The 112,995-nt window shown below is 64.5% G+C and carries 111 protein-coding genes and 3 pseudogenes (2 of these 114 running past the window's edge); 63 read left to right on the forward strand and 51 right to left on the reverse strand.

The genetic code is table 11. The features are described 5' to 3' along the window. On the forward strand, window positions 1–76 hold the final stretch of the coding sequence (locus ING15_RS08900) for a hypothetical protein (RefSeq protein WP_206454446.1). It extends 614 nt beyond the left edge of the window; the window shows 76 of its 690 coding nt (coding positions 615–690); the start codon falls outside the window, past its left edge; its stop codon occupies window positions 74–76. A gap of 19 nt (window positions 77–95) precedes the next feature. Here ING15_RS08900 and murI read toward each other — a convergent pair whose 3' ends face one another. The 3 genes from murI to ING15_RS08915 all read right to left on the reverse strand — a co-directional run bounded on the left by murI (window position 96) and on the right by ING15_RS08915 (window position 3,208). Then, entirely contained in the window at window positions 96–875 is a 780-nt protein-coding gene (gene murI / locus ING15_RS08905) for a glutamate racemase (protein ID WP_206454447.1), read from the reverse strand. After that, a complete protein-coding gene (locus tag ING15_RS08910) occupies window positions 872–1,651 on the reverse strand; it encodes an RNA methyltransferase (protein ID WP_206454448.1) in 780 nt (259 codons plus the stop codon). The genes murI and ING15_RS08910 overlap by 4 nt, the downstream gene beginning before the upstream one ends. Before the next feature lie 81 nt (window positions 1,652–1,732). Beyond that, window positions 1,733–3,208, reverse strand: a complete 1,476-nt coding sequence (locus tag ING15_RS08915; RefSeq protein WP_206454449.1) for a carboxylesterase/lipase family protein — start codon at window positions 3,206–3,208, stop codon at window positions 1,733–1,735. Window positions 3,209–3,383: 175 nt separating this feature from the next. Here ING15_RS08915 and ING15_RS08920 point away from each other — a divergent pair, with 175 nt between their 5' ends. Further along, on the forward strand, window positions 3,384–4,595 hold the full coding sequence (locus ING15_RS08920) for an NADP-dependent isocitrate dehydrogenase (RefSeq protein ID WP_206454450.1): 1,212 nt from the start codon (window positions 3,384–3,386) through the stop codon (window positions 4,593–4,595). A 184-nt stretch (window positions 4,596–4,779) separates the two neighbouring features. Here the strand turns inward: ING15_RS08920 and alaS are convergent, their stop codons facing one another. After that, complete coding sequence (alaS, locus tag ING15_RS08925; protein ID WP_206454451.1) at window positions 4,780–7,443, reverse strand: alanine--tRNA ligase; 2,664 nt, start codon at window positions 7,441–7,443, stop codon at window positions 4,780–4,782. Between the two features lie 165 nt (window positions 7,444–7,608). Beyond that, window positions 7,609–8,682 (reverse strand): recombinase RecA, encoded by a 1,074-nt coding sequence (gene recA / locus ING15_RS08930; protein WP_206454452.1) that lies wholly within the window; start codon window positions 8,680–8,682, stop codon window positions 7,609–7,611. 164 nt (window positions 8,683–8,846) lie between these two features. On the opposite strand from recA, the gene ING15_RS08935 reads away from it, so the two are divergent. Next, window positions 8,847–9,815, forward strand: coding sequence for a PfkB family carbohydrate kinase (locus ING15_RS08935; RefSeq protein WP_206454453.1), 969 nt, complete (start codon window positions 8,847–8,849; stop codon window positions 9,813–9,815). Then, on the forward strand, window positions 9,815–10,735 hold the full coding sequence (locus ING15_RS08940; RefSeq protein ID WP_206454454.1) for a pseudouridine-5'-phosphate glycosidase: 921 nt from the start codon (window positions 9,815–9,817) through the stop codon (window positions 10,733–10,735). The genes ING15_RS08935 and ING15_RS08940 overlap by 1 nt, the downstream gene beginning before the upstream one ends. Window positions 10,736–10,760: 25 nt before the next feature. Here the strand turns inward: ING15_RS08940 and cckA are convergent, their stop codons facing one another. Continuing rightward, complete coding sequence (gene cckA, locus ING15_RS08945; RefSeq protein WP_232845658.1) at window positions 10,761–13,340, reverse strand: cell cycle histidine kinase CckA; 2,580 nt, start codon at window positions 13,338–13,340, stop codon at window positions 10,761–10,763. A gap of 229 nt (window positions 13,341–13,569) precedes the next feature. After that, a complete protein-coding gene (locus ING15_RS19470; protein WP_232845678.1) occupies window positions 13,570–13,788 on the reverse strand; it encodes a hypothetical protein in 219 nt (72 codons plus the stop codon). Between the two features lie 27 nt (window positions 13,789–13,815). Between ING15_RS19470 and ING15_RS08950 the strand changes: the two genes are divergently transcribed. Next, window positions 13,816–15,102 (forward strand): hypothetical protein, encoded by a 1,287-nt coding sequence (locus tag ING15_RS08950; RefSeq protein ID WP_332873801.1) that lies wholly within the window; start codon window positions 13,816–13,818, stop codon window positions 15,100–15,102. A 311-nt stretch (window positions 15,103–15,413) separates the two neighbouring features. On the opposite strand, the gene dksA is transcribed toward ING15_RS08950, so the two are convergent. After that, entirely contained in the window at window positions 15,414–15,830 is a 417-nt protein-coding gene (gene dksA / locus ING15_RS08955; RefSeq protein ID WP_206454456.1) for an RNA polymerase-binding protein DksA, read from the reverse strand. Window positions 15,831–16,124: 294 nt separating this feature from the next. Between dksA and ING15_RS08960 the strand changes: the two genes are divergently transcribed. The 5 genes from ING15_RS08960 (at window position 16,125) to ING15_RS08980 (ending at window position 20,301) form a co-directional block, all read left to right on the forward strand. Beyond that, the gene (locus tag ING15_RS08960) at window positions 16,125–16,652 is read left to right on the forward strand and encodes a SixA phosphatase family protein (RefSeq protein WP_206454457.1); all 528 of its coding nucleotides are present in this window, start codon (window positions 16,125–16,127) and stop codon (window positions 16,650–16,652) included. Between the two features lie 81 nt (window positions 16,653–16,733). After that, window positions 16,734–18,185 (forward strand): YcjX family GTP-binding protein, encoded by a 1,452-nt coding sequence (locus tag ING15_RS08965; RefSeq protein ID WP_206454458.1) that lies wholly within the window; start codon window positions 16,734–16,736, stop codon window positions 18,183–18,185. Beyond that, window positions 18,182–19,294, forward strand: coding sequence for a YcjF family protein (locus ING15_RS08970; protein WP_206454459.1), 1,113 nt, complete (start codon window positions 18,182–18,184; stop codon window positions 19,292–19,294). The genes ING15_RS08965 and ING15_RS08970 overlap by 4 nt, the downstream gene beginning before the upstream one ends. Before the next feature lie 83 nt (window positions 19,295–19,377). Continuing rightward, window positions 19,378–19,911, forward strand: coding sequence for a hypothetical protein (locus ING15_RS08975; RefSeq protein WP_206454460.1), 534 nt, complete (start codon window positions 19,378–19,380; stop codon window positions 19,909–19,911). Between the two features lie 150 nt (window positions 19,912–20,061). Further along, complete coding sequence (locus ING15_RS08980) at window positions 20,062–20,301, forward strand: HTH-like domain-containing protein (protein ID WP_206454461.1); 240 nt, start codon at window positions 20,062–20,064, stop codon at window positions 20,299–20,301. A 19-nt stretch (window positions 20,302–20,320) separates the two neighbouring features. Here the strand turns inward: ING15_RS08980 and ING15_RS08985 are convergent, their stop codons facing one another. The 3 genes from ING15_RS08985 to folP form a co-directional block, all read right to left on the reverse strand. Then, a complete protein-coding gene (locus ING15_RS08985) occupies window positions 20,321–20,728 on the reverse strand; it encodes a hypothetical protein (protein ID WP_206454462.1) in 408 nt (135 codons plus the stop codon). Window positions 20,729–20,913: 185 nt separating this feature from the next. Continuing rightward, a complete protein-coding gene (gene folK / locus ING15_RS08990) occupies window positions 20,914–21,432 on the reverse strand; it encodes a 2-amino-4-hydroxy-6-hydroxymethyldihydropteridine diphosphokinase (RefSeq protein WP_206454463.1) in 519 nt (172 codons plus the stop codon). Then, window positions 21,429–22,289 (reverse strand): dihydropteroate synthase, encoded by an 861-nt coding sequence (gene folP / locus ING15_RS08995; RefSeq protein WP_206454464.1) that lies wholly within the window; start codon window positions 22,287–22,289, stop codon window positions 21,429–21,431. The genes folK and folP overlap by 4 nt, the downstream gene beginning before the upstream one ends. A 221-nt stretch (window positions 22,290–22,510) precedes the next feature. Between folP and ING15_RS09000 the strand changes: the two genes are divergently transcribed. From ING15_RS09000 to ING15_RS09030, 7 genes are all read left to right on the forward strand, one after another. Next, window positions 22,511–23,281 (forward strand): phosphatase PAP2 family protein, encoded by a 771-nt coding sequence (locus ING15_RS09000; protein WP_206454465.1) that lies wholly within the window; start codon window positions 22,511–22,513, stop codon window positions 23,279–23,281. A 206-nt stretch (window positions 23,282–23,487) separates the two neighbouring features. Next, on the forward strand, window positions 23,488–24,405 hold the full coding sequence (locus tag ING15_RS09005; RefSeq protein WP_206454466.1) for an ABC transporter permease subunit: 918 nt from the start codon (window positions 23,488–23,490) through the stop codon (window positions 24,403–24,405). 4 nt (window positions 24,406–24,409) lie between these two features. After that, a complete protein-coding gene (gene livM, locus ING15_RS09010; protein ID WP_206454467.1) occupies window positions 24,410–25,876 on the forward strand; it encodes a high-affinity branched-chain amino acid ABC transporter permease LivM in 1,467 nt (488 codons plus the stop codon). Then, on the forward strand, window positions 25,876–26,850 hold the full coding sequence (locus ING15_RS09015) for an ABC transporter ATP-binding protein (protein WP_206454468.1): 975 nt from the start codon (window positions 25,876–25,878) through the stop codon (window positions 26,848–26,850). The genes livM and ING15_RS09015 overlap by 1 nt, the downstream gene beginning before the upstream one ends. Beyond that, a complete protein-coding gene (locus tag ING15_RS09020) occupies window positions 26,847–27,599 on the forward strand; it encodes an ABC transporter ATP-binding protein (protein WP_206454469.1) in 753 nt (250 codons plus the stop codon). The genes ING15_RS09015 and ING15_RS09020 overlap by 4 nt, the downstream gene beginning before the upstream one ends. Then, window positions 27,599–27,949 (forward strand): DUF6867 family protein, encoded by a 351-nt coding sequence (locus ING15_RS09025; RefSeq protein ID WP_206454470.1) that lies wholly within the window; start codon window positions 27,599–27,601, stop codon window positions 27,947–27,949. The genes ING15_RS09020 and ING15_RS09025 overlap by 1 nt, the downstream gene beginning before the upstream one ends. A gap of 154 nt (window positions 27,950–28,103) precedes the next feature. Next, window positions 28,104–29,327, forward strand: coding sequence for a branched-chain amino acid ABC transporter substrate-binding protein (locus ING15_RS09030; protein ID WP_232845659.1), 1,224 nt, complete (start codon window positions 28,104–28,106; stop codon window positions 29,325–29,327). A gap of 140 nt (window positions 29,328–29,467) precedes the next feature. Here ING15_RS09030 and ING15_RS09035 read toward each other — a convergent pair whose 3' ends face one another. Together ING15_RS09035 and ING15_RS09040 are read right to left on the reverse strand one after the other, a co-directional pair. Continuing rightward, entirely contained in the window at window positions 29,468–30,244 is a 777-nt protein-coding gene (locus ING15_RS09035; RefSeq protein ID WP_206454471.1) for an enoyl-CoA hydratase, read from the reverse strand. A gap of 99 nt (window positions 30,245–30,343) precedes the next feature. Continuing rightward, on the reverse strand, window positions 30,344–31,111 hold the full coding sequence (locus ING15_RS09040) for an SDR family NAD(P)-dependent oxidoreductase (RefSeq protein WP_206454472.1): 768 nt from the start codon (window positions 31,109–31,111) through the stop codon (window positions 30,344–30,346). Window positions 31,112–31,313: 202 nt separating this feature from the next. On the opposite strand from ING15_RS09040, the gene ING15_RS09045 reads away from it, so the two are divergent. From ING15_RS09045 to ING15_RS09130, 18 genes are all read left to right on the forward strand, one after another. After that, entirely contained in the window at window positions 31,314–32,171 is an 858-nt protein-coding gene (locus ING15_RS09045; RefSeq protein ID WP_206454473.1) for a D-amino-acid transaminase, read from the forward strand. A 107-nt stretch (window positions 32,172–32,278) separates the two neighbouring features. Continuing rightward, complete coding sequence (locus tag ING15_RS09050) at window positions 32,279–33,067, forward strand: DeoR/GlpR family DNA-binding transcription regulator (RefSeq protein WP_206454474.1); 789 nt, start codon at window positions 32,279–32,281, stop codon at window positions 33,065–33,067. Between the two features lie 94 nt (window positions 33,068–33,161). Further along, window positions 33,162–34,661: a glycerol-3-phosphate dehydrogenase gene (gene glpD / locus ING15_RS09055; RefSeq protein ID WP_206454585.1), complete on the forward strand. Its 1,500-nt coding sequence runs from the start codon at window positions 33,162–33,164 to the stop codon at window positions 34,659–34,661. Between the two features lie 20 nt (window positions 34,662–34,681). Continuing rightward, on the forward strand, window positions 34,682–35,755 hold the full coding sequence (locus tag ING15_RS09060) for an ABC transporter ATP-binding protein (RefSeq protein ID WP_206454475.1): 1,074 nt from the start codon (window positions 34,682–34,684) through the stop codon (window positions 35,753–35,755). A 10-nt stretch (window positions 35,756–35,765) separates the two neighbouring features. Next, entirely contained in the window at window positions 35,766–36,842 is a 1,077-nt protein-coding gene (locus ING15_RS09065) for an ABC transporter ATP-binding protein (RefSeq protein ID WP_206454476.1), read from the forward strand. A gap of 11 nt (window positions 36,843–36,853) precedes the next feature. Further along, window positions 36,854–37,741, forward strand: coding sequence for a carbohydrate ABC transporter permease (locus tag ING15_RS09070; RefSeq protein ID WP_206454477.1), 888 nt, complete (start codon window positions 36,854–36,856; stop codon window positions 37,739–37,741). Then, window positions 37,738–38,643, forward strand: coding sequence for a carbohydrate ABC transporter permease (locus tag ING15_RS09075; RefSeq protein WP_232845660.1), 906 nt, complete (start codon window positions 37,738–37,740; stop codon window positions 38,641–38,643). The genes ING15_RS09070 and ING15_RS09075 overlap by 4 nt, the downstream gene beginning before the upstream one ends. Beyond that, complete coding sequence (locus tag ING15_RS09080) at window positions 38,643–38,924, forward strand: DUF2160 domain-containing protein (protein ID WP_206454478.1); 282 nt, start codon at window positions 38,643–38,645, stop codon at window positions 38,922–38,924. Before ING15_RS09075 ends, ING15_RS09080 begins: the two co-directional genes overlap by 1 nt. A 90-nt stretch (window positions 38,925–39,014) precedes the next feature. Further along, window positions 39,015–40,847 (forward strand): ABC transporter substrate-binding protein, encoded by a 1,833-nt coding sequence (locus ING15_RS09085; protein WP_232845661.1) that lies wholly within the window; start codon window positions 39,015–39,017, stop codon window positions 40,845–40,847. Between the two features lie 87 nt (window positions 40,848–40,934). Then, a complete protein-coding gene (glpK, locus tag ING15_RS09090; RefSeq protein WP_206454479.1) occupies window positions 40,935–42,419 on the forward strand; it encodes a glycerol kinase GlpK in 1,485 nt (494 codons plus the stop codon). Between the two features lie 203 nt (window positions 42,420–42,622). Continuing rightward, window positions 42,623–43,180, forward strand: a complete 558-nt coding sequence (locus ING15_RS09095; RefSeq protein ID WP_206454480.1) for a biotin transporter BioY — start codon at window positions 42,623–42,625, stop codon at window positions 43,178–43,180. Window positions 43,181–43,197: 17 nt separating this feature from the next. After that, a complete protein-coding gene (locus ING15_RS09100) occupies window positions 43,198–43,872 on the forward strand; it encodes an energy-coupling factor ABC transporter ATP-binding protein (RefSeq protein WP_206454481.1) in 675 nt (224 codons plus the stop codon). Further along, a complete protein-coding gene (locus tag ING15_RS09105) occupies window positions 43,869–44,459 on the forward strand; it encodes an energy-coupling factor transporter transmembrane component T family protein (RefSeq protein ID WP_206454482.1) in 591 nt (196 codons plus the stop codon). The genes ING15_RS09100 and ING15_RS09105 overlap by 4 nt, the downstream gene beginning before the upstream one ends. A gap of 121 nt (window positions 44,460–44,580) precedes the next feature. Further along, window positions 44,581–45,564, forward strand: a complete 984-nt coding sequence (locus ING15_RS09110) for an ABC transporter substrate-binding protein (RefSeq protein ID WP_206454483.1) — start codon at window positions 44,581–44,583, stop codon at window positions 45,562–45,564. 52 nt (window positions 45,565–45,616) lie between these two features. Next, window positions 45,617–46,354, forward strand: a complete 738-nt coding sequence (locus tag ING15_RS09115; protein WP_206454587.1) for an ABC transporter permease — start codon at window positions 45,617–45,619, stop codon at window positions 46,352–46,354. After that, on the forward strand, window positions 46,302–47,060 hold the full coding sequence (locus tag ING15_RS09120) for an ABC transporter ATP-binding protein (protein ID WP_210348837.1): 759 nt from the start codon (window positions 46,302–46,304) through the stop codon (window positions 47,058–47,060). The genes ING15_RS09115 and ING15_RS09120 overlap by 53 nt, the downstream gene beginning before the upstream one ends. A gap of 106 nt (window positions 47,061–47,166) precedes the next feature. After that, a complete protein-coding gene (locus ING15_RS09125) occupies window positions 47,167–47,772 on the forward strand; it encodes a TIGR00730 family Rossman fold protein (RefSeq protein WP_206454484.1) in 606 nt (201 codons plus the stop codon). A gap of 103 nt (window positions 47,773–47,875) precedes the next feature. Continuing rightward, window positions 47,876–49,426 carry a GNAT family N-acetyltransferase gene (locus ING15_RS09130; protein WP_206454485.1) on the forward strand — a complete coding sequence of 517 codons (1,551 nt, stop codon included), beginning with the start codon at window positions 47,876–47,878 and terminating at the stop codon, window positions 49,424–49,426. Window positions 49,427–49,462: 36 nt separating this feature from the next. Here ING15_RS09130 and rarD read toward each other — a convergent pair whose 3' ends face one another. The 3 genes from rarD to ING15_RS09145 all read right to left on the reverse strand — a co-directional run bounded on the left by rarD (window position 49,463) and on the right by ING15_RS09145 (window position 52,797). Next, entirely contained in the window at window positions 49,463–50,374 is a 912-nt protein-coding gene (gene rarD, locus ING15_RS09135; RefSeq protein ID WP_206454486.1) for an EamA family transporter RarD, read from the reverse strand. A gap of 120 nt (window positions 50,375–50,494) precedes the next feature. Continuing rightward, complete coding sequence (pip, locus tag ING15_RS09140; RefSeq protein ID WP_206454487.1) at window positions 50,495–51,460, reverse strand: prolyl aminopeptidase; 966 nt, start codon at window positions 51,458–51,460, stop codon at window positions 50,495–50,497. A gap of 110 nt (window positions 51,461–51,570) precedes the next feature. Continuing rightward, window positions 51,571–52,797, reverse strand: coding sequence for a BaiN/RdsA family NAD(P)/FAD-dependent oxidoreductase (locus ING15_RS09145; protein WP_206454488.1), 1,227 nt, complete (start codon window positions 52,795–52,797; stop codon window positions 51,571–51,573). 1,401 nt (window positions 52,798–54,198) lie between these two features. On the opposite strand from ING15_RS09145, the gene ING15_RS09150 reads away from it, so the two are divergent. From ING15_RS09150 to ING15_RS09170, 5 genes are read left to right on the forward strand one after another with little or no spacing between them, the layout of a single operon-like run. Then, window positions 54,199–54,948, forward strand: coding sequence for a hypothetical protein (locus tag ING15_RS09150; RefSeq protein ID WP_206454489.1), 750 nt, complete (start codon window positions 54,199–54,201; stop codon window positions 54,946–54,948). Continuing rightward, entirely contained in the window at window positions 54,945–55,328 is a 384-nt protein-coding gene (locus ING15_RS09155; RefSeq protein ID WP_206454490.1) for a DUF2019 domain-containing protein, read from the forward strand. Before ING15_RS09150 ends, ING15_RS09155 begins: the two co-directional genes overlap by 4 nt. A gap of 4 nt (window positions 55,329–55,332) precedes the next feature. Then, on the forward strand, window positions 55,333–55,704 hold the full coding sequence (locus tag ING15_RS09160; RefSeq protein ID WP_206454491.1) for a DUF2019 domain-containing protein: 372 nt from the start codon (window positions 55,333–55,335) through the stop codon (window positions 55,702–55,704). A gap of 5 nt (window positions 55,705–55,709) precedes the next feature. After that, window positions 55,710–56,078, forward strand: coding sequence for a DUF2019 domain-containing protein (locus ING15_RS09165; protein WP_206454492.1), 369 nt, complete (start codon window positions 55,710–55,712; stop codon window positions 56,076–56,078). A gap of 36 nt (window positions 56,079–56,114) precedes the next feature. Further along, a complete protein-coding gene (locus ING15_RS09170) occupies window positions 56,115–56,489 on the forward strand; it encodes a DUF2019 domain-containing protein (protein WP_206454493.1) in 375 nt (124 codons plus the stop codon). 27 nt (window positions 56,490–56,516) lie between these two features. Here the strand turns inward: ING15_RS09170 and ING15_RS09175 are convergent. Both ING15_RS09175 and ING15_RS09180 read right to left on the reverse strand, forming a co-directional pair. Beyond that, window positions 56,517–56,918 (reverse strand): annotated as a pseudogene (locus tag ING15_RS09175) (DNA-3-methyladenine glycosylase I); the annotation flags it as partial. Window positions 56,919–56,949: 31 nt separating this feature from the next. Beyond that, the gene (locus ING15_RS09180) at window positions 56,950–59,589 is read right to left on the reverse strand and encodes an ATP-dependent helicase (RefSeq protein WP_206454495.1); all 2,640 of its coding nucleotides are present in this window, start codon (window positions 59,587–59,589) and stop codon (window positions 56,950–56,952) included. Between the two features lie 109 nt (window positions 59,590–59,698). Here ING15_RS09180 and ING15_RS09185 point away from each other — a divergent pair, with 109 nt between their 5' ends. From ING15_RS09185 to ING15_RS09200, 4 genes and pseudogenes are all read left to right on the forward strand, one after another. Then, window positions 59,699–60,595, forward strand: a complete 897-nt coding sequence (locus ING15_RS09185; RefSeq protein ID WP_206454496.1) for a dienelactone hydrolase family protein — start codon at window positions 59,699–59,701, stop codon at window positions 60,593–60,595. 195 nt (window positions 60,596–60,790) lie between these two features. Beyond that, window positions 60,791–61,261: a chemotaxis protein CheW gene (locus tag ING15_RS09190; RefSeq protein ID WP_206454497.1), complete on the forward strand. Its 471-nt coding sequence runs from the start codon at window positions 60,791–60,793 to the stop codon at window positions 61,259–61,261. A gap of 448 nt (window positions 61,262–61,709) precedes the next feature. Beyond that, window positions 61,710–63,140: a methyl-accepting chemotaxis protein gene (locus ING15_RS09195; protein ID WP_232845662.1), complete on the forward strand. Its 1,431-nt coding sequence runs from the start codon at window positions 61,710–61,712 to the stop codon at window positions 63,138–63,140. Further along, window positions 63,140–63,609, forward strand: a pseudogene (locus ING15_RS09200) (chemotaxis protein CheW). The gene ING15_RS09195 and the pseudogene ING15_RS09200 overlap by 1 nt, the downstream one beginning before the upstream one ends. Before the next feature lie 82 nt (window positions 63,610–63,691). Here ING15_RS09200 and ING15_RS09205 read toward each other — a convergent pair. Continuing rightward, entirely contained in the window at window positions 63,692–64,117 is a 426-nt protein-coding gene (locus tag ING15_RS09205) for a MerR family transcriptional regulator (protein WP_206454499.1), read from the reverse strand. 77 nt (window positions 64,118–64,194) lie between these two features. On the opposite strand from ING15_RS09205, the gene ING15_RS09210 reads away from it, so the two are divergent. The 5 genes from ING15_RS09210 to ING15_RS09230 are packed head-to-tail and all read left to right on the forward strand — an operon-like array spanning window position 64,195 to window position 66,753. Next, on the forward strand, window positions 64,195–64,593 hold the full coding sequence (locus tag ING15_RS09210; RefSeq protein WP_206454500.1) for a mercuric transporter MerT family protein: 399 nt from the start codon (window positions 64,195–64,197) through the stop codon (window positions 64,591–64,593). Between the two features lie 10 nt (window positions 64,594–64,603). Further along, window positions 64,604–64,939 (forward strand): heavy-metal-associated domain-containing protein, encoded by a 336-nt coding sequence (locus ING15_RS09215; RefSeq protein ID WP_206454501.1) that lies wholly within the window; start codon window positions 64,604–64,606, stop codon window positions 64,937–64,939. Between the two features lie 6 nt (window positions 64,940–64,945). After that, a complete protein-coding gene (merF, locus tag ING15_RS09220) occupies window positions 64,946–65,164 on the forward strand; it encodes a mercury resistance system transport protein MerF (RefSeq protein ID WP_206454502.1) in 219 nt (72 codons plus the stop codon). Further along, on the forward strand, window positions 65,164–65,388 hold the full coding sequence (locus ING15_RS09225) for a GDCCVxC domain-containing (seleno)protein (protein ID WP_206454503.1): 225 nt from the start codon (window positions 65,164–65,166) through the stop codon (window positions 65,386–65,388). The genes merF and ING15_RS09225 overlap by 1 nt, the downstream gene beginning before the upstream one ends. A 9-nt stretch (window positions 65,389–65,397) precedes the next feature. Next, on the forward strand, window positions 65,398–66,753 hold the full coding sequence (locus ING15_RS09230; RefSeq protein WP_206454504.1) for a dihydrolipoyl dehydrogenase family protein: 1,356 nt from the start codon (window positions 65,398–65,400) through the stop codon (window positions 66,751–66,753). Between the two features lie 43 nt (window positions 66,754–66,796). Here ING15_RS09230 and ING15_RS09235 read toward each other — a convergent pair whose 3' ends face one another. Then, complete coding sequence (locus ING15_RS09235; protein WP_332873802.1) at window positions 66,797–68,176, reverse strand: cation:proton antiporter; 1,380 nt, start codon at window positions 68,174–68,176, stop codon at window positions 66,797–66,799. A 366-nt stretch (window positions 68,177–68,542) separates the two neighbouring features. Between ING15_RS09235 and ING15_RS09240 the strand changes: the two genes are divergently transcribed. Continuing rightward, entirely contained in the window at window positions 68,543–68,971 is a 429-nt protein-coding gene (locus tag ING15_RS09240; protein WP_206454505.1) for a DUF4112 domain-containing protein, read from the forward strand. 496 nt (window positions 68,972–69,467) lie between these two features. Here the strand turns inward: ING15_RS09240 and ING15_RS09245 are convergent, their stop codons facing one another. The 5 genes from ING15_RS09245 to ING15_RS09265 form a co-directional block, all read right to left on the reverse strand. Next, window positions 69,468–69,743, reverse strand: a complete 276-nt coding sequence (locus ING15_RS09245) for a hypothetical protein (RefSeq protein ID WP_206454506.1) — start codon at window positions 69,741–69,743, stop codon at window positions 69,468–69,470. Between the two features lie 150 nt (window positions 69,744–69,893). Further along, window positions 69,894–70,349: a methyltransferase family protein gene (locus ING15_RS09250; RefSeq protein WP_206454507.1), complete on the reverse strand. Its 456-nt coding sequence runs from the start codon at window positions 70,347–70,349 to the stop codon at window positions 69,894–69,896. 230 nt (window positions 70,350–70,579) lie between these two features. Further along, a complete protein-coding gene (locus ING15_RS09255; protein WP_206454508.1) occupies window positions 70,580–71,257 on the reverse strand; it encodes a type 1 glutamine amidotransferase domain-containing protein in 678 nt (225 codons plus the stop codon). Window positions 71,258–71,277: 20 nt separating this feature from the next. Then, a complete protein-coding gene (locus tag ING15_RS09260) occupies window positions 71,278–72,315 on the reverse strand; it encodes an NADP-dependent oxidoreductase (protein ID WP_206454509.1) in 1,038 nt (345 codons plus the stop codon). 62 nt (window positions 72,316–72,377) lie between these two features. Next, on the reverse strand, window positions 72,378–72,956 hold the full coding sequence (locus tag ING15_RS09265) for a TetR/AcrR family transcriptional regulator (RefSeq protein ID WP_232845663.1): 579 nt from the start codon (window positions 72,954–72,956) through the stop codon (window positions 72,378–72,380). Window positions 72,957–73,231: 275 nt separating this feature from the next. Between ING15_RS09265 and ING15_RS09270 the strand changes: the two genes are divergently transcribed. Continuing rightward, window positions 73,232–73,621, forward strand: a complete 390-nt coding sequence (locus ING15_RS09270) for a hypothetical protein (protein WP_232845664.1) — start codon at window positions 73,232–73,234, stop codon at window positions 73,619–73,621. Window positions 73,622–73,708: 87 nt separating this feature from the next. Here ING15_RS09270 and ING15_RS09275 read toward each other — a convergent pair whose 3' ends face one another. Then, window positions 73,709–74,929 carry a type III PLP-dependent enzyme domain-containing protein gene (locus tag ING15_RS09275; RefSeq protein ID WP_206454511.1) on the reverse strand — a complete coding sequence of 407 codons (1,221 nt, stop codon included), beginning with the start codon at window positions 74,927–74,929 and terminating at the stop codon, window positions 73,709–73,711. Between the two features lie 186 nt (window positions 74,930–75,115). Here ING15_RS09275 and ING15_RS09280 point away from each other — a divergent pair, with 186 nt between their 5' ends. Next, window positions 75,116–76,420, forward strand: a complete 1,305-nt coding sequence (locus ING15_RS09280; protein ID WP_232845665.1) for an amidase — start codon at window positions 75,116–75,118, stop codon at window positions 76,418–76,420. A gap of 561 nt (window positions 76,421–76,981) precedes the next feature. Here ING15_RS09280 and metF read toward each other — a convergent pair. Together metF and ING15_RS09290 are read right to left on the reverse strand one after the other, a co-directional pair. Beyond that, complete coding sequence (metF, locus tag ING15_RS09285; protein WP_206454512.1) at window positions 76,982–77,902, reverse strand: methylenetetrahydrofolate reductase [NAD(P)H]; 921 nt, start codon at window positions 77,900–77,902, stop codon at window positions 76,982–76,984. Between the two features lie 15 nt (window positions 77,903–77,917). Continuing rightward, complete coding sequence (locus ING15_RS09290; RefSeq protein ID WP_206454513.1) at window positions 77,918–78,931, reverse strand: ArsR/SmtB family transcription factor; 1,014 nt, start codon at window positions 78,929–78,931, stop codon at window positions 77,918–77,920. A 51-nt stretch (window positions 78,932–78,982) separates the two neighbouring features. Here ING15_RS09290 and ING15_RS09295 point away from each other — a divergent pair, with 51 nt between their 5' ends. Then, a complete protein-coding gene (locus ING15_RS09295; protein ID WP_332873803.1) occupies window positions 78,983–79,564 on the forward strand; it encodes an SAM-dependent methyltransferase in 582 nt (193 codons plus the stop codon). Between the two features lie 3 nt (window positions 79,565–79,567). Beyond that, complete coding sequence (locus ING15_RS09300) at window positions 79,568–79,936, forward strand: DUF2293 domain-containing protein (protein WP_206454514.1); 369 nt, start codon at window positions 79,568–79,570, stop codon at window positions 79,934–79,936. Between the two features lie 41 nt (window positions 79,937–79,977). On the opposite strand, the gene ING15_RS09305 is transcribed toward ING15_RS09300, so the two are convergent. Further along, on the reverse strand, window positions 79,978–80,553 hold the full coding sequence (locus ING15_RS09305; RefSeq protein ID WP_206454515.1) for an MOSC domain-containing protein: 576 nt from the start codon (window positions 80,551–80,553) through the stop codon (window positions 79,978–79,980). Between the two features lie 41 nt (window positions 80,554–80,594). Beyond that, complete coding sequence (locus ING15_RS09310; protein ID WP_206454516.1) at window positions 80,595–81,230, reverse strand: DedA family protein; 636 nt, start codon at window positions 81,228–81,230, stop codon at window positions 80,595–80,597. Between the two features lie 179 nt (window positions 81,231–81,409). On the opposite strand from ING15_RS09310, the gene ING15_RS09315 reads away from it, so the two are divergent. Next, complete coding sequence (locus ING15_RS09315; RefSeq protein WP_206454517.1) at window positions 81,410–81,811, forward strand: hypothetical protein; 402 nt, start codon at window positions 81,410–81,412, stop codon at window positions 81,809–81,811. 9 nt (window positions 81,812–81,820) lie between these two features. On the opposite strand, the gene ING15_RS09320 is transcribed toward ING15_RS09315, so the two are convergent. The 4 genes and pseudogenes from ING15_RS09320 to ING15_RS09330 form a co-directional block, all read right to left on the reverse strand. After that, window positions 81,821–82,174 (reverse strand): response regulator, encoded by a 354-nt coding sequence (locus ING15_RS09320; protein WP_206454518.1) that lies wholly within the window; start codon window positions 82,172–82,174, stop codon window positions 81,821–81,823. A gap of 13 nt (window positions 82,175–82,187) precedes the next feature. Then, complete coding sequence (locus ING15_RS09325; RefSeq protein ID WP_332873806.1) at window positions 82,188–83,261, reverse strand: sensor histidine kinase; 1,074 nt, start codon at window positions 83,259–83,261, stop codon at window positions 82,188–82,190. 39 nt (window positions 83,262–83,300) lie between these two features. After that, a pseudogene (locus ING15_RS19845) lies at window positions 83,301–83,669 on the reverse strand (PAS domain-containing protein); the annotation flags it as partial. A 132-nt stretch (window positions 83,670–83,801) separates the two neighbouring features. Beyond that, window positions 83,802–84,062, reverse strand: coding sequence for a hypothetical protein (locus ING15_RS09330; RefSeq protein WP_206454520.1), 261 nt, complete (start codon window positions 84,060–84,062; stop codon window positions 83,802–83,804). Between the two features lie 279 nt (window positions 84,063–84,341). Here ING15_RS09330 and tkt point away from each other — a divergent pair, with 279 nt between their 5' ends. Beyond that, a complete protein-coding gene (tkt, locus tag ING15_RS09335; protein WP_232845666.1) occupies window positions 84,342–86,351 on the forward strand; it encodes a transketolase in 2,010 nt (669 codons plus the stop codon). 139 nt (window positions 86,352–86,490) lie between these two features. Here tkt and ING15_RS09340 read toward each other — a convergent pair whose 3' ends face one another. From ING15_RS09340 to ING15_RS09405, 14 genes are all read right to left on the reverse strand, one after another. Further along, window positions 86,491–87,903 (reverse strand): multicopper oxidase family protein, encoded by a 1,413-nt coding sequence (locus ING15_RS09340; protein ID WP_206454521.1) that lies wholly within the window; start codon window positions 87,901–87,903, stop codon window positions 86,491–86,493. A 124-nt stretch (window positions 87,904–88,027) separates the two neighbouring features. After that, on the reverse strand, window positions 88,028–88,495 hold the full coding sequence (locus tag ING15_RS09345) for a c-type cytochrome (RefSeq protein WP_206454522.1): 468 nt from the start codon (window positions 88,493–88,495) through the stop codon (window positions 88,028–88,030). After that, window positions 88,495–89,184 carry a L,D-transpeptidase gene (locus ING15_RS09350; RefSeq protein WP_206454523.1) on the reverse strand — a complete coding sequence of 230 codons (690 nt, stop codon included), beginning with the start codon at window positions 89,182–89,184 and terminating at the stop codon, window positions 88,495–88,497. The genes ING15_RS09345 and ING15_RS09350 overlap by 1 nt, the downstream gene beginning before the upstream one ends. A gap of 61 nt (window positions 89,185–89,245) precedes the next feature. Further along, window positions 89,246–89,566, reverse strand: coding sequence for a hypothetical protein (locus ING15_RS09355; protein ID WP_206454524.1), 321 nt, complete (start codon window positions 89,564–89,566; stop codon window positions 89,246–89,248). A gap of 197 nt (window positions 89,567–89,763) precedes the next feature. Then, window positions 89,764–90,252, reverse strand: coding sequence for a cupredoxin domain-containing protein (locus ING15_RS09360; protein WP_206454525.1), 489 nt, complete (start codon window positions 90,250–90,252; stop codon window positions 89,764–89,766). Between the two features lie 228 nt (window positions 90,253–90,480). Further along, entirely contained in the window at window positions 90,481–90,855 is a 375-nt protein-coding gene (locus tag ING15_RS09365; RefSeq protein ID WP_206454526.1) for a hypothetical protein, read from the reverse strand. A gap of 204 nt (window positions 90,856–91,059) precedes the next feature. Then, complete coding sequence (locus ING15_RS09370) at window positions 91,060–92,454, reverse strand: NADH-quinone oxidoreductase subunit N (RefSeq protein ID WP_206454527.1); 1,395 nt, start codon at window positions 92,452–92,454, stop codon at window positions 91,060–91,062. Between the two features lie 4 nt (window positions 92,455–92,458). After that, window positions 92,459–93,949, reverse strand: a complete 1,491-nt coding sequence (locus tag ING15_RS09375) for a complex I subunit 4 family protein (RefSeq protein ID WP_206454528.1) — start codon at window positions 93,947–93,949, stop codon at window positions 92,459–92,461. Between the two features lies 1 nt (window position 93,950). Further along, window positions 93,951–95,897, reverse strand: coding sequence for an NADH-quinone oxidoreductase subunit 5 family protein (locus ING15_RS09380; protein ID WP_206454529.1), 1,947 nt, complete (start codon window positions 95,895–95,897; stop codon window positions 93,951–93,953). 7 nt (window positions 95,898–95,904) lie between these two features. Then, window positions 95,905–96,216 (reverse strand): NADH-quinone oxidoreductase subunit NuoK, encoded by a 312-nt coding sequence (nuoK, locus tag ING15_RS09385; RefSeq protein ID WP_206454530.1) that lies wholly within the window; start codon window positions 96,214–96,216, stop codon window positions 95,905–95,907. Continuing rightward, a complete protein-coding gene (locus ING15_RS09390; RefSeq protein WP_206454531.1) occupies window positions 96,213–96,995 on the reverse strand; it encodes an NADH-quinone oxidoreductase subunit J family protein in 783 nt (260 codons plus the stop codon). Before ING15_RS09390 ends, nuoK begins: the two co-directional genes overlap by 4 nt. Beyond that, complete coding sequence (locus ING15_RS09395; RefSeq protein WP_206454532.1) at window positions 96,995–97,936, reverse strand: complex I subunit 1/NuoH family protein; 942 nt, start codon at window positions 97,934–97,936, stop codon at window positions 96,995–96,997. Before ING15_RS09395 ends, ING15_RS09390 begins: the two co-directional genes overlap by 1 nt. Further along, window positions 97,933–99,213 (reverse strand): NADH-quinone oxidoreductase subunit D-related protein, encoded by a 1,281-nt coding sequence (locus ING15_RS09400; RefSeq protein ID WP_206454533.1) that lies wholly within the window; start codon window positions 99,211–99,213, stop codon window positions 97,933–97,935. Before ING15_RS09400 ends, ING15_RS09395 begins: the two co-directional genes overlap by 4 nt. Beyond that, on the reverse strand, window positions 99,204–99,560 hold the full coding sequence (locus ING15_RS09405; protein WP_332873804.1) for an NADH-quinone oxidoreductase subunit A: 357 nt from the start codon (window positions 99,558–99,560) through the stop codon (window positions 99,204–99,206). Before ING15_RS09405 ends, ING15_RS09400 begins: the two co-directional genes overlap by 10 nt. A gap of 443 nt (window positions 99,561–100,003) precedes the next feature. Between ING15_RS09405 and ING15_RS09410 the strand changes: the two genes are divergently transcribed. Then, window positions 100,004–101,353 (forward strand): UDP-glucose dehydrogenase family protein, encoded by a 1,350-nt coding sequence (locus ING15_RS09410; protein WP_206454534.1) that lies wholly within the window; start codon window positions 100,004–100,006, stop codon window positions 101,351–101,353. 40 nt (window positions 101,354–101,393) lie between these two features. On the opposite strand, the gene ING15_RS09415 is transcribed toward ING15_RS09410, so the two are convergent. From ING15_RS09415 to ING15_RS09425, 3 genes are all read right to left on the reverse strand, one after another. After that, window positions 101,394–103,337, reverse strand: a complete 1,944-nt coding sequence (locus ING15_RS09415) for a polysaccharide biosynthesis protein (protein ID WP_206454535.1) — start codon at window positions 103,335–103,337, stop codon at window positions 101,394–101,396. Window positions 103,338–103,602: 265 nt separating this feature from the next. Next, entirely contained in the window at window positions 103,603–104,277 is a 675-nt protein-coding gene (locus tag ING15_RS09420; protein ID WP_206454536.1) for a GntR family transcriptional regulator, read from the reverse strand. A 94-nt stretch (window positions 104,278–104,371) separates the two neighbouring features. Further along, window positions 104,372–107,311 (reverse strand): FAD-binding and (Fe-S)-binding domain-containing protein, encoded by a 2,940-nt coding sequence (locus ING15_RS09425; protein WP_206454594.1) that lies wholly within the window; start codon window positions 107,309–107,311, stop codon window positions 104,372–104,374. Between the two features lie 167 nt (window positions 107,312–107,478). Between ING15_RS09425 and ING15_RS09430 the strand changes: the two genes are divergently transcribed. From ING15_RS09430 to ING15_RS09455, 6 genes are all read left to right on the forward strand, one after another. Next, window positions 107,479–108,675, forward strand: coding sequence for a pyridoxal-phosphate-dependent aminotransferase family protein (locus tag ING15_RS09430; RefSeq protein ID WP_206454537.1), 1,197 nt, complete (start codon window positions 107,479–107,481; stop codon window positions 108,673–108,675). A 50-nt stretch (window positions 108,676–108,725) separates the two neighbouring features. Then, complete coding sequence (locus ING15_RS09435) at window positions 108,726–109,697, forward strand: TRAP transporter substrate-binding protein (protein ID WP_232845667.1); 972 nt, start codon at window positions 108,726–108,728, stop codon at window positions 109,695–109,697. 135 nt (window positions 109,698–109,832) lie between these two features. Then, window positions 109,833–110,354, forward strand: coding sequence for a TRAP transporter small permease (locus ING15_RS09440; RefSeq protein ID WP_232845668.1), 522 nt, complete (start codon window positions 109,833–109,835; stop codon window positions 110,352–110,354). Continuing rightward, the gene (locus ING15_RS09445; protein ID WP_206454540.1) at window positions 110,354–111,634 is read left to right on the forward strand and encodes a TRAP transporter large permease; all 1,281 of its coding nucleotides are present in this window, start codon (window positions 110,354–110,356) and stop codon (window positions 111,632–111,634) included. Before ING15_RS09440 ends, ING15_RS09445 begins: the two co-directional genes overlap by 1 nt. A 4-nt stretch (window positions 111,635–111,638) precedes the next feature. Then, window positions 111,639–112,421, forward strand: coding sequence for an enoyl-CoA hydratase/isomerase family protein (locus ING15_RS09450; RefSeq protein WP_206454541.1), 783 nt, complete (start codon window positions 111,639–111,641; stop codon window positions 112,419–112,421). Then, window positions 112,421–112,995, forward strand: partial view of a CaiB/BaiF CoA transferase family protein gene (locus tag ING15_RS09455; protein WP_206454542.1) — the start only. It continues 643 nt past the right edge of the window; the window shows 575 of its 1,218 coding nt (coding positions 1–575); the start codon lies at window positions 112,421–112,423; its stop codon lies off the right edge, out of view. The genes ING15_RS09450 and ING15_RS09455 overlap by 1 nt, the downstream gene beginning before the upstream one ends.

The raw sequence follows: 112,995 nt of genomic DNA on the forward strand, positions 1-112,995 counted from the left end.
ATTCCGGATGCAGGTCGTGGAAAAGATCGACGGCAAGGCGGTCACGGTCTCGGACCTCAGCTTCCAGCGCGGTTGATTGCAGCCACCGGGCCGTCTTACGGCGCCAGGCCAAAGCCGTGAATCAGTCGCCGGGTCGCGTAGTCCGGCGCGCCGGAGGTGAACACCGCATGGTCGAAACCCTCCGGCAACTCGGCGGCGACGGCAGCGCCGGTCACCTTGAAGGCCTGCCGGGCGATCGCCTCGGCGGGGTCGAGCCAATCGACCGGCCACGGCGCCAGCTTGCGGAACATGTTGGCGAGAAACGGATAGTGCGTGCAGGCGAGGACGACGATGTCGGTACGCCGGCCGTCCCGCTCGACAAAGCATTCGGCGATCTCCCCCCACAGGGCTTTCCCGTCGACCGGCCGTCCCCTGATGTGGCTCTCCGCCATGCCGGCCAGCTTCTGCGAGCCGACCAGGGTCACGTCGCATTGGCGCGCGAAATTGTCGATCAAACCCCGCGTATAGTCGCGCCGCACGGTTCCTGGCGTGGCGAGCACGCTGACGAGGCCCGAACGGGTGCGCTCGGCCGCCGGCTTGATGGCGGGCACCGTGCCGACGAAGGGGATGGAGAAGCGCTCCCGCAGCTCCGGCAGCAGCAGCGTGGAAGCGGTGTTGCAGGCGATGACGGCGGCCTCCGGCCGGTGGGTCGCGATCATTTCCCCGAAAAGGTCGGAAACACGCTGGACCAGTGGCGCCTCCTCCCAGTCGCCATAGGGAAAGCCGGCGTCATCGACGACGTAGACGAAGCGACGATCCGGCATGACGGTTCTGAGCTCCCGCAAGACCGTCAGACCGCCGATACCGGAATCGAACACCAGAATCGGGTCGCTCATTTTTCGCCCTCTCCCCTTGCGATGGCGAAATCGAACGCCTTGATCACGCCGCGCAGGGTCCGCACTTCGGGCTCGGAAAAGCCGGCCTTGGTCAGCATGGTGCGAAGGTTCTGGACAAACACCTCGCGCTTCTCGGGCGGGTGGAAATAACCGGCCTTGGCCAGCGAGGATTCCAGATGCTCGAACAGGCGGTAAAGGTCGGCTTTTTGTGCCGCCGGCGCCTCGGGCGCGGCAAAACGCGGCTTGGTCGCGTCTTCCGTGCCCGCCATGCGCCATGCATAGCTCATCAGCAGCACGGCCTGGGCGATATTGAGCGAGGCAAACGCCGGATCGACCGGAAATGTCACGATCTCGTCGGCGAGCCCGACCTCTTCGTTCGACAGTCCGAAACGCTCCCGGCCGAACAGGATGCCGGCGGACTGGCCGGCGCCGATTCGCGCCCGCAATTCTCCTGCCGCCGTCTCCGGCCCACGCACCGGCTTGAAGCTGTCGCGCGCCCGCGCGGTCGTGGCGAGGACGAAGGTCAGATCGGCCACAGCCGCCTCGACCGAATCGAACAAACGGACGGCGTCGATGACGTGGTCGGCACGGGACGCCGCGGCCCTTGCCTTGTCGCTCGGCCAGCCATCGCGCGGTTTGACGAGCCGCAGATCGACGAGACCGAAATTCGCCATCGCCCGCGCCACCATGCCGATATTCTCACCGAGTTGCGGCTCGACGAGGACGATCGCCGGTCCGGGCGCCGACGTGGGGGATGTAGAGGCAGGCGTCAACATCGCGATCCTTCTTGCCGGACGGCTGATAGCGCGCCCGTTTCGCCGCGCCAAGTCGTCAGACCCGTTCGCGCGCCGCACCGTTCACAACGCGCAACCGTCGACCCCCTGCCAGGCGACCCGCCGCACGCCTTCCGGATCGGCCATCACCTGGTCGCGGATGGCAAATATCTTGGTCTGACGATCGGGACCATAGGCTGGCCAATCGTCCCCGGGTCGGCCCCGATTGACGAAGCACATCCAGTGATCGCGCATCCGCTCGGCGAGCGCCTGGCGCCGGATGTCGGGTAGAACGCCGAGATAGACGCTCCGAAGCGGCTTGAGGAAATCCTCGAAGAGAAGCGGCAGATCGACCGAATGGGTGGCGCCGAGCCGCGACAGCAGCCCCTTCGCCTCCCAATCGAGACGGTACATGTAGGTTTGGGCGCGCTCCGAATGGGCATCTGCCTGGTGGATCGCCGCCATTCGAAACAGAAGATCCGTGCCGAAGGCGACCCGCCCGGCACGGCGGTCGGAATAGAGGCTGGAAATTTTCTCCGCCGCGTCCGGACCCGCGGCCGCCCTCACCCAGGCGGTCAGCGCGGTCTTGTCGCTGTCGATGCGGAAGATCGGCAACTCGCTGAAGAACGAGAACTCGTCGCGGTTCGTGCCGATGAGTAACGGGACAGACTTGATCGTACCGTAGTGCTCCGAAAGGCTCGCCTGCGGTATCTCTCGTCCGTCGAAATAGGGCCGTGAGAGGATCCCGGGATAGTCTCCCCTCAGCGACCGCATGGCCGATGCGAATGCACGCGGACTGAAACGAAACAGCCGTTCGGGATCGCCGTTTTCCGACAGTCGTCCAAGGAGCGCGCGGCTGACCTCGACCGCGCGCGTGCGCGGGTAGAACAGGTTTAAGCCGCCGGACTGGACAATGGCCTGTGCGTAGAGCGGCTGCGAACGCGGCGCTGCAAGATGGAATGCCACCGAGGCCGCGCCCGCTGATTCGCCGGCGATGGTTACCCGCGTCGGGTCGCCGCCAAAGGCCGCGATGTTGTCGCGCACCCATTGAAGCGCCAGGCGCTGGTCAAGCAGCCCGGCATTGGCGGCGAAACGATCATCGCCCGGAAAGATCTCGGCGAAGGCGTTGAAGCCGATCAGTCCGAGGCGGTAATTGATCGTTACGACGACGGCGTCGCCACGCCGGGCAAGATCGTCGCCTGGATATTGCGACCCGGACCCGATGATAAACGCGCCCCCATGGATGAACACGAGGACTGGGCGCGAGCCGGCCATACTCGGCGTCCAGACATTGAGATTCAGGCAATCCTCGCTGAAACGGGCATTCATCCCGGCGATCTTGGCAAGCGGCTCGGGCAGCGATCCGCGTTGCGGCGCGGCCGGCCCGTACCTGTCCGCATGAAAAGTCACCTCGAAGCGCCGGACCGGTTTGGGGATAGCGAAGCGAGCCCGGCCAATCGGCGGCTCGCCATAGGGAATGCCGCGGAATTCGGCGATGCCGCTCTTTTCGATACCGCGCACCGGCCCGCAGGGCGCCTCGACGAGAACCGACTTCGGCATATGGACTCCTGGCTTTTCAAGCTCCGCCTGTCCGGTAGCGTCGCCGAAGCGGCGCTGCTTTGCGCTGACGGATGCCGGTGCTATAGGGCGCACTGAGCTTCGGGAAGCGGCTTCGCTCCCTGTCGTCACCTGTGCGGTCCATCAAGCCGCCGATTTATTTTCAAGGAAGGCGCCGATGGCAAAAATCAAGGTCGACAATCCGGTCGTGGAACTCGACGGCGACGAAATGACCCGGATTATCTGGCATTTCATCAAGGAGAAGCTGATCCATCCCTATCTCGACATCGACCTGAAATACTACGATCTCGGTGTGGAGCATCGCGACGCGACGGACGATCAGGTGACGGTCGACGCGGCCAACGCGATCAAGCAGTACGGCGTCGGCGTGAAATGCGCCACGATCACCCCGGACCAGGGGCGGGTGAGCGAATTCAATCTGAAGAAGATGTGGCGCTCGCCGAATGGCACCATCCGCAACATCCTCGGCGGCGTCATCTTCCGCGAGCCGATCATCGCCAAGAACGTGCCGCGCCTGGTACCGGGCTGGACCAAGCCGATCATTATCGGTCGTCACGCCTATGGCGACCAGTATCGCGCGACGGACTTCAAGTTTCCGGGCAAGGGCAAGCTGACGATCAAATTCGTCGGGGAAGACGGAGAAACGATCGAGCACGAGGTGTTCGACGCGCCAGGCTCCGGCGTCGCCATGGCGATGTACAATCTCGACGATTCGATCCGCGATTTCGCCCGCGCCTCCCTCAATTATGGCCTGATGCGCGGCTACCCGGTCTATCTGTCCACCAAGGACACGATCCTCAAGCAGTATGACGGCCGCTTCAAGGATATCTTCCAGGAGATCTTCGACGCCGAGTTCAAGACGGAATTCGACGCCAAAGGCATCGTCTACGAGCATCGCCTGATCGACGACATGGTGGCCTCGGCGATGAAGTGGTCCGGCGGCTATGTCTGGGCCTGCAAGAACTACGACGGCGACGTGCAGTCGGACACGGTGGCGCAGGGCTTCGGCTCGCTCGGCCTGATGACCTCCGTGCTGATGACCCCCGACGGCAAGACCGTCGAAGCCGAGGCCGCGCACGGCACGGTGACGCGCCACTATCGCCAGCATCAAAAGGGCCAGGAGACCTCGACGAACTCGATCGCCTCGATCTTCGCCTGGACGCGCGGCCTCGCCCACCGGGCCAAGCTCGACGACAACGCCGAGCTCAAGCGCTTCGCCGACACGCTGGAAAAGGTCTGCATCTCCACCGTCGAAAGCGGCTTCATGACCAAGGATCTGGCGTTGCTCATCGGCCCGGACCAGCCTTGGCTGTCGACCACGGGGTTCCTCGACAAGATCGACGAGAACCTGCAGAAGGCGATGGCCTGATCGTCGGTCTCATTTCGAAATGAAAAACAAAAGGGGAGCGACCGGGTCGCCCCCTTTTTCATATCGTCCGCTCGTTGGCGCCATCGCTGAGGCAATGCCGACGCAACCAGGATCCCCGAATCAGGCAGCGCGCGGAAGACGCCTGCTTCGAGACTTGCCAAGCCTATCCCGCTGACCGCGGCGGTCAGGCTGCGAGCGCAGCCTCGACTGCCGAGACGGCGTCATTGGCCTTGTCCGCATCCGGCCCACCGGCCTGCGCCATGTCTGGCCGCCCGCCGCCGCCCCTGCCGCCGATCGCCGCGCTGGCCTGCCGCACCAGCGACACCGCGTCGAACCGCTCTGTCAAATCCGGGGTAACCCCGACGACAACGCTAGCCTTGCCGTCGGCGACGCTCACGAAGACGACGACGCCCGACCCGAGCCCGGCCTTGGCTTCGTCGACGAGGCCTTTGAGGTCCTTGCCGGCGACACCCTCGAGCACCCGTCCCATGAAGCTGACGCCGCCGACATCCTTCGGTGCTGCTGACGAACCCTGTCCGGCACCGTCACCGGCGAGCGCGAGCCGTTTCTTGGCTTCGGCGAGTTCGCGCTCCAGCCGCCGCCGTTCCTCCACGACCGCCTCCAGCCTGTCCGCCACCTCGGCCGGCGCAACCTTCAGCGTCGACGCCATGCGTCGCACGCGCTCGTCCTGTTCGACGAAATAGGCCCGGGCCGCCTCGCCCGTGAGCGCCTCGATACGCCGCACGCCGGCACCGACAGCGCTCTCGCCGACGATATGGATCAGCCCGATGTTGCCGGTCGCGGCAACATGCGTGCCACCGCAGAGTTCGATCGAGAAGGGTTCGCCGGTCTTTTTGCCCCCCTCGGCCGTTCCCATCGAGACCACCCGGACCTCATCGCCATATTTCTCGCCGAACAGCGCCATCGCTCCGGCCGCCATCGCGTCGTCCACTGCCATCAGCCGCGTTTCCACCGGAGCGTTCTGAAGCACAATCCGGTTGGCCAACCGCTCGACTTCGGCGATCTCGCGCGCGTCCAACGGCTTGGGGTGGGAGAAGTCGAAGCGCAGACGTCCCGGCGCCACCATCGAGCCCTTCTGGCCCACATGCGTCCCCAACACCTGGCGCAAGGCTTCATGGAGAAGATGGGTGGCCGAATGATTGAGCCGGATGCACGACCGCCGCGAATGATCGACCGAAAGGTCGAGCGGCATGCCGTTGCGAACCGCGCCCGTCTTGACGGTACCCCGGTGAATGAACAAACCGTCCGCCACTTTCTGGGTATCGATGACATCGATCTCGACGTTGTCGCCGCGCATCGTCCCGGCATCGCCGAGCTGGCCACCCGACTCGCCGTAGAAGGGCGTCTGGTTGAGGACGACGAAGATTTCCTCGCCCGTCTCCGCGCAGTCGATCTCCTGCCCGTCCTTGACCAGCGCCGTGACGACGCCCTCGGCCCGTTCGGTATCGTAGCCGAGGAACTCCGTCGCGCCAGCGCGCTCGCGGATCGGATACCAGATATTTTCGGATGCCGCCTCTCCGGAGCCAGACCAACTGGCCCGTGCCTCGGCCTTCTGGCGCGCCATCGCAGTATTGAACGCGTCGAGATCGACCGCGATGCCGCGCGGGCGCAACGCGTCCTGCGTCAGATCGAGCGGAAAACCATACGTGTCGTAGAGCTTGAACGCCGTCTCCCCTGAGAGCTTCTGGCCGGCCCCCATGCCTTCCGTCGCATCCGTCAGCAGCGTCAGACCGCGATCGAGGGTTTGCAGGAACCGCTTCTCCTCAAGCTTCAGCGTTTCCGAAATCAACGCCTCGGCCCGAACAAGTTCTGGAAAGGCGCGGCCCATCTCGGCGACCAGCGTCGGCAGGACCTTGAACAACACTGGCTCACGCGCCCCAAGCAGCTTGGCGTGGCGCATGGCGCGCCGCATGATCCGCCGCAACACATAGCCGCGGCCCTCGTTCGACGGCAGCACCCCGTCCGCGATGAGAAACGCGGTCGCGCGCAAATGGTCGGCGATGACCCGGTGGCTGGCCACCTTGTCGCCTTCCGCCCGCGAACCGACCGCCGCCTCGACCGACTCGATCAGCGCCTTGAACAGATCAATATCGTAATTGTCGTGGACGCCCTGGAGGACGGCGGCGATCCGCTCCAGCCCCATGCCGGTGTCGATCGACGGACGCGGCAGATCCATGCGCTCGTCGGCTGAAATCTGCTCGAACTGCATGAAGACGAGGTTCCAGATCTCGATGAACCGGTCGCCATCCTCGTCCGGGCTTCCCGGAGGCCCGCCGGGAATGCCCTCGCCATGGTCGAAAAAGATCTCCGAACATGGGCCGCACGGTCCGGTCTCGCCCATCGACCAGAAATTGTCCGACGTGGCGATGCGGATGATGCGGTCATCGGAAAGTCCGGCGATCTTGCGCCAGAGCGTGGCCGCCTCCTCATCCTCGGAAAAGACGGTCACCAGCAGCCGGTCCGCAGGCAGATCGAACTCCTTGGTGATCAGGTTCCAGGCGAGTTCGATCGCCCGATCCTTGAAATAATCGCCGAAGGAGAAATTCCCCAGCATCTCGAAGAAGGTGTGATGGCGTGCGGTGTAGCCGACATTGTCGAGGTCGTTGTGCTTGCCGCCGGCGCGCACGCATTTCTGCGAGGTGACGGCGCGGGAGTAAGGGCGCTTCTCGACGCCGGTAAAGACATTCTTGAATTGCACCATGCCCGCGTTGGTGAACATCAGCGTCGGGTCGTTGCGCGGAACCAGCGGCGAGGACGCGACCGGCTCGTGGTCGTTCTTCGCGAAATAATCGAGAAACGCGGACCGGATTTCGTTGACGCCACTCATGAATGCGACCTTCGGAAAACTGACGGAAAAACACGGTCGGAACACGCAAAGAAGCGCCTCCGATCCCTATCGAAGGCGCTTTGTACAGAGGCCCGGAAGCACTGTCCATCAAGCTCCGCTTTGCCGCGGCACATCCGGCAACAGCCAGCGTCGGCCAGGAGCAGTTCAGTCCTCGCCAGCACTATCGCCGCCCGGATCGACGAGCAGCTGCTCGGCGATCAGACCGGCGTTCTGGCGGATCAGGGCCTCAATCTCATTGGCGACACTGGGATTGTCGCGCAGGAAGTTCTTCGAATTCTCACGTCCCTGCCCCAGTCTTTGACTGTTGTAGGAGAACCAGGCGCCGGATTTTTCGACGATCCCTGATTTGACGCCGAGATCGATCAACTCTCCGGTCTTCGAGACGCCTTCGCCATACATGATATCGAATTCGACCTGCTTGAACGGCGGCGCCAGCTTGTTCTTGACCACCTTCACCTTGGTCTGGTTGCCGGTCACTTCGTCTCGATCCTTGATCGCGCCGATCCGGCGGATGTCGAGACGAACCGAGGCATAGAACTTCAAGGCGTTGCCGCCGGTCGTCGTCTCCGGTGAGCCGAACATCACGCCGATCTTCATGCGGATCTGGTTGATGAAGACGACCATGCATTTCGAGCGGGAAATCGAGCCAGTCAGCTTGCGCAGCGCCTGACTCATCAGTCGCGCCTGCATACCCGGCAGCGAATCGCCCATCTCGCCCTCGATTTCTGCCCGCGGCGTCAACGCCGCGACCGAATCGACAACCAAAACGTCGATCGCGCCCGAGCGAACCAGTGTGTCGGTGATCTCCAGCGCCTGCTCGCCGGTATCGGGCTGCGAGATCAGGAGGTTTTCCAGGTCGACGCCGAGCTTCCTGGCATAGACCGGGTCCAGCGCGTGTTCGGCATCGACGAAGGCGCAGATCCCGCCCTTCTTCTGGGCCTCGGCGATCGTGTGTAGGGCGAGCGTCGTCTTGCCCGAGCTTTCTGGCCCATAGATCTCGACGACCCGGCCTTTCGGCAGCCCGCCGATACCGAGCGCAATGTCGAGTCCGAGCGAGCCTGTCGACACGGTTTCGATCTCGACGATCTGCTCGTTCGCGCCGAGCCGCATGATCGAGCCCTTGCCGAACGCCCGCTCTATCTGCGAAAGCGCGGCATCGAGAGCCTTGTTCTTGTCCAACGAATTTTCCTCGACGAGACGGAGTGTGTTCTGTGCCATGGAGACGGGACCTTATTCCACGCGTTGGACGGGGGTGCAATGATGCGGCCTGAACCGAACATGTACACTTTTTGTTCCAAACGGGCAAGCCCGTATTCATGGTTTGTTCCGGTTTTTCACCACAAGGCGAATCGCGCGCCATCCTTACCGTCCGTTAAAGTTGTATGAAGACGTCCGGTAGCCCGTCTGATGTCCTCTCCGTCTTCGTTGTCGGTGCGGCCCATATCGACCGGCGCGCCAAGGCCGATGCACCGTACCGTCCGGCCGCGTCGAATCCCGGCCGCTTCTTCGACATGCCTGGCGGTGCCGCATTCAATGCTGCCGTGACCCTCGACGCGCTCGGTTGCGCGGTGGTGCTGCAAAGCGCCAGGGGCGGCGATTCGGACGGTTACCGTATCGCCGAGGCGATCGCCGCTCACAAATTCACGGATTTCTCCATCACCTGGATCGACCGCGCGACTCCGACCTATACAGCCATATTGGACGACCGGAGCGAACTCGTTGCCGGCATCGCGGACATGGGTCTCTACGATCTTCTCGTTCCACGCGTGTTCACACGGCGGCATGTCAGGGCGGCGATCGACGAGGCCGATGCCTTGCTGGTCGACGCCAACCTGCCGAGCGGATCGATCGACGCACTGGCGAAGGCCGCGGGCGGGCGTCCCATCGCGGCGATCGGCGTCTCGCCGGCCAAGGTTCGCCGTCTCCAGGGGGCGATCCGCTCCCTTTCGGCGCTGTTTCTGTCCCATGCCGAGGCGACGAGTCTGGTCGAGGCAAGCGCCGGGACGAGTTCGCGCCTGCTCGCCGAGTTCCTGATCGAGTTGGGCGCGCGGCGCGCCGTCATTACCGATGGACCGGGGGAGGTCGTCGTGATCGACGGCGAAGCGATCGCCTTTCAGGAGCCCCCCGCCGTCGTTCCGCTGGACGTCACCGGCGCCGGCGACACGCTCGCCGCTGCGGCGCTGGTCGCCCTTTGCGAGGGGCATGCATGGGTCGATTGCGTGCGCGCCGGCCTAGTGGGGTCGTCGCTCCGAATCTCGGTCGATCCGTTCCCGCCGCGCGACTTCCCTCGGCTGATCCAGGAGGGCGCCGCGGTTCTGCCTGATCCCCACTTCCCGGAAAGGTCCCTGTGATGTCCGTGACACTCCCGTTCAGGTCCTGTGCCGAGGTCACTGATGCGATTGGCAGCCGGCGGCCGGTGGTGGCGCTGGAATCGACCATCATCACCCACGGCATGCCCTATCCGCAGAACCGCGACATGGCCCGCAATGTGGAAGCGATCATACGGGAGCAAGGCGCCGTCCCGGCAACCATCGCGGTTCTGAGCGGACAACTCGTGGTCGGGCTCGACGACCAGGAACTGGACGCGCTCGCGACAACCGGGGACGCGATGAAGCTATCGCGAGCCGACCTTGCCTATGCCGTTGCCGCGGGGCGGACCGGCGCGACCACGGTCGCCGCGACCACGATCGCGGCCGATCTCGCCGGAATTGGCGTCTTCGCCACCGGTGGTATCGGCGGTGTCCACCGCGGCGCCGAGAGGAGCTTCGACATGTCCGCCGATCTGGAGGAGCTTGCGAAAACGCCGGTCATCGTGGTCTGTGCCGGCGCGAAGGCGATCCTCGATCTCAACAAAACCCTGGAAGTCCTGGAGACAAAAGGTGTTCCGGTCATCGGCTACGGCACCAATGAACTCCCTGCCTTCTGGTCGCGCGAATCCGGCCTGCCCGCCCCGATTCGGCTCGATACGGCGGACGAGATCGCCGCCTTTCAAAGGGCCCGGGTCTCCCTTTCGATTGGCGGGGGGATGCTGGTCGCCAATCCGGTTCCCGAGGATCAGGCGGTGCCGCGCGCCATGGTCGAGGGTTGGATCGAACAGGCGCTTGGCGACGCAAGAGCCCAAGGGATCAGCGGCAAGGCCGTGACGCCATTTTTGCTCGATCGCATGTATCATTTGAGCGCGGGGCGTTCGCTGGCCGCCAATATCGCGCTGGTCGAAGCCAACGCACGGCTGGCCGCACGCATCGCCGTTGCCCTTACCAGAGCCGCGTGAGCGGGAAAACACGAGCTGTTCGCGCCTATTCGTCGATCATGGTTTTGACCGCAACGGCCAGTTCGCGAAGCGAGAACGGCTTGGCGAGGAAGCCGAACTTTTCGCCCTCCGGCAAGTTCTTGGCGAACGCGTCCTCGGCGTAGCCCGACACGAAGATGAATTTCAGATCCGGCCGCTTCTTGCGCATTTCGCGAAGCAGAGACGGCCCGTCCATTTCCGGCATGACCACGTCGGAGACCACGAGCTCGATCTGACCGTCAAGTTCTTCCATCACTTCCAGCGCCTCGATGCCGGACGCGGCTTCGTGCACATCGTAGCCGCGCATTTTAAGAGCGCGGACATTGCCGGCCCGCACGTGATCCTCGTCCTCGACGAGCAGGATCGATGCCGTTCCCGAAAGGTCGAGTTTGGCGTTGGAGGGAGCGATCGCACCCGCCTCAATTTTCGGTGCCGCGATCTGATCGGGGATGTGCCGCGGCAGGAAGATTCGAAAGACCGTGCCCTCGCCGGCCTTGGAATCGACGAAAATGAAGCCGCTCGACTGCTTGACGATGCCATAGACCATCGACAGGCCGAGGCCGGTGCCCTTGCCGATCTCCTTGGTAGTGAAGAACGGCTCGAAAATGCGTTCGGCCAGGTCTGGCGGAATCCCGGTTCCGGTGTCCGCGACCTCGACCAGGACATAATCGCCCTCGATCAGCTCAGCATATCCGAAGCCACGGGCTTCGGCGGCCTCGACATTGCGGGTGGAGATGGTGATCGTCCCGCCGTCGGGCATGGCGTCGCGAGCATTCTGCACGAGATTGGTGATCACCTGCTCGAATTGGCCGATATCGGCCATCACCGGCCACAGGTCACGGGCGTGATGGCGCTCTAGTTTGGCGTGATCGCCGCTGACGCGCTTCAGCAGCAAATGCATGTCAGCGACGACGTCGGTGAGGTTGAGCATCTTCGGCCGCATCGTCTGCCGGCGCGAATAAGCCAGCAGCTGACGCACCAGCGAGGCGGCACGGTTGGCGCTCTGCTTGATCAGCAAGAGATCCTGGAACGACGGGTCTCCGGTGCGATGGTTGAGCAGGAGGAAGTCGACCGACGCGGTGATGATCGTCAGGACATTGTTGAAATCGTGGGCGATACCGCCGGCCAAGTTGCCGATCGCCTGCATCTTCTGGCTTTTTGCGAATTGCTCCTCCAGCGCCCGCTGCTCGGTGATCTCGACGCCGTAGAGGATCGCCGCTTCGTGCGTGTCCGGGCCCGCCTTCGGAATCGCGCTGATATAAAGCCGTACGGACCGTGGCCTCTCGCCTAGAACCTCGGCATCGACGGGCGCAATGCCGGCTTGGCCGCGGACAGCGGCGGCAAGCGCCTGCCGCAACCCGTCACGATCGCTTTCGCGGATGCTGCTGCCGATCTCGGCGGTGCCGCTGGATGCATCCAGGCCGAAGACCTGTCGGAAGGCTGCGTTGGAACGGATCGCGCGCCCCTGCTGGTCGAGCGCCGCGATCGCCATGGGGGAGGAATTGAAAAAGCGGGTGAACCGCGCCTCGGCGATTTCCGCTGTATCGGCCGCCTCGCTTTTTCTGCTGCGGCTGAGAACGAGCGTTCGCATGATGCCCGGCGCCGCGGCGTCATCGGCCACCGGCTTGCGCAGGAGCCGCACCGGAAGACTCTGCCCATCGCGGGTCATGAGGTCGAGATCGACGACGCTGGTTCCATCTGCGTCGTCGTCGCTGGCATTGGGCGCCAGCAGCGCGTGGGACGCCTCCGGCACGAAATCGAGAAGTGACAAGTCGCCTGGCTTGAATTCGACCAGATCGACGCCGAGCCACCCGGCCAGCGTTGCGTTGAGATAGGCGATCTTCAGCTCGGCGTCCGTCGCCACGAAACCCGCCGGCGCCCGGTCGAGATAGTCGATCGCGTGCTGGAGATCCTGGAACGAACGCTCCTGCAGCTGGCGGTCAGCAGTGATGTCGAGAATCTGCCAAGCTTGCAGTATACCACTCGATGTCGCGAGCGGACGCACCGAGGCCCGATACCAATGCGGCACGCCATTGCCGGCCGACACCGCGGAGAGGCTGCGCGGCAGACGAAACTCCCGCTGGCCGGAACGGTTTTCACGCGCCAGGTTGGCGAGGTAGTAGATCGCCTCGGAAGCCTCCGGTTCACGCGCCAGCAGCCGTTCCAGCGTTTTCACGGCGGCGGCCGTCGTCGCGCCGGTCGTCTCGCCATAGGCGCTGTTGGCGTAGATGATCCGCCCTTTGCGATCGACGATCAGTGTCCCGTTGCGGGCGGTGTCGAGGAAGTCCTTGGCGATTGCGCCTTCAGCGATTCGGCCGGTGAACCGCACGAATCCGAGGGCGGCGGCGAAGATCGCGGCGATCCCGGCCACGGCGAGCCCGCCGAAGATCACCAGCAGCGCGACGCCGCCATAGGCGTGGCCGAACAGTGCCAGCGATGCTGCCAGGACGATCAGCAAGCCGCCCAGAATGAGCAGGCGCCGCACACCGGATGCGGCCGCGGCCCGGTCGATCAAAGGCTTTTCGGCCGCGCCCATCGCCGCTCCATCCATTTCGATTCGCCCCTGCTTGCCGCAACTATGAATCAAAAGCGAATCCGTGGCGAGAGTTCGCGCCAGGCCTTTATTCCACCTCGACCACGAAAAATGCCCATGCCGACTTCGCGCGCCGCTGTTCAGGCATTATGAACAGCCAAGCTGACGTTGCCCTTGCCCCGGACCGAAGGATCGGTCAACCGGGCCGGGCGACAGAAGGAATATCCGCCGGTCTCCGGCCCCGCAGGAGGAAATCGCGCCCATGCCCCAATGGATTGTCGACTTAGTAGGCGAAAGTCTCGCGCCAATCGTCTGGGTGGCGATCGTCGCGATCGCCGTGTGCCTGTTGGCGATGCTGATGATCGTCTTGGCGAAAAAGGCCTTCGGTGGACGAATTGGCACCGGGTTCAAGGCAAGCGCTCCGCGATTGGCGGTGATGGATGTCGCCCGAATCGACGAGAAACGCCGACTCATCCTGGTGCGACGTGACGAGGTCGAACATCTCGTACTGGTCGGGGGGCAGAACGACGTGCTGCTCGAGGGCAACATCTTGAGAGTTCGTGCCGCCACCGGAACTCGCCGCGAAGAACCAAGCGGCAATTTCCCGGCGTTCAAGGACGATGTTTCGCCGGAACCGGCTTCCGACCGAGATGTCGCGCCGATTCCCGTTCCCGAAGCGAAGCCGGTGGCTTCACGCCCTGAACCGCGCCAGCAGGAAACGGTCGCCTCGCGGCCTTTGGCCGAAAGCAAGTCCCGCCCCGCACCGGTAATGGCGCCCTTGCCGGTGCCGCCGGCTCCAACCGCCGCCACCGAGACGGAACCGGCCAAAACGCCACCATACACCGCCACACCGATCCCAAAGATAGAGGCCGATCGTTCTGCGCCACCGTCCGCGCGGAGCCTTCCTCCACGTTCGATCGCCACGCCAACGCTCAACCTGCGGCAGAGCCGGTCGACGACGGAAGCCCGCAACGTCTCGCCGGAGTTGCCCACCTCCGAACCGGATATGGCATTCCCCGCGCCGTCCGATTCCGGCCGCCGCGAGCCGTCACTGGCAGTGCCGGAGCCACGACCGGCACTGACGAACTCCGAGGCCGAGCAACCCCGCGCCAATCTGCGCGCGCAAATGAATCGCGCCCAATCCCCTGCGCTGGATCGCGTGCAGGATGCGACCGCACCGGCCATTGCCGTGGATGCCGTCGATGCCGCCGACCGCCGGGATCCGCCGCGCCAGCCGCTGTCTGTCAGGAGCTTCGCCACCGCGATACAAAATCGCAAGGCGCCGCCGGAAATGCCGCAGCCGGCTTCCAAGCCGGTCGCGACGACGACGCAAAATGATGCGAACCCGTCGCACAGCAGTCCCGATCAACGGGATCGGCAGCCTTCGGGGCCGCCGGCCACCGGCTTGCGTTCCCCGTCCTCAAGCCAGACGGAGGCGACGTCGAAACATCCATCCGTCCCGGAGGCCGACCCGAGTCTCGAAGATTTCCTTTCGGCCGAGATCGATGCGGATTTTGGCAACGACGCCTTCTTCGCCGACAAACCCGACGAAGTCGATCCGGGTGCGGATGCACCGCGCGGAGCGACCCAGCTTGAGACCTCCAGATCACAGCCGGTTCCGGCGACGGCAGCCGAGGCACCGCGCCCGCTCGCCCCGGCGCCAGCGGCCTCATCCGTCGGGAACGGCATACCTCCTCAGCCGGACACGCCGTCCCGCAACGCCGCTGCTCCTGTGCCTTTGACGCTGGAAGAAGAAATGGAACGGCTGCTGGGCGACTTCAATTTCGGCGACGACAGCGATCGGAAAGCCCACTGAGTCCGGCAATCGCCGGACTCGTGCTCATGTGCGCCTGACACTGAAGCCGACTCGTGCCGCCGCACGATACCGACCCGGATCGCTGCGCTGCCAACGGCGCATCTGGCAGGAGATGTTCGAGGATTGCGGAGAAATCCGGTTGCTGGGAGCAGCTCATCCGCCAAAACGGCTGATATGGGAAACCGGCAATGGCGGGAGTTCAGTCCTTCGTCGATGCGCGCCCCGTTAATCGGGACCTGTCCGGAGTTTTGCTGGCCGAACCTATAGGCGGCAGCCGGAATCGCGATGCCTGAACGCACCCGTCCGGGGACCTAATCGTCCCGATAGACCTTCTCGCGGCGCTCGTGCCGCTCCTGCGCTTCCAGGGACATCGTCGCGATCGGACGGGCGTCCAGCCGCTTCAGGCTGATCGGTTCACCCGTCTCTTCACAATAGCCGTAGGTCCCCTCGTCGATTCGCTCCAACGCATCGTCAATCTTGGCAATCAACTTGCGATGGCGGTCGCGCGCCCGCAACTCGATGGCGCGGTCGGTTTCCGACGAGGCGCGATCGGCCGCATCGGCAAGATTGCTGTTGTCGTTGGCCAGCGCCGCAAGCGTCTCACGCGATTCGCGCAAGATCTCCGCCTTCCAAGCCAGCAGCTTCTTGCGAAAATAGTCCCTCTGGCCCTCATTCATGAACTGTCCGTCCTCGGACAAGGTCGCCTCGATATTGAGTGTTTCGCTCATCACGCACCTCCGTTCACGCAATCGGGCTTATAGCGACGCTTTCGACAGCGAACAAGTTGTTCATAGAGTACAACTTGAAAGTGAACGGGTTTCTAACATCCCGTTTTCCTTCGCTTTTCGACAAGGCTTATCGACCCGCGCCGTGACGCGGCTATGACAAGCGAGACACGTGCGGCCCCGCGCGTTCGCGCGTTTCGGCGCAAAGAGCCTGGATACCGCCTTCCGGGTAAGAAGCCGACCCGCTTGGCCGTCACCGGATTGCTCGACGCCGTCGTTTCGGCATAGTCCATCGCCATGTCCGCCTTATCGCACAGCCACCGCCTCTACATCCTGCGTCATGCGCATTCGTCATGGGCCCTTCCGGGCCAGCGCGATCACCACCGGCCACTGGATGCGCGAGGGCGCAAGGAAGCCGACCGTCTCGCGGATTTCATTGCAAGGAAAGGCTACCGCTTCGACGTGGTGGTGTGTTCGACCGCGAAGCGAGCGAGCGAGACCTATGACCGGATCCGCCCCAAACTTCCGTCTGGCAGCCGCGAGGAAACCTCGGACGCCCTCTATGCCCTGGGCGTCGAGGCCTATTATGAGGCGGCGCGACGTCACGGCGACGCGGATGCGGTTCTGCTCGTCGGTCATAACCCGATGATCGAGGAGTTCACTCTGTCGCTGATCGCAGGGGGCGATCCAGCCGCCATCGAAGCCATTCGGATGGGGTTCCCCACCTGCGGCCTCGCTGTCATGGAGTTTTCCGGGCCGCTGAGCGGAATCGCAGCGGGCACCGGCCGGCTGCGCGAGTTCGTCGATCCGCATGATCTGGGTTAGACGAAGGAGACCCACTTTCGACACGCATGGTCACCGCCTATATCGCCGACAGCCCGTCTCCAGAGGATCCCCGCCCCGCCTATGACCTCTCTTGCCGACGAGGCCCGCCTCGTCCTCGACACCTTCGCCGATCGCACGACCGGCCTGTTTCACCCGACCGTGCGTCTCGGCGTCACCGGTTTGTCGCGAGCCGGCAAGACCGTCTTCATCACCGCGCTGGTCCATAACCTCCTGCATGGCGGCCGGCTGCCTCTGTTCGGAGCCCAGGCCGGAGGACGCATCCTGCGCAGCTATCTGGAGGAGCAGCCAGACGACGCGGTGCCGCGCTTCCAGTATGAGGACCATATACGCACGATCCTTGAGGACCGCGCCTGGCCGCAATCGACCCGGGCAATTTCCGAGCTGCGACTGACGATCGAATATGAATCGGCCTCGGGCTGGTCGCGAATGTTTTCCGGTGGGCGGCTATCGATCGATATCGTCGACTATCCGGGCGAATGGCTGCTCGACCTGCCGCTGCTCGACAAGGATTTTGCGACCTTCTCGACTGAGGCGATCGCGCGTGCCAAGCTTCCGTCGCGTCGCCATCTCGCCCAGGATTATCTCGCGCTTCTGGAAACGACCGATCTTGCCGCGCCCGCCACCGAGCCGATAGCCCAGGCCTTGCACGCCACCTTCGCCAAATATCTGACAGCCTGTCGCGCCGACAGGACGGCGCTGTCGACATTGCCGCCGGGGCGATTCCTGATGCCGGGCGACCTCGAAGGCTCCCCCGCCCTTACCTTCGCTCCGCTGCCAGTCGAGCCCGGCCACACCTATCCGAAGGGCTCGCTCGCGACTCTGCTGGCGCGGCGCTACGAGGCCTACAAGACGGTGGTGGTGAAACCCTTCTTCCGCGAGCATTTCGCCCGGCTCGACCGCCAGATCCTGCTCGTCGACGTGATGCAGGCGATCAATGCCGGGCCCGAGGCCGTCCGCGACTTGGAAAGCGCCCTCGCCGACATCCTCGCCTGCTTCCGCCCCGGCCGCTCGAGTTGGCTCGGATCGTTCCTGACAAGGCGGATCGATCGCATCCTCGTTGCCGCGACCAAGGCCGACCATCTCCACCGCGACAGCCATCGCAGGCTCGAGTCGATCGTTCGCCGAATGCTCGACGACGCCATCGCGCGCGCCAATTTCTCCGGCGCCCGAACCGATGTTCTCGCCCTTGCCGCGATCCGGGCGACCCGCGAAGCGAGCGTCGACGACCGCGGCGACACGCTGCCCGTTATCGTCGGCACCCCCGCGGCCGGCGAGACGATCGGCGACGAAACCTTCGACGGCAAGACCGAAACGGCGATTTTTCCCGGCGATCTGCCCGCCGATCCGGCGCGGCTGTTCGTCGACAGCGGCGGCGGCGCAGCGGACCCGATCCGGTTCGTGCGGTTCAAGCCGCCAAAACTCGAACGCGACGCGGCCGGGATGACGCTGTCGCTACCGCATATCCGGCTCGACCGGGCCCTCGAATTCCTGTTGGGAGATCGCCTGGCATGAGCAACGACGAGAGCCCACGCCCCGGCCGGCGTCCCGGCGCCTATCGCCTGGAAGAGGCGGGCATCCCCCGCACCGACCGGGACCAAAAAACCGCTGCGCCGGGACGATCCCCGCGCGCGATCGATGATCTGGCGCGGATCACCATCGAGCCGGACGACGCCATCGAGCAGGAGGCGATCGTGGAGCTTGAGATCGAGCAGACGGCGCGGCGGCGCCACGGCTTCTCCTTCGGCAAATTGTTCCTCGGCGCCCTCGGGATTCTCGTCTCGCTCGGCGTCGGCCTCGCGGTCGACAGCCTGGTCCGGGATCTGTTCGCCCGGTCACAGTGGCTCGGATGGGCGGCGCTCGTTGTTGCCATCCTGCTCGTCGTCGGCGCGCTTGGCGTGGCCCTGCGGGAAATCATCGGCCTGATGCGGCTGGCCGCCGTCGACCGGGAGCGCCAGGCCGCGCTTTCGGCCTACGAGGCCAATTCCGCTGCCGACGCCAAGACGGTCGTCCGGACCCTGACCACGCTCTTGTCCGATAGGCCCGCGACGGCCCACGGACGGGCGCGGATGGCCGAACTCGAGGACGAGGTGATCGACGGCGCCGATCTCATCGCGCTCGCTGAACGCGAGATTGTGGTGCCTTTGGACGCCAAGGCCCGCGCCCTCGTTCTCGTCTCGGCCAAACGGGTATCGGTCGTCACCGCCGTCAGCCCGAAAGCGCTGGTCGACGTCGCCTATGTGCTGTTCGAAACCGTCAAGCTCATCCGCCACATGTCGGAGCTCTACGGCGCCCGGCCGGGCACGCTCGGCCTGGTGCGGTTGACCCGCGACGTGGTGGCGCATCTGGCGGTCACCGGAACGATCGCGATCGGCGACGGCGTCATGCAGCAGCTGCTCGGCCACGGGGTGGCGGCAAAGCTGTCGGCGCGGCTCGGCGAAGGCGTCGTCAACGGGCTCTTGACCGCCCGGGTCGGCCTTGCCGCGATGGATCTCTGCCGGCCCCTGCCCTTCCTGCGGGTTCGCCGGCCCTCGATCGGCGACGTCCTCGGCGATCTCACCGCGATCGGCGCGATTCGACCGTCCCGGTCGGCCTCGGACGACACGCAGCGCGACAAATCGTGAAGACCGCGGCAAGGCTTGATTAACCCTTCCGGGCGATAAAGGCAGCCTGATACAGGCACCCCATCTGCCAGGAAGGCTCGCCCATGTCCCGCATGCTGACCGTCGGTCTCGCTTTCGCCATCGCCGCCGGTTCGGCACTGGCGACGCCTGCCCTCGCCGAACCGGACGAGGCGTTCTTCCGCCAGGTCGTCGGCCAGTGGTCGGGCCCCGGCGAGATCGTCGCCGGCAAGTACAAGGGCACCAAGTTCGTCTGCGACTTCGCCGGCTCCCAGCATCCGAGAAAGCTCGGCATGGAACTGGACGGCTCCTGCCGCGTCGGCATGTTCTCGCAGCCGATGCGGGCCGAGGTGGTGCGTTCCGGCAAAAGCTACACCGGTGCCTTCCAGGACGGCGCCAAGGGCAAGGGGCTCGACATCGTCTCAGGCAATGTCGACGGCGACCGCATCGTCGTCGGCCTCGACCGCAAGCAGCTCAAGGGCGCCATGATCGCCCGCCTCGACGGCGCCGGCGCGATGGCGATCACCGTCTCGGTGCGGGTCGCCTCGGAACTCGTGCCGGTGATCGGCATGAATCTGAAACGCACCGGCGGCACGCGCCAGAGCGCGCTGGTGAAGTAGGCGGGGGTTGCGGAAGACTGTTTGGTATCAGCTAATATGAAATAGAAATGCTAAATCTGCTTCATGGAGCAGCCAGCCATAGCAATTAGCATATTGCAAAAAGATAATTGCTATGGCATGGTGCGCGTCTCACCAACAAGGAGTGCTCCCATGTCAGCACACGACGTTTTCAAGATGATCCGCCATGCTATCGATACGGCTCCCCGCAATGGTTACGTAGCCGAGCTTCATCTTCAAGTGCTCAAATACGCGGATGATTTGGAGGGCACATCGGGAAAGGACTTTTGCGCCGCCCTCGATCTCAACAAGTCGTGGGGGACTGAATTCGCTAAGATGAAGAAGATTTCGGGAAGGCTTCGGGACGCAGGGCTTAACCCCGCAAAGATATGAGCCTCAGACGTTGAAGCAGCTACGCGGAGGAATGTTCTATGAACGCTTGCGGCCGGTGCCGCTCCTCGTTGTAGAGCGTCTCTACGATCTTCCACTTTCCCGGCATTAGAACGGCGTCTTTGACCACACGCCCCCCCTCACCGAGAATTTTGTTACCTCGTTGACGGAGCAAAATCAGCCTGATTTCCGTACCGACCTGCATGTTGCCGACTTCCCATTGGGTCTTTAGGTTGCCGTGGTTTGTGAGTGGCCGAAAGATCGAAAATCGGCCCTTACCGTCATTTGCGTCGATCCAAGAGGTTGCGACGATCTGACCATCTTCGGTCACACCCCCCCAAAAGCCTCGTGCAGTCGCGGTGCGAACACCGGCAGATATTAGTGCCTCATGATATTTTTGAAACGGCGGCAGTTTAAATGGGATTTCCATAGCTCTCTCCGGCATGTCTATGTCTTGTGTATGACGTCACTATGCCTACGAGCAGTCTGTGTCAAGTCTATGCAATGTGGATGGAGGCGGTCACGATCAGCCCATGGATTTGAAACGGAATCATAGTATTCTGTTTCAGACATACCTCGCCCGAAATGCCCTTGCCCCGCGCCGGCCTCCTTTCCTCAGCGCCCGTCGCCCTCGTCCCGCCACCACTCCCCATCCTCGCTCGCCTGTTCGATCCCCTCGCGCTCGACCCGCGCGGCCCATTCCGCCACCGTGCGTTCCCCAAAGACCAAATCCGGCGCGATGTCGGCGAGCGGCACGATGACGAAGGCCCGCTCGCTCACGCGCGGGTGCGGCAGGGTCAGCGCCGCGTCCTCGTAAGGCATCCCGTCATAATCGAGCACGTCGAGATCCAGCGTGCGCGGCCCCCAGCGCTCGCGCCGCTCGCGCTTGAACGCCCGCTCCGTCTCAAGACAAAGATCGAGGACCTCGCGAGGCCCCAGCGTCGTCTCGATCGCGGCACAGGCGTTGAAGAAGAAGGGCTGGTCGGTGATGCCCCAGGGCGGCGTGCGATAAAGCCGCGAGACGGCGGCGATCCGCGTATCGTCGCGCGCGTCGATCCGGCGCAGCGCCGCCGCCATCGTCCTTGCCGGATCGCCGATATTGCCGCCGAGACCGAGAGTGGCTCTCGCCGTCACCAGCGTTCGCCCTTCATCGCCCGGCGCATGGCGTCGGTAATCCGCAGCGCGTCCCGGTTGGCCGGCACGTTGTGAACACGAAAGATGTCGGCGCCGCGCTCGCGCAAAAGCGCGCTGGTCGCCGCCGTCGCGATGTCCGGCTCGGGGTCCTCGCTTCCCACCGCGCCACGCACGAAGCGCTTGCGCGAGGTCCCGACGAGAAGCGGGAAGCCGAGCGCCTTCATTTCGTCCAGGCGGGCCAGCACCATCAGATTCTCCGGCCCGTCCTTGGCGAAGCCGAAGCCGGGATCGAGGACGATCGCCGCATCCGCCACGCCAGCCTTACGGGCAATCGCCAGCGACCTTTTCAAAAACAGAAACTGGTCCTCGATCACGTCCGGCAGCTTCTCGCGCTCGCGGCCGGTGTGCATCAGGCAGAGCCCGGCGCCGGTTTCCGCCGCGACCTTTGCGATGCCCTCGTCCTTCTGGGCGCCCCATACGTCGTTGACGATATGCGCGCCGGCCGTCACGGCCATCTGCGCGGTTTCAGAGCGGTAGGTGTCGACCGAAATGAGACAGCCAGAACGGCGCACCAATTCCTCGATCACCGGCATGATCCGCCGCTGCTCCTCGGCGGCGTCGATGGGCGTCGCGCCGGGCCGGGTCGATTCGCCGCCGATGTCGACGATGGCGGCGCCTTCCTCGACCATCTTGAGCGACTCCGCGACCGCCGCCTCGACGCTGGCGTAACGCCCCCCGTCGGAAAAACTGTCGGGCGTCGCGTTGAGCACGCCCATGATGTGCGCGGTCCCGCCAAGATCGAGACTGCGGCCATGGGCCACATGCCAGACGCCTCCGCGTGGTTCGATCAGGTCCATTTCAGCTCCGGTCCGTGAATCCCTTGGCTCTGTCGGTAGCGCCTGACAATCTTTCGCGCAATTATGTGCGCGCCTCGCAAGGGTGGTCGAGTCGGGTCCAGCACGTTGACCGGGCCGGCCGAATGATGAACGGGTGATCCGGCGTCGATGGTGACCACGCTGAGTACGAGCCTGCGTGCGACGGCCGCCGTGCCGACAATTCTGTGACGAAAGCAGCTTGCATGGAACTTTCCGCAATCAAGCACTGGATCAGTGCCCGGGTCGAATTGACAACCCTCATCGCCGCGCTTCTCATCGCCGCATCGATCTGGGGCTTCGTCTCGGTCGCCGGCGAGGTGGTGGAGGGCGACACCAAGGGCTTCGACGCCGAGATCCTGCTGTCGCTGCGCAATCCGGCCGATGCCTCCGACCCGCTCGGCCCGCGCTGGGCCGAGGAGTTCGGCCGCGACATGACCGCCTTCGGCGGCACCGGCGTACTCATTCTGGTGACGGTGTTCGCGGGTGGCTTCCTGTGGATGCAGGGAAACCGCCGTTCGATGCTGATGGTCGTCGCGGCGATCGGCAGCGGCTTTCTGATGAGCCAGCTCCTGAAATACGGCTTCGACCGCCCTCGGCCCTCGCTCGTCCCGCACGGTTCCTTCGTCTACACGGCGAGTTTTCCCAGCGGTCACGCGATGATGTCCGCGGTCACCTATCTGACCTTGGCGATCCTCGTCGCCCGCGTCCAGTCGAAGCGGCGTGTGCGCGCCTTTTTGATCAGCGTAGCGGTGTTCCTGACGGTCCTCGTCGGGGTCAGCCGGGTCTATCTTGGCGTGCACTGGCCGTCCGACGTGCTGGCCGGCTGGACGGCGGGCGCCGCCTGGGCGGTCGGCTGGTGGATGATCGCCAGATGGCTGGAATCGCGTGGCGCGGTGGAGTCCGAACCGCCCGAGACGGTGGAGGCCGACGACGTTGATCGGGATCCGCAGCGATCGCACGCCCCCGTCAACTGAGCATCGCGAGGACGAGCCGCCGCAATGTCCCGACGAAGCCGCGGCATCTTGACTGTGCATGGTGTCGGCAAGTTTGCCGCCATCGCACCGCCGAGGCTTGCAGACGTCGCGTCGCTATGGAATTGATCATGCCCTGCGACGCGCGTTCCTGACAGCTCACGCGTCGGCCGGACACGGCGAACCCAGCACCGGAACACGGGCGGACCATGGAATATTTTCTCCAGCAGTTGATCAACGGGATCACCCTTGGGTCGATCTACGGCCTGATCGCCATCGGCTATACGATGGTCTACGGCATCATCGGCATGATCAATTTCGCCCACGGCGAAATCTTCATGATCGGCTCCTTCATCGCGCTGACCGTGTTCCTCCTGCTCGCGGCGATCGGCATCACCTTCCTGCCCTTGGTGCTGGTGATCATGCTGGCCGTCGCCATGCTGCTCACGGCGCTCTGGGGCTGGACCATCGAGCGGGTGGCCTACCGGCCGTTGCGCGGCTCGTTCCGGCTGGCCCCGCTAATCACCGCCATCGGCATGTCGATTTTCCTGCAGAACTTCGTCCAGATCACGCAAGGCGCGCGGGTCAAGCCGCTGCCGCCGCAGATCCGGGGCGGGATTACCCTGCTCGATGGTCCCGGCGGCATCGTCGTGCAGATCTCCTACATGCAGATCATCATCATCGCGACGACCATCGTCCTGATGGCGGCCTTCTCGCTGGTCATTTCGCGCACATCGCTCGGGCGCCAACAGCGCGCCTGCGAGCAGGACCAGAAAATGGCCTCGCTGCTCGGCGTCAACGTCGACCGCACGATCTCGCTGACCTTCGTGATGGGCGCCACCCTCGCCGCCGTCGCCGGCATGATGTACCTGCTCTATTACGGTGTCATCGACTTCTACATCGGCTTCGTCGCCGGCGTGAAAGCCTTCACCGCGGCCGTACTCGGCGGCATCGGCTCCATGCCGGGCGCCATGCTCGGCGGTCTGGCCATCGGCCTGATCGAGACGTTCTGGTCGGGCTATTTCTCGGTAGAATACAAGGACGTCGCGGCCTTCTCCATTCTAGCGATCGTCCTGATCTTCATGCCGTCCGGCCTGCTTGGCCGGCCGGAAGTCGAGAAGGTCTGAGACGATGGCCAACACCACGTCATCAACGCTCTCCAACCTGCCGGAAGGCGCCGAGCGCGAATCCGAGGAACGCCGCGAGGCGATGCGCGGCGAGACTCCCTTCGTGGAGGCACCGCGAAGCGACAGCCGCCTCGTCGCCTCGCTGAAGGAAGCGGGCATCACCGCGGCCATTGTCGCCGGGTTGACGATCGTCTTCTTCGCCTTTCGCAGCGACATTGCGACCGGCGGCCTCGACCTCCTTGCCCGTCCGATGCTCTGGCTCAGCTGGATCGCCATCGCCTTTGTCGGGCGGTTCCTGCTGTCCTACTTCCTGTTCAAGGCCGAACGGCCGATCTCGGGCTATTTCAAGCGGACGAAGAGCGCGTCGGCGACCACCGGCGGCCTTCCGCTTGGCCAGATCGTGGGCATCCTTTTGCTCCTCGTCGCTTTCACCCTGCCGTTCCTGCTCGACACGTTTCTTCCGAGCCAGAACCGCTATCTGCTCGATCTGGCGATTCTCATCCTCACCTATGTGATGCTGGGCTGGGGTCTGAATATCGTGGTCGGCCTCGCCGGCCTGCTCGATCTTGGCTATGTCGCCTTCTATGCCGTCGGCGCCTATTCCTTCGCGCTCCTGTCGACGAATTTCGGGCTCGGCTTCTGGGTCTGCCTGCCGATGGCAGGGCTGTTCGCGGCAATGTGGGGCGTCATGCTCGGCTTCCCGGTGCTGCGCCTGCGCGGCGATTATCTGGCGATCGTGACCCTGGCCTTCGGCGAGATCATCCGCATCGTCCTGCTCAACTGGTACGAATTCACCGGCGGGCCGAACGGCCTTCTTGGTATCCCGAAACCGACCCTGTTCGGCCTTGAGTTTTCACGCGGAGAAGGCTCCTTCTCTGACTTCTTCGGCCTCGAATACAGCTCGGTGCAGCGCTTCATCTTCCTCTATTACATCATCCTGGCGCTGGCGCTGCTGACCAATTTCGTCACCCTCAGGCTGCGCAAGCTACCCGTCGGCCGTGCCTGGGAAGCGCTGCGCGAGGACGAGATCGCCTGTCGCTCCCTCGGCATCAACACCGTCAACGTCAAGCTGACCGCCTTCGCCACAGGCGCGATGTTCGGCGGCTTCGCCGGCTCGTTCTTCGCGGCGCGCCAGGGCTTCATCTCGCCCGAGAGCTTCACCTTCATCGAATCGGCGATCATCCTCGCCATCGTCGTGCTGGGTGGTCTCGGCTCGCAGCTCGGCGTGGTCATCGCCTCGGTGGTAATGATCGGCGGCATCGAACTCTTGCGAAACCTGACAGCGCTGCAGGCCGTGTTCGGCAGCGATTTCGATCCCACCCAATACCGGATGCTGATCTTCGGCCTGGCCATGGTGGGCATCATGGTCTGGAAGCCGCGCGGCCTGATCTCATCCCGCTCGCCGTCCGTCTTCTATAAGCAGAAGAAGAAGATCGGCGCCGATCTTGTCGCCCAGGGCGAGGGTCACTGATGTTGAAGGAAAGCGAACGCTGGACGATCGATCCGGTTCTCACCGTCGAGCATCTGACGATGCGCTTCGGCGGCCTGACCGCCGTCGATGATCTGAGCTTCAATGTCGGACGCGGCGACATCACCGCCCTAATCGGTCCGAACGGCGCCGGTAAAACCACGGTCTTCAACTGCGTCACCGGTTTCTATAAGCCGACCGAAGGACGCATCGCGCTGCGCCGCGGCCGCGGCATCCCGGAGGCAAAGGTCCGCGAACTGACCGACAGTGGCCGTCAGTACATCGACGCCGATTCCGGCTCGATCTTTCTCCTGGAACGCATGGCCGACTTCAAGATCACCGAAGTCGCCGGCGTTGCGCGAACCTTCCAGAACATCCGCCTGTTCGGTGGCATGACGGTGCTGGAGAACCTGCTCGTTGCGCAACACAACAAGCTGATGGACGCGTCCCACTTCACCATCGGCGGCCTGATTGGCCTTCCCGGCTACCGCCGTGCGGCGGCGGCCGCCAAGGACAAGGCGATCGAATGGCTTCGTCATACGGGACTGCTTGATCGAGCGGACGATCCGGCGTCCGACCTTCCCTACGGTGCCCAGCGGCGTCTGGAGATCGCTCGGGCCATGTGTACCGATCCCTCGCTTCTATGCCTCGACGAGCCGGCCGCCGGCCTCAATCCGCGGGAATCGGCAGAACTCAACACGCTGCTGAAATACATCCGCGACGAGCACGATGTGTCTGTCCTTCTGATCGAGCACGACATGGGTGTGGTCATGGAAATTTCCGACCACGTCATCGTGCTCGACTACGGCAAGAAGATATCGGATGGTTCGGCCGGCAAGGTTCGCAACGACCCGAAGGTGATCGCGGCCTATCTCGGCGTCGACGACGAGGAGGTCGACGCGATCGAGGACGATCTGCATATCAAGAAAGGCGGCGCCAACGCCGCGCCCGAAAGCACCCAGGGAGGCGCCACATGAGCGCCGTTGTCGAACCGGGACCGGCGGCCGAACCGTTGCTGATGATCCGGGGCCTGCAAACCTTCTACGGCAAGATCCAGGCGCTCAAGGGCGTCGATGTCGACGTCTACGAAGGCGAGATCGTTACCATGATCGGCGCCAACGGCGCCGGCAAATCGACGCTGATGATGACGGTTTGCGGCAATCCGCGCGCCCGCGAGGGCCAGATCGTCTATCGCGGCGAGGACATTACCCATCTGCCGACCCATTCCATCATGTCCAAGTCGATCGCCCAGTCGCCGGAGGGACGCCGGGTGTTTGGGCGCATGACGGTAATGGAAAATCTCCAGATGGGCGCGATCCTGGAGGACGCCTCCGTTTTCGAGGACGATCTGCGCAAGGTCTTCGAATTGTTTCCGCGCCTCAAGGAGCGTCGGGGCCAGCGCGGCGGCACGCTCTCCGGTGGCGAGCAGCAGATGCTGGCGATCGGCCGGGCGCTGATGAGCCGGCCGAAGCTGCTATTGCTGGACGAGCCGTCGCTCGGCCTCGCGCCGCTGATCGTCAAGCAGATCTTCGAGGTCATCCGCGAACTCAACCGCAATGAAGGTCTGACGGTGTTCCTGGTCGAACAGAACGCCTTCCATGCCCTGCGGCTCGCCCATCGCGGTTATGTCATGGTGAACGGTATGATCACCATGACCGGCACAGGCAAGGAACTGCTCGCCCGCGAGGAGGTTCGTAGCGCCTATCTCGAGGGAGGAGCGCACTGATGGCGCCCGAAATGTCCTTGCTCTGGGAAGTCGCGATCGGCGAATTCCTGTTCGTGACGGTAATCCTCGGTGGCGGCGGCGCCTGGATGATTGGCCGATCGACGGCTTTGACCTGGAGCGGGTGGGGTCTGATGGCGTTCTATGTCCTGCTTTTGACCATCGCGGTGCGCTTTATTCATTTCAGCCTCTTCGGCGGGACGTTCTTCCTGCCGCCGGCGACCTTCGGCGTGGCGCTCTACTATGCGGTGATCGATTACATCGTGCTGTTCGCCTTCGCGGCCGCCGGGCGCAGCTTCGTGCGCACGCGGCAGATGAGCCGGCAATACGGCGTTTTGCGCGGCAAGGCATAATCAGCCCGACCGTATGATTCAGCATCATTGAAATTTTCGGCCGGCGCTATTCCAACGCCGGCAAATCCGGTCTTTAATCCCCGCCAGGAGGGGATGCACACTGCATCTCCGTGGCCCACCGGGCCGCCTCAAAGAATAAACAGGGAAGATTCTCATGAAGAAATTGCTTCTGGCGGGCGCAGCGCTCAACCTCGTCTTCGCGGGCGCGGCCTATGCTGAGATCACCATCGGCGTCGCCGGTCCGATGACCGGACAGTATGCGAGCTTCGGTGAGCAGCTGCGCACCGGCGCCGAGCAGGCTGTCGCCGACATCAACGCCAAAGGCGGCGTCAACGGCGAAATGCTAAAGCTCTCCGTCGGCGACGATGCCTGCGACCCGAAGCAGGCGGTCGCGGTCGCCAACCAGTTCGCCTCGCAGGGCGTCCCCTTCGTCGCCGGCCATTTCTGCTCGGGTTCTTCGATTCCGGCGAGCCAGGTCTATGCCGACGAGCAGATCGTCCAGATCTCGCCGGCCTCGACCAACCCCGACTTCACCGACAAGCGCCCCGGTGACGGCGTTTTCCGCGTCTGCGGCCGTGACGACCAGCAGGGCGAGGTCGCCGGCAAGTACATTGCCGACACCTTCCCGGATGCCAATGTCGCGATCATCAACGACAAAACCGCCTATGGTAAGGGCCTCGCAGACGAGACCCAGAAGACCTATGAGGCAGCTGGCAAGACCCCGGCCCTGGTCGAATCCTACACGGCCGGCGAGAAGGACTACACGGCTCTCGTCACTAAGATGAAGGAAGCCCAGATCGGCCTCGTCTATGTCGGCGGCTACCACACGGAAGCCGGCTTGATGGCGCGTCAGATGCGCGAGCAGGGCATGGACACCGTGCTGATGTCGGGTGACGCGCTGGTCAGCGACGAGTATTGGGCGATTACCGGTGACGCCGGCCAGGGCACGCTGATGACCTTCTCGCCGGACCCGCGCAAGAACGAGGCAGCTGCTCCGGTCGTCGCCGAACTCGAGAAGCAGGGCAAGACCGCCGAGGGCTACGTGCTCTACACCTATGCGGCGATCCAGGCCTGGGCCGATGCCGCGACCAAAGCCGGCTCGACCGACTACGACCCTGTCGTCGAGGCGCTCAATTCCAGCGATTTCTCGACGGTCATCGGAGACCTGAAATTCGACGACAAGGGTGACGTGACCTTGCCTGGCTACGTTCTCTACGAGTGGAAGGACGGCAAGTACGACTACGTCGAAACCGCCGACGCCGGCGGCGCGATGATGTCCGATGAAAAAATGAAAGAGGGAATGGAAGAGATGTCGAAGGAAGGCATGGACGCCCCCTCCAAAGACGCCGAGAAGCCGGAAGAAACCGAGAGCAAGTAAGGCGATCGGCGAGCTCCGCCTTCCGTCATCCGACTTTGACAAGACCCCGGCGCGCAGCGCCGGGGTTCTTTTTTGCCTGGCCTATGTGGGGTTTTGCACGCGACACAGACCGACCGCAAACCGGCGACGCAGGCCCGCCATCAACCGTGCCGGAACGTCGCCTGCCGTTTTTCGCGGAAGGCCGACATGCCCTCCTTCTGGTCGCCGCCGGCAAACAGCGCGTGAAAGATCCGGCGTTCGTGCAGAAGTCCCTCGCGCAGACCGACCTCGAAGGAACGGTTGGTCGCCTCCTTGGCGGTCATCGTCGCCGGCTTGGAGAACTCCGCGATCGTCGTCGCCGCGCCGAGCGCCTCCTCCATCAGTCTGTCCGCCGGCACCAACCGCGAAACGAGGCCGATGCGTTCGGCCTCCTCGGCGTCGATCATCCGGCCGGTGAGGATCATGTCCATCGCCTTGTACTTGCCGACCGCGCGGGTCAAACGCTGCGAGCCGCCCATGCCTGGAATGATGCCGAGCTTGATCTCAGGCTGACCGAACTTGGCGCTGTCGGCCGCGACGATGAGATCGCACATCATAGCCAGTTCGCAACCACCGCCCAGCGCGAAACCGGCGACGGCCGCGATCATCGGCGTGCGCACCCGCTCCAGCGCCTCCCATTCGGAAAACCAGTCGGCGAGCATCATCTCCATCGCCGAGCGATCTTCCATTTCCTTTATGTCGGCCCCGGCCGCGAAGGCCTTCTCCGAGCCGGTGATCAGGATCGCGCCAACCTCGGGATCGCGATCGAGTTCGGCCGTCAACCGAACAAGCTCGCGCATGACCGCGCTATTCAGCGCGTTCAGCGCCTTGGGGCGATCGAGGGTGAGGATCGCGACGCGGCCCTCGCGGCGTTGCAGGACGGTGTCGGTTTCGCTCATGGATTGTCTCCCGGTTTATCGAGGCAAGACAAGCAAGACCGCTCGCCCGCGTGACAGGACGGCGGGCCGGCCTCGCGTTCGAGACCAGCCCACAGGCGCTTATTTAGGCTGCATCCGGATTGCACCGTCGAGGCGGATCGTCTCGCCGTTCAGCATAGGATTTTCAACGATATGGATAGCGAGCTTGGCATATTCCTCCGCCGTGCCGAGGCGCGAGGGAAACGGGATCGAGGCGGCGAGCGACGCCTGCACCTCTTCCGGCATGCCGGCCAGCATCGGCGTCTCGAAGATGCCGGGGGCGATGGTCATCACCCGGATACCGCTCTTGGCGAGGTCGCGCGCCATCGGCAGGGTCATGCCGGCGATACCGGCCTTGGAGGCGGCATAGGCGATCTGCCCCATCTGCCCGTCGAAGGCCGCGACCGACGCCGTGCCGACGATGACGCCGCGCTCGCCGTCGGCGTTCAGCGGCTCGACCTCGGACATCCTCAGTGCCACCTGGGACGAGAGATTGAACGTGCCAATGAGATTGACCGCAATCACCTTCTGGAACAGCACCGGATCATGAGCCTCGCCGCGCGACACCGTCTTGCGGCCGACGGCGATACCGGCGCAATTAACCAGAATACGAGGCGTCCCATGCGCCTCGACGGCCTTGGCCAGGGCATCGGCCACCGACCCCGGGTCGGACACATCACACTTGACGAACAGGCCGCCAATCTCGTCCGCGACCGCCCGGCCGCCCTCCTCGTTCACGTCGAGCACGGTGACCTTCGCGCCCATCGCCGCGAGTGCCCGCGCCGTGCCGCGGCCGAGCCCCGATCCCGCACCCGACACGATCGCCGGCGTTATCTGTCCAATATCCAAGAATCTCACCCCCAGTTTCGCCGGCCGACTCGATCGTCTCTCGCGGTCGGTCCCTATTCCCGATGAATTAGCACGTCGCTGGACCTACGAAAGCCCCGGATGAAGGGCCCCCGCCACAGAAGCGATATCGAGCGGCCACCTTCCCTGCCCCGCCGCCCTGTCGTATGCAGCGCGCAAAGCAACATCCGGCCTGGAGTTTGGCATGTCCCGCACCGTCTACGTCAATGGCGATTACCTTCCCGAGCAAGACGCGAAGATCTCCGTCTTCGATCGCGGCTTCCTCTTTGCCGACGCAGTCTATGAAGTGACCAGCGTCCTGTCGGGCAAGCTCGTCGACTTCGCCGCCCATATGAAACGGCTCGAGCGTTCGCTATCGGAGCTCAAGATGGCAGCCCCGGCCAGCGAGGCGGAGCTTCTGGCAATCCACCGGGAGTTGGTGAAACACAATCACATCGATGAAGGCCTGATCTACATGCAGGTAGGCCGTGGCGCGGCCGATCGCGACTTCCTGTTTCCGCCGAAAGACACCAAACCGTCGCTGGTTCTTTTCACCCAGGCAATGGGGCTGCGCGACAAGCCGGCGGCGCGCACCGGCATCAAGGTCGCCTCGGTGCCGGATCTGCGCTGGGGCCGGCGCGACATCAAGACCGTGCAGCTGCTCTATCCCTCCATCGCCAAGACGGAAGCCAAAGCCAAGGGCGCCGACGACGCCTGGTTGATCGAGGACGGCATGGTAACAGAGGGAACCTCCAACAACGCCTATATCCTCACGGAAGACGGTGCGCTGGTCACACGCGCCCTGTCCCATGCGATTCTGCACGGCATCACCCGCGCCGCCGTGTTGCGAATGGCCGAAGAGGACGGCTTGCGGATCGAGGAGCGCAGCTTCACGCTAGACGAGGCCAAGCGGGCGAAGGAGGCCTTCATCACCTCGGCCTCCGCCTTCGTGCTGCCGGTGGTGGAGATTGACGGCGTGACGCTCGGCGACGGAACACCCGGCCCGGTAGCGCGGCGACTAAGGGAAATTTATCTGGCCGAGGCGGAACGCACGGCGATCTAGGCAGCTCCGCGACGTCACGGCCGGGAGCGGGCAGCGGCCACCGGGTTTCGTTTCTTGCGTTTGGGTTTCGTTTTATCCATGATCGCCTCCCTCTGGAGGAGTACGTCATGCTGTCCGACCGCCAAATGCAGATTCTCGAGGGCGCCAAGCGCTCGGGTCGCGTCTCCGTCGATGAACTGGCAGGACGCTACGACGTTTCCGTGCAGACCATCCGCAAGGATCTGAACGAGCTTTGCGATCAACGGCTATTGTCCCGCGTGCATGGCGGCGCCGTGCTCTCCTCCGGCGTGGAGAATGTCGGCTATGACGCGCGGCGGACGATTGCAGCCGAGGAGAAGGCTGCGATCGGCAAGGCTGTCGCCGATCTCATTCCCGACCGGGCCTCGCTGTTCATCAATATCGGCACGACCACCGAGGCCGTGGCGCACGCCCTCCTTCGCCATGCCGGACTGATGGTGATCACCAACAACATCAACGTCGCCACGGCTATGCGGCCCTATCCGGAGATGGAGGTCGTGATCGCCGGCGGCGTCGTGCGTCGCTCCGACGGCGGCATTGTCGGCGAGGCGGCCGTCGATTTCATCCGCCAGTTCCGGGTGGATTTCGCGGTGATCGGCGTTTCGGCAATCGATGTCGACGGGTCACTTCTCGACTTCGACTATCGCGAAGTGCGGGTCGCCCAGGCGATCATTTCCAATGCCCGTCATGTGATTCTGGCGTCCGATTCGTCGAAGTTCGAGCGCAGCGCGCCGGTGCGGATCGGCCACCTCGACCAGATGGACACCTTCGTCACCGACGTCGCGCCGGCCTCCATCCACAGCATCTGTCGTGACAATGAAGTCCGTTTGATCGAGACCTCTCCGGCCACAGTTGACCGAAACAGGGGGCATCGTTAATTTTCGTTTGACCTTCGGTTTAGTTTCGTAATAGCCTTCATGATGTTCGCAATCGCAACTTAAATGTTGCACTGCGAAGCGTGGGGAGGCTCTTCTGGACTACGACGTCTTCATCATCGGCGGCGGCATCAACGGCTGCGGTATCGCGCGTGATGCCGCGGGCCGCGGCTACAGCGTCGGCCTGGCCGAGATGAACGATCTGGCCTCCGGCACGTCCTCTTGGTCGACCAAACTCATTCACGGCGGCCTGCGTTATCTCGAGCACTACGAGTTCAGCCTGGTACGGCACGCGCTGATGGAGCGCGAAGTGCTGTGGCGAATCGCGCCGCACATCATCCGGCCGTTGCGGTTCATCCTGCCCCACCATGCCGGGTTGCGGCCGGCCTGGCTGCTGAGGCTGGGGCTGTTTCTCTACGACCACCTCGGTGGTCGCAAGAAGCTGCGGGCGACGACGACGGTCGATCTCGACGGCCCGCTCGGCGCGCCACTGAGGGACGAATTCCACAAGGGCTTCGAATATTCCGACGCGCGCGTCGACGACGCCCGGCTCGTCGTTCTCAACGCCCGCGACGCCGCGGCCCGGGGCGCCGACATCATGGTCCGCACCAAGGTGATCGGGGCACGGCGCGAGACCGACCGATGGAAAGTGACACTCAGCGATCAGGAGAACGGTCGGACTTTCACGGTTTCGGCGCGCTTCCTCGTTAATGTCGGAGGCCCCTGGGTCGACGCGATCATCCAGACAGCGATAGGGCAAAACCAGGCCCACAACATTCGCCTCGTCCAAGGCTCGCACATCGTCACCCGCAAGATCTACGAGCACGACCGCGCCTATATTTTCCAGAACGCCGACGACCGGATCATCTTCACGATTCCCTATGAGGAAGACTTCACCCTCGTCGGCACGACCGACCAGGATTTCGACGGCGATCCGGCCGACGCGGCGATCACCGAGGCGGAGACGCAATACCTGCTCTCTGCCGCCAGCGAATATTTCAAACATCCGTTGGCCGCAGACGACATCGTCTGGTCCTATTCCGGCGTGCGCCCGCTTTTCGACGACGGCGCCTCCAAGGCGCAGGAGGCCACGCGCGACTATGTCCTGAAGGTCGAGGGCGACCAGGACGAGCCGGCGCTTCTCAACGGGTTCGGCGGCAAGATCACCACCTATCGGGTGCTCTCCGAGGAGGTTCTGGAAAAGATCGAGTGGCGCCTCGGCGCCAAGGGATCGCGCTGGACCGGCGCCAAGCCCCTGCCCGGCGGCGACTTTCCGGTCGAGGGTCTGGCGGCGCTGGAGTCCGAATTGCACCGCTCCGTTCCTGAACTCGATGATCGCACAGTGCGGCGTCTGGCACGCGGCTATGGCACCGACATCCGCAAGTTCGTGCTGCCCGGCGCGCTGGGGCAGGATTTCGGCCATGGGCTCCATGAAGCCGAGATCGATTGGCTCGTCCGCAATGAGTGGGCACGGACGGCGGAGGACATTCTCTGGCGCCGCACCAAGCTCGGATTGCGATTCGACAGAGATCAGGAATCCAAGCTTGCCGAACATTTGAAGAATCGAAAAGCTGACTGGCGCAAAGCGGCCGAATAGCAGCCGTCTGGGAGGGCAACTTGCTCGAATTGCAAAACGTCAGCCGCAGCGTTGGCGGCGAAAAACACATCATCGACGTGTCGCTGACCCTTGAGCGTGGCTCTCTCAACGTGCTGCTCGGTCCGACACTCGCCGGCAAGACCAGCCTGATGCGCCTGATGGCGGGCCTCGACGCGCCGACCTCGGGCCGCATCGTCATGGATGGCGAGGACGTGACCGGCGTTCCGGTGCGCAAACGCAACGTCGCCATGGTCTACCAGCAATTCATCAACTACCCCTCCTTCACCGTCTACGAGAACATCGCCTCGCCGATGCGGATCGCCGGTCATTCCAAGGCGCAAATCGAAGCGGCGGTCCACAAGGCCGCCGAGCTGATGAAGCTTACGCCGTTTCTCGACCGCACCCCTCTCAATCTTTCCGGCGGCCAGCAGCAGCGCACGGCGCTGGCCCGCGCGCTGGTCAAGAACGCCGAGCTTGTGCTGCTCGACGAGCCGCTCGCCAATCTCGACTACAAGCTGCGCGAGGAACTGCGCGAGGAACTGCCGCGGATTTTCGCCGAGACCGGGGCGATCTTCGTCTACGCCACGACCGAGCCGCATGAGGCGCTGCTCCTGGGCGGTCGCACCGCCACGATGTCGAAGGGTCGCGTCACGCAATTCGGCGAAACCACCGAAGTCTACCGCCGCCCGCACGACCTTCTGACGGCGCGGACCTTCTCCGATCCGCCGCTCAACGTCATGGATTTCGTCAAGACCGGCACACGCTTCGCCTCGCCGAACGGCGTCGCCTTCGATGCCGGTCCCGCGTTTTCCGACCTTCCCGACGGCGCCTACCGCGGCGGCATCCGGCCGCATCATCTGGCTTTTGAAAGCGGGGACGGCGGCTTCGAGGCGCGGGTCGCCCTGACCGAGGTCACCGGCTCTGAAACCTTCGTTCACGCCGATGTCGGCGACAACAGCATCATCGCCCTCGTCCACGGCGTCCGGCGCATCGAACCCGGCGATCATATTCGCCTGACCTTCGACCCGGCGAAAATCCTGATCTTCGACGAACACGGCAACGCCACCGCCGCGTCCGCGCGACAAGCGGCTTGAGGAGGCGTTCATGGCTCGCATCCGTCTCGATCATATCCGCCACGCCTATTCGCGGGCGCTCGGTGACGCAGGGATCTACGCGCTGCGCGAGGTGGATCACGCCTTCGAGGATGGCGGCGCGTATGCGCTGCTGGGTCCGTCCGGGTGCGGCAAGACCACGTTGCTCAACATCATTTCCGGGCTGCTGACGCCCTCCGAGGGGCATGTCTATTTCGACGACCGCGACGTCACCGAACTGACGCCGGAAGCGCGCAATATCGCCCAGGTGTTCCAGTTCCCGGTGATCTACGACACCATGACGGTGCGCCAGAACCTCGCCTTCCCGTTGAAGAACCGCAAAGTGCCGGCCGCCGAGATCAAGACCCGCGTCGAGGACATGATCCGCCGCATCGGTCTGGAAGCGAAGGCCGACCGCAAGGCTCGCGGCCTGACCGCGGACGAAAAGCAGAAGATCTCGCTTGGGCGCGGCCTGGTCCGTTCTGACGTCAACGCCATCCTGTTCGATGAGCCGCTGACCGTCATCGATCCGCATATGAAGTGGCAGTTGCGCTCGGAGCTGAAGCAGCTGCACCGGGAGTTCCAGATGACCATGGTCTACGTCACTCACGACCAGACCGAGGCGTTGACTTTCGCCGACAAGGTCGTGGTCATGTATGATGGCGAGGTCGTCCAGATCGGCACGCCGGAAGAGCTGTTCGAGCGGCCAAAACATACTTTCGTCGGCTATTTCATCGGCTCGCCCGGCATGAACGTCCTGCCCTGCCGGATGGAGGGCGGCGAGGCCGTCATCTCAGACATCCGCATCGCCCTTCCCGGCAACCCGATCGGGTTCCATTCGGGTCAAAAGACCGAACTCGGCATAAGGCCGGAATTCGTCGAGATCGTTGGCCGAAACGATGGAATCCCCGTCAGCGTCGAGAAGGTCGAGGATGTCGGCTCGGAGCGCATCGTGCGCGCGACGCTGGCAGGCACGCGACTGAGCGCCATCGTGCCGGAAGGCGCTGGCATTCCAGCGGACGCGGCGGTCCGCTTCACGCCCGACGCGCTCAATCTTTACGCCGATTCCTGGCTGGTCGAGCGGGCTTAGGGAGACAGATCATGGAAAAGACCTGGAACAACAAAGCCTGGTTCATGGTCCTGCCGGTGCTGCTGCTCGTCGCCTTTTCAGCGGTAGTCCCGCTGATGACGGTGGTGAATTATTCGGTGCAGGACACCTTCGGCAACAACCAGTTCTTCTGGGCCGGCACATCCTGGTTCCAGGACATTCTCACCTCCGCCCGTTTCCACGACGCACTGATCCGCAATCTGATCTTCTCGGGTATCATCCTGGCGATCGAGATTCCGCTCGGCATCATCGTGGCGCTGTCCATGCCGAAGAAAGGCTTTTGGGTTTCGGTCTGCCTCGTCCTGATGGCGCTGCCGCTGCTGATTCCCTGGAACGTGGTCGGTACGATCTGGCAGGTTTTCGGCCGCACCGACATCGGGCTGCTCGGCTATTCCGTCGCCGCCCTCGGCATCGACTACAATTACGTCCGCGATCCGTTCGATGCCTGGGTCACGGTCATCGTCATGGACGTCTGGCACTGGACCAGCCTCGTCGTTCTCCTGTGCTACGCGGGCCTCGTTTCGATCCCCGACGCCTATTATCAGGCGGCCAAGATCGACGGCGCGTCGCGCTGGGCCGTGTTCCGCTTCATCCAGCTGCCGAAGATGGGTCGGGTGTTGCTGATCGCCATGCTCTTACGCTTCATGGATAGCTTCATGATCTACACCGAGCCCTTCGTCGTCACCGGCGGCGGTCCGGGCAATTCGACCACCTTCCTGTCGATCGACCTCGTCAAGCTCGCGATCGGCCAGTTCAACCTCGGCGAGGCGGCCGCCATGTCGCTCGTCTACTTCCTGATCATCCTCGCGCTCTCCTGGGTCTTCTACACCGTGATGACCAACGCCGGAGCCGACAAGCCGCTGACGGGAGTGTCGGAATGAGCGATCAAGCCACCACCGCTGGGCACGAGGCCCACCGCGGCCTGCCGGCAGCGAGCCATTCGGAAACTGCGCTCAGGACGCGTGAGCGGGCACGGAGTCAGCGCTTTCGCTGGAAGGCGCTGATACCGATCGTCTACATCCTGTTCTTGATGCTGCCGATCTACTGGCTCATCAATATGAGCTTCAAGACGAATCAGGAAATCCTGTCGAGCGTCACGCTGTTCCCTGAGAACCCGACGCTCGCCAATTACGCGGTAATCTTCACCGACCCGTCCTGGTATTCGGGCTACATCAACTCGATCATCTACGTCGTCATGAATACGGTGATCTCGGTGGCGGTGGCGCTGCCGGCCGCCTACGCCTTCTCGCGCTACCGCTTCCTCGGTGACAAGCACCTGTTCTTCTGGCTGCTGACCAACCGGATGGCGCCCCCGGCGGTGTTCGCCCTGCCCTTCTTTCAGCTCTATTCGGCCTTCGGCCTGATCGACACCCATATCGCGGTGGCGCTCGCCCACACGCTCTTCAACGTGCCGCTCGCGGTGTGGATTCTGGAAGGCTTCATGTCGGGCATCCCGAAGGAGATCGACGAGACCGCCTATATCGACGGCTACTCGTTTCCGCGCTTCTTCTTCAAGATCTTCACGCCGTTGATCGCGAGCGGCATCGGTGTCGCCGCCTTCTTCTGCTTCATGTTCTCATGGGTGGAACTGTTGATCGCCCGCACGCTGACGGTGACCGACGCCAAGCCGATCTCGGCGATCATGACCCGTACGGTCTCCGCCTCCGGCCTCGACTGGGGCGTCCTCGCCGCCGCCGGGGCGCTGACGATCATTCCCGGCGCGATCGTCATCTGGTTCGTGCGCAACTACATCGCCAAGGGCTTCGCCCTGGGGAGGGTTTGATGGATTTCTCATGGATGGCCTGGACCTGGCCGACCGCGATTTTCTTTCTTGTGATTTTCGCCATGATCGCCGGCATGGGCGTTTGGGAATACGCCGTGCCGGGCGGTAGCCCCCGCGTCGGCATCCTGCGTTTCGAGACCACGCGCGGCGACCGCCTGTTCGTCTCGCTGCTGGGTTCCGCCTTTATCTGCCTTGGCTGGCTCTGGGCCACCGATCTGACGCTGTGGTACGCGCTGATCGTCTGCGCCGTCTTCTTCATCCTCGTCTTTCGCCTCGTCTAGCGAGGCGGAATCAGGCCACGCCGCGTCCCACCGGTCAACGCGGCACCGCCATACCAAAAGACCGGCACCTGTTTTGGGAGGTAAATCGATATGAAACACCATCTGATGCGCTCGGCGGCTGTGCTCGCTATCGCGCTTGCCACCGGCCCGGCCTTCGCCGACATGGAAGCGGCCAAGCAATTCCTCGACGCCGAGATCGGCGACCTGTCGACGCTGTCGCGCGAAGATCAGGAAAAGGAGATGCAGTGGTTTGTCGACGCGGCTCAGCCCTTCCAGGGAATGGACATCAAGGTCGTGTCCGAGACGATCACCACGCACGAGTATGAATCGAAGGTGCTGGCCCCGGCCTTCACGGCGATCACCGGCATCCAGGTCACCCACGACCTGATCGGCGAAGGCGACGTTGTCGAGAAGCTGCAGACACAGATGCAGTCGGGCGAGAACATCTACGACGCCTACATCAACGACAGCGATCTGATTGGCACCCACTGGCGCTACCAGCAGGCCCGCAGCCTGACCGACTGGATGGACGGCGAAGGCAAGGACGTCACGAATCCGGGCCTCGACATCGACGATTTCATCGGCAAGTCGTTCACCACCGCGCCGGACGGCAAGCTCTACCAGCTGCCCGACCAGCAGTTCGCCAACCTCTATTGGTTCCGCTACGACTGGTTCAACGACGAGACAAACAAGGCGGATTTCAAGGAGAAGTACGGCTACGACCTCGGCGTACCGGTCAACTGGTCGGCCTATGAGGACATCGCCGAGTTCTTCACCGGCCGCGAAATCGACGGCCAGAAGGTCTATGGCCACATGGACTATGGCAAGAAGGACCCCTCGCTCGGCTGGCGCTTCACCGATGCGTGGCTCTCCATGGCCGGCAATGGCGACAAGGGCATTCCGAACGGCGTACCGGTCGACGAATGGGGGATCCGGGTGAACGAGCAGAGCCAGCCGACCGGCTCCTGCGTCGCGCGCGGCGGCGACACCAACGGCCCGGCGGCCGTCTATGCCATCGAGAAATACCTCGAGTGGCTGAAGGCCTACGCGCCGCCGGAAGCCCAGGGCATGACCTTCTCCGAATCCGGCCCCGTACCGGCCCAGGGCCAGATCGCCCAGCAGATCTTCTGGTACACCGCCTTTACCGCCGACATGGTGAAGGACGGCCTTCCCGTCGTCGATGGTGACGGCAATCCGAAATGGCGCATGGCCCCCTCGCCGCACGGCGTCTACTGGGTCGACGGCATGAAGCTCGGCTACCAGGACGCAGGCTCCTGGACGCTGATGAAGTCGACCCCGGTCGATCGGGCCAAGGCGGCCTGGCTCTACGCCCAGTTCGTCACCTCCAAGACCGTCGACGTGAAGAAGAGCCATGAGGGCCTGACCTTCATTCGCGAGTCGACCATTCGCGACGACAGCTTCACGGAGCGGGCGCCGAAGCTCGGCGGCCTGATCGAGTTCTACCGCTCGCCGGCGCGGGTGCAGTGGACGCCGACCGGTACCAACGTGCCGGACTATCCGAAGCTGGCGCAGCTCTGGTGGCAGGCGATCGGTGACGCCTCCTCGGGCGCCAAGACCGCTCAGGAAGCGATGGATTCGCTCTGCGCCGAGCAGGAGCAGATCCTGGAGCGTCTCGAACGCGCCGGCATCCAGGGCGACATCGGCCCGAAGCTCAACGAGGAGCACGACCTGGAATATTGGGTCGAACAGGCCAAGGCCAACGGCACGCTCGCGCCGCAGCCGAAGAAGGAGAACGAGAAGGAACAGCCGCAGACCGTCTCCTATGACGAACTGGTCAAGAGCTGGGCCGACGCGAACGCTTCAGGCGGCGACGCGCCCGCAGCGGAACCGGCCAGCGCGCCGGCCGATGCGGCGATGGAAAAACCCGCGGATGCGGACGCGGAGAAGCCGGCCGTCCAGTAAACGGCCAACCCACAACGACAAGGAAAGCCGGGCTCGTCCCGGCTTTCCGCTATTCGAAAACGATGTGACGCCTCAGGGAGAGACAAAATGTCCGGATACGTCCTCGCCATCGATCAGGGCACGACATCGAGCCGCGCGATCGTCTTCGACGACGGCTTCCGCACCGTCGGCGTCAGCCAGCAGGAGTTTCCGCAGCACTTCCCGCGCTCGGGCTGGGTCGAGCATGATCCCGAAGACATCTGGCGCTCGGTTGTCGCGACAGTCCGCACAGCACTCGCCGACGCTTCGCTCTCGGCCTCCGACATCGCCGCGATCGGCATCACCAATCAGCGTGAGACCGCGCTGATCTGGGACCGCGACACCGGCAAACCGATTCACAACGCCATCGTCTGGCAGGACCGCCGTACCGCCGACCTCTGCCGCAAGCTCGTCGAGGCGGGTGCCGAGCCACAGATCACGGCGAAGACCGGCCTGATCATCGACCCCTATTTCTCCGGCACCAAGATCGCCTGGATGCTCGACCATGTAGAGGGCGCGCGCGCCAAGGCCGAAGCCGGCAAGCTCGCCTTCGGCACGGTCGACGCCTTCCTGCTCTGGCGGCTGACCGGCGGCAAGGTCCATGCGACCGACACCACCAACGCCTGCCGCACCATGCTGTTCGACATCGAGGCGAACGCCTGGAACGAGGAACTGCTCAAGCTGCTGAACGTCCCCCGCGCCCTCCTGCCGGAGGTGAAGGATTGCGACGCCGAGTTCGGCGTGACCGAGACCTCACTGTTCGGCGCCGCGATTCCGGTCTGCGGCATCGCCGGCGACCAGCACGCCGCAACGCTCGGGCAAGCCTGTTTCGCGCCGGGAATGCTGAAATCCACCTACGGCACCGGCTGCTTTGCGGTGCTCAACACCGGGGCGACGCGGGTCCCCTCCTCCAACCGCCTTTTGACGACGATCGCCTATCGCCTTTCCGGCAAGACCGCCTTCGCTCTTGAGGGCTCGATCTTCATCGCCGGTGCCGCCGTTCAATGGCTCCGCGACGGCCTCGGCGTCGTCGAGCGCGCCGATCGCACCGGCCCGATGGCCGCCGAGGCCGATGAGGCCCAGGACATTTACATGGTGCCGGCCTTCACCGGACTCGGCGCGCCCTGGTGGGACGCGGAGGCGCGCGGCGCCATCTACGGCCTCACCCGCAAGACCGGCCCGAACGAAATCGCCCGCGCCGCGCTCGAAGCCGTCTGCTTCCAGACCGCCGACCTGCTCTCGGCCATGAAGAAGGACTGGACCGGCGCGAGCGACACGATCCTGCGCGTCGACGGTGGCATGGTCGCGTCGGACTGGACGATGCAGCGTCTCGCCGACCTTCTCGACGCGCCGGTCGACCGGCCGGTGGTGCTGGAGACGACGGCGCTCGGCGCCGCTTGGGTGGCCGGGCAAAAGGCAGGCGTGTGGCCGGATATGGCTGGCTTTTCCGAGCGCTGGCGCCTGGAGCGCCGCTTCGAGCCGCACATGGACGCGGTCACGCGCGGCCGCAAGCTCGCCGGTTGGGCCGACGCGGTGCGCCGGACGCTGACGTAGCGCCGCGCTGGACCAAGCACTGCGGGCGATTGCGCGATATCGGTATCGCAGCCGCCCGAGGATGCTGCTCAGAGAGTGCCCAAGGGGGAGTCGCGATTTCCCCGTGCCCTCGCGAGTGATTGACCTTTGTCGTCCGATCGGGTCAGAGAAAGCCGTCACCTAGCGCGGCATGATGCGCCCACCCGATGCGAAGGCAACCCCCGATGGCCACCAAAGACATCGTCTATATCGCCCTCTTCGCGGCCCTGATGGCCGTCCTCGCGGTGTTTCCGCCGCTGACGATCCCGGCGCTCGGCGTGCCGATCACCGCCCAGTCGATGGGCGTCATGCTCGCCGGCGGCATCCTCGGCGCCAGGCGCGGGGCGCTGGCGATGGTCCTGTTCCTCGTGCTGGTGGCCATCGGCCTGCCGCTCCTGTCGGGCGGACGCGGCGGCATTGGCGTCTTCGCCGGCCCGACCGCCGGCTTCCTGTTCGGCTGGATCGTCGCCGCCTATGTGATTGGCCGGCTGACCGAGCGTTTCTGGCACGGTCTCGGCTTTGTCGGCGCCTTCCTGATTTCGGTCTTCGGCGGCATCGTCGTGCTCTACGCGATCGGCATCCCGGTCGTCGCCGCGATCGCCGACATCCCGCTCTGGACCGCGCTTTCCGGCTCGGCCGCGTTCATTCCCGGTGACCTGGTCAAGGCCGGCTTCGCCGCCGTGGTGATCGCGACCGTCAAGCGGTCCTACCCGCTGATCCCGTCGCGCGCGGGTCGGGCCTGACGGCAGCTCCGCGAGCGATGATCGAACTCGCCGGCGTTTCAGTCGAGCGCTCCGGGCGCCAAATCCTCGCCGATCTCGACTTGCGGCTTTCGGCCCCGCGGATCGGGGTTATCGGCGCGAACGGGTCCGGCAAGAGCACCTTCGCGCGGCTGCTCAACGGCCTGGTCCTGCCGACCGCCGGCCGTGTCGCCATCGACGGATTGGACACGCGCGCCGATGGTGGCGAGGTGCGCCGCCGCGTCGGCTTCGTCTTCCAGAATCCCGACAACCAGATCGTCTATCCGACTGTTGGCGAAGATTTGGCGTTTGGCCTGAAGGGGCGCGACGTTCCCAAGGCCGAGATCGACAGCAAGGTGGACCAGGCCCTCGACCGCTTCGGTCTCAACGGCTTCGCCGACCGGCTCGTCCACGAGCTCAGCGGTGGCGAGCGCCAGATGGTGGCGCTGGCCGGGGTCATGATTCTGGAACCGGCCTGGCTGGTCCTCGACGAGCCCACCACGCTCCTCGATCTTCGCAACACCCGCCGCGTCATGGACACCGTTCTGGGGCTGGATCAGCACGTCCTCCTCGTCACTCATGATCTCGCCCTTCTCGCCGGTTTCGACCGCGTCCTGGTCTTCGACGGGGGCCGGCTGGTCACCGACGCCGCGCCGGAAGAAGCGATTGCAGCCTATCTGGGGATCATCGGGTGATCGCGGGCCTCTACCAGCCGGGTTCGAGCTCCATCCACCGCCTCCGCGCGTCGGTGAAGCTCGTCGCGCTCCTCGGTCTCGGAACCGTCCTTTTCGCCTTCGATGAGCTGTGGCTCGCGGCGACCGCGCTCGCAATGGTTCTGGCCGGCTATGCGCTGGCCCGCATTCCGGCCCATACCGCCTTCGCCCAGATCCGTCCGGTTCTCTGGATCCTCGCCATCCTGTTCGCGGCGCAGCTCTGGCTGGCCGGCCTTTCCGCGGCTCTGCTTCTCGTCCTGCGCTTCGCGGCCCTGATCCTCGCCGCCTCCCTGGTCACGCTGACCACACGCACGGCTGACCTCGTTGCGGTCATCGAACGGGCACTCAGCCCCCTCGCCCGTTTCGGATTCGACGTCGGCAAGGTGAGCCTGGCAATATCCCTGGCGATCCGCTTCATCCCGGCGGTCGGCGCGATCGTCGAGGAGGTTCGCGAGGCCCAGCGCGCGCGCGGGCAGGAGCGCTCGATCGTCGCGCTCGCGGTTCCGGTGATCGTAAGGCTGCTGAAAATGGCCGACGAGATAGCCGAGGCGATCGACGCGCGCTCCTGACCGCCCTGTCGCGCGTTGGGGACATTTTCCCGATCCTTCGCCCCGGCCCATGACGGCGCCGGCGCGTGCTATGCTCTTGCATCAGGGCACTGTCAAAAAGGAGATGGGGAGGATCGCCACCATGCTTTGGCTTCGCTCGGCGCTTGCCGCCGTCTTGTTGCTCGCGGCTTTCTTGACTGGGGCGATGGCGCAGGAAAAAATCCGCGTCGGCGTGCTCAAATACGGCACCGTCAACTGGGCTCTCGACGCCATGACCCGCAATGGGCTCGACGAGAAGAACGGCGTCGATGTTGAGATCGTGCCCTTTGCCGGCGAGGATGCCTCCACCGTCGCGATCCAGGCGGGCGACGTCGATATCATCGTTTCCGACTGGCTTTGGGTCTCGCGCCAGCGGTCGGCCGGAGCCGACTTGACCTTCGCGCCCTATTCGACATCGGTCGGCTCGATGATGGTCGCCGGCGACAGTGAAATGAAGGCTCTCGGCGACCTGAAAGCCAAGACGATCGGGGTTGCCGGTGGCCCGCTCGACAAGAACTGGTTGCTGATCCAGGCGCTTGCCAAAAAGAAATACGGGATCGACCTGGCGAGCGAAAACGATGTGGTGTTCGGCGCGCCACCGCTGCTGATGGCCAAGGCCCAGTCCGGTGAACTCGACGCTGTCCTGAATTTCTGGCACTACGCCGCCCGCCTCGAGGCCGAAGGCTTCCGAACGCTGATTTCGGGGACCGACGCGGCCATCGAGATGGGAACCTCGGGTCCGGTCGCGGCGCTCGGCTGGGTATTCCGTGACAGCTTCGCCGACAAGAACCCGAAGGCGATCAAAGGCTTCCTCGCCGCCGACAAGGCGACAAAAGCGCTGCTCGCATCATCCGACGAGGAATGGCGGATACTGGCCCGCCTGACCAAGGCCGAGAACGACAAGACGCTGCATACCCTGCGCGATCGCTACCGCGAGGGTATTCCGTCCCGCAGCGCCGCGGATGAAGAAGCCGACGCGAGGACGCTCTACCGGCTGCTTGTCGGGATCGGCGGGGAAAAGCTCGTCGGGCCGTCCACAGAGCTGGTCGATGGCACCTATTGGACCGGCCTCGCCGATGGTGGTTGACAGTCCCGCCGTAGCCCACGGGCGACGGCGCGGCATTTGCGCTGGCCCGGCCCTGATGACGCTGTTGTCTTTGGCCGGCCTGCTCGCCCTTTGGTGGGTCGTGGCGACCTTCGCTGACAGCCGCGCCCTGCCGGCGCCACCCGCCGTGCTCGACACCTTCTGGCGCGACGCGAAGACCGGCGAATTGTTCTTTCACCTCGCCATGACGCTGTTTCGCGTCGCCGTATCCTTCGTGCTCGCCATGGCGATCGGCGCGGCGATCGGAATCGCGCTGGGACTCAACCGCGATGCCAACCGGTTCTTCGATCCGTGGGTGATCCTCTTCCTCAACATCCCGGCGCTCGTCGTCATCGTCCTCGCCTATATCTGGTTCGGCCTCAACGAGGCCGCCGCCATCGGCGCCATCGCCGTCAACAAGATCCCCAATGTCGTGGTGACGATGCGCGAGGGCGCCCGCGCCCTCGACCGGAACCTGAGCGAGATGGCGTCCGTCTACCGCTTCGGCCGGGCAAAGACGATGCGCCATGTGGTGATCCCGCAGTTGCAGCCCTATTTCGCCGCCGCGTCCCGCTCCGGCATCGCACTGATCTGGAAAATCGCGCTGGTGGTCGAACTCCTCGGCCGCTCGAACGGCGTCGGCTTCCAGATCTATCTCTATTTCCAATTGTTCGACGTGGCCGCCATTCTCGCCTACACGCTGGCCTTCGTCGCCATCATGCTCTTGATCGAGTTCCTGCTTGTCCAACCGCTCGAAGCCTATTCCACCCGCTGGCGCATCCGGCCCGCTTGACGTCCTCGTCCGCGACAAGACCTTCCACGCGGTCGACGGCGGTGAGGTGCGCGCGATCGCGGAGATCGCCTTCCAGGCGCCCCCAGGCAGCTTCACCACGCTGATCGGCCCATCCGGCTGCGGCAAGACGACGACGCTCCGGATCATCCTCGGCCTCGACACTGACTTTTCCGGCCATGTCCGCCTGCCCGACGAGAACGGCCGCGTCGCCGCCGTCTTCCAGGAGCCGCGGCTCCTGCCCTGGCGGACGGTTGAAGAGAACGTCCGGCTGGCGCTGCCCGAGGCGATGGCCGGCGCCGACCTTGACGATCTCTTCGCCATCCTTGGTCTTGCGGAGATGCGCTCGCGCTATCCGGGCGAGCTGTCGCTAGGCCTCGCCCGGCGGGTCGCCCTTGCCCGCGCCTTCGCCATCGAGCCGGCGCTGCTGCTGCTCGACGAACCCTTCGTCTCGCTCGACGAAATGACCGCGAACCGCCTGCGGGAACTCCTGATGAACGTCTGGTCGGCCCGGCCGACGACGGCGCTGATGGTCACCCACAATCTGAGGGAAGCGCTGCAACTGTCAGATCGCATCGTCTTTCTGACGGCGCGGCCGGCGACCGTGCGCGGCGTCTACGAGATCGACACGCCTCGCGACGCGCGCGACGCGGTCTGGTCGGAACACACGCTGCGGGCCGTCGACACAGCGTTTCCGGGGGTTCTGTGAGGATGGGCGACGGGTTGAACTTCACGGTGATCCGCTGCGGAAATCATCGGGACGGTTTATCCTTCCCCGCTTGACCTCCTCTCCCGCCCATCCGACTCTCGCGACCATGAGCACGATTCGATCCGTCTGCGTTTATTGCGGCTCCTCGGCGGGCCGCGATCCGCTTTATATCGACAGCGGGCGAAAGCTCGGCGAGGCGCTCGGCGAAGCCGGCATGCGGCTCGTCTATGGCGGCGGCACCCGCGGCATCATGGGTGCCGTCTCCGAGGGCGTCATCGCGGCCGGCGGCGGTGTCACCGGCATCATCCCGCGCTTCCTCATCGACATGGAAGCGACCGAGCGCGAGCTGAAGCGGCTGGACGAGTTGATCGTTACCGAGGACATGCACGAGCGCAAGCACTTGATGTTCCAGCGCTCGGACGCGTTCGTCGCCCTGCCCGGCGGCATCGGCACGCTGGAGGAACTGGTCGAGATCCTGACCTGGAGCCAACTCGGCCGGCACGAAAAACCGATCGTCATCGCCAATATCGGCGGCTTCTGGGATCCGCTGTCACGGCTGCTCGACCATATGGGCGAGGAAGGTTTCCTGCACCGCGCCCATCAGGTCCGGCCCATCGTCATCGACGACGTCACCGACATCGTGCCGCATCTTCTGGGCGCGGCACCGGCGGACGACGGCGACGGCCGGCTGGAGATCATCGAGCGGCTTTGAGCCTCAGCGTCCCACGACACGGTTGCGGAAATCCGCTTTCGTCCTAGATGCGACGATTGCGGCTGCGCCGCGTCTCCCTTCCAAGACAAGGACCTGCCAGCCCATGGCCGAGAAACGCTCGACCCCCAAGATCGAAATCCGCATTGCCGAAAAGAGCGATGTCCCCGCGATCATCGACCTCTCCGGCAAAGTCTTCAAGGATGAGAAGCCCTACACGCGCGGCATGATCCTCGGCCAGTTGTCGGCGTTTCCCGAGGGCCAGTTTGTCGTCGTCTACGAGGGTGACATCGTCGGCTACGCGGCCACGATGATCCTGTCCGAGGAGAAGGCGCTCGGTCAGCACACTTGGGCCGAGGTGACCGGCGGCGGTTACGCGGCGATGCACGACCGCAAGGGCGAGTGGCTCTATGGCACGGAAATCTGCGTCGATCCCGATCGTCGCCGGCTGCGCATCGGCAAGCGACTCTACGACGCGCGCCGACGTCTTTGCCAGGACCTTGAACTGAAGGGCATCGCGTTCGGGGGGCGCATGCCCGGCTATCAGCGCAACAAGAAAAAATACGCTACGCCCGAAGCCTATATCGACGCCGTCAAGTCCAACGAAGCCAAGGATCCGGTTGCGTCTTTCCATCTCAGTGCCGGCTTCGAGCCGGAACTGCTGCTCAAGAACTACTATCCGAGTGATACCGCATCGGGTGGCTATGGTGTCTTGATGGTCTGGCGCAACCCCTATTACGACCCCGCCCGCGAGGACCAGCCGGTCAACCGGTCCAACCCGGACATCGTTCGCATCGTCACCGTGCAGATGCAGGCCCGCCAGATTTCCAAACCGCAGGATTTCTACGACGCGGTCGAGTATTTCATCGAGGTGGCGTCCGAGTATGGCGGCGATTTCGTCGTGTTCCCCGAGCTCTTCACGCTGATGCTCCTGTCTTGCGAGACGCAGGAATTGAAGCCGGAGGCCGCGATTCAGCGGCTGACCGAGCACACACCGGATTTCGTTCAGCGGCTGACCGACATGGCGATCCGGCGCAACATCAACATCATCGGCGGCAGCCACGCCACCAAGACAGAGGACGACGAAATCCAGAACGTCGCCTACGTCTTCCTTCGCGACGGCTCGGTGCATGAGCGCGAGAAGATCCACCCGACCCCCAACGAGCGGCAATATTGGCAGATCAAGGGTGGCGACAGCGTCGAGACCATCGAGACCGACTGCGGTCCGATCGGGGTAATGATCTGCTACGATTCGGAATTTCCGGAGGTCGCCCGGCGGCTCACCGACCAGGGCGCGCGCATCCTGTTCGTTCCATTCAACACCGACACCCGCCACGGCTATCTGCGCGTGCGCTATTGCTGCCAGGCGCGGGCCATCGAGAACCAGTGCTACGTCGTCACCTCGGGCATGACCGGCAATCTCGGCAATGTCGACAATCTCGACATCGAATATGCCCAATCCGGCATCTTCACGCCTTGCGACTTTCCCTTCGCCCGCGACGGCATCGCCGCGGAAGCCTCGGAGAATGTCGAGATGGTGACGGTCGCCGACCTCAATCTGGCGACGCTCAACTGGGCCCGCTACGAAGGCTCGGTGCGCAATCTGCGCGACCGCCGGCTCGATCTCTATCGCACGAAATGGTCAGACGGCGGCTGACCGGTTTCCTGAGCGGGCACAGGGAATGGCGCCCGCTCAAAGGCCCTGTGGCCGCAGCGCTCGCCGCGCGGCCCGGCCCTTCTGGAACAGCGCAAAGGTGTAAAGCGCCAGCGCTGCCCAGGTGAAGCCGAAGGCGACGAACTGCCAGGCGTCGAACGGTTCGCCGAAGATGAAGACCGCGGTGAGGAAGATCAGCGTCGGCGCGACATATTGCAGGACGCCGATCGTCGAATAATGCAAAAGCCGCGCGCCCGCAGCGAACAGAATCAGAGGAATCGCGGTAACCGGTCCGGTGCCGATGAGCAGCGCCGCTTCCGATACGCTGGCGAACAAATGATTCCCGCCTGAGTAAACCAGAAGAACAGCGAGCGACGGCGGCGCCAGGATCATCACCTCGAGGAAGAAGCCCTCGGTCGCGCCGACCGGCACCATCTTGCGCAGCAGCCCATAGGTGCCGAAGGAAAAGGCCAGCGTCAGGGATATCCAGGGAAGCCCTCCGGCCCGTACTGTCAGGATGAGGACGGCGATGACGGCCAGCCCTATCGCGAAGGACTGCGGTCGGTTCGGCCGCTCGCCGAGGACGATTGCCCCGAGCAGCACGTTGACCAGCGGGTTGATGTAATAGCCGAGCGCCGCCTCGACCGTGCGGTCGGTCGCGATGGCGTAAATATAGACACCCCAGTTAATCGAGATGATCGCGGCCGTCAGCGCCGCCAGAGCCAATGTCCGCCATTCCCTGAAGTGCCGCCAGACTGTCCCGAGCCCACCTTGCCACCACAGGATCAGCGCCGCGCAGGGAATCGCCCACAAAACCCGGTGCGCGAGGATCTCCAGCGGCGGCACCACATCCAGGACCTTCATGTAGACCGGCATCACCAGTCCCCAGATCGCAAAGGCGCTCAGGGCGTAGGCAAAGCCCTTGTTCGATCCCGCGTCGCCCGCTGGCATGCTATCGCTCGATGAAAGGGTTGAATGATTGCGGGTCTATCAGACAGCGGGCGCGACGACACCCGGTTTTCGATGATGGCACCGATCCGTTTTGGTGATGCGCCAGTATCGGATGAAGGATCATGGCGAGCGCGTGAACCGCTCGGTGGCCTCCATGAGTTCGTGGAGAATGCCTGGTTCGGCGAAGGCATGGCCGGCCCCCTCCACCATCCGATAGTCGGCTTTCGGCCATGCCTGGGCCAGCTGCCAGCTTGTGACCGCCGGTGTCACCACGTCGTAGCGGCCCTGGACGATGACGCCCGGAATATCCGCCAGACGGTGTGCGTCGCGGATCAACTGCCCCTCCTTGAGCCAGAGGTCGTGGTAGAAATAGTGGTTCTCGATCCGGGCGAAGGCGATCGTGGCGTCGGACACCGCCCCGCCGCTGCCGTTTTCACCTGCCGGGGTCTGCCGCAACATGACCGTCGCCGACTCCCAGTTCGTCCATGCGCGCGCCGCCGCCGCGCGGACGGCGCGGTCGGGATGGGTGAGCCGTTTGCGGTAGGCGGCGACGAGGTCGTCCTGCTCAGCCGCCGGGATTTGTCCCACCAGATCCTCCCAGCGATCGGGAAAAAGCCGGTTGGCGCCGCGCTCGTAAAACCAGTCGAGTTCGGAGCGCCGGCCGGTGAAGACGCCGCGCAGGATCATGCCGCTGACCCGTTCGGGATGCCTCTCCGCATAGGCCAGCGCCAGGGTCGCGCCCCAGGAGCCGCCGAACAGCAGCCAACGTTCCACGTCAAGCAAGGCGCGCAGGCGTTCGAGGTCGGCGACAAGGTGCCAGGTGGTATTGTCGTCCAGACGGCCGAGCGGCGTGGAGCGGCCGCAGCCGCGCTGGTCGAACAACATGATGCGATAGCGCGCCGGATCGAACAGCCGGCGGTGCTGCGACGAGGCGCCGCTCCCCGGTCCGCCATGCAGGAACACGGCCGGAATTCCGTGCGGGTTACCGCACAGCTCATAATAGAGCTGGTGCCCTTCGCCAACGTCCAGGCGGCCGGTCTGATAGGGCTCGATGCCGGGAAAGGGTTTGCGAAGTGGACCTGTCATTGCGGACAATTTATAGCGCCGCGCGCCCGCAGGAATAGGCCGGCGCGCAAGGATAAACTCCCCGGCCTAGCTTCACGCGACGGCAGGACGGGCGGCTGGCCGTCGACGCCTTAGCGATCCGCAGATGCCTCCGCGTGGGCCGCAATTCCCCCCCCGGGCACGGCCGTTCCGGCTCGGCGCGCGGCCACCGCCCTCCCCGCTGCAACGCCCGAGGACCAGGCCCACTGGAAATTGTAGCCTCCCAGCCAGCCGGTCACGTCGACGGCTTCCCCGATGACGTAGAGACCCGGAACCCGGCGGGCCTCCATGGTTTTCGAGGACAGTTCGGCGGTGTTGATGCCGCCCGCGGTCACTTCGGCCTTGGCAAAGCCTTCGGTCCCCGTCGGTCGGAACGTCAGGTTCGTCAAGCTCTCGGCGGCGGCGGCGAGTTCCGCGTCGCTGACATTGGCAAGTTCCCTGGTGATGCCGATGCGGGCTGCCAGCGCCTCGGCGAGGCGGTTGGGAAGATGTTCAGCGAGCGCCGCCTTCACATGGGCGCGGGGCATTCGCTGTTTGGCCGCTCGCAGCATCTCGGCGGCGTCCGCGACCACTGTTAGCGCGATGGTCTCGCCGGGAGTCCAGTAGGACGAGATCTGCAGGATGGCCGGCCCGGAAAGCCCCTTGTGCGTAAACAGCGCAGCCTCCGCGAAGGCCGTGTCGCCGACCCGCGCCACGGCCGGGCAGGACACCCCCGAGATCTCGCGAAACAGCCTCTCGTCCGGGCCGAGGGTCAACGGCACGAGGGCGGGGCGGGGCGTGACGACATCAAGGCCGAAGTGCCGGGCGATCTCATAGGCCTTGCCCGTCGCGCCCATTTTCGGGATCGAGGGGCCGCCCGTCGCAATGACCAGTTGCGGCGCCGTCGCGTTGGCGACCCGGAAGCGCCCGTCGGCGTGGCCGATCTCGCCGATCTCCGTGGACAGCCGGATTTCGACGCCGCCCTGGTGACATTCCGCCAGCAGCATGTCGACGATCTGCCGCGCCGACCCGTCGCAGAACAGCTGTCCGAGGGTCTTTTCGTGCCAGGCGATGCCGTGCTGTTCGACCAGCGCGAGGAAGTCCCACTGGGTGTAACGGCTGAGCGCGGATTTTGCGAAATGCGGATTCCCGGACAGGTAGCAGTGGGGTTCCGTCTCGCGGTTGGTGAAATTGCAGCGTCCGCCGCCCGAGATCAGGATTTTCTTCCCCGGCGCGTCCGCGTGATCGATCAAAAGAATCCGCGCGCCAGCCTTCCCCGCGGTCGCAGCCGCCAGGAGACCCGCGCCGCCGGCGCCGAGAATGATCGCGTCGTAGTCCATCTTGGCCTTTCGCGGTGGAGACCATTGCGGTAGATTCCCTCTGCCTCCTCTCCGCTCCTCATACACCAACCACACAAGGTCCCGGCTGAAAACCGGGATGACGCAGCGCGGAAATCTGCTTGACAACCGGCGCGCCAAAGCGCCTTCGCACCCGATTGGGCCGAAGAGTTGGATTTTCTGTCCCGCCCTTAAGCTCCTCGCGAAGCTCGTCGCTGGCGGGCCAGCATTCTCTGTCCCCTCCTTAAGCTTCGCCTTGCCGCTCACTGACGGGCCAGTTTCTTTGTCCCACCCTTAAGCTTTGCCTTGCGGCTCGCTGGTGGGCCCCTGTTGCCGTCTCGTCTCTGACGAGGCGAGCGGCGGGACGCCGGAGGCGAACCCTCCGACTGTTTTACGTCATACGGTCCGCCTCCGGCATCCCGCGCGGCGTTTGACCAACCCTTCGACACGCAAACCTCGCCTTTTCATGAGTTTGCGTGCGCTGCCGGCTCTTCACGCCCGTGGCGGGGCGTTCAAGCGGACCGATCCGCAGACCCCTCATTAGTGGGGGACGGTCCGGCGGAGCAAAGGGCCGTCCGGGCCAGCGCTTCTCCGGAAGAAGCCCCGTCGCGGACACCGCACCGCCAGGGATTGCACCCCTTGGCCCAACGAACGATCCCGGTGATCATTCGCGCCCGTTCCGTGGGCCGGCGGTGAGGGGATTATGCGGGAGGGGAAAAGGGTGGGGAGAAAATTTTGCGCGGAGGGCGGCGGGAGGCCCGGATTGCAACGGTTTGGCAGTTGCGACGGCTTGGAATGGGTCCTCGGGTCAAGCCCGAGGATGACGCGCGTTGGGTAGTGCGGCCAACGGGGGTCGACCTTGAAGCTCCGGCATTGCCGGGGATGGCGCGCGTTCGGGGTGGTGGACGCCTGCAAAGGACGCGCGTTCGGGGATGGTGGGACACCTGCCGAGGCGATTGGCGATGCCGCCCGACGCGGTCGTCATCCTCGGGCTTGACCCGAGGACCCATTCCCCTTCGGTGACGGCCTCCGCTCCGGCGAAGATTCGGCCGTCGCACTGCCCTGGCAGGCCCGCCTTAAGGGCCCGGAATGAGGATCGCGCGGCATAAAAACTCGGCGCCTTTTCTCCCCCTTTCGACGGACTCAGGAGCGCGAGAGGAAGTCCTGTCCGGCGCCGATCTGGCATCTCGGCCCGAGCCGGGCAAAGAACGACAGCACAGGCCCCCGACATCCGCCTCTTCGCGCCGAACTTATCCCCGTCTTTCGGCGGTCCCGTAGCATCGGGACGGTCGGTGGCGAGGGATGGGCATGGAAAGACGAGAGGCCAGAGAGGACAGTGCGGCGACGAGCCAGCCGCTCAGCAGCTTGCGGGCGCAGATCGCTGGGCTGAGGGTCTCGGTCGCGGTGCTGCGGCTGAAATCGTTGGCCCTCAAGGCGGGCTTCGACCCCAGCCAGGCCCGTCACCCCAAGGGCAGTGGGCGCATCTCCGGCCGCTGGCGGCGGGGAGGCGGCAGCAAGCCCCTGCAAGTCGATATCCCCGGCCCCAGGAAGACACCGGCGGCCGACGGATCGCCCAAGACGCCGCCGAAAAGCCCGCGCCTGAAACTGCCGAAGCCCGGCATCGGCCACAATGGCGGCCCGCCGCTGGAGGACCCGCCGGAACTGCCCAGGCGCGACCCGGGTACTTCGAAGGGGCGCACGGCCGTCGCCAAGCGGATGGCGCGCTGGCTCCTGACAGCGCTGAGCCGAGCGCCGGACCCCAGAATCAGGTTAGTCGCGCAAGCCATCCAGGCGGTCGGCTGGCTGACGGGCGCCTTCGATCCCATCGAGACCTATCTCGACGAGCCGAAATCACTCGACAAACTGCGGCGCGCGGTGAAGGCTGAGAAAGGCAGGAAGGGGACCGACGTCCATCATATCGTCGAGAAGGAATCAGCCTATCAGGACGGATTCACGACACCTCAGATCGAGGGACCGGATAACCTTGTGCGCATTCCTCGCTACAAGCACCACGATATCAACGGGTGGTACCAGAGACGAAATCCTGATTTCGATGGAAAGTCGCCGCGCGATTATCTGCGCGGCAGAAGTTGGAACGAGCGGTTCGAAGTCGGCCTGGATGCGCTTGTTGAACAAGGAGTTCTGAAACCGTGACGCTTGTGTCGGAAAAGAATCTCGGCGGGATGGCAGTTGATGAGCTTCTGGCAGCCTACGTCGCTTTGTGTCTGCGGCAGTTCGATGCAAACGAGGTCGAGGATTCTCGCCGCTACAACGCGACATTTCCCATGATGATGGCGATCGAGACGGAACTTGAGAGCCGCGCAGGCGATCAAAGACGTGTGCTCATGGGGCTGTTCGATCATCCGAACATCCAGGTGCGACTCCAGGCTGCTCGTGCATGCCGCACAGTCGCACCCGCAGCGGCCACTAAATTGTTGGGAGAAATCAGAGCTTCCCAACGTTTCCCACAAGCAGCGGACGCCGGCATGTGGCTTCGCGGCGCGCGGGGAGATGCGGCCAAGCGGAAGCACTGAAGCCATGACACGAGCGAAGCTCGGCGAACTCACGATCGAGCAACTCGTCGCCCGCTATGTCGAAATCGGAACCGCACAGGACGAAGCAATGCTGGATAATCTCGTCGGCAGGTTCAACCAGCTCTATGACCGGGCGAAGGCCGTCGAGGACGAACTGCAACGCCGCGAAGGCGACCAGCGCCGCGCGCTACTTGCGCTCTATGGGCACGCGAATTGGCAGGTCCGGCTCAACGCGGCTCAGGCTACGCGAACGGTGGCTCCGCAGGTCGCGCGCCGGATGATCGAGGAAATCGCAGACTCGCGGCACTTCCCGCAGGCAGGCCATACCGGCATGGCGCTCTATGCTATGGATAGGGGGATCGACAAGCCGGGGTGAGGCTCATGGCAACCATCCGACCCAACCTAACGGTTCCAGAGCTCATCGAGGCTTTCATCGCCGTCGGCCTCGCCCAATCGAAAGCCATCGATGACGACAATCACCAGCGCTACAACAATCTTGTCGATGACTATCTTGCCTTGGAAGCGGAGCTACGGTCACGCCAGGGCGACGAACGGCGAGCCTTGCTGCCCTTGTTCGATCATATGAACGTTCAAGTCCGTATGAACGCGGCCCTCTCGACACTCGCCCTCCTGCCGGACGAGGCGCGAGAGACGCTTCGACTGATCCATGCCCGGCGCGAATATCCCCAAGCCGCCGACGCGATCAGCATGCTCAATGCTTTGGAACGGGGAACCTACGTACCGGCCTGAGGCGACGCCAACGCTACGAAATGCGAAGGTTCTGAAATGACGACCGCACCCCAATTCACCGAACTCGCGGTCGCCGACATCGTCCGGGAGTACATCGCGATCGGCCTTGCTCAGGACAAGGCGATAGAAGTGGACGACACCGGCACGTTCAATCAGCTGGCGCGTCGCCAGTTCGCGTATGAGAAAGAACTGAAGCGGCGTACCGGCGATCAGCGACGGGCGCTGATCCCGCTTCTCGAACATCCCAACGCACAAATCCGTTTGAACGCGGCTCATGCGACGCTCGTCGTGGCACCGCTCCTTGCGCGCGAGACGCTGGAAGCCGTCGCGGCGTGGGAGTCCGGCTCCCAGGCTTTCGACGCGGGAATGGCGATTCAGATGCTCGACGATGGACGGTTCGTTCCGGAGTGAGGCTCCCGGGCTAGGGTGACAGCCGCGCTACGTCCGCTTCGGCCGCTTGAACGCGGCGCGGTCGGCCGCGCAGGCGTCGCGTATGCAGCAGCCCTCGACATGGTCGTTGACGAAGCCCATCGACTGCATGAAGGCATAGATCGTGGTCGGGCCGACGAAGCTGAAGCCGGCCTTCTTCAGAGCCTTGGACAGGCGCGTCGAGGCCGGCGTCACCGGGTTGGCGGCAAGCCAGGCGCCGGTCAGTGCGGACGGACGCTCGTCGGAACCGGGCTCGTGCGCCCACAGGAAGGCCGCAAGCGAGCCGTGCTCGGCACGGATGTCGCGCGCGCGGCGGGCGTTGTTGATCGCCGAGACGATCTTGCCGCGATGCCGGATGATGCGGGCGTCTAGAACCAGGCGCTCAATGTCGGATTCGTCCATCGCCGCCACAGTACGCCCTGGCCGTGTAGCGCCGCGCCCCTCACACCCCCTCCACAAACCCTTCCAGAACGCGTTTCTGGCCAGCCTTGTCGAAATCGACGGTGAGCTTGTTGCCCTCGACCGAGGCGACGGTGCCGTTGCCGAATTTCTGGTGGAAGACCCGGTCGCCGCTGGCAAAGCGGCTGTCCTCGGCGATGACGGATTTGGCCACCAGCTCGCCCTCGATCTCGCGCGGACCGCCCTTTCTGGCCGAGGCATAAAGGCCAAACCCCTGTTTCGGCGGCTGGTTGTGGCCCCTGCCCCCATCCGCGCCGGCGCGCGCGTTCGAGCCGCCACCACCGCCATAGTCGATCTGCCGCGCGCGGCCACCGGACCAGCCGTCGCCGCCGCCTTTGCCCCCGGCAAAACCGGCATTCGCGGCCTGGGCCCGGCGCCAGCCCGGCGTCTGGTAGGCGTTTTCCTGAAACGCCGCGGCGCCGTCCCAGCGCGAGGCGCCGTAGCCGCCGTAATTGTTGGTGTTGGCCTCCATCACCTCGACATGCGCCTCGGGCAGCTCGTCGAGAAAGCGCGAGGGAATGGTCGACTGCCACAGGCCGTGAATGCGGCGGTTGGAGACGAACCAGATCTTGGCCCGGCGCTTGGCGCGCGTGATGCCGACATAGGCGAGCCGGCGCTCTTCTTCCAAACCGCTTCTGCCGCCCTCGTCCAAAGCGCGCTGATGGGGAAACAGCCCCTCCTCCCAGCCGGGCAGGAACACGGTCTCGAATTCCAGCCCCTTGGCGGCGTGCAGCGTCATGATCGAAACGGCATCGAGATCGGCGTTCTGCTCGGTGTCCATGACCAGCGCGACATGTTCGAGGAAGGAGGCGAGCGACTCGTACTCCTCCATCGAGCGGATCAGCTCCTTCAGGTTTTCCAGCCGGCCCGGCGCCTCGGCCGAGCGGTCGGCCTGCCACATCGCGGTGTAGCCGGACTCCTCCAGGATCTGCTCGGCCAGCTCGGTGTGCTTGGTGGAATCCAGCAGCCCGGCCCAACGGACGAGGTCGGTGACGACACGGCGCAGCGCGTTGCGCGGCTTGGGCTTCAGCTCTTCCGTCTCGACCATTTCGCCGGCGGCCGCGATCAGCGGGATTTCGCGGGAGCGGGCGTAGTCGTGCAGCAGGCGGATGGTGGCATCGCCGAGCCCACGCTTCGGCGTGTTGACGATGCGCTCGAAGGCCAGATCGTCGGCGGGCTGAACGACGCAGCGGAAATAGGCCAGCGCGTCGCGCACCTCCATGCGCTCGTAGAAGCGCGGGCCGCCGATCACCCGGTAGTTGAGGCCCATGGTGACGAAGCGGTCCTCGAAGGTGCGCATCTGGAAGGAGGCGCGCACCAGGATCGCCATGTCGTTCAAATCGTGGTTGTCGCGGCGCTGCAGATCCTCGATCGCCTCGCCGATGGCGCGGGCCTCTTCCTCCGAATCCCAGCCGGCATTGACCTCGACCTTCTGGTGCTCGGGGTCGGAGAAGTCGGTGAACAGCGTCTTGCCGAGCCGGTCCTCATTGTGGGCGATGAGGTGGGAGGCGGCGCCGAGGATGTGGGCGGTGGACCGGTAGTTGCGCTCCAGCCGGATCACGGTGGCGCCGGGAAAGTCCTTGTCGAACCTGAGGATGTTGTCGACCTCGGCGCCGCGCCAGCCATAGATCGACTGGTCGTCGTCGCCCACGCAGCAGATGTTGATCTGCTGCCTCTGATCTTCGCTCACGGCCGAGCGCTCGCTTCGCTCGCTGGCCTGCGCGGGCGCGGCCTCACCGGCCGACGGGCGGTCGCCCTTGCGGCCTGCGGCCGGGGCGCGTGTCTCTGCGATCGCGGTTGAGTCCCGCCGCGTCGGCCTTTGCGCCAGGAGTCGCAGCCAGAGATATTGCGCGACATTGGTGTCCTGATACTCGTCGACCAGGATGTAGCGGAAGCGCTTGTGATACTCGGCCAGAACGTCCGGGTGAGCGCGGAAGATCGCGATCGGGTGCAGCAGGAGGTCGCCGAAATCGCAGGCGTTGAGCGATTTCAGCCGCGCCTGATAGGCGGCGTAGAGCTCGCGGCCCTTGCCGTTGGCGAAGGCCCGCGCGTCGCCCTCGGGAATGTCCTTCGCGGTCAGGCCCTTGTTCTTCCAGGCGTCGAGCATTTGGGCGAAGCCGCGCGCCGGCCAGCGCTTGTCGTCGAGATTTTCCGCCTGGATCAGCTGCTTGATCAGCCGGATCTGGTCGTCGGTGTCGAGGATGGTGAAGTTGGATTTCAACCCGACCAGCTCGGCGTGGCGGCGCAGGATCTTCACGCCGATCGAGTGGAAGGTGCCGAGCCAGGGCATGCCCTCGACCTGTTCGCCGACGAGAAGGCCGACGCGGTTCTTCATCTCGCGCGCCGCCTTGTTGGTAAAGGTGACGGCGAGGATCTGCGACGGCCATGCGCGCCCGGTCGCCAGAATGTGGGCGATGCGCGTGGTCAGCACCCGCGTCTTGCCGGTGCCGGCGCCGGCGAGCACCAGAACGGGCCCCTCGGTGGTCTCGACGGCGGCGCGCTGTTCCTCGTTGAGGCCGGCGAGATAGTCGGGCGCGCGGGAACCCCGGGCAGCCATGGCGCGGGCCGCGATGGAGCCGGCCCGGGGAGCGACGGGGCCGGAAGGATCATGGGAATCGGTCATCGCGCGCAATGTAATGGTTCGGGCGCGGAACACTAGGGGAACGCGGTCGCCTTGCGGGCAGAGGCTCCCGCATTAGTATTCTCGATGATGGAGCAAGGGAGCAAGCGCAATGACAGACCAGACGCCACGGACCCCGAAAATCACCCAGGCGATGATCGACGCCTATGACGAATACACCCATCTGACACTGGACCGGCGTGGCTTCATGGCCAAGCTGACCCGCCTCGCCGGCTCGGCCACCGCCGCCGCCGCGATCGCGCCGCTGATCGGTGCGTCCAAGGCGAGCGCCCAGATCGTCGACTCGCAGGACGAGCGGGTGACGACGATGTGGGCGCAATTCCCGGCCGGCGGCGCCGAGATGAAGGCCTATGTCGCCAAGCCGGCCAACGCCGAGGGCCCGCTTCCCGGCGTCCTCGTCATCCACGAAAACCGCGGCCTCAACGGCCATATCCAGGACGTCGCGCGGCGCATGGCGCTGGAGGGCTTCGTCGCGGTCGCGCCGGACTTCCTGTCGATCGACGGCGGCACGCCACCGGACGAGGACAAGGCGCGCGAGATGATCGGCGCGCTCGACGCCGGCAAGACGGTGGAAAGCGCCGTCGCGGCGCGCCAATGGGCGGCGAGCGAGGCCGGCACCAGCGGCCAGGTCGGCGCGGTCGGCTTTTGCTGGGGCGGCGGGCTGGTCAACAGCCTCGCGGTCGCCGACCCGGAGCTCGGCGCCGGCGTCGCCTATTACGGCCGCCAGCCCGACGCGGCGGAGGTCGCCAGGATGAAGGCGCCGATGCTGCTGCACTATGCCGGGCTCGACGAGCGCATCAATGCCGGCATCGACGCCTACAAGGCGGCGCTGGAGGCGGCCGGGGTCGAGCATGAGATCGTCGTCCATGAGGGCGTCAACCACGCCTTCAACAACGACACCTCGGCGGCTCGCTACGACAAGGAAGCGGCGGACCGCGCGTGGGAGACGACGGTGGCGTTTTTGAAGGAGCGGCTCGGCGGCGGTTGAGTCCGCCGCGTTCCGGCTACCGCACGAATGCTCGGACGCGCGCCGTATGGCGCGCGACCAGGCGAAGTTTCTCGGCTTCGTTGATCGAATTTTAACCCTGCCCGCCGCCAGATTATTAATCCAAATGCCGTTTGGTCATCGGATCGAACCCGTCGCTCGGCCGATCCTTGCCGCGACGCGTGGAGGGAAACGGCAATGAAGACCCAGGACTATCACGAGGGCGGCCCACTCGAAGTCGTCGCCTTCCGTGTCAACGAACAGGAATTCTGCGTCCGGACGATTTCGGTCCGCGAAATACGGGGGTGGTCGCAATCGACCCCCTTGCCGAATTCCGCGCCCGACATCCTGGGCATGATCAATCTGCGCGGAACGGTCATTCCGGTGGTCAGCATGGCCCGGAAGCTCGGCATGACTGCGGCGGCGCCGAATCCACGCAGCGCCATCGTGGTCGTCGAGGTCCAGGACACGGTTCTCGGTCTGCTCGTCGACCGTCTGTCCGACCTCCTGACCTTCGACGGCTCCACCATCCAGCCGGTGCCGGAAATGACCGGCGGCTACGATAAGAGATATACCGAAGGCATCATCGCGCATGCCGACGGCATGATCTGCTTCCTCAACCTGGACCGGATGTTTCCCGACGTCGCCAAATTAAAGGCTGCGGCGTAATGCCGCAAGGGGAGACGGAGACCGCCGCCAATTAACGGCGGCACCTTCGATATTCGCCCTCGGCTCTCGCCCGAGGTACTAACGTCGCAACCAAGCGGCAGCGGCGATTTCTGGTTATTTCAGAGTTCGTTACGAGAAACGCGACAAAGGCATTTCAGGTTTGCCGTCGGGCCCATTGGGTTGTGCGCCGGCAATAACAATTATCATCCGTACTCTTTTTACATCGCACCTTCCTCACCGATGCGTGATGCAAATACTTACGAATGAAATCAGTTGTTAACAGATAGCCGTCTAACAACCCCTTAAGCTCGCTTGCCGGATGCCAAGCGTATGCCTGAGCGTCGCGAAAGCGCGCCCGGCTGTCCGACGAGCGACGCGCCTTCATATTGGCGCGAGTTCTATTGGGTCCGACCGGAAAGTCGGCAGTGAGGGTGAGGAGACAGGTTTGATGGGTATTCTACCGGCAGGATTTGGGAGTGGCGATTCAAAGTCCGTTCTCGAGGCGCTCAGCAAGTCTCTGGCAACGATGGAGTTCAGGCCGGATGGCACGATCATCACCGCCAACGAGAACTTCTGCAGCGCTGTCGGCTATGACGTCAGCGAGATCGCCGGCAGGCACCATTCGATGTTCGTCGAGCCGGCCTATGCCCAGAGCGCCGAATACAAAGCGTTCTGGGCTAAGCTCGGACGCGGCGAATTCGATGCGCGCGAGTACAAGCGGATCGGCAAGGGTGGCAAGGAAATCTGGATCCAGGCGACCTACAACCCGATCTTCGATGTAAGCGGCAAGGTGATGAAGGTGGTCAAATTCGCGACCGACATCACCGGCCGCGTCGAAGCCGTCAACCAACTCGCCAGCGGACTCGGCCGGATGGCCGATGGCGACGTGCGACAGCGCATCACCCGGCCTTTCATTCCGGCGCTCGACAAGTTGCGCAAGGACTTCAACCAGTCCGTCAGCACCTTGGAGGCGGCCCTGCAGAAGGTCGGCGACAATGCGTCCGCTATCCATAGCGCCAGCGTCGAAATCCAGACAGCATCCGACGATCTGGCGAAGCGGACGGAACAGCAGGCCGCGTCAGTCGAGGAGACTGCCGCGGCGATCGAAGAGATGGCGGCGACCGTGAAGAGTTCCACCGAGCGCGCCGAAGGGGCCGGGCAACGGGTCGCCCAGACCAGGGCGGAAGCGGAGAAGTCCGGCGAGGTCGTGCGGCGTGCCGTCGCCGCGATGGGCGAAATCGAGGCCTCGTCCGGCCAGATCGTCAACATCATCGGGGTGATCGACGAGATCGCATTCCAGACCAATCTCCTGGCTCTCAACGCTGGCGTTGAGGCGGCGCGCGCCGGCGAAGCCGGTCGGGGCTTCGCGGTTGTGGCCCAGGAAGTGCGCGAACTCGCCCAGCGCTCGGCGAAAGCGGCGAAGGAGATCAAGAGTCTGATCAACACCTCAGGCGAGAACGTCAAGCTGGGTGTGGGGCTGGTCGGCGAGACGGGTGCCGCGCTCGAGACCATCGTCAGCGAGGTGAAGGAGATCGACCAGCACGTCACGGCGATCGTCGAGGCCGCGCGCGAACAAATGGTCGGGCTTCAGGAGATCAACAAGGCCGTCGCCTCGATCGACCAGGGCACGCAGCAAAACGCCAGCATGGTGGAGGAGTCCTCCGCGGCCTGTCACGGCCTGAGCCAGCAAGCCGCGGCCTTGACCGAGCTGTTGGGCCATTTCGAGCTCGGCGACGAGGGGAATAAAGCACAGCCCGCCGGCCGAAAAGTCGCGACGATGCCGGATTCTCCAGCCCGGCAGCTCGTCGGGAAAGTCTCCCGCGCCTTCGCGACCAATGGCAACGCGGCGGTCGACGCCAACAAGTGGGAGGAATTTTGATGGCTCCCGACATCGGCGAGGACGGCGGACCGCTCGAAATCGTCGCCTTTCGCATCAACGAGCAGGAGTTTTGTGTCCGGACCATCTCGGTTCGCGAAATCAGAGGGTGGTCGTAATCGACTCCCTTGCCGAACTCCCCGCCGGACATTTTGGGCTTGATCAACCTGCGCGGCACCATCAATCCAGTGGTCAGCATGGCCCGCGAACTTGGAATGACCGCCACGGACCCCAATCCACGCAGCGCGATCGTGGTGGTTGAGGTTCACGGCAGGACGCTCGGCCTTTTGGTCGACCGCCTCTCCGACATCATGACCGTCGATCATTCCAGCATCCAGCCCGTCCCGAAATGAGCGGAGCTTGCGAGAAGAGCTATGCGCAGGGGATCGTCGCGCACTCGGACGGCATGATCTGCTTCCTCAACCTCGAACAGATGTTTCCGCAGGCCGTCGCGCTCGCGGAAGCGGCTTGACGCGAAACAATCCAGGAGGCCGGGCGTACAACCATGCGGCCGGCCTTTCGCCGAACACTTATCTCCTATGCCAGCACGGCGATCAGCGGTTGCCGGAATCCAGCAGCGTATCCAGGATCGGGCACTCGGGCACATTGCCGCCCTCGCATTCCGCCGAGACCGCCACGAGCGTCCGCTCCAGGCGCTCAAGGTCGGCGATCTTGGCGCGGATGCCGTCGATATGGCGGCGGGTCAGCGCCAGAACCTCGCCGCACGTCGTGTCGCGCGCATCGGCGAGGCCAAGCAGGCCCCGCAATTCCTCGATCGAAAAGCCCAGTTCGCGGCCGCGCAGGATGAAGCCGAGCCGCGCCTGATCATCCGGCGCATAGAGCCGGTGACCGCCCTCTGAGCGGTCCGGAACGCCGAGCAACCCGATTTTCTCGTAGTAACGGATCGTCTCGCTGTTGCAGCTCATGCGCCTGGCCAGTTCGCCGCGCTTGAGGACCGCTCTCGCAGCTGTGATCGCCATAGCGGAAAAAACCTCTTGAACCTGTAGTCGCTACAGACCGTAGATGATGCTCGACGCGAAAGCGAGGGCCAATCAATATGAGCGACACAGCAGCCAAGATCGGACGAAAAGACGCGCTACCCGCCGCCCCGGAGCGGCGCGAGGCGTGGTTCGCGGGCGGCGGTGTCGTCGGCGCGGTGCTCGCCTCGTCCTGCTGCATCGCGCCGCTGGTTCTGGTCACCCTGGGGATCAGCGGAGCTTGGATCGGCAATCTGACGGCGCTGACCCCCTACCAGCCGTACTTCGTCGCCCTGACGCTGGTGTTTCTCGGGCTCGGGTTCTGGCAGGTCTATTTCCGGCCGAAAGCGGCTTGCGCGGTCGGCGCCGCCTGCGCCCGCCCCATTGCCTCGCTCATTACGCAAAGCGCCCTTTGGATCGCCACCGTCCTGGTCATCCTGTCGATGACCAACGCCTGGTGGGCGCCGTTATTCTATTAGGAGACCACGCATGAAACGCCTGTCGACCCTTTCCCTGGCCGCTGCGATGCTGAGCGTCGCCGGACTTGGCGCGGCCCTGATTGCCCCGGCGGCGATCGCGCAAACGCAGACGGAAGCCGCGCCGGCGCTTCAGACCCGAACCTTCACGATCGAGAACATGACCTGCCCGACCTGTCCGATCACCGTCAAACTGGCGATGAGCGGGCTTAGCGGCGTCGCCTCGGTCAACGTCGATCTCGACGCCAAGACCGCGACCGTCGTCTTCGACCCGGCGCTGGTGACGCCGGACGAGCTCGCCAAGGCCTCGACCAATGCCGGCTACCCGGCCAAAATCACCGGAAGCTGATCCGTTATGAAAGACAGGACGCTTCTCAAGACCGGCATTGTCGGCTCGGTGATCGCGGCGATCTGCTGCTTCACTCCGGCGCTGGTGATCCTCTTCGCCTTCGCCGGGGTCTCCGCCTGGCTGGCCTTCGCCGACTACGTGCTGTTTCCGCTGCTGTTCCTGTTTGTCGGCATCACCGCCTACGCCCTCCTGCTACGCCACCGCCACAAGAAAGCCGCCTGCTGATGGAACCTCGCTCCACCCTCACCTGCCCGCAATGCGGACACCAGGAAACCGAAACCATGCCGACCGACGCCTGTCAGTTCTTTTATGACTGCAAGGGCTGCGGCGCGCTGCTCAGGCCGAATACTGGGGATTGCTGCGTCTATTGCTCTTTCGGCAGCCTCCCCTGCCCGCCGATCCAGGAAGCGCGGGCGAGCGGCGAAACCGCCGCCTGCTGCGCGAGCTAGAGTTAGCCCATGACCCAGAATTTCGACCTCATCGTCCTCGGCGTCGGCATGGCCGCCGTCAGCGCCGCTAACAAATGCGCCGCCGCCGGCTGGTCGGTCGCCGTCGTCGACGAACTGCCATACGGCGGCACCTGCGCGCTGCGCGGCTGCGACCCGAAGAAGATGCTGCGCCGGGGCGCCGAGATCATCGACGCCGCCCGCCTGATGCGCGGCAAGGGCATTGAGGCCGGCGATCTTAAGATCGACTGGGCCGATCTGATGGCGTTCAAGCGCAGCTTCACCGACGCGATGCCGGACAAGATCGAGGGCGGTCTCGACAAGAACGGCGTCAGCACGTTTCACGGCCCGGCGCGGTTCCTGAACGAGAACACGGTGGAGATCGACGGAGAGACCCGGCTGCAGGGCCGCCACATCCTGATAGCCACCGGTGCCAAGCCACGACCGCTGGAATTTACCGGTGCCGCACACGTCATCGACAGCACGGCGTTTCTGGAGCTGGAAGCGCTGCCGCGCCGCATCCTGTTCGTCGGCGGCGGCTACATCTCCTTCGAGTTCGCCCATATCGCGGTCCGGGCCGGCAGCGCGGTCCAGATCGTCCAACGGGGCGAGCGGCCGCTGAAGGGTTTCGACCCCGACCTGGTCGACAGACTGGTCGCGCGCGGCCGTGAGGCGGGCGTCGCCGTCACGACCCGCACGGACCTCACATCGGTGGAACGGAGCGGCGACGGCTACACGGTCCATGTCGAGACCGACGGCAAACCCGCGACATTCGCCGCCGATCTCGTCGTCCACGGCGCCGGCCGCGTGGCCGCCATCGACCGGCTCGACCTTGCGGCGGCGGGAGTCGAGGCCGGCAAGGACGGCATCCGCGTCGACCGGCATCTCAAAAGCGTTTCCAACCCGGCGGTCTACGCGGCCGGCGACGCCGCCGACACGGATGGCCCGCCGCTGACGCCGGTGGCGGTTGCCGAGGGCAAGGTCGCTGCCTCGAACATGCTGAAGGGCGATCATGCGACCGCCGATTATCGCGGCGTGCCGAGCGTCGTCTTCACGATTCCGGAACTCGCCCGGGTCGGCATGCTGGAATCGGAAGCGCGGGAGCAAGGTCGCAACATTCGGGTGGCGTATAACGACACCAGCGGCTGGTACTCCAATCTACGGGTCGGCGAGATCTGTGCCGCCACGAAGATCCTGATCGACGCCGACAATGACGAAATCCTCGGCGCACATCTGCTCGGACCGGAATATGCCGAGATCGTCAATTTCTGCGGCCTCGCCATGCGGCTGGGGCTGAAGACCCGCGACCTGAAGTCGATGATCGCCGCCTACCCGTCCGTCGGCGCCGACCTCGGCTCAATGCTGTAGTCGACGGGCGCGCGGGGCCGCGCAACCGTCTGAGTTCGGCGCCTCACTCGCCGGGGGACGTCTGCCCAGCCGGCGGCTTCGCCTTCGCTGCGCTCCCGGTGTTGCGCGCCGCCCGGCGCCGCCGCATTGCGCGCCGCAGCGCCCGCCGCCGAGTCTTCAACCAGTAGCCGAAGTCCTCCACCCGCTCGACCCGGTCGCCGTAGAGCTCGCCCAAGGCGTGCCGGAACTCGGCGTAGCCGAAACGCGCTTCGCCCTCGAGATGCCGCATGACAATCATCCAGGCCGGCGAAACCAGCAGCGAGACCGCTGTCACCGCCAACGCCAGGCGGTAGACGTCGCCGCCGATCGCGCCCGAGGCGAAGGCGACCGCTGCCAGCACGAACGAGAATTCGCCGATCTGCGCCATCGACAGGCCGGCCTCGACGGCGGTCTTGTGCGGCAGCCCCGCCATGCGGATCAGCATGACATTGACCACGGTCTTGGCGATGATCACGAAAAAGGAGGCGATCAGCACAAGAATCCAGTTCTCGACGATGTAGTCGAGGTCGATCAGGAGCCCGATCGACAGAAAGAACACGACAAGCAAGATCGCCTGGATCGGCTCGACCACGTGGATGACCGGCGAGCGCAGGGTCGAGGAGCCGACGACGAGCCCGGCGATGAACGCGCCATAGGCGGGCGACAGGCCGATGAGACCCGACAGCGACGCAGCGGCGAAGCAAAAGGCGAGCGAGCCGAGCGCCAGGATCTCGACATTGTTCTCCACGGCCGAGGCAAAGGAGGGCTTCAGCTTCGGACCGCGGCCGAGAAACCACAACAGCGCCGCGAGCACAGCGACGGCGATCGCGATCTTGATCACCAGCGCGCCCCAGCCAACCGCCTCCTCGCCGCCCAGCGATGAGGCGATGATCAGCATCGGCACCACGGCGATATCCTGGGCGATCAGCACGGCAACGGCGATGCGGCCCGGCTCGGCGCGCAATTCGCCGAGATCCTCCAGCACCTTCATGGCCACCACGGTCGACGACAGCGCGATGATGAAACCGAGGATGATCGCCTCGGCGAGCGTCGCCTTGGAAATCAGCATCAGCCCGAAGGAAATCGCCATCGCGGCGAGAAGCTGGCCGCCAGCGATCTGCACCGCCGGTTTCAGCGACGCGACGAAGGCCTTCAGCGACAGCTCCATGCCGATGAAGAACAGCAGCATCAAGACGCCCATCTCGGCGAGCATGGTGACGTTTTCGTTCGAGGTGGAAATGATTTCGAGCCCCGACGGCCCAAGCAGCACGCCGGCGAGAATGAAGCCGACCAGCGGCGGCTGCCGCAACCGCATCAGCCCGAGGCCGACGGTGACCGCCACGACGATGACGAAGGCGATCTCGGTCAGTCCCGTGCCATGGGCATCGACGACGGCTTCTTCCACGCATGTCTCCTCGTATTCCCGGCGAATCGCTTAGCCGCCCAAATGATAGAGCAACCTTGGCGGGCGTGTGTCGCGGCGCGGGGAATCCCTCGGCGACATCCCAAATCTGACGGACCGCACCTGTCGGGCGAGTGGACTGTCCGCGTGGCGGCGGACCACGCTGCCCCGGCGACGGGCGGCGCGATTGGCGCGCTCGTCCCAGCCCACCTGTTCGCGCGCCCCTGCGCGCACCATATGCCCGCCTCCGGAGCCACGCAGGGCTCGCGATTGGCGCGCTCGTCCCAGCCCACCTGTTCGCGCGCCCCTGCGCGCACCATATGCCCGCCTCCGGAGCCACGCAGGGCTTTTAGCATCGAGGAATCGTCCATGCCGACCGCCGACCCGACGCATCTCGCCGACCACCGCCGCCGTCTGAAGCGGGTCGCCCGTGTCGCGCGGCTGATGGACACGGCAATCCGCGTTCCCGGCACCGGCATCCGCTTCGGCGGCGATTCGATCATGGGGCTGGTCCCCGGTGTCGGCGACGCCGCCGGCGGGCTGATCGGCGTCTACATCATCAATGAGGCGCGCCGGCTAGGCCTGCCGACGCACAAGCTCGTCAAGATGGCCGGCAATCTGGGGATCGACTTCGCCGTCGGGTCGGTGCCGCTCCTCGGCGACGTCTTCGACGTCGTGTTCAAGGCGCACCGGCGCAACCTCGACGTGATTCTCGACCATTTCGGCGAGGGCGAGCTGTCGGCAGCGGGCGACATCGACCCGGAGAGGATGAAGGACATCACCCCGAAGCGGGGGTGACGTTGGCGAAATCCACGCAGTCAGCTCAGAGGCCGAACGCCGCTTCACGAAGATGGTTGAAATTGACCGGATCGTAGCCGGCAGACGAGCTGCGAGATACAAGTCTAGATCGACCGTAAGGATCGTCGCCCCGTCGGCAGCCAATTCGAGAAGAACGGCATCTGTCAGCCCGAGCCGAGAATGCTCGGCCCTCGCCACTGCAATCCCACTGGGAACGATCCTTTCTTCGAATTGCGCCACAAAGCGTGCCATTGCGTTGGAAAGGTCCGTACGTCTGGGCTCTCCGACTTGCCGTATCAATTTCGATGTCTCGGTAAGAACATTCGGCGAGAGTATGAGGCTGGAATAGGAGCCGACGAAACGCGCCAACAGATCAAAGTCGCTTTCGTCGTAAACCTGCAGCCGCTTGTGGCTCGCAATATGCCGCTTATCCAGCAAGCCTACGATCAACAAGACGGCCAAATTCGAGTCGACGAGGAGTTGGCGAGGAGCCAATTCAGGCCGCCAAGTCCCGAATTTTGACCGCCAAGACCTTCTGGTCGGAATCTCGGATCGTCACGATCCTGTAGTCCCGTGACGGAGACGGTCCGCCAAGAGGCGACAGGATATTGCGCGGCACGTTCCATTCACGAGAAAACCCAAGCGTTATGTTCCAAGCCCCATTACGATCGTCGAAGGAAATTTCTTCAAGACCCAGGTTAAATACTTCTTCATCGGCGAAGAGTTCCGTGAGGTATTTCTTGGCCAACCGTGCGGCTTCCTTCGCGTCCATATCCACCTCACCGATTTCAAACTGTTACGTTCAATACTCGCGAGCGCAAAGGCGAAATTGTCAAGACGTGACCATCAGAACAGGACGGGCTGTAACCTCCCGTACGGGAATCCCACGCCAGTGTCGCGCTGACCGGCCTGTGGCGCTCCCTCACCAGCGGCGGGTGCGACGGAAATAAGCCTCCGCCTCGGCCCCGAAAGTCCGATGCAGACCCGCCTCCTCACCCTTGATGAAGCGGTGCATGATCACGAATGGAAAGGCCGCCGCGACAAGCAGCGGCGACAGCGCGCCGAACCACAGCGCCGCGCCAAAGACGGCCAGAGTCATGCCGGTGTAGATCGGGTTGCGGTTAAGCCGATACGGCCCCTCGACGATCAGCGCTTTCGGCGTCTCGCGCGGTTCGATCGGCGTCTTCTTGCGCCGGAACCACAGCGCCGACCACACGATGACCCCGATGCCGCCCACGAAAAGCGCGACGCCGACGCCCGTTGTCACCGGCGAGGCGAAGCGCCAGAGCGGCAGCCACCAGGCGGCAAGCCATTCGGCGAGGATCGCCCCCAGCGCCCAGACCGGTGGCAGATCGGGAAAGTCACGGGGCATCGCCATGGTGTTGCCTTCCTGTTTGCGGCACGGCGCGAGGATAGGCACGGACACGCGGCCTTGCCAACCAGCGTCGGTCAATCTCGGTCGACCGGCAGGACGAGCGCCGCCGTCGCGGTATCGGGCCGCCCTTCGAGCACCGTGACCGGCGCTCGAAGGACCTGGCACCTTGATCGAGCATCGGAATGACCCGAAAATCGGAACCCACCTTATGCCCCGATGCGCAGTGGTTGCGACTATTTCAGAAGCTTCAGCAGCTCTTTCGCCGCATCCTCCGACGAGGCCGGGTTCTGGCCGGTCACCAGCTTGCCGTCGACGACCACGTAGGAGCTCCAGTCGGCGCCCTTTTCGTAGCGGCCGCCATTGGCCTTGAGCATATCCTCGACCAGGAACGGCACGACGTCGGTGAGGCCGACGGCGTCTTCCTCACCATTGGTGAAGCCGGCCACGCGGCGACCGGAAACCAGTGGCTTGCCGTCGGCGGCCATGGTGTGGCGGAAGATCGCCGGGGCGTGACAGACCGCACCGATCGGGCGGTCGCTGGCGGCGAAGGCCTCGATCAGCCGCTTGCTGTCGGCACTTTCGGCAAGATCCCAGAGCGGGCCATGGCCGCCGGGATAAAAGACCGCGTCGAAGTTCGCCGCGTCGATGTCGGCGAGCTTGGCGGTCGTTGCCAGCGCCTGTTGCGCCGCCTCATCCTTCTTGAAGCGTTCGGTCGCTTCGGTCTGGGCGTCCGGGGCATCGCTTTTCGGATCAAGCGGCGGCTGGCCGCCTTTCGGCGAAGCAAGCGTTATCTTGGCGCCAGCGTCGCGCAGCACGTAGTAGGGCGCGGCGAACTCCTCCAGCCAGAAGCCGGTTTTTTCGCCGGTGTCGCCGAGGGTGTCGTGGGAGGTGAGGACCATCAGAATGTTCATGCGTGTCTCCTTGGGACTGATTATTTCGTGCTGCCGACGCGGATCACCCGCTTGCCGAAGTTCTCGCCCTTGAGCAGGCCGATCAGGGCCTGGGGAGCGTTTTCAAGACCGTCGATGATCTCTTCACGGTAGTGAATCTTTCCTGCCTCGATCCAGGCGCCCATCGCTTTGGCGAATTCGGGATAGAGGTGGACGAAGTCGTTGAAGATGATGAAGCCGCGCACGGTCAGCTGCTTGCGCAGGATTTGCCCCATCAGCCAGTTCATCCGGTCCGGCCCCTCGGGCAGGCTGGTGGCGTTGTATTGCGAGACCAGCCCGCAGACCGGAATGCGGGCGCCGATATTAAGCAGGGGCACGACCGCATCGAGAACCTTGCCGCCGACATTCTCGAAATAGATGTCGATGCCGTCCGGCGTCGCGGCTTTCAGCTGTTCGGCGAAATCCTCGGATCTATGATCGATGCAGGCATCGAAGCCGAGCGTTTCGACGGCGTAGGCGCACTTTTCAGCTCCGCCCGCAACGGCGACGACGCGGCAGCCCATGAGCTTGCCGATCTGGCCGACGGTAGCGCCCACCGGTCCGGTGGCAGCGGCGACGACGAGAGTCTCGCCTTCTTTCGGCGCGCCGATCTGGGTCAATCCGGCCCAGGCGGTGAAGCCTGGCATGCCCATGATGCCGAGCGTCCAGGAAGGGTGCTTGGCGTCGCGGCCGAGTGCGGTGACGCCTTGGCCGTCCGACAATGCGTAGTCCTGCCAGCCGTTGAAGCTGAGCACCCAGTCGCCCTTGTCGAAACCCTTCAGCCTGGATTCCGCGACCTCTGACACCGTGCCGCCGACCATGACCTCGCCGACCGCGACGGGCGGGGCATAGGACGGCGCGTCGCTCATGCGGCCGCGCATATACGGGTCGAGCGACAGAAACTCGGTGCGCAACAGCATCTGGCCGTCCTGGGGCACCGGAATGCCGGCGGTTTCGAGCTTGAGCGTGCTGTCGGTCGGCTCGCCCTTCGGGCGTTCGGCGAGAACCATACGGCGGTTGGTGTTGTCGGTCTGGGACATGGATCAGCTTTCGATTGCGGGTGGGAGGGGGGCACGGTTGTTCGTCCGGCCCGCGAGACATTTCAGGATCGAGGAATCAACCTCTCGGTCGCCGCCATGGCGACCGTAAAGGGTCCGTCGTCCCGGGCCAGGCTGGCCATAAGGCTGGCGCCGAGCCAGATCTGATAAAGGGTCGTGGCGAGGGCATGCGGATCGTCGGTCGGGCTGATTGATCCGTCGGCGGCGCCTTGGCGCAGAACCGCCGACAATTTGGCCACGATCACATCGATTCCGCCTTGCAGGATCGCGCTCATGCCGGGTGACAGGTCGGCCACCTCGGCGGAGAGCTTGACCACAAGGCACCGATCCTCCGTCCGGGGGCTGCATTGTTTCAGCCGCCAGTCCGAAAAATAAGCCAGCAGTCGATCCCTTGCCGAGAGTGCGCCGTCATCAAGTGTCTCGGTGAGATCGGCCTTGTAGCCTTTCACGAAGGCTTCGAGCAGCGCGCAGCCATAGGCCTCCTTGGATGGAAAGTAGTGGTAGAATGACCCCTTCGGCACTTCGGCCGCCTTGAGAAGTTCCTGAAGCCCCACAGCCGTGAAGCCGCGTTGCGCGGTCAGTCCGCGACCAACGGTCAGGAGATGGGTGCGGGTGTCGTTCATGGACACCATGTGGGCACGACTAGACCGGTCGTCTAGTAGGTGCGGCAAATTCATTCTGGCGGCGGCGGCCGGCGGCCCGAGTGAGGCTCTTTGCCAGTCCTTATCGCTGACAGGGACCAGCAAGTTCAATCTCACCGATTGAGCAAGGGGAGCCAGTTCATGAAAACATCGCTTTTCGCGATCGCGGTCGCCTTGCCCTCGCCGACCCGGCCGGTAATGACGGCGTCAACCCGGCGGCACGGCCTACCCCGCCAGCATGCTGGTCGCCAAACTCGGTGACGCGTTCACGCTCGCAATCGGCCGAGGACGTCCTCGGCCAGATCGAATCCCTGCATGGCGACGCCGATGGCTTCAGCGCCGCGTTCGACGTGCTGCGGCAGGCGATGGCCGACGGCGACGCGGCCACGGTGGCGGAATTCGGCTCCGATCCGCTGACCGTCCGGGCGAATGGCGAGGTCTACGATGTCCTCGAAGCGCAGGATCTGATCGACAATTTCGACAGCCTGATCGCCCCGGACACCCAGCAGCTTGTCGCCAATCAGGATCTGGCCGACCTGATGGTCAACAGCGACGGCGTCATGTTCGGCGCAGGCGAGTTGTGGCTGTCCGCCGTCTGCGACGACGACGCCTGCAGCAGCGCCCTGCTGGCGAATCATCGCCATTAATAATTGAGGGGGTGCGGAGGGACGGCGGGTGGCTCGTCGCTCATCGCAACCAACCGCCCGCGTACGAATTGCCCGAGCGATCTCCCCTCAATCCGCCATCGTTTCCAGGCTGGCATAGCCCTCGGCCGCCGCGCCCGCGTCGAAGGGCGTCGTCACTTCGACGAAGCTGTCAGGGTAAAAGCCGTTGAAGCGGGTGCGGAGCGACAGGGAATAGGCGCCGATATGGCCGATCTCGATCCAGTCGCCGGTGTCGACCGTCTCCGGCAGCCAGAACGGCCGCGACAGGATGTCGACGCTGTCGCAGGTCGCGCCGCAGACCTTGAAGGCCTGGATGTTCTTCGGATCGCCATTGCGGCGCGTCCTCGCCGGATCGGGGATAAAGCGCGCCGGCAAAGTGATCTTGCCGGTCCATGAATCCGACAAGGACGCCCAGATGCCGTCATTGATGTAGAGCCGCTTGCCCTTGCGCAGGAGCACCCGGACGATCAGCGAAAAGGCTCTTGCGACGATCACCCGCCCCGGCTCGGCGACCAGCGGCAGATCGTCGAAAGCCCATTCGGCGAGATCGGCGCGCAGCCGCGCCATGATCTCGTCCTGCCCCGGCATCTCGCGCTTTTTCCGGCGCGGGTCGTGGCCGTATTCGGCCGGAAAGCCGCCGCCAACGTCGAGCCCGGCGAGCGGCACGTCGGCGCGGTTCCTCACCCAGTCGGCCGAGGCCAGCGCCCGCTCGTAGGTTTCGGGGTCCTCGATCTGCGAGCCGACGTGAAAGCACAATCCAACCTTGAAGCCGATCTTGTGGCAGCGCCGCAAAAGCTCGACCGCGTGGGCGGGCGCCGCGCCGAACTTCTTCGACAGTTCGTAGGCGGCGCTGCCCTTGGTCTGCAGCCGCACGTAAAGGGTGATGCCGGCGGGATCGAGATCAAGGGCGCGGACGATGCGCAGGATCTTGGCGACCTCGTCCTCATGGTCGAGCGACATCACCCGGATGCCGTAGGTCTCCAGCGCCAGACGAATGTCCGACTGCGCCTTGACCGGATGCATGTAGAGCATCTCGGCCTCGGGCTGCGCGGCGGCAACGGCGGCGAACTCGCCGGGCGAGGCGACGTCGAAGATCCTGATGCCCGCCTTGCTCAGGGTTTCGAGTACCATTGGCTCGCCATTGGTCTTGACCGCATAGGCGGTGTCGCCGGGAAACGCCGCCATGAAGCGCTTCGCGTCGGCGGTCAGCACATCGGGGCGGAAGCAATAGACCGGCACGTCGGGGCGCAGCGTCAGGGCGGCGTCCTTCGCCGTTGGAAAACTCTGCAAGGCGTCTCTCCGCTGGGCCGGCGGCCGGATGACCGGCCTGTGGGTCCGCAACTAGAGCACCGGACGCGAATGGGCAGGCATCGTTTCGCCTCGGTCGATCGCGCCCACCTTTTCCGTCCCTCCCCCGTTGCCGTAGCCCCCGCCGCGCTTCTAGAAAGACGGGCGACACAACAGGATCGACCGCCCATGTCCCTTCCCTCGCCCATCCCCATGCGGCTGGCGCCGCTCAGCCTGACCCGCGTCGTCGCCGACATCGAGGCCGGACGCGCCACGCCGGAGACCGTGATCCGGGAAGCGAACGAGCGTATCGACAGCCTGGACGGCGTGATCGGCGCTTTCGTTCGCCGGGCATCGGCGGACAGCATTGCAGCCGCGAGGGCCGCCACCGGGCCACTTCGCGGCGTGCCCTTCGGCGTCAAGGACATCTTCGACACGTTCGACATGGCGACGGAGCACGGCTCGCCGATCTATGAAGGCCATCACCCGCTGGCCGACGCGCCGCTGGTGGCGATCGCCCGCTCGCTGGGCGCGGCGATCCTCGGCAAGACCGCGACGACGGAATTCGCCTCGATGGACCCGGCGGCGACGCGCAACCCGCATGATCTGGCGCACACGCCCGGCGGCTCCTCCTCGGGGTCGGCGGCCGGCATCGCGGCGGGCATGCTGGCGGCAGCCTGCGGCTCGCAGACCGGTGGCTCGGTGATCCGTCCCGCGTCGTTCTGCGGCATCGCCGGCTACAAGCCGAGCTTCCGGCTGTTGCCGACGGTGGGCATGAAGGTGTTTTCCTGGACGCTCGACACCGCCGGGCTGTTCGCGGCGGGCGTCGCCGACGTGGCGTTGCTGGCGGAATGCCTCAGCGGGCGGGAATTGACGGCGCCGCCGCTCGCCGACGCATCGGGCCTGACGATCGGGCTCTACCGCACGGCAATGGACACCGGGCCGCAGGGGCGTCTCGATCCGGCGATGGCGGCGGCGTGGGAGACGGCGGCAAAGGCACTCGAAACGGCGGGCGCCAAGCTTATCGATATCCCCGAGCCGGCGGCGCTGGAAGCGGCGCGTGACGCCCATGGGACCGTGCAGAATTTCGAGGCGGCGCAGGCGCTCCTGCACGAGCGGACGATGCATCGGAGCCGGATGGGGCCGCAGGTGCTGGCGCTGCTGGACGAAGGCGCCGCGGTAACCCCCGAGGCATACGACGCGGGACGGCGCACGGCGCGGATCGGCCGGAAGGCGGCGGCTGCCCTGTTCGACACCTGCGACGCGCTGCTGGCACCCTCGGCCTTCGGGCCGGCGCCGAAGGGGCTCGCCACCACCGGCGATCCGGCCCTCAACAAGCTGTGGACGCTGACCGGCACCCCCTGCGTCAACGTGCCGGGGCTGGCGACGGCGGAGGGCCTGCCGCTTGGCTTGACGATCGTCACCCGCTTCGGCCGCGACCGGACGACACTGTCCGTCGCCAAGCTGCTCGAAGATCGTCTGCAAGCTGGATAAGGCGACGCCGACCAATGCGGCGCGAATGCGGCGGGGGCGATCTGGAATGCCCTCAGCGGTGCCAACGCCGCAGTTTCGCCGTTCCACCCAGCACGGAAGTGGAGATCACCAGACATTTCAAGGCGTAACGCCGAGCAGGCCCTGTGGAGCGCGGAGTCTTTCCCCCCAGCGGTTTCGGCGGGCTCTCGATCACGAAGGCCAGCGCCAGAAAAAAATATCGAGCGCTTTTCGCGCCTGCATCCCGAGTCATTGCAGCGGTTTGCGGACATTGGTCCGAAACGTCAGTGCGGTGCAGCAACGAATTGGGGTTTACCATCGATTCAGGTTCGTTACCTTCCGGGCACATCTCGTCAACGAGGAGGCGATGCACATGGAACTGACGCGTTCGCTGAATTTGGTGATGATCCTGGCCGCTTTTGTCTTTGTCGGCGCCATGGTCATGGGTGTCGTGCCCTGATTCGAATGATATCCGACGCCGCGCCTCAAGCGGCCCCAATTTGAAAAAGCCGGGTCACCCCGGCTTTTTTTGCGTCTTGATCAGATAGCCGCGCCGCCAGCAGTTCAGGCGGCGGCCGCTTCGCTGGCGGAGCTTTCCGGCGCCGACGCATCGTCGGCCCGAAGCCCGAGGATGTGGCAGATCGAATAGACCAGATCGGCGCGGTTCATGGTGTAGAAGTGGAAATCGGAGATGCCGCGCTTCTGCAAATCCAGCACCTGATCGGCGCAGACCGCCGCGGCGACGTGGCTGCGCGTCTGCTCGTCGTCCTCCAGCCCCTCGAAGCGCGCCGCGAGCCAGGCCGGAATGCTGGCGCCCGTGGCCGCGGAGAAGCGTGCGACCTTGGTGAAGTCGTGGATCGGCACGATGCCGGGCACGATCGGAATGTAGATGCCGGCGCGTCGCACGCGCTCGACATAGCGTTCGAAGGTGTCGTTGTCGAAGAAGAACTGGGTGATGGCGCGGGTCGCGCCATTGTCGACCTTGCGCTTCAACAGGTCGATGTCTGTGGCGAAATCCGGGCTTTCGGGGTGCTTTTCGGGATAGGCGGCGACCGATATCTCGAAGTCGGCGAAGGCTTTCAGCCCGGCGACCAGCTCGACCGCGTTGCGATAGCCGTCCTTGTGAGCCACATATTCGCCGCCGACGCCGGCCTGGCTGTCGCCGCGCAGCGCCACGAAATGGCGGACACCGGTCTGCCAATATTGCCGAACGACGGCGTCGACTTCCTCCTTGGTGGCGTCGACACAGGTCAAATGCGCCGCCGGCGTCAGCCGCGTCTCCTTCAGGATGCGCTCGATCGTCTGATGGGTCCGCTCACGGGTCGAACCGCCTGCGCCGTAGGTCACCGAGACGAAACTGGGGCCGAGCGGCGCCAACCGCTTGATCGCGCGCCACAGATTCTCCTCCATCTTCTCGGTCTTCGGCGGAAAGAACTCAAAGGAGACATCGATGCCGGACGTCGAAAGGGGATTGGAGCGGCTCATGACGGCTTTCACTTCTCAGCTGACAAGGGTTTGACGGGCGGAGGCGGCTGCCGCGACCAAGAGGCGCGGGTCCTTCGCAATGCAGATGGTCACGGTGAGTTCCCCGGTTTCGCCGCCACTGGAAACGAGATGGTCGATACTGACCTGTTCGAGACCGGCTTCTTCCAGATAGCCGACCAGCGTTGCGTCGGAAAAGCCGAGGCGCAGATGCGCGTGCTCGGCCCGCAGGAATTCCAACTCATGGGGGGCGAAATCGATGATCGCCAAACGGCCGCCCGGTGCAACGGCCCGCGCGGCCTCCGCGATGGCGGCTTGCGGATCGTCGAGATAATGCAGCACCTGATGGATGGTCACGAGATCGAAGGCCTGGCGCTCGACCGGCAGATGATAGGCGTCGCCCTGGCGCACCTGGGCGTTGAGGATCTGTGCCGCATCGAGCTTGGCGCGGGCGATCGCCAGCATCTCGCGCGAGGCGTCGATGCCGACCGCCCGTTCGCAGCGCGGCGCCAGGAGCTCGAGAATTCGCCCCGTACCCGTGCCAATATCGAGGAGGGTTCCGATCCGCTTGGTCCCCAAGGCGGTGACAAGTGCCCGTTCGACCTCGGCGTCGGCGGCATGCAGCGCGCGGATGCGATCCCAACGGCCGGCATTGCGGGCGAAATAGTCGGCGGCGCGACGGGCCCGCTCGGCTCGCACCGCTTCCAGCCGCTCACCGTCGCGTTCGACCACTGAGTCGGCCTCGTCCGCCCAGGATAAAAGCGAGCGCACCAGCCCAACCACCGACGCGTCGTCGCTGACACGGAAATAGGCCCAGGCGCCTTCCTGATATCGCGCCAGCACTCCCGACTCCACCAGCAGCTTCAAATGCCGCGAAATGCGCGGCTGCGATTGTCCGAGAATCGTCGTAAGCTCGCTCACCGTCAGATCGCTGCGGGCGAGAAGCAGAACGAGGCGAAGACGCGTCGGCTCGGCGACTGCCTTGAGGGCGTCGACGAGTGGCTCGAAGGAAAGTTTCTGGATGTCCAGCATGACGCATCTCGATTACGATATAAAGATATCTTTATATGAAGAAGGACGTCCGTGCAAGCGGTTTTCGATGAGCACGGTGCTTTCACCAAACCCGTTGGAGGGCAGGCGGTGCTGCCAGCGATCGGAGAAACGGCGATGACCGCCTCCGACCAACGCGCGCCGGTCGTTCGTCCTGGCGAGGTCCGCTTCGACGGGCCCGAGCCCAACTATGACGATGCGGGGTTGGTTTTCATCGGCCGCGTTCGGTCGCCCTGGGCGAGCCGGGACGAGTGTCCGAAAAACCTGTCCGACGCCCGCGAGCGCGGGCAACCCGCCCGGGTCGAGATCGACGCGCGCTGGCGCGGCGCACTGACCGGGCTCGGCGTGGATCGTTCGGTGTTCCTGCTGACCTGGCTGGACGGCGCCGAGCGGGATCTCGCCATACAGGCGCCGCGTCATGCCGACGGCCCGCGCGGCACCTTCATGCTGCGCTCGCCGGTGCGTCCGAACCCGATCGGGCTGCACCTCGTTCGGCTGCTCACCGTCGATCAACAGGCGGGCATTCTCACCATCGACGCCATCGACGTGCGCGACGGCACGCCGCTCATCGACATCAAGCCGTATCTGGCGTCGATCGACGCGCCGCCGGAGTAAAGAATGCGAACCGACCGTCAAAGGCGCCTTGCCCACGCACTGACCGCGACGATCCCGCGCGCGCCTTTCCTTGACGCCGATGCGATCCGCACGGCGGCGCGTGCGCACCACATGCGGGCGCTGTCGCCCCAGAGCGCCGTCTGGCTGGCGACCGTGGCCCATATCCGGCATACGCATACCGATTACGACGCCTTGATGGACGAGGGTTACGACCGGGACGCCGCCCGCTTCTTCGTCCTCGATGCCATCAACGCCGTGCTCGATCGCTGGGGTGGGACGCGGCGGCTCGATGCCGATACCGACGATGGGCCGCCGTCAGCAGGTATTGCCGAGATCACCCCAGCCGGGGACGAGAGCACCGGCCGCGCCTGATCCGGACAGGGCCTCATCGCAGCGACAGCCTCCCCGCGGCGCTATCCGTAAATCCACTGCTCCGGGACGCGGGCCTCGAAGGGTTCTCCGATCACGATGCGGCTTGGCTTCTCCACCCAGGCGACGAGGCCGCGCCGGTGCCTTGCCGCCGTGACGAAGCCGAGTTCGATGTCGTCACGCCCCTCGTACCGCCCGGCGACGGCGCGGCCCGACAACCGGCACGGACCGTTGTCGCCATCGATCCGCAAGGTGACCCCACCGGAAAACATCAGGATCGTGCGGGGCGGCAGCCAGGAGAGATCAACAATGCCTTCGACGAGCAGATTGCCGCCGATCCATTCCGGCCTGATCTCCGCGACATCCAACCGAGCGGCAGCCTCGGCGAGTTCGTCGGCGGCCAGCAGCGAAAGCTGGCGCTCGTTGCGGATTTCGGTGCCGCGCGGATACCACGGTTCGCGTCCGCCCGACCGGCGCGTGATTCCACCATGGCGGTCGCCGGCGATGCCGTCGAAGCCAAGATCGAGAGACGCGACCGGTGCCGTTTCGAAGCCGCCGTCGCCGGTGCGAAACAGCCCCGCAACCCAGCCGGCCCGCTTATTCGCGCGCGTTCGTATCATGGTTCCCCCCAACGGCCCGACTTCGGGCGGCCGCATACCAGCTACCCTTCCGCTTCCGATGGTTCGCTTGCCTCCGGCTCGACCTTTGCCTCGAACGTTATGACCCGGTAGATGTAAAAGATCACGATTAGCCCAAGAACGACATTCGACACTGGACCGACATAGGCCTCGACCGCGTCGTAGTTCTGCCCAAGCAGATAGCCAGCGCCGGCCAGCAGGCTGGTCCAGACGGCGCTGCCGATCGCCGACAGCACAAGAAAGACCAGTAGCGACATCTTTGCGATGCCGGCGGGCACGGAGATCAACGTGCGGACGGTGGGAATCAGCCGGCCGAACAGCACCGCAGAATAGCCATGCCGGCGGAACCAGCTGTCTGCGGAGTCCACGTCGTCGGGAGCCAGCGTGAGCCAGCGGCCGTGACGCGCCGCGAGCCGTTTCAGCCGCCGTTTACCGATCAGTTTGCCGGCGTAGTACCAGGGGATGACGCCGGCGAGCGATCCAATGGTGCCGGCCAAAATCACCGTGAGCATCGACATCTGGCCGCTGGCGGCCTGGTAGCCGGCCAGCGGCATGATCAGTTCGGAGGGAATCGGCGGGAAAATGTTCTCCAGGAACATCAACAGGGCGATGCCGAAGGCACCGAGGCTGTCCATCAGGGTCTTGACGAAAACATCCATGAGCAAATCCGTGGCTTCCGGGACTGGACCCTGTTCGACGGCGGGGCGGACCCGTTCACCGCCAAGCAACGAATACCGACGCGTAACGATCCGCCGCGGGAGGAAATAATCCCGATGCGACCGGCACTGGTCCGCGCCGTTCGCTTGCGGCCGTCAGCGATCGATGCTCATGTGGCGCGATGACGACGGGCCTTCGGAGCTTCGACAACTTCTCCTGGGCAAGCCTCCTGGCCGGCCGCGACGTGCTGATCTGCGATGGCGACGCCAGTCGGGCGCTGCAGACCGCCGAGGCGCTGGAGCGGGCTGGCGCCCGCGCGACGATCGCGGAAAGCCAGAGGGTTGCACTCGACCGCCTGCCCCGTCGCAACTTCACCCTCGCCGTCGTCGCGCTGGACGGTGTGGGCGAAGTCGATGCGGTGCTGTCGAAGGCGCTGAACGCGGCCAACACGAAACTTCTGATCATGGCCGAGCCGGCGCGGCATCCAAGCCTGCGCGATGCCGAGCCCCGCACCTGCGTCGTCGGCCTTGCGACCAGCGAGCGGCAATTGGTGATGATGCTCACCGCCTCGAAGGACGAATAGGCTGCGACGTTACCCCAGCGCCGAACCAATCGAGGTTTCGATCTGCTGCTCGGTATAAGGTTTCTGCAACACGGGACAGGTCTGCCATTCCTCCTCAAGGCCCGAGCGCCCATAGCCGGTGGCAAAGACGATCGGCACCCCGGCACTGCGGAAACGTTCCGCCACCGGATACACCTTTTCTCCCCCGACATTGACATCCAGGATCGCGACGTCGACCTCCACGCCGGAGTCGATCATCTCATGGGCGCCGTTGAGGCGCATAGCCAGCCCCACAACCTCGCATCCGAGGTCAAACAGCATATCTTCCAGTTGCATGGCTACAAGGCTCTCGTCCTCGACGACGAAGATCTTCAGACCCTTCATGGCATGCGATCCGTTACGCGGCTGAGCTGTCAAATTCGTCCACCTCGGACAGGGCAATCTGGAACCGACAAATGAGCCCGGTTTTGCCGAGGTCAAGGGAAAGAGCACCGGCAAGCTCGCCTTCGATAATCCGCCGCAGCATACGGATGCCGAAACCGGGGATCAGACCGCGACCGGCGGGACCGCCCATGGTCTCGCGCCAGATCACGTTGAGGTGCCGGCCGTCACGATGCTGCGACGTATTCCATTCAACGGCGAGGGTGCCGGCGGAAGATGCCATCGCTCCATAACGGTCCGCATTGGTGGCAAGTTCATGGAAAACCATGGCGAGCGCAATCGCCCATTTCGATGTCAGGTGTACCTCTGGGCCGGCCATTCGAATCCGCGCCGGGTCGAACGCAGCGAGTTCCTGGCGCAGCAGCACAGACAGGCCCGCCGCTTCCCAGCGACGTGCCGAAAGGACGTCGTGCGCCTGGCTCAACGCCATGATCCGCGCCTCGAAGGCATAGCGGGCCTCCTCCGGATCGGTGATATTGCGAAAACTCTGCCGCGCCATCGCCTGAACGGTCGATAGCGTGTTCTTCACGCGATGGTTCAATTCGTCGATCAAAACCCGTTGACGTTGTGCCGCGCGAATCGATTCGGTTCGGTCGAAGCCCTGAACGAAGACACCGGATATCTTTCCGGCGGCGTCGCGGATCGGGTTGTAGGAAAAGTCGATGAAGGACTCTGTGGGCTCACCCTGCGGCTGTGACCGGATCATCACCCTGACGCCCTCGCCGGAAAAGCTGCGGCCTTCGCTGAAGACCTCATCCAACATTTCGAAGAAGCCCTGCCCTTCGATTTCCGGGATGACGGTACGGACCGGGCGGCCAATGGCGTCGCGCCCACCGATGAAGCGGGAATAGGTATCGTTGACGAAGGTAAAGACATGGTCGGCTCCCTGCAGCACCGCGATCATGCCCGGCGCTTGGCGGAACAAACCACGGAATTCCTCGGCTTGAGAGACTGATGTCTGATAGGCTTCCTCGACGTCCTGGGCGTGCTTGAGCAGGGCCAGTTCACTGGGGACCGTGCGGAACGGCACCGAACTGGCTTCCTTCAGACGGGCGATCTCCGTGACGTCGACAGTATTTTGGATAATGAACTCGACTTCGTCCTCGGCGCTCCTTACCGGCGTATGCGTTGCCGTCCAATAGCGTTGCTCAAATCCGCCGCCAGCCGAGAGCGGGCGGGGAATATCGTAGGGAATGAAGGCGATCGTATCGGGCTCGCCACTCTTGAGCACCTCATCGAGGGAGGCCTTCAGCCGGCGCCCGCTCTCCCCTTCATTAGGAAACATGTCGAAGAGCTTCCGTCCCACCAGTTCCTCGCGCGGGCGCATTACCGCACTCTCGTAGGCGCGGTTGACGGCGACGTAACGCAACTCCGAATCCAGCACCATGTAGGGACTGGGAAGGGCATCGAAGAATGATTCAAATTGCGGGGGTCTCATTCAGCGATATACTCTGTCGCACAAGGCTGCCGCCTGGCTTCCGCTTCCGTCCCACTCATCTACAGGTCCTCATACACTGAACCTCGGCGCCCTTGCACCTTGGCATACCCTTTTTTCCTGCTTCCGGACTGCCTAGGCAAGCCGAAGGATCACCACAGAGCCGAACATCCGGACCGTCGTGATGACTGCTTTCGTGCATGTATGCAGCCGCCCCTCGTCCAAAAGACCCCGCACTTCAGACGAACGCCAGCTCGTATCAACGCGCGAGCGGGTCTTCGGTTTCACAGAAATATAGCCGGCTACGGCTGGCATGGTTTTTTCTTCGTCGGTGAAGGCAGCTTCCGTGCCCGTGTTACTATCCAGGCGTCGCCTCCCAGCGGCACGATCATCCATTCGGGATCCCGTATTCGACTCTCGGCCTCCGATTACAAGTTTTCTAACTGTTCGGGTGATCAATTCTTACCTCGCACGTAATTGAAAAACCCGGGCAGGCCGTGCATTAGGTCATCCGTGTTTTGGTGGCGGAGGCAGGGTGGCGGCAACCGGCAGACGGTTCGCCCTTACCTGCCGGCGCCGCAAGATGCAGCAAGGCCGCAGCGGGCATGGGAAGCGCCGCGGGCCTGACGAAAGAGCCGCGAAGCCGCTTCGGCGGATTCCACGAAGGAGAGAGTGATGCAGGATTCAGCCGAGATGGCCGTGGCCACGGACGCCACCACCCTCCGCCACATGGCGAACGGAATCCGCTTCCTGTCGATGGACGCGGTGGAAGCGGCCAAATCCGGCCATCCCGGGATGCCGATGGGCATGGCGGATGTCGCGACGGTGCTGTTCAGCCGATTCATGAAATTCGACCCCGCCCGCCCCGACTGGCCGGATCGCGACCGCTTCGTCCTCTCCGCCGGCCACGGTTCGATGCTACTTTACTCTGTTCTGCATCTGACCGGCTACAAGGACTTTTCGATCGAAGAACTGAAGCGCTTCCGCCAGATCGGCTCGAAGACCGCCGGCCATCCCGAATACGGTCACGGCGCCGGGATCGAGACGACGACCGGGCCGCTCGGCCAGGGCCTCGCTACCGCCGTCGGCATGGCGCTCGGCGAGCGCATCCTGAACGCCCGCTTCGGCTCCGACTTCTGCGAGCACTTCACCTACACGATCGCCGGTGATGGCTGCCTGATGGAGGGCGTCAGCCAAGAGGCGATCTCGCTCGCCGGTCATCTCAAGCTGAACAAGCTGATCGTCTTGTGGGACAATAACCATATCACCATCGACGGTTCCACCGACCTGTCGACGTCGGAGGACATGCACAAGCGCTTCGAGGCCGCTGGCTGGGCGACGCTGGCTGTCGATGGTCAGGATCCCGACGCCGTCGCGGAGGCGATCGAGGCGGCGCGGAGGTCAGACCGCCCGACGATGATCGCCTGCCGAACGACGATCGGCTACGGCGCCGGCAAAAAGGCCGGGACCGCCGGCATCCACGGCTCGCCGGTCGGCGCGGAGGGCATTGCCTATGCGCGCGAGCACCTCGCCTGGGCGTATGAGCCGTTCGTGCTACCCGACGATGTCACCGATTTCTGGAAAGCAGTGGGTCGACGCGGCGCGACAGAGGCCGACGCCTGGGCCGACCGGCTCGCCAAGGCGGATTCGCAAAAGGCCGCCGACTGGAAGCGCATGATGGCCGACGGGTTCGACGGCGATGCCGCCGCAATCCTCGCCGAGGTCAAGGTGCAGCTTGCCGGAGAAAAGAGCGTCGCCACCCGCAAGGCCAGCCAGACGGTGATCGATGCGCTGACCGCGCAATCGATGAAGCTGATCGGCGGCTCGGCCGATCTGTCTGGATCGAACTTGACCAAGGCCGGCGCGGCCAAGCCGATCTCGGCCGAGGACTACACCGGCAACTACATCTACTACGGCGTGCGCGAGCACGGCATGGCGGCCCTGATGAACGGCCTGTCGCTGCACGGCGGCTTCGTGCCGTTCGGCGGAACCTTTCTTTGCTTCACCGACTACGCCCGCCCGGCAATTCGCCTGTCGGCGCTAATGGAGCGGCCGGTGATCTACGTCATGACCCATGATTCGATCGGCCAGGGTGAGGACGGGCCGACGCACCAGCCGATCGAGCATCTGGCCTCGCTGCGGGCGATGCCGAACATGAATGTGTTCCGCCCGGCCGATGGCGTCGAGACGGCCGAGTGCTGGGAACTAGCACTGGCCGCGAAGGCGACGCCCTCGACCCTGGTGCTGACGCGCCAGGGCGTGCCGACGCTGCGGACGGATGGGACGAAGGAGAACCGCTCGGCCAAGGGCGCCTATGTCATCGCCGCGGCTGACGGCAAGCGCGACGTGACGATCCTCGCCACCGGCTCGGAGGTCGGTCTCGCGGTGGATGCGAAAGCTCTCCTCGCCGAAAGCGGCATCAAAGCCGCCGTCGTCTCGATGCCCTCTTGGGAGCTCTTCCAGGCGCAGCCGCAGTCCTATCGCGACGAGGTGCTCGGTTCGGCGCCGCGTGTCGCCGTGGAAGCGGCCAGCCCCTTCGGCTGGGCGCGATATGTGGAGAGCGAGGACGACGTCGTCGGCATGAGGAGTTTCGGCGCCTCGGCACCCGGACCCGATGTCTACAAGCATTTCAACATCACGCCGGCTGCCGTGACAGAGAAGGCCCGCGCCAAGCTCGGACGCTGACCAGACCGCAAGTGCTGGAGACGCCGCGATACGCCCGGCCGGTCGTTGCCCAGTCGCGTCATACCGCAAGGCCGACTTCCGAAGAAGAGAACTGGACGTTGTCGCCAGGACGGCCTGCGTCTTTTCCGGGCCGGATCGCCTAAGCGACCTCGAACCAGGTCTTCATGCCGGCGACCTGATGCTCGAGCATGTGACAGTGCAAAAGCCACTTGCCCGGATTGGACGCTTCGAGCGCGATCTCGATGGTCTCCATCGGCGCGTTGAGCACGGTATCGCGCCAGTCACCGTTCGGATCGGCCTTGCCGTCGCGGGTCAGCACCTTGAAGTGGTGGCCGTGCAGATGCATCGCATGCGGCCAGCGGGTGTCGTTGAAGATTGTCAGCTTGACCGTCTGCCCGGCCGATGCGCGGAACAGCGGCTCGTCCATGTCGCCGGCGACGCCGTTGAAGGCCCAGACGCGCCGCAGCCCCACCAGCTCGTCGAAGCCCCGCTCGCGGCCCTCGACCATCGCGCGCTCCATCGAGCCCATGGCGCCGCCGGCCATATCGAGCCGGACGTCGAGGACTTTGTCCATATCCAGCGCGTGGCGCATGGTCTCGGCCAGCGGCTGTACGTCGCTCGGTTTCTCGGGCAGCGCCGCCCGGTCGTCATAGACGAGATCGGCGGCATCGATCCATGCCTGGTCCGCATAGATCTTGATGGGGACGCGTGCCCCAGGTTCTGCCTGACAATCGATGACAACGTCGGCACGCTGCGCCGGGGCGAGGACGACCACGTCGTCATTGAGGCCACGCGGCGCAACGGGATGGCCGTCGACGGCCATCAGGCGGGGGTCAAGCCCTTCGAGCGAGACCCCCAGGATGCGGGCGTTGGCGCCGTTGATCAGGCGCAGGCGGATGCGCTCGCCGGCCCTGACCGGCAGTTCAGGTCCAACGGTGCCGTTGACCGTCACCACGTTGCCGATGCGCCCGCCGTGCCCCCAATCCATGAGGCTGCCGAGGTTGTCCTCGTCGATCATGCCATCGCCGGTGAGGCGCCAGTCGTCGAGGAACAGCGTCAATTCGCGATCGGCGCCGCCCCAAGGTTCCGGCTCCTCGACGATCAGCGGACCGCTCAGCCCCCGCGCCATCTGTTCCCAAGAACGGTCATGGCTGTGGTACCAGAAGGTGCCGGCGTCGGGCGCGATGAAGTCGTAGTCGAAGCGGCCCCCCGCCGGAACCGGATCCTGGGTCAGGCCGGCAGCGCCGTCCATGGCGTTGTCGATCCGAATTCCGTGCCAGTGCACGGCCGTCGATTGCGGCAGGTCGTTGACGAGGCTGCGCTGGACCCGCTCGCCGGCCTTGACACGGATCGGCTCGCCGGGCGTGACGCCGTTATAGGCCCAGACCTTCGTTGGACCGAACGAGTCGGCGGGCAGAAGCTGCGCCACGCCAGGAGCCGCGCGCAGTTCCGGCAAGGGTTCGGCCGCGAATCCCGAACGGATCGCGGCCGGCGTGAGCGCCGATCCGGCGAGAGCGGCCGTACCCAGCATGAAGCGGCGTCTGGAAATCATAGGTACCCTCGAGAATTCAGGCCGTTGCGGCAGAAGACATCCGCCGGAGCGGCGCTGCGCCCCCGGAGAGAGGCACATTTGATTATGAACCGCGGGCACCCCGATCCGGGATGCCCGCAGTCGATCACTTACTTTCTTCCCGCGCGGCGTTCAACGAATCGTGCCGCGTGCGGATTTCTTCCGGCCAGGTCGACTTGATGTAGGAAAGCACCGCGACGATCTCCTCATCGCTCAGCATCTCCGCATAGGCCGGCATCGCCGACTCGTACCCGCCACCGACGACCGCCGCCGGCCCCAACTTGGTCAGTCGGAACAGGGTCTCGTCATCGTGGTGCCAGGTATGACCATTCACGTCGTGCGGCGGCGCCGGCATCAGGCCATCGGGACCGGGAGAGCGCCAATCCGGCTGCCCCTTCAGATCGGCGCCGTGGCAGGAGGCACAGTTCGCCGCATAGAGCGACTGCCCTTGCGCCACGGTGGCGGCGTCGGCGGGGCGCAACAGCCCCACCTGCCCGCCGCCGAGAAGCGACATGACGGTCCAAAGGCCGACTCCCGCCGCGACGAATACGGCGAGGATGAGTCCCCACCGCATCACACCAGCCCTTCCGGTTCCTTCGCTGCGCGCACCAGAACCGTCGTGCCGTCGGGGACGCGGTCGTAGAGATCGATGATCTCGTGGTTCAGCAGCCGGACGCAGCCCGAAGACACGGCGCGACCGATCGAATGGGCCTCCGGCGAACCGTGGATGCGATACAGCGTGTCCCGTCCGTTCTGGAAGAGATAGAGCGCCCGCGCGCCGAGCGGATTGTTGAGCCCCGGCGGCTGACCGCCATTAGCGGCAGAGTATTTTTCCAGTTCCGGCTGACGCTCGATCATTTCTTTGGGCGGCGTCCAGGTCGGCCAATGGCGCTTGTACTGGATCGTCGCCTTGCCCGACCAGGCAAAGCCGGCGCGTCCAACCCCGACGCCGTAGCGCAGGGCCTTGCCACCCTCCTGAACGAGATAGAGAAAGAATTCGCCGGGATCGACGACAAGGGTTCCAGGAACCTCGCCGGTCGGATCGTCCACGATTTGACGCCAGTATTTGGGTGCCACCACGCCGGGCGGGACCGCCGGGATCGGATAAGGCTCCGTGGTGATCGGTCCGTATGAAAGGGGATATGGCGGAATCGGCTCCGGTTTCGGAGCTGCGGCCAAGGGCGGCGGCGAGGTGACACAGCCGCTGACGGCCAGTGCCGTCGCGGACAAGCCGGCGCCGAGGATAGCGCGTCGTGTAAGCATGTTGATAATCCTGATTCAATAGACGTGGCGGCCGAATACGATTGGCCGGAGACGGCGTGAATCAGGTCCGGGGCGGCTTCGTCAGCGGAGGCGGCGCCAACGATCGCCAGCCGAGGTCGGCTGTTTGGCTTTGGGATACACTGGTCGAGGGAGCACCGGTCGAAGCGGACGCGAGAATAGCGATCAGATCGACGACACAGCGGCTGGACTGTTGGCCCTTCGCGGCCATGCCGCAACGCTTGCCCGCATTGCTCCACGCGCGCGCCGCCATGCCGCTCGCCGCTGGGATCGAGACGTCGATCGCAGACGCCGACGCGATGCCATGGGCGGGCGCCAACAGCATCGGGACGATCAACAGGAGGGTCAACAGAAGCCGAATCATGTCAGGTGTCTAGTTCATCATCCCGTCGAATTGAAGGCGCGGCCATACAATGCCGCGTGATACTGCGGTGACCGCTGCAGGCCGGCGATCCTTCCCAAGCGCAGGCCCGCGGAAAAATCCATGTGGCCTGCGGGATCTTCTTGGAGGGCTGCGGACGAGCTGGCTTCGCAGCCGCACGACCGGAACCCGATGTCGCTTTACTTCGCCGCGACGATCAGCGGACCGTGCATGCCCATTTCGTAATGCCCCGGGATCAGGCAGGCAAACTCGAACTTGCCGGTCCTGGTGAAGGTCCAGACCAAGTCGCCGTCCTCCCCCTCGTCCAACCGGATGGCGTTGGGGTCGACATGCTTCATGTCCGCAGACATGGCCATCTCGCCCTTGTGCTTCTGGTTCGCCTTCGGCGTGCCGATGACGAACTCATGCTCGAGCACACCGTCGTTCTCAATCGCGAAGCGGATCGTCCGACCCTGCTTCACCTCGATTCTGGAAGGCTCGAAGAGCATGTCGCCATCCTCGGTCTCCAGCATGGTGATCTCGATGGTCCGGTCGACAGCGTCGGCCTTACCGGGCTTGCCGACGGCCATTTGCTTATTGTCGCCCCCGGCGTGCGTTCCGCCGGCAAGCACCGGGGCGGCAATGACCGTGGATGCGAAAGCGGCGGCGATGATCAGTTTGTTCAACATAGGTCGTTCCTCGTTATTCACTTGCGATACGTCCCTCCGATCGCGGCCCTCAATGGCCGAGGGGTTGCCGTCACGCGGCGACTGCACCGCACGGATCTGGAAGGAGTGTGATAGTTGGAAGTTCAGGAATGCCGCCCGGGATCCATCTCTGGACCGCGCTCAGGTCGATCGGCTGGAAACCGAAAGCCACCGAAATCGATCGGATGCGACGGGCGCGGCATCTTGATGTCAGGCGCGGGGCGGCCCGACTGCCGTCGCGACCGGCGATCCGATCAATTCGGCGACATGGGAGGGAATACGAGCTTTAACGGCATCGGAGGCCACGGCACCAAACGCGACAGCGACGTATTTGACCGGACAATCGCTACTGCATGAACTGTCCGCGGCGGCCGCCCCATGCTCGCCGGCAAACGAACCGATCGCCTCGACCACACCAGGTCCATGACCGCCATCAATAGTGAGGACGGCGTTCCAAGAAGCGGCATGACGGTAGGTCGGAGCCGCTCCTGCAGGTGCGAATTGCGACAACAAAACCGTCATCGTCACCAGGACCACGGTCAGCAGTCTGATGGTCGCTCGCGGCGGTTTCGTCGATGGCGTCATGCCAAATCCCGTAACGATTCCAGGCGAATCTGTCGATCCTGAAATCTTGAATACACATCGAGGGAGATGGCGATGTTGCATTGCAAACATGTGGGGTCGCCATCGGTCCCAAGGATCGTGCGAAGGGCTCGAATTTCATCGGAAAGTGGCCATTCTCTGACGAAGCCCATGCCCAATATCGGCGCGGCCTCGTCCATGCGCGCCTTATTGCAGGCTTGCAGTCGAAAGCGGCAGAAAATACGCGCTCAACGGCAGCAGCAGCGTTGCGATGGCGGCCCCAAGCGCGACAGCGGAGGCGAGCGGATCACGGTGCTCGAGGACCGCCGCCTCGCCGGCGATGATGACTGCCGTCGCCACCCGCAGATAGGGATAGAGCGAGACCACGGTATTGATCAATGCCGCCACCAGAAGCCACAAATAGCCGGCCTCGAAGGTCGCGGCGAACAGGGCGAACTTGCCGACAAAACCGGCAAGCGGTGGAATGCCGACCAGCGACAGCAGCGACACGAGCGCCGCGACGGCTAGCAAGGGGCGTTGCCGCAAAAGACCGCGCCACGCTTCGATCCGGATGCCGCCGGTCGCCGTCATGACCGCGAACAGGGTAAGATTCGCGGCCAGATAGGCGGCGAGATAGAACAGCAGCGCCGGAACGGCGCCGCTCGCTCCGCCCATCGCCACCACGGCCAACAGGAAATAGCCGGTCTGCGCGATAGTGGAATAACCTAGAAACCGGCGAAGATCGGTCTGCCGGAACATCGCGATATTGCCCCACGTCATCGCGACGGCCGAGAGGATGGCCACCAGATTGCCGACATGGGCGATGTCGGCCGGAATCGCCGCTGAAAAGCGGACGATCGCGAGCAACGCACCGATTTTCGGGACGATGGACAGAAATGCCGCAACCGGCGGCGTCGTGCCCTCATACACATCGGGTATCCAGAAATGCACCGGGACGAAGCCCGCCTTGAAGCCGAGGCCAAGCAGGACGAAGGTCACCGCCAGGGCGACCGCCGGAAAGTTACCAGGATCCAGGCGTGCGCCGATGTCTGAGAGGATGGTCGTGCCGCTCAGGCCATAGAGCAGGACAAGGCCGAAGATCAGGGCGGTATTGGTGAGCGCGCCGAACAGATAGAATTTGAGCAGAGCCTCCATCGCGCTGGGATTGGCGCGGCGATAGGCCACCAGCGGATAGCTGCCGACAGAAGCGAGCAGAACGCCGAGCAAGAGCTCCATCAGATCCCCCGCCCCGGCCAGCATCACCGCACCGAGCGCCGAGAACAGCATCAGCGGATAATATTCGGCCTCGCGCGCGTCATCCTTGATCGTGCGGATCGACAGCACCATCACGGCCGCGGTCCCCAGGAAAATCAGAATCGCAGCGATCGCCGAGGGGGCATCGACCACGAAAGTGTCTTCGAAGACGAGACCCGGCGGCGCCGAAAGCTGCATCGCCGCGACGGCGGACGCGATCACCAGTATTCCGATGCACCACCAGGCCGACAGCGTCTGGCGGTGGCGCGGCAGGAAAATGCCGCCGACCAGCGCCAGCACCGCCCCGGCGAGCGCGAGGAGGATATGCAGGATGGCGCCCAGCTCCATCGGATCAGACGCCCCCGATCTCGGACGCGAGGCGAGCGGCAAAGCCGTCGCTCAGGCCAATGGCGAGTTGTGGCATGATCCCGATCAGCACGACGAGGGCGAGCAGCGCCCCGATGGCGATCTTTTCGGTCCTCGTCATGGCGGTGACGGTGGCGGCGGTTTCGGTGACGTCGCCCATCATCACGCGCTGGATCGTCCACAGGAACAGCCCGGCCGTGATGACGATACCGACGACCCCTAGGATCGCCGCCAGCGGCGCGATGCCGAAGGTTCCGGCGAAAATCTGGAACTCGGCGGCAAAGCCCGACAGGCCGGGAAGCCCGAGCGAGGCGAAAGCCGCCAGGCCGAAGGCTCCGGCAAATAGCGGCGTATGTGCGGCGAGACCGCCATAGCGGGCAATCTCGTAAGTTCCGGTACGCTTGTAAAGGACGCCCGCGAGCAGGAAGAGCGCGCCAGTGATCAGGCCGTGACTGATCATCTGCAGGATCGCGCCGTTGGTCGCCACCTGCGCCGCCTGAACGCTGGTGCTCCCGGCCATTGCCACCGCGCCGACGGCCATGACGATGTAGCCCATGTGATTGACGCTGGTATAGGCAATCAGCCGCTTCAGATCCTTCTGTGCCAGCGCCACCAGCGCACCCCAGAAGATACTGACGACACCGATGGCGATCAGCAGCGGCGCGAAGCTTCGGAAAGTCTCGGGCAGCATCGGAAGCCCGATCCGCAGCAGGCCGTAGGTTCCCAGCTTCAGGAGCACACCGGCCAGGATCGCCGAGCCGGGCGCCGGCGCGTCGGCATGAGCGGGCGGCAGCCATGTGTGCAGCGGAAACACCGGGATCTTCACCCCAAGCCCAATCAGGAGGGCGAAGAAAACCACCCGCGCCAAAGTGCCGTCGCCGGCGAGCGGATTGGCGGCGATGATGGAGGGCATATCCATGGTCAGCGGATCCATCGCCAGATAGAGCCCGATGATCCCGAGCAGCAGCGCCAGCGATCCGACGAAGGTGTAGAGAAAGAATTTCAGCGCCGACGCCTTGGCGTCGTTATGCCCCCAGATCGCGATGATGAAATACATGCCGACGAGCGTCAGATCCCAAAAGACATAGAAGAGGAAGAGATCGAGCGCGGCGAAGACCCCCAGCGCCGCCGTTTCGAGAAACAGGAACCAGACGAAATACTCCTTGATCCGGCGGTCCTCGTGCCATGAGAAAACCAGGCTTATGAAAAACATGAAGGCCGTGAGCAGAAACAGCGGCAGGGACAAGCCGTCGAGTCCGACGGAATAGCCGACGCCGAGCGCTGGGATCCAGGCGATCCGCCCCTCGAACTGCAATCCCGATCCTGGATCGAAGGTAAGCGTCAGGCCGATGGCGAGGAGCAGCGTCAGCCCGCTGGCGCCGAGGCCGATCGTCCGGACGAGACCGGGTCTGGCCGCCGGCGACAGGATGACGGCGAGCATGCCAAGCACCGGCAGGAAAATCGTGATTGTCAGCATCTCAGAACCTCAAGACCCACAGCGCAACGGCAAACAACGCGGCGCTGCCGGCACTGGCAAGAACGTAGTAGCGGTGAAGCAGGCCCGACTGTGCCCTTCGGAGTTTTCCGGCTCCCTCATCCAGGGCATCGTCGAGGGCGCGAATCGCTCCATCGATGCCGACAACATCGAACGCCGCCGAACGGCGGGAGCCCACAAGGGTGGTCATTGTCGGCCAGGCGATGCTCGCCGGCGTCAGACCGCGATCATCCGATGTCGCGGCGACCCCCGAGAGCCGCCGGACGAACCCACCGATCCGATCGGCGGGACGAATCCGGTCGACCCTGTCGAGGATGCGCCCCAACGCGACCGTCGCCCGGCCGCAGAAATCCAGGACAACGATCGCGCCGAACCACGTTTCAGCCGGTTTCAGCAGCACGCGCAATCCGTGCGGCGCAAAGGGAACCAGCCGTCGCTGCGAGCGCAGCAGCAACATCCAGCCGACACCGGCTCCGACCGCGACGACAGAATACGTTGCGTCGAGCAGCTTGAACGGAGGCATCGCTTCCGCGCCGAGAGTCTCTGAAAACCAGTTTTCCAAGGGTGGCAAGGCAACGAGACCCCAGATCAGGCTGGCGAACGCAAGGCCGCCGATAGCCAGCCTGATCGGCATTGCCGGACGGGCCAGCCGCTCTGCTTCGGCAGTCCGCGGCGAGCCGCCGAAGATCGAAAGCCAGAACCGCGTGGCGTAGGCGGCCGTCAGGGCGACAGTCGCCAACAGGACGAAATGGGCGATGCCGCTCGCCGCCTCGACGGCAACGAGGATCTTGTCCTTGGTGAAGAAGCCGCCGAAGGGCGGAACGCCGCCGAGTGCCGCCGCCGCGATCAGCGCGAAGACGGCGATCGGACGCAGGCGACGGCCTACTCCTCCCAGTTCGTGGAAGGCATGCAGGCCCCGACGCACGAACAGCCCGGCGACAAGAAACAGCGCCGCCTTGAAGAACCCGTGCTCGAACAGATGCACGTCGCCGGCGGCAAGAGACCCGGCGCCGATCGCCGCGAAGATGAAGCCGAACTGGGCGGCGCTGGAGGCGGCCAGCAGCTGCTTCACCTCCTCCTGCAGCAGCGCGATCAGACTGGCGATCAGGGCCGTCGCGACGCCGATCCACAGGACCCATTCCGCGACCGCCGGCGTGGCTTGCAGCAGGCCGCCCGCCTTGGTCAAAAGCAGCGGTCCTGCGGCGAGCAGAGTCGCGGAATGAAGGTAGGCAGAGACGGGCGACGGCCCACTCATCGCGCCGGACAGCCATCCGGTGAAGGGCAGTTGCGCCGACTTGCCAAGCGCCGCCACGACAAGCCCGGCCGCGATGACCGGCCGCAGGGCGGTCCCGGCCTCGCCCAGGCCTTCGAAGCGGAAGTCGCCGACGGCGACGAAGGCGGCCATGGCCGCAACGTAGAGACCGAGATCGCCGACCCGGGTCGCGATGAAGGCGCGGTTGGCATCACGCGCCCGGTCCGTCTCTTGATACCAGAATCCGATCAGCGACCAGGAGGCGAGACCGATGAACTCGAAGCCGATCAGCGCCGACAAGATGTCCTTGGCGAAAGACAGTCCGGTTATACCGGCCAGAAAGACCAGCATCCAGCCGAAATAGCGCCCGCGCGCCGCATCGCGATCCAGAAATGCGCCGGAGTAGGCGAAGATCGCCAGGCCGACGCCGGCGGCAAGCGTGGCGAAGGGTGCGCCCTCCTTGGTGGAGGACAGATAGAAGGGAAAGTCCATGTCCTGGAAGGCAAGGAACGGCACGACGAGGTCTGAACCATCGCGCCACAGGACTAGATCGAGCGCGAAGACGACCGCAGCCACGACGGTCGCGATCATGGATGCCGAGCGGTCCAGCCTGCGCCCGGAGCATAGCAGCGCGCCTCCCGCCAGCGCAGGGAGCAGGAGCGTCAGAGCGATCAGCATTTCGGCGTCATCCCTTCAGCTCCGACACGCCGTCGACGGTGTCGGCCTCGCTGGCGCGATAGACCGCGATGACGATGGCGAAGCCGAGGGCCGCCTCGACGGCCATCAGCGCCAGCACCATGAAGCCGAAGACCTGCCCCTTGGCGCTGTCGGGGGCGACGAAGAACCAGAAGGCGACGACGCTCAGCAAGACGCCGTTGAGCATCAGTTCAAAGCCCATCATCACCATGACGATCGACTGCTGCGACAGCGCCCCCCACAGGCCGATACCCATCAGGGCAGCGGCCAGGATCAGATAGGCGTCGAGCGGGATCATCATGCCCCTCCCCCGTGCTTGCCATGCCCATGGTGATCGTGCGCGGGTTCGGGAGCCGCCGAGGCGTCGTTCGCCTCGCCGCCTTCGCTATCGCCAGGCTGACCGGGGTGCGCGGAATGCGCCGAGTGGCCGGAATCATCAGTCTCGGCATCAGCTTCTGGGCTGTGCTCCGTCATCTGCCCATGTCCGGCATGATCGCCGACGCCACCATGACCGCCGCCGCCATGATGATGCCCATGGCCTTCGCCTTTCTCGCCCGCAGCCCGTCGAGACGCGATTGCGCCGCCGAAACGCCCCCGCCGCGCAGTCAGGGCGATCACCGCGATCATGCCGGTAAGGAGAAGCACGCCCGCCGTCTCGAAGACCAGCATCGAGCCGCCCATCATCTCAAAGCCGATGGCGGCGGTGACATCCGGCGGGGGGCTGGCGTCGGAGATCGGAAAGTCAGTGACGAGGATCACGGCAGTCAGGAGGACAAACAGGGCGATTCCGGCTACGGCGGCCGCTTTCGGCTGATGGGTCATCATCATGGGATTGAGCCCGGCCGGGTTCATCATGAAGGCGATCATGAACATCACCATGATCATCATCTCGCCGATCATCATCAGAAAGGTGATGGCGAACAGGAACTCCGACTGAAGATTCAGCATGAGGACGGCGACCGCGAGGAACGAGCCCATCAGCGCGTAAGTCGCCCGAGCCATCGAGTCGAAGCGGAACACCATATAGCCGCCGACGACCGCGATCACGGCCGTGACGACGAACAACAACCAGGCCCCCATCAGCCGCCACTCCCGAACCATGCGGGGAACAGCAGCGCGACCGCTCCGACCAGAAACAAATTGACCAGAGCGAGGGGGATCAGGACGACCCAGGCGGTTTTCATGAACCAGTCGAGCCGTACGAGCGGCATCAGATGGCCCGTCAGGGCCAGCGTCCCCGCGACAAACAGCACCTTCAGGACGGTCCAGACCTCCGGCGGCAGGAAAGGCCCGGCGCCGCCGCCGAGAAAGAGAGGTACGGCGAAGGCGGCCGTCGACAAAAGCAGCGCCCGGTGGCCGAAGCGCCAGAGCAGCCTCGGTCCGCCCGACAGCTCCAGTTCAACGCCGCCGGCCAGATCCTTCGAGGCCAGAAGCGCGAACGGACCGGAGAAGGCCACCGCCAGAGCCGAAACGAGATAGATCAGGAAGCCGACCGGCTGGAGGATAACATTCCAGACATGCGCCTGTTGCCACGCGACGATCTTTCCCAACGCCAGCGACTCGGCCGGCAGCGCCACCGCTATGATGGTGATGGCGAAGGGCATCTCGTAGGCGAGCATCAGCCCGATGAAGCGATAGCCCGCGATCAGCGGATATTTCGAGTTCGGACCCCAACCGGCAGCCCAAGCGGCCACCATGATCAGCGCAAACATGGCCGTGAAGAACACCACGCCGACCGAGAGGTCCGACCCCACCGCCTCGCCGGACAGCGGCATCACGGTCAAAGCGGCGAAGACCAACGTCACCAGTAGAATTGGCGCACCGAGCCACATCACCGGATCCGGCCGTTCGGTCGGCCGGCGCTCCTTCATCAGATCGCGCAGAGCATCGCGGAAAGGTGCGGCCAGCGTGGCCAGACCCACCGGCGCGCCCGCGACGAACGACCGCGCCACCCGGTCGACGACGGCGAGATAGGCGACGCCAATCGTCACAAGCACGAGGGTTGCAATGGCCGCCGTCAAGGAAGCATCGCCTCTTCGTTCGACAGGGACAGGCTCGCGACGATCATCACCGCCTCCGAAAAAAGCCGGCCGCCAAGCAGCATCGGCAGATGCGCCAACAGCGCGCCTGTCGCGGAGCGCCAAGCTCCCGCAGTTTCCGATAACGGTCCCGTCGGTGTCTCGGCGGCCGTCGATTGCTTGTCACCTGCACGGGCGATCAGATCCAGCGACTGCCGGCTTTCGCGCACCAAAAGGCGGAACCGCGCCGCCGTGTCGCCGGCCTCCTCGACAAGCGGCTCGAAGCCGAGGTCGCGATAGGCCTCGCAGACATCACGGCGGTCGAGCGGCAGGCCGGCGGCCCGGGCGGCGAAGCCGGCCATGCCAGCGCTTTCGATCATCCGCCGGTCGAGGAGGCCGAAGCCGGCAAACCGCGTCTCTGCGTTCGCGCGCTCGATCTCCGACAGACCATCGCGCACCGTTGGCGCGTCGACGTCTCCGGCAACCGCGAGCGCCCGACGGGCCAGTCCTTCGAGGCCGGCCAGGGCCAGCATGTCCGCAATTCGCGCCAGATGATGTCGCATCCGAGCTGTCTCAAGCTCCCGGATCGCCATCGGCTGACCCCGCGTCGCGCGCAGAAATGGCGCAATGGCGACCCCGACCGCGAGCAAGTCGTCTGGGTGGACGTCGGCTTCCAGAAACCGTGCTTCCCCGCATTCGCGGACCCGCGCGCCTTGCAGGTGGAGCTTCATATGCAGGCCGGATGGTAGATGCGGGAAGAATGGCCCGAGCCCGGTCGGCAGATCGCCGAGATTCAGCCCATCGGTATCCATCATCGTCATGGCCATCGGGCGACCATAGGGCTTACCGCCCATCATGCCTTCACCGCCCTGTCCATAATCGCCCTTGCCGCGCCATTCGGCGGGCGGAACATCGTCGTGGAGCGCCTTCCATCCGACTGCCGCCGGATCGAGCAGGGCGCCGCGTACCGTCTGCGCATCCCAGTGGTCCAACGAGAGAACCGGCAGCCCGGTCGGCGTCGGGTCAGCGCCGGCCGGCCGCAGCCAGACAACCGCTCGCGGCAGGGCAAAGGTCTCGAACAGATCCCTCAGCGGGACGTTCCAGCTCGGCGGCACGAGACCGGTCAGGAGAAGAATATCGCCATTGTGGGGCGCCGTCGTCCGCGAAACCGCCCCATCCCCAACCAGACGGTTCCATGCCCGTTCGCCGCCCGCCCCGACGACGGGGAAGGCTGTCGGCGTGGCGAAGGCAAAATTGCGAAGACGCTCGATCAGTCCCATTCGAACGCCTTCTCACGCCACGCATAAAGAATGCCGATAACGAGAATGGCGATGAAGATGCCCATCTCCGCCAACGCCTTCACTCCCTCTTCGAGGAAGACGACAGCCCATGGATACATGAACACCATCTCCATATCGAAGAGGATGAAGACCAGCGCGAAGCCGAAAAACCGAGCGTGGTACTGGTGCCAGGCGTGAACGTCGGGCGCCTGCCCGCTCTCGAACGGCACCAGCGCCGGTTCGATCCGCAGACACGGTGCGAGGTAGCGATTGAGAGACAGAAGGAGGGCGGCCAGGACGCCGCCACACAGGGAAAAGTAAAGGATCGTGCCGTAGGCTGTGGTCACGCCGTCGTCCTCGCGTCAAACGGTTGCGACCGCAATCGCCCCGCGGTGGTCCCATCCGGCTTTGGAATTCGCTCACTTGTCGCGCGCATTTCACTATTGTTCGAGGAGTCCTCAAGGAGACTCTGGTGCATGACAGGTATCCCCGTGGCTGGGCGGCAACAAGCTGCGCCTTCCAGCCACGGGAAGGTCAACCCCGGTCGGCGGATAAATGCGGAAACGACTACCGGTCGCGCTTGTCCTCATGGAATCGTTCGACCGTGGCGCCTTGATGATCCGGCCCGCTCGACCTGCCTATTCGGGCCGGCACGATTGGTCTTTGTAAACCGATGCTCGATGTCATGCTCGCGGCGGCGGATGTTTTCTATTGCTCTTCAAACCTTCCGACTGTTTATCCGGAATACTCTTTTTCGACTCGCCTTGCATTCTGGACCTGGACATAGCGGATGATGATCACGGTGATTGGTAGCGGCTATGTCGGGCTGGTGGCCGGCGCCTGTTTGGCCGAACTTGGCAACGATGTCGTTTGCATCGACACTGACCCCGCCAAGATCGACATGTTGCGGCGAGGCCAAGTGCCGATCTTCGAGCCCGGTCTCGAGCCGCTGCTGCAGCGCGGCCAACAGTCCGGACGGCTGGAATTCACCACCGACTACGACCTCGCCGTCGGCCGCAGCACCATCTTCCTGATCGCCGTCGGCACGCCGCCCGAGGAAGATGGCAGCGCGGATTTGCGCCACGTCCTGTCCGCTGCGGCGGCGATCGGCGAGCGACTGACGCAAAAATCGGTGATCGTCAACAAATCGACGGTCCCGGTGGACACCGCGGCAAAGGTCGAGGCAGTGATCGCCGACAGGCTTCGATCTCGCGGCGTCGAGGTGGAGTTCGCGGTCGTGAGCAATCCTGAATTCCTCAAGGAGGGGGCCGCGATCGAGGACTTCACGCGGCCGGACCGCATCATCATCGGAAGTTCCGATACTTGGGCCACCGAAGTGATGCGGAATCTGTACGCGCCTCTCAATCGTCGCCAGGACAAGATCATCGTCATGGATCCGCGGAGCGCGGAACTGACGAAATATGCGGCAAATGCGATGCTTGCGACACGCATCAGCTTCATGAACGAGCTTGCCCATCTCTCGGAAGCCGTGGGAGCGGACATCGAGGCGGTGCGGCGCGGCATCGGAAGCGACCCCCGCATCGGCTTTCGGTTCCTTTATCCCGGCAGCGGATATGGCGGCAGCTGCTTCCCCAAGGACGCCCGCGCCCTGATACGCATGGGCGCGGAGCGCGAGGTGCCGTTGCGCGTCATGCATGCGGTGGAAGAGGCGAACGAACGCCAGAAGCACGCGCTTTTCGAAAAGCTTGCCGCATTTTACGGTGGTGCGCGCGGACTGGACGGCAAGACGATCGCGCTTTGGGGGCTCTCCTTCAAGCCCGATACGGACGACATGCGCGAAGCCCCCAGTTGCGTGTTAATAGAGGACTTGCTGTCCCATGGCGCCCAGGTGCGGGCCTACGATCCGGCGGCGATGAAGCAGACGCGGCAAATTTTCGCGGATGCTTCGCGGCTAACCTTGTGCCCCAGTGCCGCGGATGCGTTGGAGGGAAGCGACGCCCTCGCCATCGTGACCGAGTGGCGCGAGTTTCGTAGCCCCGATTTCGATGAAATCGCGTCCCGGCTGAAGGACAAGGCGGTCTTCGATGGCCGCAACATGTACGAGCGAAGCGCCACCGATGCCGCCGGCCTGGCCTATTTCGACATCGGGAGGAATCCCGTCGAGCCCCGGGAGAGGTAACCGCACCAGTCTGCGCAAGATACCTGCGGGACAGACGACCTCAATGATCGCCAGCGTCGGATTTCTCGTGACCGGTGTCGCTCGTAAGAGCGACGAGTTCGGGTGGAAGCGTATACGGCCCGCCCTTCATCATGGCGAGCACCTCCTCGCCAGGGTTGAATTCGGTTACGGTCGACTTCAACAGACGCAAGGCTCCCGCCAGGTCGTGCGCATCGATCAGACGTCTCATCTCGTCAAAGATACGCAGGATGACGCCGCACTCGATCGCCCGCGGGAACGCCACGAGGATTCCCTCGATATCGGTCTGTCCCAAAGTCTCGCGGGCGTCGAACAGCTCTTCATAGAGCTTTTCGCCGGGCCGCAACCCGGTATAGACGATGTTCACGTCGATATCCGGCCGCAAGCCGGAAAGGCGAATGACGTTCCGCGCAAGATCGGCGATCTTCACCGGAGCGCCCATGTCGACCACGAAAATCCTCCCGCGTTCCTCGGGTTCTTCCAGACTGTGGGCGGCCGATTGCAGCACCAGTAGGCAGGCTTCCGGAATCGTCATAAAATAGCGTTCGATCTCCGGATGGGTAACCGTCAGGGGGCCGCCCGCCTTCAACTGCTTTTCGAACAGCGGAACGACGGAACCGGCCGAGCCGAGGACATTGCCGAAACGGACGGTGACGAAACGGGTCCCGGTCTTGCCGGCACTGAGGTCCATCGCCTGGCAGAACATCTCCGCCATCCGCTTGCTGGCGCCCATGACGTTCGCCGGATTGACGGCCTTGTCCGTGGAGATCATGACCACGGCGCCCACCTTGGCGCGCACGGCGGCCTCCGCCACGTTGCGGGTTCCGATCGCATTGGTGAACAGCCCTTCGAGCGGCTGTGCTTCGACGATCGGCACATGCTTCAGCGCCGCCGCGTGGAAGATCACGTCCGGCTGGTGCATATCGATGATGCGGGCGATCCCTTCCCTTTCGCGCACGTTGCACAACAGCGGATACAGGTCGTATTGCGGATTGTTCCGGCGAAGCTCGGCATCGATCGCGTAAAGCAGGTACTCGCTGGCATCCACAAGGATCAGGCTCGCCGGTTCGAGGGCGACGATCTGGCGGACGAGCTCCGATCCGATCGAGCCGCCCGCGCCGGTTATCAGGATCTTCTGATCCTTGATCATGGTCGCCATTTTCGGGAGGTTTAACTGTAACGGCTTGCGCTGCAACAAATCTTCAAGCTTGATCGGCCGGACATCCATCTCCGAGCCGAGTTCGCGAAGGTCGAGAACCTTCGGCAAGCGCAGCATCTCGAGGTGATGCTCGCTGGCGATGTCGATCAGATCCTGCATTCGCGCGTGGCGCTCGTAGTCGTCGCGCGTCCGCGTCAGGATCAACGCTTCCGGCCGGCGGCCCTGTCGGTCGAAACGCCGGATGATCTGCGGCAGTTTCTCCAGGGAGCCGAGCACCGGAACGCCGCGAATGAACCGGCCGGTGCGGCGTCCGCGTTCGTCGATGATTGCCAGAACCTCGAAGGCCTGCCCGCTTCGTTCCGCGATCGTCTTCAAGAACGTCTCGCTGTTATCGCCCGCGCCGATCAACAGGACGCGTTTGGCCACGCCGCCATCTCTGCGGACATCCCGGCGCGTATCCCGCCAGTTGCGGTAAACCCGATAAACGGCGCGCGGCGCCGCCAGCAAGACGATCAGAAACGCCCACGCGATAATCATGGACGAGCGCGGGATCGCCTCCAGCCGCACCAGCAGGAAATGAGCGACGATGAAAATTGAAACGGCGATGGTCGCCGCCTTGATGATCGCCACCAGATCCGGGAGCGACGCATAGCGCCAGACGCCCCGGTTCATCCCGAGCACGAAGCCGACGATGCCGACGACCGCGCCAAAGATAATCGCCGCGAGGCCATATTCCGGCAAGTTGGCAAGGACCCTGTTCAGGTCCAGCCGCAGGACCAAAGCCAGAAACAGCGCCGCGGCCCCCATGATGCTGTCATGGACTAAAGCTATGCCTCGAAGGAAAAGCATCCGGGAGACGTGACTTGAACGTGCCATAACAACCATCCACCCACAGTGGAAATTCGAAGGAATTAAATGTTTCTTATCCAAAAAATCCGCCGGGGGATAGGCCGAGGTCCCTTCTACCCCAGGGGGCATCAGCATGACGTGCTTCATGGCCGGAGTTTGGCCCCCCGGCAAGTCGGGCATATGACAGGCGCCGCCCGTCCCGGCGGAAGTTGATTGCGCCGGTTCAGTTTTCGACGATCGCCACCAGGGTCTGCAGCTTGTGCTGGAGATGTTCCTTCATCAACCGTCCCAGAAGCGCGGCGTTTCGAGCTGCCAGCGCGGCATGGATGGCTTCATGTTCCCGGGTCGCGGCAAGCCATCGCTCGGGCGTCAGATTGGCTTGGTAGCGCGCGCGGTAGACCCTACGCGCCACCATGGCGTGGTGCTGAATGAGGGTGGGATTGCCGGCGGCGGCCAGGATGGCGCCGTGGATCGCCTGATTGATCTCGAAATAGGCCGGGCGGTCGTGAGTCTCGTAGGTTTGACGGAGCCGCCGTGTCAGATCGCCGATCGACGCGATATCCGGCTCGGATGCCCGCTCGGCCGCGAGTTCCCCGGCCAGACCTTCCAGCGCCGCGATCAGGGGAAACAATTCCGCGAGTTCCGCCAGTGTCTGCCGGGACACGATGGCGCCACGGTTGGGAACGAGTTGAACGAGCCCTTCGTGGGCCAGAACCTTCAGAGCTTCCCGGACCGGTGTCCGCGATACGCCGAAGCGTTCGGTCAGCGCTTTTTCCGGCACCTTCTCGCCCGACTTCAGTTCGCCTTCCATGATCATCCGGCGCATTCGGTCCGTGAGTTCGACCGCCAGCGCGGGACGCGTTACGAATCCGTCGGGGGTAAGGTCAGCAAGGCTCATGTCTCATTGTCCTGCGTCAGTATGGCGAGCCGCCGAGAGGCCGTCGCGCTTGATCTTGGTCCCACCGCAACACACAGCGGACGGAATGCCGCTGCTAGGCCGCCGTGGCCGGCCGGTCCAGCGCGCCGGCCAGAACCTCGGCGACGTGAACCGCCTTGCGATCAGCGCCGTCGGCAATCTGGTGGCGACACGAGGTGCCGTCGGCGACGATGATCGCATCCTCCGGCGCGCTTCGCACGGCAGGCAGCAAGGACAATTCGCCCATCGCCAACGACACGTCGATCGTCTCGGCATCATAGCCGAAGGCGCCGGCCATCCCGCAGCAGGACGATTCGATGATCGCCAAGTCGAGCTTCGGAATCAGACGCAACGCCGCTTCGACCGCGGACATCGCGCCGAACGCCTTTTGGTGGCAGTGTCCGTGCAGACAGGCCTTCCGGTCCAGCGGCCCGAGCGGCAAGGACAGGCGGCCAGCCCGACTTTCGCTGACGAGAAACTCCTCGAACAGCATCGCGCCGGCGGCAACGGCTTCGGCGTCCTCGCCCGGCACCAATGCCAGGAATTCGTCGCGCAACGTCAGGATACAGGACGGCTCGAGCCCGATGATGGCCCGGCCCGCCCGCACGTGCGGCAGCAAGGCGGCGATGGTGCGCCGCGCCTCCTCCCTGGCACGATCCGCCATACCCGCCGCGAGATAGGTCCGGCCACAGCACAGCGGCCGCTCGCCACCGCCGAGACTGGCGGTCTCGACGTGGTAGCCGCCCGCCTGGAGCACCTTGACGGCCGCGCGGAGGGTCTCGGGGTCGAACCAGCGGCCGAAGGTGTCGGCGAAAAGAACCACGCGACGCTCTTGAGCCTCCGCCGGAATCTCGCCGCCCCGCCCTTCCCCGTCGCGGAACCAGTCGCGCCGAAAGACCGGCAGCGTCCGACGACGGGAGAAACCGAAGAGGCGCTCCGACAGCGCGGCAAGTCCGGGAACACGGTTGCGCAGCGCCAGCAAGTCCGTCAGCCGCGCCGCCACCGGAGCATAGCGCGGCAACCCGGCGATCAGCCGATCCTTCAGCGAAAAGCCCTTCCCCTTGCCTCGTTGATAGAGCACTTCCGCCTTCATCTTCGCCATGTCGACGCCGGTCGGGCATTCGCGGCGGCAGGCCTTGCAGGAGACACACAGTTTCAGCGTCTCGGCCATCTCGTCCGAGGCCAACGCATCGGGGCCGAGTTGCCCCGACAGGGCCAGGCGCAGCGTATTGGCGCGGCCGCGCGTCACGTGCTTCTCGTCGCGGGTGGCGCGGTAGCTCGGGCACATGACGGCTCCGGCCATCTTCCGGCAGGCGCCATTGTTGTTGCACATCTCGACGGCGCCCTGCAGCCCGCCCGCCGCCCCCGGCCAGGCTGACCAGTCGAAAGCCGTCGCGATGTCCTCGACCGCGTAGCCCGGCGGGTATCGCATCAAGCTGCGATCGTCCATCTTCGGCGGGTGGACGATCTTGCCGGGATTGAGCAGCCCGGACGGATCGAAAGCGGCCTTCACCTCATCGAACGCGCGCGCGATGCGCGACCCGAACATCGCCTCGTGAAACTCGGAGCGGACGATGCCGTCGCCATGTTCGCCGGAATGCGAGCCCTTGTATTCGCGCACCATCGCGAAGGCCTCTTCGGCGATCGCCCGCATGGTCGCGACATCCTTGTCCAGCTTGACGTTCAGCACCGGACGGACATGCAGGCAGCCTTCGGAGGCGTGGGCGTACCAGGTGCCGCGCGTGCCATGGCGCGCGAAGATCGCCGTCAACCGATCGGTATAGTCGGCGAGATGTTCCAGCGGCACCGCGCAATCCTCGACGAAGGAAACCGGTTTTCCCGCTTCTTTCATCGACATCATGATGTTGAGGCCCGAGGCGCGCAGGTCGGCGATGGCGGCCTGCAGCTTGGCGTCCTTGACCGCAACGACGCCGCCTTCTTGTTCGCCTCCCTTGCCGAAGCCGTAGCCGAGACTGTTCATGACGTCCCGCAGCGCCCCGATGCTGCGTTCGTTCTCGTCCGCCTCGTCGGCGAATTCGACCAAGAGCAGCGCCGCCGGGTCGCCTTCAACGAAAGCTTCCAGCGTCGGCACGAACATGTCGATCCGCCGGGCGAGCGCGATCATGGTCGAATCGACGAGTTCGACGGACGTCGGTCTGAGCGCGACGATGTGTTGAGCCGCCTCCATCGCCGCCCTAAAGGTCGGGAAATGGCAGGCGCCGAGCAGTTTGGTGGCTTTCGGCAGCGGCGACAGCGCGATCTCGATGGCCGTCGAAATCCCGAGCGTGCCCTCCGAGCCGACGAGGAGATGAGCGAGATTGATCGGCTCGGCCGCCGGCATCAGCGCGTCCAGATTGTAGCCGCCGACCCGCCGCTGGACCTTCGGGAACCGCGCTTCGATCTCGGCGGCCTCGCGCCGGCCGAGCGCCAGCATGGCGGCGACGAGATCGCGTGGCGGCTCTTCCGAGGCACCCTGGTCGAGGCGGGCGAAGCGGCCCCTGGTGCCATCGGCGAGGATCGCGTCGATGGCGATGACATTGTCGCGCATGGTGCCATAGCGCAGCGAGCGCGAGCCGCAGGAGTTGTTGCCGGCCATGCCGCCGATCGTCGCCCGCGAAGCGGTGGAAACATCGACCGGAAACCACAGGCCATGCGGCTTCAGGAGCCGGTTGAGGTCGTCCAGCACGATGCCCGGCTCGACCACCGCGCGACGGCCTTCGACATCCAGTTCCAGCAGACGGTTGAGGTATTTCGAGGTGTCGACGACGAGCCCGGAATTGACCGTCTGGCCGCATTGCGACGTGCCGCCGCCCCGCATCGTCAGCGGCAGTCCCTCCTCGCGAGCCGCGTCGAGTGCGGCGGCGACGTCGTCCGTCGTCCGCGCCACCACGACGCCGACCGGCATGATCTGGTAGATCGACGCATCGGTCGCGTAACGCCCACGCGAAAAGCGGTCGAACAGCACCTCCCCGGCGATTTCTTTCGATAGCCTGCGGGACAGGCCCGGCCGGATCATCTTACCCACGATTTCGGATCTCCACTCCGGGAAAGCACCATTCGCCGCTTGACAGAAATAATGAATTCATAATTCAATATGACCGCAATTAAGATGTGCCGGCAAGAGCGCATCGCAGGAAAGGGATCGGATGCGACAAGGCGTCACGATCTCAGGGGGGACTAATCGTGAGCTATCAACCGGGACGGCATTTCCTCCAGATTCCGGGGCCGACGAACGTTCCTGATCGCGTCCTGCGGGCGATGGACCGGCCGACGATCGACCACCGCGGCCCGGACTTCCAAGCTCTAGGCCAGCGCGTGTTGTCGGGCATCCGCACGATCTTCAAGACGAAGAATCCCGTCGTGATTTACCCGGCCTCCGGAACCGGCGCCTGGGAAGCGGCGCTAGTCAACACGCTGTCGCCCGGTGACCGGGTGCTGATGTACGAGACCGGGCATTTCGCCAGTCTCTGGAAGAAACTGGCGGAACGCCTTGGTCTGAAAACGGAATTCATCGCTGGCGACTGGCGCCACGGCGCCAACCCGGCGGCAATCGGCGAGCGTCTTACGGCCGACAAAGGCCACGCGATCAAGGCGGTCTGCGTCGTCCACAACGAGACCGCGACCGGCTGTGTGTCGCCCATCGCCGATGTCCGCAAGGCCATCGATGCGGCGAACCATCCTGCCCTTCTCATGGTCGATACGATCTCCTCCCTCGGTTCGATCGACTACCGCCACGACGAATGGGGTGTCGACGTCACCGTGGGCGGCTCGCAAAAGGGGCTGATGCTGCCTCCCGGCCTGTCGTTCAACGCCCTGTCCGACAAGGCGATCGAAGCGTCGAAATCATCGACACTGCCGAAATCCTACTGGGCGTGGGACGAGATGCGGGCGCCCAACGACAACGGATTTTTCCCGTACACGCCGGCGACCAATCTGCTCTACGGCCTCGATGCGGCGATCGAGATGTTGCATGAGGAAGGCCTCGACAACGTCTTCGCCCGTCACCAGCGCCACGGCGCGGCGACGCGCGCGGCCGTCTCGGCGTGGGGGCTGGACGTTCTGTGCGCCGAGCCGGCCGAGCATTCGGGCGCTCTGACCGCCGCCGTGATGCCCGGCGAGACGGGCGCCGACGCCTTGCGCAAGATCATCCTCGAGCGCTTCGACATGTCGCTCGGTGCCGGACTGTCGAAAGTGGCCGACAAGATTTTCCGCATCGGCCATCTTGGGGACTTCAACGATCTCATGCTTGTCGGTACGCTGGGGGGCGTGGAGATGGGCTTGCGGATAGCGGACGTGCGGCACAAGTCTGGCGGCGTGGAGGCGGCGATGGAGGTGCTCGCCACCGCGACGGAGGGGCAGGCGCAACAAGCGGCAGAGTAAGAATCGGGCGGAGGAAACCGCCCGTCCGAATGCAACTGGGAGGAAAGACAATGAAAATTCGCACATTGATGATGGGCGTCGCGGCCGCGGCGCTTTGGGGAACGGCGGCGAACGCCCAGGAGGTCCTGAAACTGGGCCATGTCGGCGCGCCGGGATCGCTCTACGAATCCACCGGCAACAACTTCGCCGAATGCGTCGGCGCAAGCGGCAAGGCAACGGTGGAGGTCTACGGCTCCTCGCAGCTCGGCAATGACGAGGAAATGCTGCAGAAGCTCAAGCTCGGGCAGATCGCCTTCTCGATTCCCTCTTCGATCATGAGCTCGGTGTCGCCGACTTTCGGCATCTTCGAGATGCCCTATCTGATCAAGGACCGCGACCACATGCGCAAGGTCCGCGACGAGATGGGCGGGACCTTCGTCGATGCGGCGAGCGGCAAGGGCTACCAGATCATCGGCTTTTGGGAAAATGGCTTCCGCAACGTGACCAACAACGTCCGGGCGGTTACCGTGCCGACCGATCTGGAGGGCATCAAGCTGCGCACGCCAAAGGGCGAGTGGCGGGTGAAGATGTTCCAGAGCTACGGCGCCAACCCGACGCCGATGGCCTTCTCGGAAGTGTTCACGGCACTGAAGACGGGCGTGATCGACGGTCAGGAAAACCCCCTCGCCCAGATCTATTCGGGCAAGTTCCAGGAGGTGCAGAAGTACCTCTCGATGACCGGTCACGTCTATTCGCCGGCCTATCTGGCGAGTTCCGCCAAGCAGTGGGAAGGCTGGGACGACGAGCTGAAGACCGCGATCCAGGATTGCGCGGTCAAGGCCAGCGACTTCGCCTATGACGAATCGGCGCGGCTCGACGGCGAACTGGTCGACAAGATCAAGGAAGCCGGCGTCGAGGTGAACGAGGCCGACAAGGATGCCTTCATCGAGGCCTCCAAGCCAATCTACGAGGAGTTCGGCCAGCAGGTCGAGGGTGGCCAGAAGCTGATCGAGGACATCCAGTCGCTCGCCTCCAGCTCATAAACTGAAGGCCGGTGGCGTCCGCGCCGCCGGCCTACCTTCATTGCTGCACGGCCCGTCCGGCGGACGGCCGTCCTCTATTACCGATAATCGACAAACGGAGCGCCCGAAAAGGCGCGGGAGGCCGAATTGCGCCTGATGGCGAAGCTTCTGGGCGAGGTTCTGACCTGGGTGGTCATTACCCTCATGGTCGGCCTCACTACCGTGGTCGTGGTGGCGGTCGTATTCCGCAAATTGGGAGCCTCGCTCTCCTGGTACGACGAGGTTGCCTCGGTGCTCCTGGCATGGACCACCTATTACGGCGCCGCGCTAGCGGCGCTCAAGCGCGGCCATATCGGCTTCGACGACGTGCTCCTCGCGCTGCCACGCCGGGCGCGAGCCGCGGCGGTCATCCTCGCGGAGATCCTGGTGATCTCCTTCTTCGCGCTGCTCGCCTGGGCGGGACTCGAGGTGCTCAGCATTCTCGAGGGTGAGACGCTGGTCAGTCTGACCTGGGTGCCGGTGTCTCTCACCCAATCCATTATCCCGATCGGCGCCATCCTGTTCATCGTCGCCGAACTTCTGAGCCTGCCCGACTACTGGCGGGACGTGATGGCGGGACGCTCGGTCGAGCACGCCGTCATGGCGCATGGCGAAACGCCGGAGAAGGACCAGGCCTGATGTTCATGTTCGGTATCTTCATCGCGCTGGTCGTGATGGTATGCATCAACGTGCCGATCGCCATCGCACTGGCGCTGGCGGCGGTCATTGCCATCGGTCTCACCGACGGTGCCGGCGCCCTCGTGACCATCGCGCTCGATATGTACTCGGGCGCGAAATCCTTCTCGCTGATCGCCATTCCGATGTTCGTGCTCGCTGGCGCGATCATGAACGCCACCGGCATCACCCGGCGCCTCATCGCCTTCGTCACCGCGATCATCGGCTTCGTTCGCGGCGGCCTGGCGATGGTCAATGTCGGTGTCTCGCTGTTCTTCGCCGAGATCTCGGGCTCGGCGGTCGCGGATGTCGCGGCAATGGGCTCGATCATCATTCCCGAGATGAAGCGGCGCGGCTATCCCGCCCCCTTCGCCGCTGCGATCACCTCGTCCTCGGCCTCGCTGGCGATCATCATCCCGCCATCGATCCCGATGATCCTTTACGGTGTGTCGTCGGGGGCCAGCATCGAACAATTGTTCGTCGCGGGCGTCGTGCCGGGGCTGCTCGGAGCAGCCGGGCTGATGGGTGTCGCCTACTACTACGCAGTCAAATACAACTGGCCGACCGAGGACGCCTTCAATCTTCCAGCGTTGCGCGCCACCTTCGTCGAGGCGCTGCCGACCTTCGCCCTGCCGGTGATCATCCTCGGCGGCATCTTCGGCGGCTTCATGACGGCAACGGAAGCGGCCGGAATCGCCGTCGTCGCGGCGATCCTGGTGGGAATGTGGTATCGCGAGGTCGACTGGCGCCAGCTCAAGGAAGCGATGCTGGAAGGCGGCATGCAGACGGCCGTGGTCATGCTGCTCGTCGCCACCTCGGTCCTGATGGGCTCGTTCCTGACCACCGCCCGCGTCCCGCAGGACATCGCGGCGGCGATCCTGGACCTCACCAGCAACCAGTACCTAATCCTGCTGATCCTCAACGTCTTCTTTCTGGTCATCGGCTTCTTCCTGCATTCGGCCGCGGCGATCATCCTGGTCGTCCCGATCATCACGCCGCTGATCAGCCAAGCGGGAATCGATCCGGTGCATTTCGGCCTGGTGGTGACGCTGAACCTTGCGATCGGTCAGCAGACGCCGCCGGTCGCCTCGGTGCTGATCACAGCATGCTCGATCGCCAAGGCAAACATCTGGGAGGTGACCAAATGGAACCTGCCACTGATCGCCGTGCTGCTCTTCGTGCTCATCATCAGCACCTACGTGCCGGCGATACCGATGTTCCTCGTCGAATATTTCTACAGGTGATCCGATGTCCGAAAACGAACTCCTCTACGAAGTCCGCGGGACCACCGGCTGGATCACGCTAAACCGCCCGCAGGCCCGCAACGCGCTGACCTTCGCCATGTATGACGGCCTTGCCGAAATCTGCCGGAGCGTGCCGACCGACGGCTCGGTCAAGTGCCTCGTCGTCACCGGCGCCGGCGAGAAGGCGTTTGCCGCCGGCACCGACATGACGCAGTTTCGCGGCTTTACGACCGATCAGGACGCGCTCGACTACGAACACCGGATGGACGTCGTCCTCGGCGCGGTCGAGGGCTGTCCGGTGCCGACCATCGCGGCGATATCGGGCGCCTGCACCGGCGGCGGCGCAGGAATCGCGGCCGCCTGCGACATCCGCATCACGACCGCAGACCTGCGCTTCGGCTTTCCGATCGCCCGTACCCTCGGCAACTGTCTGTCGATCGCCAACCTGTCGCGGCTGTCGGCGCTGATGGGCGCGGGGCGGACCAAGGAGGTCATCTTCACCGCGCGCCTCGTGGGCGCCGACGAGGCGCAGGCGATCGGTCTCGTCTCGGAGATCGTGGCCGATCACGCGGCGCTGATCGCGCGCGCCGAGGCACTGGCCGAACAGCTCGCCGGTCACGCGCCGATCACCCTTGCCACCACCAAGGAAGCGTTGCGGCGGTTGCGCGTCGAGGGCGCCGGCGCCGACGATCGCGATCTCGTGGTCAAGGCTTACATGAGCGAGGACTTCAAGGAAGGCATGGAAGCCTTTCTCGGCAAACGCAAACCCCAGTGGAAAGGCCGGTAATGACGACCGCCGCGAAAGGCCCGCTGGAGGGCATGAAGGTCATCGAGCTCGCTCATATCATGGCGGGCCCCGTCTGCGGCATGATGCTCGCCGACATGGGCGCTGACGTGATCAAGGTCGAAAAGCCCGAAGGCGACGACAGCCGGCGCTTCCTGCCGCCCGACATCAATGGCGAGTCCGCCGCCTACATGATGATGAACCGCAACAAGCGCGGCATCGTGCTCGACCTTAAGAGCGACGACGGCAAGGCGGTGCTGCGCCGGATGCTGGAGACCGCCGACGTCGTCATCGAGAACTACCGCATGGGGACGATGGAAAAGCTCGGCCTCGGCTACGAGGACCTGCGCAAGACCAATCCCGGCCTGATCTACTGCGAGATATCTGGCTTCGGCCGCAGCGGCCCTTACGCGACGCGCGGCGGCTTCGACCTGATCGCGCAAGGCATGAGCGGGCTGATGTCGATCACCGGCGAGGGGCCGGGCCGGCCGCCGGTGAAATCCGGCGCGCCGGTCACCGACATCACCGCCGGCATCCTCGCGGCGCTCGGCTGCGTTAGCGCCTATGCACGGAAACT

It is taken from the genome of Aurantimonas marina (assembly GCF_017183135.1).
GTDB classification, from domain to species: Bacteria; Pseudomonadota; Alphaproteobacteria; order Rhizobiales; family Rhizobiaceae; genus Aurantimonas; species Aurantimonas marina.

Excerpts from the sequence above, each read along its gene's own strand:
- ING15_RS09390 (WP_206454531.1), bottom strand. The coding sequence starts at position 96,995 with ATGGGGGCCTGGTTGTTGTTCGTCGTCACGGCCGTGATCGCGGTCGTC.
- ING15_RS09445 (WP_206454540.1), top strand. The coding sequence starts at position 110,354 with ATGTTCATGTTCGGTATCTTCATCGCGCTGGTCGTGATGGTATGCATC.
- dksA (WP_206454456.1), bottom strand. The coding sequence starts at position 15,830 with ATGAGCGAAACACTCAATATCGAGGCGACCTTGTCCGAGGACGGACAG.
- ING15_RS08965 (WP_206454458.1), top strand. The coding sequence starts at position 16,734 with ATGACCTCTCTTGCCGACGAGGCCCGCCTCGTCCTCGACACCTTCGCC.
- ING15_RS09410 (WP_206454534.1), top strand. The coding sequence starts at position 100,004 with ATGATGATCACGGTGATTGGTAGCGGCTATGTCGGGCTGGTGGCCGGC.
- ING15_RS09305 (WP_206454515.1), bottom strand. The coding sequence starts at position 80,553 with ATGATACGAACGCGCGCGAATAAGCGGGCCGGCTGGGTTGCGGGGCTG.
- ING15_RS09380 (WP_206454529.1), bottom strand. The coding sequence starts at position 95,897 with ATGCTGATCGCTCTGACGCTCCTGCTCCCTGCGCTGGCGGGAGGCGCG.
- ING15_RS09185 (WP_206454496.1), top strand. The coding sequence starts at position 59,699 with ATGACAGACCAGACGCCACGGACCCCGAAAATCACCCAGGCGATGATC.
- pip (WP_206454487.1), bottom strand. The coding sequence starts at position 51,460 with ATGACAGGTCCACTTCGCAAACCCTTTCCCGGCATCGAGCCCTATCAG.
- ING15_RS09195 (WP_232845662.1), top strand. The coding sequence starts at position 61,710 with ATGGGTATTCTACCGGCAGGATTTGGGAGTGGCGATTCAAAGTCCGTT.
- ING15_RS09310 (WP_206454516.1), bottom strand. The coding sequence starts at position 81,230 with ATGGATGTTTTCGTCAAGACCCTGATGGACAGCCTCGGTGCCTTCGGC.
- ING15_RS08970 (WP_206454459.1), top strand. The coding sequence starts at position 18,182 with ATGAGCAACGACGAGAGCCCACGCCCCGGCCGGCGTCCCGGCGCCTAT.
- ING15_RS09050 (WP_206454474.1), top strand. The coding sequence starts at position 32,279 with ATGCTGTCCGACCGCCAAATGCAGATTCTCGAGGGCGCCAAGCGCTCG.
- ING15_RS09045 (WP_206454473.1), top strand. The coding sequence starts at position 31,314 with ATGTCCCGCACCGTCTACGTCAATGGCGATTACCTTCCCGAGCAAGAC.
- ING15_RS19470 (WP_232845678.1), bottom strand. The coding sequence starts at position 13,788 with ATGTTCGACCTCGTCACGTCGCACCAGGATGAGTCGGCGTTTCTCGTC.
- ING15_RS09215 (WP_206454501.1), top strand. The coding sequence starts at position 64,604 with ATGAAACGCCTGTCGACCCTTTCCCTGGCCGCTGCGATGCTGAGCGTC.
- ING15_RS09375 (WP_206454528.1), bottom strand. The coding sequence starts at position 93,949 with ATGCTGACAATCACGATTTTCCTGCCGGTGCTTGGCATGCTCGCCGTC.
- ING15_RS09370 (WP_206454527.1), bottom strand. The coding sequence starts at position 92,454 with ATGGAGCTGGGCGCCATCCTGCATATCCTCCTCGCGCTCGCCGGGGCG.
- ING15_RS09440 (WP_232845668.1), top strand. The coding sequence starts at position 109,833 with ATGGCGAAGCTTCTGGGCGAGGTTCTGACCTGGGTGGTCATTACCCTC.
- rarD (WP_206454486.1), bottom strand. The coding sequence starts at position 50,374 with ATGCCAGCGGGCGACGCGGGATCGAACAAGGGCTTTGCCTACGCCCTG.
- ING15_RS08910 (WP_206454448.1), bottom strand. The coding sequence starts at position 1,651 with ATGTTGACGCCTGCCTCTACATCCCCCACGTCGGCGCCCGGACCGGCG.
- recA (WP_206454452.1), bottom strand. The coding sequence starts at position 8,682 with ATGGCACAGAACACACTCCGTCTCGTCGAGGAAAATTCGTTGGACAAG.
- ING15_RS09110 (WP_206454483.1), top strand. The coding sequence starts at position 44,581 with ATGCTTTGGCTTCGCTCGGCGCTTGCCGCCGTCTTGTTGCTCGCGGCT.
- metF (WP_206454512.1), bottom strand. The coding sequence starts at position 77,902 with ATGAGCCGCTCCAATCCCCTTTCGACGTCCGGCATCGATGTCTCCTTT.
- ING15_RS09230 (WP_206454504.1), top strand. The coding sequence starts at position 65,398 with ATGACCCAGAATTTCGACCTCATCGTCCTCGGCGTCGGCATGGCCGCC.
- glpK (WP_206454479.1), top strand. The coding sequence starts at position 40,935 with ATGTCCGGATACGTCCTCGCCATCGATCAGGGCACGACATCGAGCCGC.
- murI (WP_206454447.1), bottom strand. The coding sequence starts at position 875 with ATGAGCGACCCGATTCTGGTGTTCGATTCCGGTATCGGCGGTCTGACG.
- ING15_RS09125 (WP_206454484.1), top strand. The coding sequence starts at position 47,167 with ATGAGCACGATTCGATCCGTCTGCGTTTATTGCGGCTCCTCGGCGGGC.
- ING15_RS09345 (WP_206454522.1), bottom strand. The coding sequence starts at position 88,495 with ATGCGGTGGGGACTCATCCTCGCCGTATTCGTCGCGGCGGGAGTCGGC.
- ING15_RS08980 (WP_206454461.1), top strand. The coding sequence starts at position 20,062 with ATGTCAGCACACGACGTTTTCAAGATGATCCGCCATGCTATCGATACG.
- ING15_RS09100 (WP_206454481.1), top strand. The coding sequence starts at position 43,198 with ATGATCGAACTCGCCGGCGTTTCAGTCGAGCGCTCCGGGCGCCAAATC.
- ING15_RS09095 (WP_206454480.1), top strand. The coding sequence starts at position 42,623 with ATGGCCACCAAAGACATCGTCTATATCGCCCTCTTCGCGGCCCTGATG.
- ING15_RS09030 (WP_232845659.1), top strand. The coding sequence starts at position 28,104 with ATGAAGAAATTGCTTCTGGCGGGCGCAGCGCTCAACCTCGTCTTCGCG.
- ING15_RS08985 (WP_206454462.1), bottom strand. The coding sequence starts at position 20,728 with ATGGAAATCCCATTTAAACTGCCGCCGTTTCAAAAATATCATGAGGCA.
- ING15_RS08960 (WP_206454457.1), top strand. The coding sequence starts at position 16,125 with ATGTCCGCCTTATCGCACAGCCACCGCCTCTACATCCTGCGTCATGCG.
- ING15_RS09170 (WP_206454493.1), top strand. The coding sequence starts at position 56,115 with ATGACGACCGCACCCCAATTCACCGAACTCGCGGTCGCCGACATCGTC.
- ING15_RS09350 (WP_206454523.1), bottom strand. The coding sequence starts at position 89,184 with ATGCTTACACGACGCGCTATCCTCGGCGCCGGCTTGTCCGCGACGGCA.
- ING15_RS09415 (WP_206454535.1), bottom strand. The coding sequence starts at position 103,337 with ATGGGGGCCGCGGCGCTGTTTCTGGCTTTGGTCCTGCGGCTGGACCTG.
- ING15_RS09085 (WP_232845661.1), top strand. The coding sequence starts at position 39,015 with ATGAAACACCATCTGATGCGCTCGGCGGCTGTGCTCGCTATCGCGCTT.
- livM (WP_206454467.1), top strand. The coding sequence starts at position 24,410 with ATGGCCAACACCACGTCATCAACGCTCTCCAACCTGCCGGAAGGCGCC.
- ING15_RS09315 (WP_206454517.1), top strand. The coding sequence starts at position 81,410 with ATGACGACGGGCCTTCGGAGCTTCGACAACTTCTCCTGGGCAAGCCTC.
- ING15_RS09450 (WP_206454541.1), top strand. The coding sequence starts at position 111,639 with ATGTCCGAAAACGAACTCCTCTACGAAGTCCGCGGGACCACCGGCTGG.
- ING15_RS09435 (WP_232845667.1), top strand. The coding sequence starts at position 108,726 with ATGAAAATTCGCACATTGATGATGGGCGTCGCGGCCGCGGCGCTTTGG.
- alaS (WP_206454451.1), bottom strand. The coding sequence starts at position 7,443 with ATGAGTGGCGTCAACGAAATCCGGTCCGCGTTTCTCGATTATTTCGCG.
- nuoK (WP_206454530.1), bottom strand. The coding sequence starts at position 96,216 with ATGATGATCCCGCTCGACGCCTATCTGATCCTGGCCGCTGCCCTGATG.
- ING15_RS09330 (WP_206454520.1), bottom strand. The coding sequence starts at position 84,062 with ATGGATGATCGTGCCGCTGGGAGGCGACGCCTGGATAGTAACACGGGC.
- ING15_RS09255 (WP_206454508.1), bottom strand. The coding sequence starts at position 71,257 with ATGAACATTCTGATGGTCCTCACCTCCCACGACACCCTCGGCGACACC.
- ING15_RS09300 (WP_206454514.1), top strand. The coding sequence starts at position 79,568 with ATGCGAACCGACCGTCAAAGGCGCCTTGCCCACGCACTGACCGCGACG.
- ING15_RS09260 (WP_206454509.1), bottom strand. The coding sequence starts at position 72,315 with ATGTCCCAGACCGACAACACCAACCGCCGTATGGTTCTCGCCGAACGC.
- ING15_RS09015 (WP_206454468.1), top strand. The coding sequence starts at position 25,876 with ATGTTGAAGGAAAGCGAACGCTGGACGATCGATCCGGTTCTCACCGTC.
- ING15_RS09240 (WP_206454505.1), top strand. The coding sequence starts at position 68,543 with ATGCCGACCGCCGACCCGACGCATCTCGCCGACCACCGCCGCCGTCTG.
- ING15_RS09190 (WP_206454497.1), top strand. The coding sequence starts at position 60,791 with ATGAAGACCCAGGACTATCACGAGGGCGGCCCACTCGAAGTCGTCGCC.
- ING15_RS09290 (WP_206454513.1), bottom strand. The coding sequence starts at position 78,931 with ATGCTGGACATCCAGAAACTTTCCTTCGAGCCACTCGTCGACGCCCTC.
- ING15_RS09160 (WP_206454491.1), top strand. The coding sequence starts at position 55,333 with ATGACACGAGCGAAGCTCGGCGAACTCACGATCGAGCAACTCGTCGCC.
- ING15_RS09075 (WP_232845660.1), top strand. The coding sequence starts at position 37,738 with ATGAGCGATCAAGCCACCACCGCTGGGCACGAGGCCCACCGCGGCCTG.
- ING15_RS09025 (WP_206454470.1), top strand. The coding sequence starts at position 27,599 with ATGGCGCCCGAAATGTCCTTGCTCTGGGAAGTCGCGATCGGCGAATTC.
- ING15_RS09420 (WP_206454536.1), bottom strand. The coding sequence starts at position 104,277 with ATGAGCCTTGCTGACCTTACCCCCGACGGATTCGTAACGCGTCCCGCG.
- ING15_RS09165 (WP_206454492.1), top strand. The coding sequence starts at position 55,710 with ATGGCAACCATCCGACCCAACCTAACGGTTCCAGAGCTCATCGAGGCT.
- ING15_RS09005 (WP_206454466.1), top strand. The coding sequence starts at position 23,488 with ATGGAATATTTTCTCCAGCAGTTGATCAACGGGATCACCCTTGGGTCG.
- ING15_RS08920 (WP_206454450.1), top strand. The coding sequence starts at position 3,384 with ATGGCAAAAATCAAGGTCGACAATCCGGTCGTGGAACTCGACGGCGAC.
- ING15_RS09400 (WP_206454533.1), bottom strand. The coding sequence starts at position 99,213 with ATGGGACTGATCGAGCGTCTTCGCAATTTTGCCTTCGCCACGCCGACA.
- ING15_RS09425 (WP_206454594.1), bottom strand. The coding sequence starts at position 107,311 with ATGATCCGGCCGGGCCTGTCCCGCAGGCTATCGAAAGAAATCGCCGGG.
- merF (WP_206454502.1), top strand. The coding sequence starts at position 64,946 with ATGAAAGACAGGACGCTTCTCAAGACCGGCATTGTCGGCTCGGTGATC.
- ING15_RS09080 (WP_206454478.1), top strand. The coding sequence starts at position 38,643 with ATGGATTTCTCATGGATGGCCTGGACCTGGCCGACCGCGATTTTCTTT.
- ING15_RS08915 (WP_206454449.1), bottom strand. The coding sequence starts at position 3,208 with ATGCCGAAGTCGGTTCTCGTCGAGGCGCCCTGCGGGCCGGTGCGCGGT.
- ING15_RS09265 (WP_232845663.1), bottom strand. The coding sequence starts at position 72,956 with ATGAACGACACCCGCACCCATCTCCTGACCGTTGGTCGCGGACTGACC.
- ING15_RS09070 (WP_206454477.1), top strand. The coding sequence starts at position 36,854 with ATGGAAAAGACCTGGAACAACAAAGCCTGGTTCATGGTCCTGCCGGTG.
- ING15_RS09320 (WP_206454518.1), bottom strand. The coding sequence starts at position 82,174 with ATGAAGGGTCTGAAGATCTTCGTCGTCGAGGACGAGAGCCTTGTAGCC.
- folP (WP_206454464.1), bottom strand. The coding sequence starts at position 22,289 with ATGGACCTGATCGAACCACGCGGAGGCGTCTGGCATGTGGCCCATGGC.
- ING15_RS09245 (WP_206454506.1), bottom strand. The coding sequence starts at position 69,743 with ATGGACGCGAAGGAAGCCGCACGGTTGGCCAAGAAATACCTCACGGAA.
- ING15_RS09365 (WP_206454526.1), bottom strand. The coding sequence starts at position 90,855 with ATGACGCCATCGACGAAACCGCCGCGAGCGACCATCAGACTGCTGACC.
- ING15_RS09000 (WP_206454465.1), top strand. The coding sequence starts at position 22,511 with ATGGAACTTTCCGCAATCAAGCACTGGATCAGTGCCCGGGTCGAATTG.
- ING15_RS09210 (WP_206454500.1), top strand. The coding sequence starts at position 64,195 with ATGAGCGACACAGCAGCCAAGATCGGACGAAAAGACGCGCTACCCGCC.
- ING15_RS09180 (WP_206454495.1), bottom strand. The coding sequence starts at position 59,589 with ATGACCGATTCCCATGATCCTTCCGGCCCCGTCGCTCCCCGGGCCGGC.
- ING15_RS09360 (WP_206454525.1), bottom strand. The coding sequence starts at position 90,252 with ATGTTGAACAAACTGATCATCGCCGCCGCTTTCGCATCCACGGTCATT.
- ING15_RS09205 (WP_206454499.1), bottom strand. The coding sequence starts at position 64,117 with ATGGCGATCACAGCTGCGAGAGCGGTCCTCAAGCGCGGCGAACTGGCC.
- ING15_RS09250 (WP_206454507.1), bottom strand. The coding sequence starts at position 70,349 with ATGGCGATGCCCCGTGACTTTCCCGATCTGCCACCGGTCTGGGCGCTG.
- tkt (WP_232845666.1), top strand. The coding sequence starts at position 84,342 with ATGCAGGATTCAGCCGAGATGGCCGTGGCCACGGACGCCACCACCCTC.
- ING15_RS09355 (WP_206454524.1), bottom strand. The coding sequence starts at position 89,566 with ATGATTCGGCTTCTGTTGACCCTCCTGTTGATCGTCCCGATGCTGTTG.
- ING15_RS09340 (WP_206454521.1), bottom strand. The coding sequence starts at position 87,903 with ATGATTTCCAGACGCCGCTTCATGCTGGGTACGGCCGCTCTCGCCGGA.
- ING15_RS09225 (WP_206454503.1), top strand. The coding sequence starts at position 65,164 with ATGGAACCTCGCTCCACCCTCACCTGCCCGCAATGCGGACACCAGGAA.
- ING15_RS08940 (WP_206454454.1), top strand. The coding sequence starts at position 9,815 with ATGTCCGTGACACTCCCGTTCAGGTCCTGTGCCGAGGTCACTGATGCG.
- ING15_RS09020 (WP_206454469.1), top strand. The coding sequence starts at position 26,847 with ATGAGCGCCGTTGTCGAACCGGGACCGGCGGCCGAACCGTTGCTGATG.
- ING15_RS09130 (WP_206454485.1), top strand. The coding sequence starts at position 47,876 with ATGGCCGAGAAACGCTCGACCCCCAAGATCGAAATCCGCATTGCCGAA.
- ING15_RS09065 (WP_206454476.1), top strand. The coding sequence starts at position 35,766 with ATGGCTCGCATCCGTCTCGATCATATCCGCCACGCCTATTCGCGGGCG.
- ING15_RS09145 (WP_206454488.1), bottom strand. The coding sequence starts at position 52,797 with ATGGACTACGACGCGATCATTCTCGGCGCCGGCGGCGCGGGTCTCCTG.
- ING15_RS08935 (WP_206454453.1), top strand. The coding sequence starts at position 8,847 with ATGAAGACGTCCGGTAGCCCGTCTGATGTCCTCTCCGTCTTCGTTGTC.
- ING15_RS08975 (WP_206454460.1), top strand. The coding sequence starts at position 19,378 with ATGTCCCGCATGCTGACCGTCGGTCTCGCTTTCGCCATCGCCGCCGGT.
- ING15_RS09280 (WP_232845665.1), top strand. The coding sequence starts at position 75,116 with ATGTCCCTTCCCTCGCCCATCCCCATGCGGCTGGCGCCGCTCAGCCTG.
- ING15_RS09035 (WP_206454471.1), bottom strand. The coding sequence starts at position 30,244 with ATGAGCGAAACCGACACCGTCCTGCAACGCCGCGAGGGCCGCGTCGCG.